Raw genomic sequence first — 114,715 nt, 5'->3', positions numbered from 1 at the left:
GGAGTGCGTTGTGCAGGTGCGTGCACACGGCGGCATCGCACCCGCGGTGGCAGAGGCGGTCGACGGTGGGGTGAGTCTCCAGCTGCGCGAGCCGCTGCGCGGGGTGGCGCCCGGTCAGGTGGCGGTGTTGTACGGACCGGACGCCGATGCCGGCGACCTGGTGCTCGGGAGTGCGAAGATCGCGGCCACGGCGTAGACACGCTTCCCCCGCCGCGGGAGAAGTAGATCGAGGCGATCACGGCGGTCGTGGTGGTCGAGGACGAGGTGACAGAGGACGAGCTCATCGGCCACGTCAAGGGCGGGCTTGCCGCTTTCAAGGTGCCCAAGGCGGTGCGTTTCGTCGAGGACCTTCCCCGCAACGCCTCCGGCAAGGTCCTGAAGCGGGGGCTACGCGACCGCTTCGCGGCCAGCTGACCTACCGCAGGACCTCGACGGTGACGGAGGGGTACCGCCGGCTGAATCCGGTGTCGAGAGTTACGAGTGTGAGGCCGGCCGCTTGCGCGAACGCGGCCAGATAGTCGTCAGTCCAGAGCTTGTGGCTGTTGTCGTCACGTGCGGACAGCGCCCGCCATGCCGGCTCGACCTGTGCTGGTTCGCCAGCCCATTGGACTCGTTCATCGGTCCTGAGCTGGTCGATGACCTTCCAGGCATCCGCCCGGGCGAGCACGTCCTCGCCCATGACGGCAGCGTTGGACAGTAGTCGCAGCAACCCCATCTGCGTGACACGGCAGAGCCGGAGTTCGTCGCTTTGTTCGCTGAACCACGCTGCAACCTGGGGATGGCGGGCATGCCCTGTCCACACCGCCGCCAGCCACACACCTACATCGAGCAGCATCAGTGGTTACCGTATTTTCCGGCATCCTCGGCGGCGACGATCGCTTCGATCTCGGCGTTGGTGAGGTCGACCTTTCCTGGTCGTGTGCTGCCCACCAAGGGCAGCTGGACACGCGCGCGCTTGACTGGCCCTGTCACATTGCCCAGTTCATGCGTGACGGCACGTGTAAGGAAGTCTTTGAGAGTCTCCCCGCGGGCTGCGGCTTCGGCCTTGGCGGCTCGAAGGAGCTCAGTCGGGAGGTGGACCGTGGTGCGCATAAAAGCATATTAGCAGCTCATGATTGGCGTGAGCCAGTTCCGCTGCGTGCCTTGCCGCCTGGCGCCGCCTACCCTGGCGGGCACGGACCCGGCACCGCTTCCCTGAGGAGCCGCCATGGACCGGCAGGCCGCGGCACAACGCACGCCCGTACCAGACAGATTGGACCGCCCCGTCATTGTGACGGGGCTCGTGGTGGTTGCCGGGCTCATCATGGTGGTGCTCGACACGACCATCGTCAACGTCGCCATCGACACGCTGAGCAGGCAGCTCGCCGCGCCACTGTCGACGACGCAGTGGGTGATCACCGGTTACCTGCTGGCCGTCGGTCTCGTCATCCCGCTCACCGGGTGGGCCATCGACCGGTTCGGCGCCAAGCGGGTGTGGATCACGTCCCTGGTGCTGTTCACCGCGGGCTCTGCGTTGTGCGCGCTGGCGTGGTCCATGGAAAGCCTCATCGTGTTCCGCATCCTGCAGGGCCTCGGCGGCGGGATGTTGCTGCCCGGCGGGCAGACGATCATCGCAAGGTCGGCGGGTCCCCAGCGGATGGGCAGGGCGATGAGCATCATCGGCGTGCCGATGCTGCTCGGTCCGGTGCTCGGGCCCGTCGTTGGTGGCCTGATCGTCGAGTACGTGAGCTGGCACTGGATCTTCCTCGTCAACGTGCCCGTCGGCATCCTCGCGGTGGCGCTCGCCGTGTGGCGGCTGCCCGGCGGCGGACAGCTGCCGGAGCCGGGGCGCCTCGATCTGCGCGGCCTGCTGTTGCTCTCCGGCGGGCTCATCTGCCTGCTCTACGGCCTGTCGCGGGCCAGCACGCAGGGCGGGTTCGGCGGCTGGGGCGTGCTCGGCTGGCTGCTCGCCGGTGCCGCCGGGGTGGCGTTGTTCAGCCTGCACAGCCTGCGAAGGGGTGCCGCCTCGATCATCGACGTGCGGCTGTTCGTCAACCGGTACTTCGCCGCGGGCTCAGTGATGATCTTCCTGGTCGCGATGACGCTGTTCGGCGGGATGCTGTTGCTGCCGCTGTACTACCAGGCCGTCCGCGGTGAAGGCGCGCTCAACGCGGGCCTGCTGCTGGCCCCGCAGGGCCTCGGCGCCATGCTGGTGATGCCGGTGGCCGGCAGGCTGACCGATCGGATCGGCGCGGGTTACGTCGTGCCGGTGGGGATCGTGCTCGCGTTGCTCGGCACGCTGCCGTTCACCCAGGTCGGCGCCAACACCTCCTACGCCCTGCTCGGTGGGGCGCTGTTCGTACGCGGGCTCGGCATCGGCGCGGTCATGATGCCGACCTTCGCCGCCGCGTACTCCCGGCTGAGCAACGAAGCGGTGTCGCGAGCCGCCCCCACGCTGACCGCGCTGCAGCAGGTCGGCGCCTCACTGGGCAGCGCATTGCTGGTGACGATGCTCACCCAGCGGATCACGCAGCTGTTCACCCAGCACGGCCTTGCCGCCTCCGGTGCGGGAGCCGACGCGCTCGGCTCGGTGCCGCCCCAGCTGCTCCCGCGGGTGGCGCCCCTACTGGCGGACTCCTTCGGTTTCGCGTTCTGGGTGGCGTTCTTCCTGACCGTCGCGTTGTTCGTGCCCGCGCTGCTCCTGCCGAGGTACCGCAAGCGCGTTCAGGCAGAGGTGCCCAGCGTGTAGTGCCGTACGCCCTCGACGTCGGTCGTGGCCAGCTTGCCCTGGAATACCAGCAGATCCAGGTGCGCGCCGGATTCGAGCACGGCCAGCATCTGGTTGAACGGGTCGAGCGCGGTCAGCGCGTGCGCACGCCGCGTCCAGGTCAGCCGCAACGCCGATTCGTACGCCGTCTGTGCGCCCTGCGCGATGGTTTCGCCGATCTCGTCGAGTCGCTGCCTGTGATGGTCGAGCAGCTCGTCCACCCGCGCGTGCACGCTCGGTGAGACGGGGCCGTGCGCGGGCAGCATCCGCATGTCGGGCATCTCGCGGACGAGCCGGAGCGAGCCGAGGTAGTCGCGCAGCGGCAGCTCGGCCGGCGCAGCCTCGAACCCGATCGACGGGGTGATGTGCGGCAGCACGTGGTCGCCGGAGAACAGCAGGTTCGCTGCCCCGTCGGCGAAGACGACGTGTCCCGTGGTGTGGCCGGGGGTGTGCACCACGTCCAGCTCGCGGCCCGGCAGCACGGTGCGCGTGCCTGGCGTGAGCCACTCGTCGGGCGCCTCCCAGAAGCTTTCCTCGGTGTCGGGGAGCCGCTCGGCGAAGACCCTCTCCAGTTCGGTGATCACCGGCTGGGCACCTGCCCGGTGCAGCAACCGCACCTGCCGGTGCATTGCCGGGGTGCCCGGTTCGCTGGCGAGCTTCAGCGAGGGCTCCTCCAGCTTGCCCAGCGCGATCCGCACACCGAACTTGCGGCGCAACGCGACCGCCAGCGTGTAGTGGTCGCGATGGACGTGGGTCACCAGGAACTGGCCGACGTCCCCGAGTCCGGCACCGAGGCCGGCCAGCGCCGTCTCCAACTGTGCGTGTGCGGTGTCGATTGCCCAGCCCGAGTCGATGAGCACGAGTGAGTCACCGTCGGTGAGTGCGTAGACGTTGACGGCGCGCAGTGCGTCGTTGGGCAGCGGCAACGGGATCCGGTAGACACCGGGCGCCACCGCGTAGATGCCCGGTTCGGTCCAGTGGCGGCTGGTTTCGTCCTCGAGTGGTTCCACGCCTGACCTCGCTGTGGTTGAACCTGGTTCTCCTTCGAGCAATTCCTCGATCAGAACAGGTCCAGCCCGCCGGCAGGAGGGTCCTGAGACACAGGTCACCGAGCAAACGCTCAGTCAGTCGCTACCGCTCTCGTTGATCAACCGGTCGAGCTCCCGCCGCAGCAACCCGAGCCGTGCGTCGGCGAGTAGCGGGATCTCGCGCCGTCTGCGGCGCACCGCGGTCGGGTCGATCTCCACGACCAGGAGCGACTCCTCCCAGCTCGGCGCCGTCGCCACCACCGAGCCCCACGGGTCGAGAACGCGCGAGCCGCCCCAGAACCGGACACCCGCCTCGTCACCGACCCGGTTGACGAACACCACCCAGCACTGCTGCATGCGTGCGGTGAACGTCAGCAGGTCGTGCCAGTACTCGGCCGGATCGAACGAGCCGCCGGTGAGCTTGGCGGCGCTGTTGGCCGGCACGATCAGCAGCTCGGCGCCGTCCTGGGCCGCCAGCCACGGCAGCATCGGCTGCCAGGCGTCGTTGCAGATCAGCGTCGCGAACCGGCCGAACCGGCTGTCGAAGGCACGCATGTGCTGGCCGGGGCTGGCGTGCTTGCGCTCCTCCCACAGCAGGTAGTTCGGCAGGTAGAGCTTGCGGTGGTTGTGGACGACCTGACCGTCCGACAGGTACAGCGCGGAGTTGTGCCTGCGGATCCGGCCGTCCTCCAGCAGCCCGATGACCACGTCCGGGCCATGCCGCGACAGGTCGGCGAGACGAGAGTCGTCCGGCCACAGCGAGATGTCGTCCGCGAGCTGGCCCAGCGCGTAGCCCGTCAGGCTGAGTTCGGGAAAGACCACCAGGTCGGCGTCCTCGGCTGCGGCATCCTTGATGATGCGCTCGGTATCCGCCAGGTTCCCGTCCACGTCACCGAGCCGGCAGTCCGTCTGCGCGAGTGCCACCCTCATGCGTCTCACCTCCTTCGTACGCAAGCGATCCGTAGTTGCAAGGTACTCCGGGGGCAGCACCCTCCCGTGGGCACGAGGACCTGGAGAAGAATCGGACCCGTGAGTGAGCAGACCTGGCCGCGTGGCGCGGCCACCGGCATCGGCTCGATGCCTGGTACCGACGCAGCCGAAGCGGCGACGATCGTCATCGGCGAGCTGCCCGAGTTCCCGAACCTGCCCGAACTGCCCGAGCGCGGCCTCGGTGCCGACACCATCGGCCGCGCCGCGGGGCTGCTGGTCGACCTCGCCGCCGAGGTGGTGCCCAGCGGCTACCGCGTCGCCGCCCGCCCGGGTAGGGACCACCGGCGTGCGGTGGACCTGCTGCGCTGGGACGTGGACGCGTTCACCGAGGCCGCCGACCGCGCGGGCGCGGCGCCCGCACTCGTGAAGACGCAGGTCGCCGGGCCGTGGACACTGGCGGCCGGCGTGGAGCTGGTGCGCGGGCACCGCGTGCTCACCGACCGCGGAGCCACCCGCGACTTCGCCGCGTCACTGCTCGAAGGCCTTGCTGGGCACGTCGCGGAACTCGCCGAGCGCACCGGAGCCGGGGTGGTCGTACAGCTCGACGAGCCGACGCTGCCCGCCGTGCTGGCCGGTGCGCTGCCAACCGCATCGGGGTACGGCATGGTGGCCGCGGTGCCGGAGCCGGATGCGCAGCAGCTGCTCGCGACGGTCGTGGCCGGTGCGGAGAAGATCACCGGCCACCCGGTGATCGTGCATTGCTGCGCGCCACGGCCACCCGTTGCCCTGCTGCGGGCCGCAGGCGCCGGTGCGCTCGCCATCGACGCCACGCTGCTCGACGGTGCGCCCGGCGCGCTGCTCGATGAGCTGGGCGAGGCCTGGGACAGCGGCACCGAGCTCCTCCTCGGCCTGGTGCCTGGTGTCGCGCCCGCCACCCCGCCCGGCCTGCATGATGTGGCGGGGCCCGCGCTGCGACTGGTCGACAGGCTGGGGTTCAACCGCGCCATTCTCGGTGACCGCGCCGTGCCGACACCGGTGTGCGGGCTGGCTGGCGCGACGGGCGAGTGGCTGCGCCGGGCGCTGTCGCTCACGCGCGATCTGGGCAAAGCGTTCGTGGAGCCGCCGGAAGGCTGGTAGGACTTCGAGGATGGGATTCTTGCGGCGGCACCGCCGAGGCACGGACGATCCGCCCGACCCGCGCACCCCATGGCCGGAACAGCCTGTGCCAGCCGATCCGCGGGCCGCGGCGGCCGAGTTCTGGCGACACTGGGACGAACTGCTGCCCGAGATCAGCGCCGCGCTCGGGGAGGGCAACCCGCAGGCCGCGGAGACCCTGTTGTGCGAGGCGGTTGCGCGCGTGCACCCGGACCTGCAGTTCTCCCTCGACCGCGGCCAGCGCGCCATTTACGCGCTCGTCGTCAGCGGGCAGGAGGATCCCGCGTTGCGCGCCTACACCGACGCATGGAAGGCGGCCGCGCCGGCCGATAACGCGATCTGGGAGTACCACGACTCTGTGCCCCCGGTGCCGGATCCCACCGAGGTCACCGTCAACGTCGGCGAACACCGGATCGCGCTCGCCGACGTCCGGATCGTCGCGCAGGTCGACGAGGCTGAGCAGGTCGTGGACGTCGCCGTGCATCACCCGGCACTGGGGGAGCTGCCGGAGCCCGCCCGCGACGCGCTGACCTTCCTGCCACTGGACGCCACGCTCGGCGAGCGGCTGGCCGCCGAACGGCTGCGTCGCGTGGAGACCGCCGTGGCCGAACCGTCGGGCGCGATCACACTGCTGGAGTTCCGGGAGCTGGTCCGCGGGCTCGGCTGAGGTGTTGCGGGGGCGACCCCCGCAGACCCCACGGCGCGGGCTCCTCGGCCGGGCGGGCGTGGTTGCGTTCGTCAGTGACCAGCACGCGCGAGTCCCCCGTTCCGGTGCGCGAGTCCCCCGTTCCGGCGTGCGAGTTGCCCGCTCTGGTGCGCGAGTCCCCCGCTCTGGCGCGCGGCGGCCTCGTGGCTGAGCCTTCATCCGGCTTCTGTCGGTCCCGCTGACTACCCTGTGTGGCTGTGAGCAGTGATGACCTGGCAGCAGGACACGTAGCAGAGGACATCGCCGACGTGCCCGCCGGTGTCCGCGAGCAGCACCACGCCCTCGCCGAGGAGGTGCGCGGGCACCAGTTCCGCTACTACGTACTGGACTCGCCGACGATTTCCGACGGCGAGTTCGACGCGCTGCTGCGCGAACTGGAAGACCTCGAGCGGCAGTATCCGGGCCTGGCCACGCCGGACTCGCCGACGCAGAAGGTCGGCGGCATGTTCTCCACCGAGTTCACCGCGCACGATCACCTCGAGCGCATGCTGAGCCTCGACAACGCTTTCGACCTCGACGAGCTGCGCGCCTGGGTCGACCGTGTCGAGCGCGAGGTCGGTGGGCAGACGCGGTACCTGTGCGAGCTGAAGATCGACGGTCTCGCCATCAACCTGCTCTACGAGAACGGCACGCTCACGCGCGCGCTCACACGCGGCGACGGGCGCACGGGTGAGGACGTCACGCTCAACGTCCGCACGCTGCAGGACGTGCCGGACCGGCTGACCGGCACCGCCGAGTTCCCCGTGCCGGACCGGGTCGAGGTGCGCGGCGAGGTCTACTACCGCGTCGCGGAATTCGCCGACCTCAACGCGCGCTTGGTCGAGGCGGGCAAACCGCCGTTCGCCAACCCGCGCAACGCGGCGGCAGGCTCGCTGCGGCAGAAGGACCCGAAGGTCACCCGCTCCCGCCCGCTGCGGCTGCTCTGCCATGGGCTCGGCAAACGGGACGGCTTCGATCCGGAGCGGCAGTCCGAGGCGTACGACGCCCTCGCCGCGTGGGGGTTGCCGGTCTCGCGGTACAGCAAGGTCATCGACACCGCAGAGGGGCTGGTCGAGCACATCGGCTACTGGGGTGAGCACCGGCACGACGCCGAGTACGAGATCGACGGGGTGGTCATCAAGGTCGATCAGGTCGCCCTGCAGCGCAGGCTCGGTGCGACGTCCCGTGCGCCGCGCTGGGCGATCGCGTTCAAGTACCCGCCCGAGGAGGCCACCACCACGCTGCTGGACATCCGCGTCAACGTCGGGCGCACCGGGCGGGTCACGCCGTATGCGGTGATGGAGCCGGTCAAGGTCGCCGGGTCGACCGTGGCGATGGCGACGTTGCACAACGCGGAGGAGGTCAAGCGCAAGGGCGTCCTGATCGGGGACCGGGTGGTGATCCGCAAGGCGGGTGACGTGATCCCCGAGGTGCTCGGACCGGTCGTGGACGTGCGCACCGGCGACGAGCGGGAGTTCGTGATGCCCGCGCACTGCCCGGAATGCGGCACCCGCCTCGCCTACCAGAAAGAGGGCGACGTCGACATCCGTTGCCCGAACGCACGATCCTGCCCGGCGCAGCTGCGGGAACGGCTGTTCTACCTGGCCAGCCGGAGTGCTTTCGACATCGAGGTGCTCGGCTACGAGGCGGCGAGTGCGCTGCTGCAGGCGGGGGTGCTCACCGATGAGGGCGACGTGTTCGCGCTCGATGAGGAGCAGCTCGGGCAGGTCGAGCTGTTCGTCACCAAGGCGGGCGAACTGTCGGCCAACGGGGTACGTCTGCTGGCGAACCTTGACTCCGCCAAGGACCGTCCACTGTGGAAGGTGATTGTCGCGCTGTCGATCCGGCATGTCGGCCCCACCGCCGCACAGGCGCTGGCGCGGGAGTTCGGCTCCATCGACCGCATCGACAGCGCCACCGAGGAGGAGATCGCCGACGTCGACGGGGTCGGCCCGACGATTGCGCGGGCCGTACGCGAGTGGTTCGCCGTCGACTGGCACCGCGAGATCGTCGAGAAGTGGCGCCGCTCGGGTGTGCGCCTGGCGGAGGAACGTGACGACTCGGTCCCGCGCAATCTGGAGGGACTGTCGATCGTCGTGACCGGGTCGCTGGAGACGTTCTCCCGTGACGAGGCCAAGGAGGCGATCATGGCCCGCGGCGGCAAGGCCGCCGGATCGGTGTCGAAGAAGACGGCGTTCGTGGTCGTTGGCGATGCGCCGGGCTCCAAGTACGACAAGGCGGTCCAGCTCAAGGTGCCCGTGCTGAACGAGAGCGGGTTCCGGGTTCTGCTGGAGCGCGGACCCGACGCGGCGGCCGAGGTCGCCGAGGTCGCGGCAGATGAGTGACGTCCTCGTCCGGGCGGCGCGGCCCGCCGAGTTCGCGGCGCTCGGCGAGCTGACGGTCGCTGCCTACCAGGCGGACGGCCTACTCGGCCACGACGCGGGTGAGTCCTATGCCGCCGAGCTGCGCGCGGCCGCGCACCGGGCCGAGCACGCCGAACTGCTCGTCGCCGTGGCCGACTCGGGGGCGCCGATCGGCACGGTCACGATCGTGCGGGCAGGCACGCCGTATACGGAGATCGCGCGGGATGGCGAGGTGGAGTTCCGGATGCTCGCGGTCGCCGCGGATGCGCGGGGCCGGGGCGTCGGCGCGGCGCTCACGCAGGCCGTACTCGACCGAGCCCGCGCGCTGGCAGCCAGGCGTGTGGTGCTGTGCAGCCTGGAGTCCATGACCACCGCCCACCGGCTCTACGCCCGGCTCGGCTTCCGCCGCCTACCGGAACGCGACTGGGAGCCGGTACCCGGAGTAACCCTGCTGGCGTACTCCCTCGAGTTGTAGCGCGTGATGTCAGCTATCGAGGACAACGGCTACGATGCCGGCGAGGTGGGCCAGCCGCGCCACTTCGGCAGCGCGGAACATCGGCCCGCCTGGGCGGCCCACCAGCAGCACGCGGTCCGGTTTGCCGAGCGGGGTCGCCGCCAGTTCGGTACCGAGCTCCCGCCACGTCTCCGGGATCCACGGTTCCTCGCCGTCCAGCACCGTGGCCCGCTCCAGCGGCAACCACGGCATCTCCTCGATCAGCGTCTCCGGCGCGGCACTCGACGACGCGAGCCGCTGCACCCCGTCGTCGCCGTGCTGTACCACGACGGACCAGCCTGCCCGGATGATCCGCGGCACGCCTTCGGCCAGCAGGTCGAGACCGGATGACGGCTGGGCGGCGATGTCCTCGACCAGTTCCAGCTCGCGGTGGGTGTCCAGCACACCGGCGTAGGGGCGCACGGCATCCACCTCGACACCCTCGACACTCTCCGCGGCGGTGATCAGCGCGTCGGGCAGCCGGCCCGACGGCATCTCGACGACCAGGTCGTCGATGGCGACTCCGCCGCCGCGCTCCACGACGTCGACGCTCAGGATGTCCGCGCCTGCCATACCCAGCGCGGTGGCCACGGCACCGAGGGTCCCGGGACTGTCCGGGAGCTGAACCCGGATCAGGAACGACACTGTGCGCCCCTCTCGGTCCTCGTCGGGCAACACACTGCGCCGAGAACCCGCTGGTGGCGCCTCCCGTGCAGCTTCCTCACCTCATTCAAGCAGCTCACCGCAGCTTTCAGACCTGACGTCTTCTCGGGCACTCCCGCCTTGCCGTGGAGCGCGCGTGCCGGCGGATGATTGTGGCAGAACGAGCGCGGCAAATGCAGCCGCCGACGGCGTGGCCAGATCCACACTGCACCGATAACCCGGTCGAGCCCCGCGCGCCGCACGCCATAGACTGCCGGTGGGAATACCCAGATCCACAACATCCCACTCGCGAATCGAGAAACCCCCACCGGAGTCAGCTGCGTGTCGAACATTTCCCGCGACGAAGTCGCACACCTCGCCAAACTGGCCAGGATGGCCGTCACCGAGGAGGAGCTGGACGTTTTCGCAGGTCAGCTCGATCAGATTTTGGACGCGGTGGCCAAGGTAGGCGAGATCGCCGGGGACGACATCCCGCCCACCTCGCATGCCGTGCCGCTGACCAACGTGTTCCGTGCCGACGAGATCCGTCCCGGCCTGACTCAGGACGAGGCGTTGTCCGGTGCGCCGGCGGTCGAAGAGGGCAGGTTCCGGGTCCCGCGCATCCTGGGGGAAGAACAGTGACTGATCTGACACGGCTCACCGCCGCCGAGCTGGCGGCGCGGATTCACGCCCGCGAACTCACCTCGGTGGAGGTGACGCAGGCGCACCTCGACCGCATCGCCGAGGTCGACAGTGCCGTGAACGCCTTCCTGCACGTCGACACCGAGGGCGCGCTGGACGCGGCTCGCAAGGTGGACGCGGACCTCGCCGAGGGCCACGCTCCGGTCTCGCCGATCGCGGGTGTGCCGTTGGCACTGAAGGACGTTCTCACGACCAAAGGTGTGCCGACCACGTGCGGCTCGAAGACACTGGAGAACTGGGTACCGCCCTACGACGCAACGGTGACGCGCAAGCTGCGCGAGGCCGGTGTCGTCATCCTCGGCAAGACCAACATGGACGAGTTCGCGATGGGCTCCTCCACGGAGAACTCCGCCTACGGCCCCACCCGCAACCCCTGGGACCGCAAGCGCATCCCCGGCGGTTCCGGCGGTGGCTCGTCGGCTTCGCTCGCGGCGTTCGAAGCACCGCTGGCCATCGGGACCGACACCGGTGGCTCCATTCGTCAGCCCGCCTCCGTCACCGGCACCGTCGGCGTGAAGCCGACCTACGGCGGTGTCTCCCGCTACGGGCTCGTGGCGTTCTCCTCCTCGCTCGACCAGGCGGGCCCGTGCGGGCGCACCGTGCTCGACGCCGCGCTGCTGCACGAGGTCATCGCCGGGCACGACCCGCTCGACTCCACCTCCATCGACGCCCCCGTCCCGCCGGTCGTCGCGGCCGCGCGGCAGGGCGCCGAGGGTGACCTCACCGGCGTGAAGATCGGGGTCGTCACCGAGTTCGCCGGTGAGGGTTACCAGCCCGGTGTACTGCGCTCGTTCGAGGCCGCCGTCGCGCAGCTGCGCGAGCTCGGTGCCGAGGTGCTGGAGATCTCGTGCCCGAACTTCACCTACGCGCTGCCCGCGTACTACCTGATCGCGCCCAGCGAGTGCTCCTCGAACCTGGCCCGGTTCGACGCGATGCGCTACGGCCTGCGCGTGGCCGACGACGGCGCGCACAGCGCCGAGGAGGTCATGTCGCTGACCCGTGAGGCCGGGTTCGGCGCCGAGGTCAAGCGCCGGATCATGCTCGGCACCTACGCGCTGTCCTCGGGCTACTACGACGCCTACTACGGGTCGGCGCAGAAGGTGCGCACGCTGATCACACGCGACTTCGAGGCGGCCTTCGAGCAGGTGGACGTGCTGGTTTCGCCCACGACGCCCACGACGGCCTTCAAGATCGGCGAGCGCGTGGACGACCCGCTCGCGATGTACCTGTCCGACATCTGCTCGATCCCGGCCAACCTGGCGGGCAACGCGGCCATGAGTGTCCCCAGTGGACTGTCCGATGAGGACGGTCTGCCGGTGGGGCTGCAGATCATGGCGCCCGCGCTGGCCGATGACCGGCTCTACCGGGTCGGCGCGGCCTACGAGGTGGCGCGCGGCCCGATCCTGGACCGGATTCCGGAGCTGAAGGGGGAGCCGGCGTGACTGCCCTGGCTGATCTGATGGACTACGCCGAGGTCCTCGAGCGCTACGACCCGGTGCTGGGGCTCGAGGTGCACGTCGAGCTGTCCACCAGGACCAAGATGTTCTGTGGCTGCCCGAACCTCTTCGGCGGGGAGCCCAACACACACGTGTGCCCGACCTGCCTCGGTCTGCCCGGTGCGCTGCCGGTGGTCAACGGCAAGGCGGTGGAGTCGGCGATCCGGATCGGCCTCGCGCTCAACTGCGAGATCGCCGAATGGTGCCGGTTCGCCAGGAAGAACTACTTCTACCCTGACATGCCGAAGAACTTCCAGACCTCGCAGTACGACGAGCCGATCGCGTTCAACGGCTACCTCGACGTGGTGCTCGACGACGGTGAGGTGGTGCGCATCGACATCGAGCGGGCGCACATGGAGGAGGACACCGGCAAGTCGCTGCACGTCGGCGGCGCGACCGGGCGGATCCACGGCGCCGAGCACTCGCTGCTCGACTACAACCGCGCCGGGGTGCCGCTGATCGAGATCGTGACCAAGCCGATCGCCGGCATGGGGGAGCGGGCTCCCGAGGTGGCCCGCGCGTACGTGACCGCGCTGCGTGACCTGCTCCGCGCGATGGACGTCTCGGACGTCCGGATGGATCAGGGTTCGCTGCGCTGCGACGCGAACGTCTCGCTCATGCCCAAGGGCAGCAGCGAGTTCGGCACCCGCACCGAGACGAAGAACGTCAACTCGCTGCGCAGTGTCGAGCGCGCCGTGCGGTACGAGATGACGCGGCAGGCGGCCGTCCTGGCCGGGGGCGGCACGGTGACGCAGGAGACCCGGCACTTCCAGGAAGCCGATGGGAGCACCTCGCCGGGGCGCACCAAGGAAACCGCCGAGGACTACCGGTACTTCCCCGAGCCGGACCTGGTGCCCATCGCGCCGTCCCGCGCGTGGGTTGACCAGCTGCGGGAGACGATCCCGGAGATGCCGTGGGAACGCCGTAAGCGCATCCAGGAGGACTGGAACCTGACCGACGAGGAGCTGCGTGACCTCGTCAACACCGGCGCCGCCGAACTCGTCGCGGCCACGGTCGACGCCGGTGCCGAGCCGGGTGAGGCCCGTAGCTGGTGGGTGCAGTACCTGACGCAACAGGCGAACGCCCGCGAGGTGGAGCTGTCGGACCTCCCGATCACTCCGGCGCAGCTGGCGCGTGTGATCGCGCTCGTCAAGTCCGGGGAGCTGACCAACAAGCTCGCCCGCGAGGTCGTCCAGGGCGTGCTGGCCGGTGAGGGTGAGCCGGACGAGGTCGTGGACAAGCGTGGCCTGAAGGTCGTTTCCGACGACTCCGCGCTGCTCACGGCCGTCGATGAGGCGCTGGCCGCCCAGCCGGACATCGCCGACAAGATCCGCGGCGGCAAGGTGCAGGCCGCCGGCGCGATCGTGGGTGCGGTGATGAAGGCGACCAAGGGCCAGGCGGACGCCAAGCGGGTCCGCGAGCTGATCCTGGAACGGGTCGGCGCCTGAGCCGCGTGTCGTGGCGGGAGTGGCTCGGCCTCGGCGCCGGGCTGCTCGCGCTCGGCTCGCTGTTCCTGCCGTGGACGGTGCTGACGGCGAGTAGCCCGGATGTGCAGGCGGTGCTCGCCGAGCTCCCGGACGGGGACGTGACGCGCTCGGCGTGGAACTCGACGTTCTTCGCCTGGTTCCCGCCGTTGCTGCTACTGGCCACCGGTATCGGCGTGGCCGCGCTCGGTCACGTGCAGTCGGTCCGCAGGGGCGGGCTGCCACAGTTGTGGCTGGTCGCCGCTGCGGTGGCGCTGTTGTCGAGCGTGCTCGGCTGGATGCTGATCGACTGGCAGTTCGGTGGTGACGAGCGTGTCCTGCTAGCCGATGCCGGTGTCACGGTGGCCGCCGGCGCCGGCCGCTATCTCGGCCTGCTCGCCGTCCTGGTCTCGTTCACCGCAGCGATACTGGACGTCCGCGCAGCCCGCACCGAAGCCCGCAAACCTCGCCGCCGCCGCTGAACTCTGGCGCGGGTGCTGGTCACAACGCAACGAACCCAGCGTCCCGCCAAGACAACGAGCAAGCACCGTGGGGCCTGCGGGGGTCGCCCCCGCAATGTCTCAGTCGCGGCCGGAGCCGGAGGCGGGCTGGCGCACGATGAGGACCACCCGGTCGTCGCTGGAAACCGGGTCGCCGCCGTCCTTGTTGACCGTGCCGGCGACGGCGACATCCGGCGTGACCGGATCGAGCGAGCCGAGCCTGCCGTAGCTGGTGCCGTTCTCGCCGTTCATCGTGATCTGCGGTTGTCCGCCGACGGAGCCGTCCTCGGTGAGCGGCAGGTTCTGCACGCTGCCGCTGCCCGAGGTGGCGACAGCGATGACGTCGGTCCAGTCGGCGCAGCCGGTGACGCCGGGTTTGTCGGGCCAGGTCCAGGCCGGGGCCCGCAGCTGCTTGCCCGCTTCGATGCGGTGCAGCGCGTCGGCCGCCGGTGCGCGGTCGGTGACCCACAGCCGGGCGCCGTCGGCGGTCTTGCACAGGCCGCCGGGGCTGTGCAGCCCGGAGGTCAGCACGGGCGAGTCGGATTTCGGGTTGCCGTCGGCGGGCTGGCCGGTCGCGTTGATCCGCAGGACCTTGCCTGCGAGCGAGGCGGGGTCCGCGGCCGCGGCCGCGTCGCCCGCGTTGCCAGTGGCGACCAGCAGCGAACCATGTCCGTCGGCGAGCAGCGCACCACGGTTGCCGTTCGGCCCCTTCGGGATGCCGGTCAGTACCGGTTTGGCCGGCTGGCCCCTGGCGAAGCGCACGACCCGGTTGTCGGTGGGTGTGGTGATGTAGGCGAAGACGAGGCCGTCCTCGCCGTAGCTGGGGGAGAGCGCGAGACCAGTGAGCCCGCCGTCGCCGGTGGCCTCGACGTCGATGGATGCGAACTCCGACTTCTCGGTGCTGGTGCCGACCAGGAACACCCGCCCGCTGCTGCGCTCGGCAGCCAGCGCGGTGACGGTCGAGCCGTCCGTGGGCAGCGCGGCGACGGCGGACACCGTGTCCAGGCAGGTGGCTATCACGGCCTTGTCGAAGTCCTTGCAGCCGTCCGGCGGTGGGACCGGCGTCTGTGACGTGGGCGGCTCGTTCGGCACAGCCTGCGAGCCCGCCTCGGGGACCTCGGGCTGCGGGCCGGCTTCCGGCGTCAGCTCGGGCGCGGGCTCCCACTGCTGGCCGGCGCTGTCGTCGAACTGGGCGCAGCCGGACAGCAGCAGCACGCCACTGGCCAGCACAGCCAGCGGCCACCCGCTGTTCCGGGGCCGTATCCGCACAGTTGTCGAGCGTAGGCGGCCAACCGTGAGCCTCGGGTAAGCGGGTTGGTTCCGGTACGAGACGATGGTGCCCGTGACGATCACGGTGCTTGTTCCCGACGACGACGGTATGGTGGCGCTTTCCGAGGCGGCCGGCGTGCGGCCGGTCCGCTACCAGGTCGGCAAGCCGCTGCCGGACGAGGCTCGCGAGGCCGAGGTGCTGATTCCCGGCGCGGGGGCCGCGCGGGAGGCGAAGGAGCTGCTGAGCCAGCTGCCGAGCCTGCGGCTCATCCAGCTTCTCAGCGCGGGCGCGGAGTCATGGGTGGACATCCTGCCGGACAGCGTGCTGCTGTCGACGTGCCGCGGCGCGCATGGCGGCAGCACGGCCGAATGGGTTGTGGCGGCGATGCTGTCGCTGTATCGCGAGCTCGATGGGTTCGCGCGAGCGCAGCGCTCCAGGGCATGGTCGGTGCGGGTGACCGAGAGCCTGCACGGCAAGCGTGTCCTCGTCATCGGGGCCGGCGACGTGGGCAACCAGCTGCGCCGCAAGCTGGAGCCGTTCGACACCAAGGTCACAATGGTCGGCCTTTCGGCACGGCCCGGCGTGCACGGCGTCGACGAGCTGCGCACGCTGCTTGCCGACAGCGATGCGGTGGTGCTGCTCGTGCCGCTCACCTCACGCACGCGCGGTATGGTCGATGCCGCCTTCCTCGCGGCGATGCCGGACGGTGCCGTGCTCGTGAACGCCTCGCGCGGGCCGGTCGTCGACACCGACGCCCTGCTCGCCGAACTGTCGGCGGAACGGCTGCGTGCCGCGCTGGACGTCACCGAGCCGGAGCCGCTGCCAGAGGACCATCCGTTGTGGACTGCGCCTGGCGTGCTGATCACGCCACACGTGGCCGGATCGGTGCGCGGTGCGAGGCGGCGCTCCTATGCGGTCGCGGTCGCTCAGATCGAGCGTTACGTGCAGGGAGAGCTGCCGGACAACCTCGTGCACGGCGAGTACTGACGCGGCGGCTCAGTCTCGTTTCATGATCGAGCCGCCGAAGTAGTCGTCGTCGTGTGGGTCGCCACCCGCGCGGGACGGGCCACGCTTGGGCTCCGGGTCGGTGCTCACGGGCGGACCGCCAGCGTCGACGATCTCGTCGAGCTCGTGGCCCTCCTGGATCATGGTGTAGGCCTGTCGCATGCCCTCGACGCCGCCCTCGAGCGCGCGGCGGACCTGCGGGTCGTCGAGGAAGCGCCCGCCGGCGATGTCGTTCCAGGACAGGTCGCCGCGGTCGATGCGTTCCTGGAGCTCGCGCAGCTCACGCGGCGCGCCCTTGCTCCGTGCGTGTTCCTCGATCTGCTCGATGTCCTGCTGGGACAGGCTGGTCTGCGGGATCTGCCGTTCGAGTTGTTTGGTCTCGGCAATGGTCTGGTCGAGGTTCAGCTCGGCAGCCTCCAGTTTGACCATCGCCTCCTGGATCTGAGGGCTCATGAACCGGTCGGGGTTCGTCATACGGGTTGCCTCCCATCAACTGGCCGCCAGGGTAGTGCAGTCCTCAGCTCGGTTCTGTGCCGAACTCCGCGAGTAGCCCGCATAGAGCCACGCAGGTTCCAGCGCTGACAGTCGTTGCCGCACATCACATCTGTTCGCTCGTGCCCAGTCTGCAGTCACGGTGCTTTCCGTGCTCTGTCGGCGGCGATGTTACGCACGCGCTTGGTACGGCCAACGGAGCTGAGCAGTTCCAGCGTATCGCGGGAGGAGACTTCGGTGGCGAGCTTGCGTTGCAGCCAGTCAGTGGCTGCTGCGATGTCGTCAGCGGATGGCGTAATGCCTTCCGCGGCACGAAGGAAAAGGGTCCACTCCGCGACCCGTCTCCGGGTGAAGTCGACGCCGTCGAACACGTCCGACAAACCCCGCGCCCACTCGGTGAAGGCGCTGGAGGAACCCATGGCTCCGGCCGTGCGGTCGACGTGCTTGGTCACCGCTGCCTCCGACATGACTTTGTCGTTGTCGCCCAGCACTGCTGTGAGCACTACCCGCTCCTCGGCAGCCGAGGTCGCCGCGAGTGCGTCCAGATAGAACTGGTAGCGCAGATGCTCGTCCGCCAGCAACGCCTGCGTTTCGGGTGCTGCCGTGCCGACGATTCTCCGGAGAGTTGCGATCACGTCAGGTGATGTCATGGTCGGCCTATCCGTTGTTCCGATGCCAGCGCATGTACCTGCCGATGGCATCTCGGATTTCGTTGCGGTTGTTCTCGACGACCTCTCGCTGACGACGTGTCAGTTCTGGATCACCTTCCAGCGGGTGACCGTTCTGGCCGATTCTTGTCTCAGTACCGCCGCCTTGCACGTGTGCGTGTGGTGGTGGGTGGTCGTTCGAGTGAATGAGGATGCGAATGCCGCGTTCGTTGACGACCGTGCCTACCGGGCTATCGTCTCCCGGCCCACATTCCCTGGTCGCGGCCAGGCCCAGCGGATCGATCCAGCTCAGTGGATTCGGCACATAGGCATGAGGGTTTGGTCCGCCTGCAAGGCCAAGCGGATCGGTAGCGCCGTAACGTGCCGTTTCAGGCTGGTAGTACCGGAAATAGTTGTAATGCCAGCCGGTTTCGGGGTCGTGATACTGGCCGGGGAAGCGCCATGGCGTTCGGGCCTGTTCGTTCGTCAACGGGAAGCCCCACAGCGTGGTCTCACCACAACGGTGAACTTCACCTTGCGGGCTCACCAGCTCGGTGGGCGCACCGATCAAATCTGTCACGATCGAGTAGAAGGTCTCGTCGATTCGGCTCTGCTCGCCATCGTCCGACGCGGCCCGCTCATACTGAGTGAGCAGATTATGCCCGCCCGGTCGGAATTCCCACGTTATTACCCTGCCTGTGGACTGCGACTCCTCCGCGATCGTTTTGCCGTCCCAAGCGAAGTCGGTTTGCTCAATGCACTGTATGCCATCGGAACTCCACCGTTGCTTGGCTATTCGGCGGCCGAGCGCGTCGTAAAGGTATCGCCATTGGCTCCCATCGGGGGTGAGCACGCTGAGCAGGCGGTCCTCGGCATCCCAGTTAAATGCCCATCCCCGTTGGTCTGACCGTTGGTTCAGGAGGACACGCGTCACCATGCGTCCTTGGCGGTCGTGCCCATACCGGTACAGTCCTGCTTCACTGATGAGCGTTCCCTGGTACGTCCGCGCACCTTGCGGACTCGTATCGCTTCCCGGCCATGCGGCGACCCGGATGTTGCCCGTCGCATCGTATTCGTATAGTTCTGCGCCCAGTTTCCGACGCACAGCCGTTGGCCTGCCGAGACGGTCCATGATGAAATCGCGGCTGCCACCGAAACGATCGGCGACAGCAGTGATATGGCCGTCTGCGCGGTAGCTGTAACTACGCTGTTGAACTGCGTGGCCGAGTGCTGTAGATGCGTTTGCGGCAGCTGGGCGGAATACGGTTTGGCTGGCTAGCCTGCCGTTCGGGTCCCATTCCTGCCCGAGGATCGATGTCTGGTCAAGTTGACGCTGCACCTCGTGACCGTCTGCGTCATAGCTGAATGTCAACGTACGCCCAGCGGTTCGCATGGAAATGGGTCGACCGTCGGCATCGTAATCCCAGTCGGCAACAGTTCCTGACGGCGTTTGGCGCACCGTACGCCTGCCCAGTAGGTCATAGGCCGACGACACGGTACGCCCATTAATCGTCTCAGCCACCACCCGTCCGCAGGCGTCGCGTTGCAAGGTCAGATCGGCGTCTGAGTTGGTTGCTCTGGTCAGTCGGCCCGCTGCGTCGTACTCGAACGTAGTGACCGCCTGACCGGATACCTGGCGAACGATGTTGCCCAGCGCATCCCTCTCGAAGCTTATCGTTTGGCCCTGGCCGTTGGTCTTTTCAACCAGTTGTCCAGCGGCGTCCCTGTGGTATTGCGTCGAGACGCCGTTGAAGTCCACTTCCTTGATCAAACGACCTGCTGCGTCGTACTCGTATAGCCAACGCAGACCACCTGGATTTGTCACGGACCTGAGCCGTAGTTCGGTGTCGTACTCATATCGAGTGCGCCCACCATCGGCTCCAATTTCCTCGGCGGGGAGGTCGAAATGAGTCGTACTAGTGCGGGTGAGGTGGCCAATGCCGTTCACGTGCTCGACTTGGTTTCCCTCGGCGTCGTATCGCCACCGATCCACCGTGCCATCAGGCAGCACTCTGGACAACGGCTTGCCTTCGACCGTCCAGGAATAGCGTGTGAGGTGGCCGTTTGGGGCAGTCCGTTCGGCTAGGCGGCCGAATACGTCGCGGCGGTACCTCGTGACCCCACCACCAGGTTCAGTTACGACGACCGGAAGTCCCGCAGCATCCGTCTCGATACGGCGCACACCGGACATGGCATCCGTCACGGACCTGAGGTGACCGAACTCAGCGTACTCGAAGGTTGTAACGGCGCCTTGCTCGTCTGTCGACTCGATCAGGTTCCCCCGCGCGTCATAGGACTGCCGTCGGGTAGCACCGTCCGGTGTCACCAACGAGGTCAGCAGATTCAGTTCGTTATAAGCGATGGCAATCTGCGAACCGTCTGGTCGAACGATTTCGACGAGGTTTCCCTGTTCGTCATACCTGTTCCGTGTCGTCCTGTGTAGGGCATCCACCTCAGCGAGCAGTCGTCCATAGCGGTCCCATTCGTAATGGGTTTCGTTGCCGATCGGATCAATCTGGCGGACAAGTTGGTTCAGCTCGTTGAAATTATAGACAGAAACGTCGCCCAGCGAATTCGTCTCGCGCGTTACTCGAGTAGAGGTGTCGTACTCGATCGTTCCGGCGAGTGCGTTTCCGGAGCCTTCTGTGCGGACACAGCGACCGTTCTGGTCATACTGGTAACCGTACCATTCCCCGTTACGGTCTTGCCATTTCACGATCCGACCATGGCTGTCGTAGTCGAACTGCAGTGCTCTCCCGCTGGAGTTGAACACCTCTGTGAGATCCCCTGCTTGACTGTACCGGTACTGCACCAGAGTTACGTCGCGACCTGCGTTGTTGTTCAGTCGCAGCCCGGTAATTCGTCGTTGGGCGATGTCGACGGCGATGTTGTAACCGCATGAGTGGCGGATCTGAGTGAGAGAACCATTCGGTGCGTACTCGAAATCGATCCGATTGTCATTGCGATCGGTAATTGCCGAAAGTGTGCAGACGCCGTCACGGCTGGGTTCGAAACGTAGCGTGCGCCCTGTTTCTGGCTGCGTGACGACGTAGCCGTCCTCGTCGCGCGAGAGTGGCCAGCGAGCGCCGACGGCTGCGAACACTTCGTCGCCTTCGTGAGGTTGCGGATACACGAGGATTACGCCGTCTGAGCCGGCGTAATACACCTGATCGCCAACGATCTCCAGGCGCTGGTCCACAGTGGCAGCCCACGACCGGCCGAACGAGCGGCCTGCGCGGTACGAGGAAACGTGCACGCGCTCAAGCACGAGTTCCAGAACACCGGGCAGTTCGACGTCCTTCTGAACGAGGAACATTTCCCCGGTGGCCATGTCGATCGGCTCGCGGCGTCCGCAGCGGCCGATCGGCTGCTGGGAGCGGTCCACCGGGTTCTGAGCATCGCTGCGCAACGAGCCGTCTTGTTGGCGTGAGGTCGGGTTTCGGCTGTCTGGACCGGTGCTGGTGCTGTCGGTGTTGCTGCTGGTGGTGGTGCCGGGGTCGGTGCGGGTGTTGGTGCGTTCGTCTGCGAGTCCGCGTGCGTTGTCGGTGGCGCTGGAGGCGGTGGTGCGGGCGTCGGATACGGCTGAGGAGGCTTCGGTGACGCCGTCGCGGACGCTGGATGCGCCGTCGCGGATGTTGCCTACGCCGGAGGCGGCGGTGTTGCCGGCGTTGATCACGTCGTTGAGGGAGTTGGCGGAGCCGAGTTGGGAGAGGGCGGTGCCGACTTCGGTGATGCCCTGGATGACTTGCTGGGCGCCTTCGATGATGGATTGGATGGCCTGGATGAGGCTCATGATGGCGTTGTAGAACTGGATTGCGTCGTAGACGAGTTTGACCGCGCGGCCCCAGCCCACCACCGGGATCGGCAGCATCGCCGCTGCTTCGATGAGTTTGTTGACGAGTTTTTCGATCAGATCGAGGATGCGGTCGCAGGCCGCTTTGGAGCCGTCCGCAACTTTGCCGAGTGCGATGCCGATCAACCGCGCCGCCTGGGCGTCGGCTTCCAGCCCGATGGTCCAGGTCGTGCCGATCAGCCCGTAGAACTGCTCCGCCGCGTCTCCCGACCACCCCGGCCGCAGCTCCTCCAGACCGCCGTTGAGGTTGTTGCGCACCGCCTGCAACGCATCACGGACGTTGCTCCACTGTGCGGCGGCTTTGGCGATGGATTCGAAGTCGCCGGTGATGGGGGTGATGATCGAGGAGACGAGGTCTTCGCCGACGACTTTTTCCCATACCCAGTTGACGACCTGTACTTGGAGGCCGGCGTCGGCGATCGCGTCCTCGATCGAGGACCCACCTTCAAGACCAGGATCCTGCGCCAACAGCCCAATCGGATCCTCGACATCGGCGTAGCCGGCCATCGCCACCCCCAGTTATCCGCGCACGTCGGTTTGGAACAACGTTTCCGACGCAACCTAACCGTGTCCCGTTCCCAACGACAACATGACTTCGATGGCGACTATGCGTTGAGCCAGTAGTAGCTGCCGCGATGTGCTGAGCGGATGGCGCTGGGTTCACTCGTCATTGCAGCGGAGGAACCAATGGCGTCGTCGTTGCGTAGACCGGTGCCGTTGGCGGGCCCGACCGGTGACCACACTCCGTCGCGGAGATCCACGTGACACCGGCGATGGCAACGGGCCTTTGGTTGAGCATCCCTGATCGCAATCGGCACGGAGCCTTCACCAAGATAGAAGTGCCCCGGGAAGTACTCGACGTGCACGTGCCCCCGCGGGTGCCCTGAAGTCGCCGAATCCCGTACCACGTTGCCGAGCGCGGGTAACTTGTCCCCCGGCCCCTCGATGACCAGTGCATTGTGCTCCTGGTTGACGTTGATGAGCACACTGTCCCTGGTGGAGTTTTCTTGTACCTCGATACGGGCTAGCGCGTACTCGTAGGGCTTGACGTCCGCTTCCTCATCGAGCTCGATCGTTCCGCTGCTGCGGGTGAGTGCGTCGGCGAACGCCAGGTACTCCTCCGGAGATCCTGACAGAGCCGTGTCGGGACCTTCACTGCAAAGCGTGACGATCATGCTGCTCGTGGTAGACCGACGGCATCTCGGACTTCGTTTCACACGACCGGGATGGCCTGGATGCCTACCGGGGTCTGCTCAGTGTTGGCTTCGCTGGGCGATCGCGTTGACCAGTGCCGAAAGGAATTCGAGCAGGTTCGGCCAGCGCTTGTGGACCGTTCGATCCGGCTCCTGGTACCAGTTCAGTGCCCATTCCGGTTCGCCGGGCTCCAGCCAGTACAGCTCGGCGCCCTGGTGCATGCCGATGATGATCGAGCCGCCCGACAGCAGGTGAAGGACGTCGTTCTCAGCCAGCAGCTCCCGCCCGTCATCGTCGAGACGGAAGTTGTGCGGATAGAAGATGTCAGTGCCCCGCAGCAGCCTGCCCGACTGCTTCCCCATAGCCAGCAGGAACTGCTCGTACTGCTCGGGCAGCCGCTCGACCCGATGATCGGCTCGTAGCTCGGCAACCTCGCCGGGTGTGCACCCGATGATCGTCTCGGAAGTTGCGACACCCGACACGATCATGCGCTGGGACAACTGATCCATTGTCTGCGCCAGATCAGCCATGTAAGAGGTCCTCGGCGTGGACCGCCGCGCCGGTCAGGAACCGCCCACGGTGGGCTGGGAGACGGCGTCGACGGCGCTGCCTAGGCGGTCCATTTCGGCGCGGGATGCTTCGTCGCGGGCTTCGTACTGCTCGGCCGCGGTTTCCAGGTTCTGCTTGACTTCGGTGATCTTGCCCTGCGCGAACTGCAGTGTTGAGGCGTACAGACCCACCACGCCGTTGACCACGGGCACGAGAATCGCCAGCAGGCCGGTGAAACCGCTGGTGTCGCCGCCCTTGTCGCGGGCATGTTGTTCGATCGCCGAGAAGTGCTGGCCTTGCCGCTCCAGCAGTCCCGCGTAACCGCGCAACTCCGCAGGCTCGACCTCATGCCCGCCGGCCATGGTTACCCCCAGTCCTCGATGTGCGTTGGTTGGGACGCCGCTCTGACGCAAGGTAGTCCGGACACGTTCCCGGCCACAAGATTTCCGGTGGCTAGTACACGGGATGTCTCCGGGGTTTCGTGCCTGCGTCACACGAAAGGTGTCTTGATGCTCTACTCTGCCGCCGCATGAGCACTCGAGACGATTTCGATGCGCACACGACGAAGATCACCGATGAAACGTACGACCAGGCCGGGTTCTCCTCCGGCGCCGGACTCGGCCAGACAACGAGCCTGGCAGCTCCCAACGACGACATCTTCGGGGATGAAGACAAACCGGACCGGTGGCACGGCGGTCTCGACTTCGGCCTGCTCGTGCTGCGTCTCGCGCTCGGCGGCACGATGGCCGCGCACGGGTTGCAGAAGCTCTTCGGTCTCTTCGACGGTCCCGGTATCGACGGATTCGCCGAGGTACTACGCGGTCTCGGCTACACGAGCCAGACGACGCTGCTGTCCTGGATCACCGGCATCGCCGAACTCGGCGGCGGGGCGCTCCTGATTCTCGGGCTGTTCACCCCGCTCGGGGCTGCGGCGCTCCTAGGCGTCGTCGCCAACATCATCTACGCCAAGTACACGCTGGGCGGCCGTTTCTTCACCGGCGAGGGCGCGGGCTTCGAGTACGAGCTGATGCTCGGCGCCATGGCGTTCGCCCTGTTGTTCACCGGCTCCGGGCGCGTCGCCATCGACAAGAACACGCCGTGGCGGAGCCGGCCATTGCCCTTCGCGCTGATGTCGTTGGTCCTGGCCGGTGCCGCCACGGCGGTCGTGATCTTCCTCTTCCGTTAAACGCCTACCGGTTCGGATCGCGGACGGCGCCGGTGTCGGCCGAGGTGGCCATGCGGGCGTAGGCGCGCAGCGCCGCGGTGACCGGCCGCTGGCGGTCGACAGGCTGCCACGGCCGTTCACCGGCCTCCATTTTGGCCCTGCGCTCGGCCAGCACGGCGTCGTCCACGAGCAGCTCGAGCCGGCGCTCGCGCACGTCGATCAGGATCTGGTCGCCGTCCTCGACGAGCCCGATCGTGCCGCCCGCCGCCGCCTCGGGGGAGATGTGGCCCACCGAGATCCCCGACGAGCCACCGGAGAACCGGCCGTCGGTGATCAGTGCGCACTTCTTGCCGAGCCCCGCGCCCTTGAGGAACGCCGTCGGGTGCAGCATCTCCTGCATGCCGGGGCCACCCGCCGGTCCCTCGTAGCGCACGACCAGCACCTCGCCGGGCTGGATGCTCTTGCCCAGGATCACCGAAACGGCCTCCTCCTGGCTTTCGACCACACGGGCAGGCCCCTGGAAACGCCACAGCTCCTCGTCGATACCCGCCGACTTGATCACGGCACCGTTGTCGGCGAGGTTGCCGCGCAGCACCGCGAGGCCGCCGTCGGCGGTGTAGGCGTGCGCAGTGTCACGGATGCAGCCCTGCTCGGCGTCGGTGTCCAGAGAGGACCACCGGTTGGCCGTCGAGAACGCCTCGGTGGTGCGCACACCGCCGGGGGCGGCGTGGAAGAGCTCGACCGCCTGCTCGTGCGGGGACTCGCCGCGGATGTCCCATGCGGACAGCCATTCGTCCAAAGAGGACGAATGGACCGAGTGCACGCCGGTGTTGAGGAGCCCGCCCCGGTGGAGCTCGCCGAGGATCGCGGGGATGCCGCCGGCGCGGTGAACGTCCTCCATGTGGTAGTCGGAGTTCGGGGACACCTTCGACAGGCAGGGCACCCGGCGGCCGATCGCGTCGATGTCATCGATCGTGAAGTCGATCTCGCCTTCCTGCGCGGCCGCGAGGATGTGGAGCACCGTGTTGGTGGAGCCACCCATCGCCATGTCGAGCGCCATGGCGTTCTCGAAGGCCGCCCTGTTGGCGATCGACCGCGGCAGCACGCTCTCGTCGTCCTCGCCGTACCAGCGCTTGGCGATTTCGACGACCGTGCGGCCGGCCTCGCTGAACAGAGTGCGGCGAGCCGCGTGGGTCGCCAGTGTCGAACCGTTGCCCGGCAGGGAGAGGCCGAGCGCCTCGGTGAGGCAGTTCATCGAGTTCGCGGTGAACATGCCGGAACACGAACCACAGGTGGGGCAGGCCGATCGTTCGACAATGGCAAGACCGTCCTCGTCGACTGCGGCGTTCGCCGAAGCCGAGATCGCGGTGATCAGGTCGGTGGGTGCGTGGGCGACGCCGTCGACGACCACGGCCTTACCGGCCTCCATCGGGCCGCCGGACACGAACACGGTCGGGATGTTGAGCCGCATGGCGGCGTTGAGCATGCCCGGGGTGATCTTGTCGCAGTTGGAGATGCACACCAGTGCGTCGGCCTGGTGCGCATTGACCATGTACTCCACCGAGTCGGCGATGATCTCTCGGGAGGGCAGCGAGTACAACATCCCGCTGTGCCCCATGGCGATGCCGTCGTCGACGGCAATGGTGTGGAACTCGCGTGCGACGCCACCCGCCTCGCCCACCGCTTCGGCCACGATCTCGCCGAGGTCCTTGAGGTGTACGTGGCCTGGCACGAACTGGGTGTAGGAGTTGGCGATGGCCACGATCGGCTTGCCGAAGTCGCTGTCGGTCATGCCGGTCGCGCGCCACAGGGAGCGGGCTCCCGCGGCGTTACGGCCATGAGTCGTGGTACGGGAACGCAGGACAGGCATGGCGTTCAGGTTACGCCCGACTGGTCATCGTCCCACCTGGTGGCGCCGGAGGGCGGGTGGTCAGGCCTTCTTCTCGGCGGGTTCCGGTTCCGGCTTCGGCTCGCTGTCATGGTCTGAACCGGAGTCGTCGGCGGCGTCGAGCACGCCGGACGGGTCGGCGATCAGTCCCTCGCTCACCAGTGACAGCACCGGGATGTGGCGCGTGCGCACCGCGGGGAGGGCGACCTTGCTGCCGTCGGTGAGTACGGCCTGAACCTTCGACTTGGGCGTGATCGCGAGCCCCTTGAGCGCACTCCACGGCAGCTCACGCGTGCCGAAGACGGTGCGCACGGTCAGGCCGTTCCTGGTCGCGGTGGTTCGCAGGCGGATGACCACCACGGTGACACCGATCGGGATCAGGTACAGCACCTGCAGGCCTGGCAGTGCGAAGGCGGCCGGGGTCACGCAGAACAGCAGGATGATGACGCTGAGCAGCGCTGTTCCCGGGATGCGGAAAATGGCGCGCTTACCCTCGTCCGGCTGCGTCTGCTGCGGTTCGTCTGCCACCCTTCGATGGTGCACCGGCAGGCGGGAACGGGCGAAACCGGGGGGAGTCCGACCATAGGAATGTCCAGTATTCGGAATCACCGTCCCGCAGAGTTGACACTCTTGACACGAACCGATTACGGTCACCTTGTGACTTCGCAGAGCATTCTCGTACTTCCCAAGCGCGTCGACGCTTAGGAAAAGTCCACTGCGTCGACGCGCGACCCTCGTGCGACCACCATGGTCGGCGAGGGTTTTTTGATGCCCGGACCCACCGCGGACAACCGAAGAACCCACCAGCACCGAGAGCACACGAGGCAGAACCGATGACAAGCGCGACCTCGCGATCGGAAACGAACGCTGGGCCGACCCCGAGTTCGGCGTCGCCCAGCCAACTAGGAGCACGACCGAAGCCGACGCCGCCGGCCGGAACACCCATTCGGGTGACGGGCGCGCAGTCGCTCGTACGGTCGCTCGAAGCGGTGGGAGTCGAGGTCGTATTCGGCATTCCGGGCGGCACGATCCTGCCGGCATACGACCCCCTCCTCGACTCGACGAAGGTGCGGCACGTGCTGGTCCGGCACGAGCAGGGCGCGGGTCATGCCGCGACCGGTTACGCGCAGGCGACGGGCAAGGTCGGCGTGTGCATGGCGACCTCGGGGCCAGGCGCGACCAACCTGGTGACGCCGCTGGCCGACGCCAACATGGACTCGGTGCCCGTCGTGGCGATCACCGGGCAGCAGACGCGGGCCCTGATCGGCACCGACGCGTTCCAGGAAGCCGACATCTGCGGCATCACCATGCCGGTCACCAAGCACAACTTCCTCGTCACCGATCCCGCCGACATCCCGCGGGTGATCGCCGAGGCGTTCCATCTGGCGAGCACCGGACGTCCCGGCCCGGTCCTGGTCGACATCCCCAAGGACGTGCTGCAGGAGAACACGTCGTTCACCTGGCCGCCGGAGCTGCACCTGCCCGGCTACCGGCCGACGTTGCGACCGCACGGCAAGCAGGTGCGCGAGGCTGCCCGGCTGATCACCCGGTCCCAGCGCCCTGTGCTCTACGTCGGCGGTGGCGTGATCAAGGCCCAGGCGCATGCGCAACTGCGGCAGCTCGCCGAGCTGACCGGAATCCCCGTGGTGACCACCCTGATGGCGCGGGGCGCGTTCCCCGACTCCCACCCCCAGCACCTGGGCATGCCCGGCATGCATGGTTCGGTGGCGGCGGTCGCGGCGATGCAGCGCGCTGACCTGCTCGTCGCACTGGGCGCGCGGTTCGACGACCGGGTCACCGGACGCCTGGACTCGTTCGCGCCGGATGCCGCCGTGGTGCACGCCGACATCGACCCGGCGGAGATCTCCAAGAACCGCAAGGCCGACGTGCCGATCGTCGGCGACTGTGCCGAGATCCTCGGCGAGCTGATCGCCGCGGTGGAGGCCGAGATCCAGGAGTCGGGTAGGGCCGACCTGTCCGCATGGTGGACGCAGGTCGACGGCTGGCGCACGACGTTCCCGGCCGGCTACGAGTGGCCTGCCGACGGCACGCTCGCGCCGCAGTACGTCATCGAGCGGATCGGCGCGCTGGTCGGCCCCGACGCGATCTACACGGCGGGCGTTGGCCAGCACCAGATGTGGGCGGCCCAGTTCATCAAGTACGAGAACCCGCGCAGCTGGATCAACTCCGGCGGCCTCGGCACGATGGGCTTCGCCGTGCCGGCCGCGATGGGTGCCCAGTTCGGCTTGCCGGACAAGCCCGTGTGGGCGATCGACGGCGACGGTTGCTTCCAGATGACCAACCAGGAGCTGGCGACCTGCGCGATCGAGGGTGCCCCGATCAAGGTCGCGGTGATCAACAACGGCAACCTGGGCATGGTGCGCCAGTGGCAGAACCTGTTCTACGCCGAGCGTTACTCGAACACCGACCTCGGCACGCACAAGCACCGCATCCCGGACTTCACGCTGCTGGCCGAGGCGCTCGGCTGCGCCGGCCTGCGCTGTGAGACCCGCGAAGAGGTCGACGAGGTCATCAAGCGCGCCATGGAGATCAACGACCGCCCCGTGGTGATCGACTTCGTCGTCGGCAAGGATGCCCAGGTGTGGCCCATGATCGGCCCCGGAACGAGCAACGACGAGATCATGGCCGCGCGCGGCATCCGGCCCCTTTTCGATGACGACGAGGTGTCCCAGTGACCAACCACACCCTGAGTGTCCTGGTCGAGAACGTCCCCGGCGTCCTCGCCCGCGTGTCGGGCTTGTTCTCGCGCCGGGGCTTCAACATCGAGTCCCTCGCCGTCGGACCCACGGAGAACCCCGAGGTGTCCAGGATGACGATCGTGGTCGCTGTCGACGAACAACCGCTCGAGCAGGTGACCAAACAGCTCAACAAGCTGGTCAACGTCATCAAGATCGTGGAGCTGGACTCCGGCAGCTCGGTGCAGCGTGAACTGCTGCTCGTGAAGGTCAGGGCCGATGCCACGGTGCGCAGCCAGGTGCTGGAGACCGTGCAGCTGTTCCGGGCCAAGGTGGTCGACGTCTCGCCTGAGGCGCTCACCATCGAGGCGACCGGCACCAGCGACAAGATCAGCGCACTGCTGCGCATGCTGGAACCGTATGGCGTGCGCGAGCTGGTGCAGTCGGGCATGGTCGCGGTCGGCCGGGGCGCCCGGTCGATCACCGCCACATCGACGCGATAAACGAGGCGCTTTCGCGCCGCAGTATCGAAAGGAAGTACGTTCCCCTCATGTCAGTCGAAATCTTCTACGACGACGACGCCGATCTCAGCATCATCCAGGGGCGCAAGGTCGCCGTGATCGGATACGGCAGCCAGGGCCACGCGCACGCCCTGAGCCTGCGCGATTCCGGGGTCGATGTCCGCATCGGTCTGCCCGAGGGGTCGAAGTCGCGGGCGAAGGCCGAGGAGGAAGGCCTGCGCGTGCTCACCCCGGCGGAGGCTTCGAAGGAAGCCGACCTCATCATGATCCTCGCGCCTGACACCAAGCAGCGGTTCATCTACGCCGAGGACATCGAGCCGAACCTGAAGGACGGCGACGCACTCTTCTTCGGCCACGGCTTCAACATCCGCTACGAGCTGATCAAGCCGCCGGCCAATGTGGACGTGGCGATGGTCGCGCCGAAGGGCCCCGGCCACCTCGTGCGCCGGCAGTTCGTCGACGGCAAGGGCGTGCCCTGCCTGATCGCCGTCGAGCAGGACGCCAGCGGTAACGCGCAGGCGCTGGCGCTGGCCTACGCGGCGGCCATCGGCGGTGCGCGTGCCGGCGTCATCAAGACGACGTTCACCGAGGAGACCGAGACCGACCTGTTCGGTGAGCAGTCGGTGCTCTGCGGTGGCGCCTCCGCGCTCGTGCAGACCGGCTTCGAGGTACTCACCGAGGCCGGCTACGCGCCGGAGATCGCCTACTTCGAGGTGCTGCACGAGCTGAAGCTGATCGTGGACCTCATGTACGAGGGCGGCATCGCCCGGATGCGGTACTCGATCTCCGACACCGCGGAGTACGGCGACCTCACCCGTGGTCCCCGGGTCATCACCCCGGAGGTCAAGGAGAACATGAAGGCGATCCTGCGTGAGATCCAGGACGGCACCTTCGCCCGCGAATGGGTCGGCGAGGACGAGGCTGGCCGCGCGAACTTCCGCAGGCTGCAGGAGGCGGGCGAGCAGCACCCCATCGAGGAGACCGGCAAGAAGCTGCGTGGCCTCATGTCGTGGGTGGACCGCCCCATCACCGAGACCGCCTGACGCGTCGTTCAACCGCCCCCAAGGCCACCTTGGTTGCGCCCACCCGTCTCCCACCACCACCCAAACGGAGACGCTTCGCGCCGCAGTGTTCGAAAGCTGCAACCAAGGTGGCCTTGGGGGCTTCAAGGCGACGGGTCTGCAAGGCGCGACCAACGTCGCATTGGGTGCCGTCCGGTAGTGGCTTACCGTGACCGGTCATGGGTAAGGATTCATCAGTTGCCGTCGGGGGCAAGGCGGATCTGCGTGACACGCTGGATCTACGGGGCGCTGAGTGGCGGCGGGTACGGCCCGACGTCGACACCGTCGAGTACTCCTTCGTTCCCCACACCGACGGCGTGACCTATGTGGCCATGCGCCAGTCGCCGGATCCGGGGGGGCTGGTACTGGTGTTCACACCGTCCGAATGGGACGCCTTCCTCGCCGGGGTCAGAGCGGGCGAATTCGACCAGCCGCGGTAGTGCCTGCTCCCGTGCGGTTCCCGTAGCCGGACAACACCCCGATCGCCTGCCGTCTCTCGTTGTGGACGGATTTCGGCCGCGTTAACCATCAGGGCTAGACTTCGGGCGTCGCGGCGGCTCCGCGGCCGGCGCGTGTGTCTGCGGAAACCGGACCGAAAGCTACGAAAGGCGCATCGTGACCAATTCCAGCCTGCCCGTCGTGCTCCTCGCCGAGAAGCTCGCGCCGTCCGCGGTGAGCGTGTTCGGTGACGAGGTCGAGGTCCGGCACGTGGACGGCACCGACCGTCCCGCGCTGTTGGACGCGGTGAGGGAGGCCGACGCGCTGCTCGTGCGATCCGCCACGAAGGTCGACGCCGAGGTACTGGGTGCCGCCGGCAAGCTCAAGGTGGTCGCGCGTGCGGGAGTCGGCCTCGACAACGTCGACGTTCCCACCGCGACCAGTCGCGGTGTTCTGGTCGTGAACGCACCGACGTCCAACATCGTCTCCGCCGCCGAGCACGCCGTCGCGCTGCTGCTCGCCGTCGCCCGCCGCGTGCCGGCCGCCGACCAGAGCCTGCAGGGCGGCGAGTGGAAGCGCAGCGCGTACACCGGTGTCGAGCTCAACGGCAAGACCGTCGGCGTGGTGGGCTTCGGCAAGATCGGCCAGCTCGTCGCGCAGCGGCTCGCCGCGTTCGGCACGCAGCTCATCGCCTACGACCCGTACACCTCAGCCGCGCGTGCCGCCCAGCTCGGCGTGGAGCTGGTGTCGCTGGACGAGCTGCTGCAGCGCGCCGACGCCATCTCCATCCACCTGCCGAAGACGCCGGAGACCAAGGGACTCATCGACGCCGACGCACTGGCGAAGACAAAGAAGGGCGTCATCGTCGTCAACGCCGCCCGCGGTGGCCTCATCGACGAGCAGGCGCTCGCCGACGCGATCCGCGAGGGGCAGGTCGGCGGTGCGGGCATCGACGTGTTCGCCACCGAGCCGACCACGGCCAGCCCGCTGTTCGGGCTGCCCAACGTTGTCGTCACGCCGCACCTCGGCGCCTCGACGGGTGAGGCGCAGGACCGGGCGGGTACCGACGTCGCCCGCTCGGTGCAGCTCGCCCTGCGTGGTGACTTCGTGCCGGACGCGGTGAACGTGGCCAGCGGCGGCACGGTGAGCGATGAGGTACGGCCGTACCTACCGCTCGCGCAGAAGCTCGGGACCGTGCTGTCGGCGTTCAGCACCAAGGCACCCACCTCGGTCGCCGTCGTGGCCAGCGGTGAGCTGTCGGGCCAGGACGTGAGCGTGCTGCAGCTCGCCGCGCTGCGGGGCGTGTTCTCCAGTGTGGTCGAGAACCAGGTGACGTTCGTCAACGCACCGCGGCTCGCCGAGGAACTCGGCGTGCAGGTGAGTGTGACGACCGAGCCGGAGAGCCCGAACTACCGCAGCCAGCTCACCGTGCGTGCGGTACACGCCGACGGCAGCGTGCACACGGTGTCCGGCGCGGTCACCGGCAAGGGAGAGGTCGAAAAGCTCATCGAGGTCAACGGCAGGCACTTCGACATCCGAGCCGAAGGCAACATGCTGCTGCTCGAGTACCCCGACCGGCCCGGGATCATGGGCCGCGTCGGCACGCTGCTCGGCGAGGCGGGCATCAACATCGAGGCGGCGCAGATCAGCCAGACCACCGACCGGTCCGACGCCGTGATGCTGCTGCGGGTGGACCGCCCGGTCGACGCCCACCTCCTCGACCCGATCGGGGCGACCGTCGACGCCCGCCTGATCCGCTCCATCGCCTTCGGGTAGAGCGTGCCCGGTGGGGTGGCGCCGGCTGATCCACTGTGGACATGGTTGGGGTAGCGCTGTGCCACCATTGGGTGGCTACCGGTGTTAAGTACTGCGGCGTAAGGGTGGTCGTGCTTCGGTGGTTTGTCGACTGCCGGTAACCTGCCGTCGCTGGAGTTCGATGCGAACGGGGCATCCGGGACGCCGGTGGCCCGAATGACGGAGGTGTGTGGATGCGGCTCGCTGTGATCCCCGGTGACGGGATCGGGCCCGAGGTGGTCACCGAGGCACTCAAGGTGCTCGGGGAAGTCGTACCGAACGCCGAGATGACCACGTACGACCTTGGCGCCACCCGTTGGCACGCCACCGGCGAACTACTGCCGGAGTCGGTGCTCGGTGAACTCCGGCAGCACGACGCGATCCTTCTCGGCGCCGTCGGCGACCCCAGCGTGCCGAGCGGCATCCTGGAACGCGGTCTGCTGCTGCGCCTGCGGTTCGAACTCGACCACCACGTCAACCTCCGCCCGGCTCGCCTCTACCCCGGGGTACGCGGGCCGCTGAGCGACCCCGGCGAGATCGACATGCTCGTGGTGCGGGAGGGCACCGAGGGCCCCTACGCGGGCAACGGGGGCCTGCTGCGCAAGGACACCGAGCACGAGATCGCGACCGAGGTCAGCGTCAACACCGCCTTCGGTATCCGGCGGGTCGTCGCCGATGCCTTCAGGCGCGCGGAGGAACGGCAGCGCAAGCACCTGACGCTCGTGCACAAGACCAACGTCCTCGAGCACGCCGGGTCGTTGTGGTCGCGGATCGTCGAGGAGGTCTCGCTAGAGCACCCCGAGGTGACGGTGGCCTACTCGCACGTCGACGCCGCCACCATCCACCTGGTGACGGACCCGAGCCGGTTCGACGTGATCGTCACCGACAACCTCTTCGGCGACATCATCACCGACCTCGCCGCCGCGGTGACCGGTGGCATCGGGCTCGCCGCCAGCGGCAACCTCGACATCACGGGCCGCAACCCGAGCATGTTCGAGCCGGTGCACGGCAGCGCGCCCGACATCGCAGGGCAGAACCTGGCCGACCCGACCGCGGCCGTGCTGTCGGTGTCGCTGCTGCTGGACCACCTCGGCGTGAAGGAGGCGGCACGCCGCATCGAGGCGTCGGTGGCCTTCGACCTGGCCACCCGTGACCAGGCGTCGCCGGGCAGCACGCAGGCCATTGGTGACCGCCTCGCCGCGCTCGTCTCCTCCAACACCCGCAAGGCCGGCTGAACACGCGTTCTTCGCGATGAGGGCCCCCCGTCCGGTGCACGGACGGGGGCCCTCGTGCATCGGGGTGCCCAGCAGGTGGGAGCAACCGCTCACCACTTGGACAGCTCGCGGCGATGTGGCATCATCGCTCACATGAACACGTCTAGCGTGATCATTATCGGCAAGCGCGCCGGGTAAGTGCTCCCCTGAGCACCCGGCGCGCAGACCTCTCGCATCCGCGGGGGGTCTTTTTGTTTGCCCGCCCACACAGGCACACCCAGCAGACGGCTTTGAGGAGAACCCGGTGACCCGCACGGAACCAGCCGGAACGCCGCTCGGCGACCGGTTCCACCTGTACGACACGACCCTGCGCGACGGTGCGCAGCGCGAGGGCATCTCCTACTCGGTGGCCGACAAGCTCGCCATCGCGCGGTTGCTGGACGAGCTCGGGGTGGGGTTCATCGAGGGCGGCTGGCCCGGCGCCATGCCCAAGGACACGGAGTTCTTCGCCAAGGCCGCCGCCGGTGAGCTGACGCTCAAGCACGCCGCACTGGTCGCGTTCGGCTCGACCCGCAGGGCCGGCGTCACGGCCGCGGAGGACCCGCAGGTCCGCGCGCTGCTGGATTCGCAGGCGCCGGTGGTCACCCTGGTCGCCAAGTCCGACATCCGGCACATCGAGCGCGCGCTGCGTGTCGACGTCGCCGAGGCGTGCGCGATGGTGGAGGACACGGTGTCCTTCCTCGTCGGCGAAGGGCGCCGGGTCTTCCTCGACGCGGAGCACTTCTTCGACGGCTACGCCCACGACCCGGACACGGCGCTGCGTGTGCTCGATGCCGCCGGGCGGGCAGGTGCCGATGTGGTGGTGCTGTGTGACACCAACGGTGGCCAGCTCCCGCTCGGCATCGCCGAGACAGTGCGCGAGGTCGCCGAGCGGACGGGACTGCGCCTTGGCATCCACTGTCAGGACGACACGTCCTGCGCGGTCGGCAACAGTATCGCCGCCGTGCAGGCAGGCGCGACGCACGTGCAGTGCACCGCGAACGGCTACGGCGAGCGCGCCGGCAACGCCGACCTTTTCGCCGTGACGGGAAACCTGGTTGCCAAGCTCGGCATGGAGGTCCTCCCCGCCGGCGCCGCGGCCGAGCTCACCCGCGTCTCCCATGCTCTGGCCGAGATCGCGAACATCGCCCCCGACACCCACCAGGCCTACGTCGGGGCGTCGGCCTTCGCCCACAAGGCGGGGCTGCACGCGAGCGCGATCAAAGTGGATCCGTTGTTGTACAACCACATCGATCCGGAGCTGGTCGGCAACGACATGCGGGTGCTGGTCACCGAGATGGCAGGCAAGGCCAGCCTGGAGCTCAAGGGACGGGAACTCGGCGTCGACCTCGCCAGCCAGCCCGCCGCACTGACCAATGCGGTGCAGAAGGTCAAGGCGCTGGAGGCGCAGGGGTGGTCGTTCGAGGCCGCCGACGCATCGCTGGAACTGTTGCTGCGCAGGGAGGTCGCCGATTCGGCGGGTACGCCACTCAGCCCGCCACCGTTCACACTGGAGTCCTACCGCGTGGTGCTGGACCATCGCCCGGACGGGGAGGTCATCGCCGAAGCGACCGTCAAGGTGCATGTGGCGGGGGAGCGGTTCATCGCCACCGCCGAGGGAAATGGACCGGTCAACGCGCTGGACGCCGCGCTGCGCAAGGCCCTCCTGCCGCACCTGTCTTGGTTGGACAGCGTGGAACTGTCCGACTACAAGGTGCGAATCCTGCTCGGTCACCCGGGAACCGACGCCGTCACACGCGTCCTCGTCGAGTCCTCCGACGGCGAACGGGAGTGGACGACGGTGGGCGTGCACGAGAACATCGTCGAGGCCAGCTGGCTCGCCCTCTGTGACGCACTCGTCCACAAGGCCCTGCGCACCGGGCTAACCCCGCCCGTCTCCCGCCACCACCCAAACGGAGGCGCTTCGCGCCGCAGATAGGCCCGCCCGTCTCCCACCACCACCCAAACGGAGGCGCTTCGCGCCGCAGATAGGATTTCCAGGTGCGTTTAGCTCGAGTTGCTCATCCCGAAGGCGTCGCGTTCGTGTCCGTCGAGGGGGACGGTGCCGATGCCGTAGTGCTGGAGATCGCCGACCACCCGTTCGGCAAGCCGAACTTCACCGGCAAGAAGTGGCCGCTGGCCGATGTCCGGCTGCTCGCGCCGATTCTGCCGTCGAAGGTCATCGCGGTCGGCAGGAACTACGCCGCGCACGCCCAGGAGTTCGGCAACGAGGTCCCGGGTGAGCCGATGATCTTCCTGAAGCCGTCGACGAGTGTGATCGGCCCGAACGTCGCCATCAAGCTCCCGGCCGCGTCCTCGCGGGTGGACTTCGAGGGCGAACTGGCCGTGGTGATCGGCCAGCCGGTGAGGAACGTGCCCGCCGCGCAAGCCGCACAGGCGATCCTCGGCTACACGATCGCCAACGATGTCAGCGCGCGCGACCTGCAGAAGTCCGACGGGCAGTGGGGCAGGGCCAAGGGGTTCGACACGTTCTGCCCGCTCGGCCCGTGGATCGAGACCTCGATCGACCCCAGCGATCTGGCGATCAAGTCGGAGGTGGACGGCGAGGTCAAGCAGGACGCTCGCACGTCCGCGCTCGTGCACAAGATCCCCAAGCTGATCGAGTTCGTGTCCTCGGTGATGACCCTGCTGCCCGGCGACACGATTCTCACCGGCACACCGGAGGGCGTCGGCCCGATCGCGAACGGCCAGCAGGTGTCGATCACCGTCGAGGGCATCGGCACGCTGACTAATCCAGCGCAGGCCGCCTAGCGAAATCCGGCGCGTGCTCAGGGCGGAGTCCGACACCGATCAGGTAGGCGGGCACTGGACAGGCGGCGCACAGACGGCGCCTCGCAGCGTTGTCGGATCGCCCAAGTACGGTCCTCCTACGAGGACGACCCTCCGCCTTGCTGAGCTCGGGGTGCGGGTGTCCCGCAGGACACCTTCGTCTGGATCACCGCTCGCGACGGGCGGGGTTATCCAGCGCAGGCCGCCTAGCGAAATCCGGCGCGTGCTCAGGGCGGAGTCCGACACCGATCAGGTAGGCGGGCACGAACGAGGCTTGGGGCACGCGCCGCATCAGTGCGATGAGGGGCTTCGGCGGGCCCGTCCGCGTGCCTTCCACCACCGGCTTCGCGATCACCCGGTGCAGCAGCTGTTGCAGTGCCTGGACGAGGATCGTCGGCAGTAGCCTGCGCCTGCGCACCTTCGCGAGCGTCGTGGTGGTCACGTCACCCCGCAGCAGCGGTCGGGCGAGCAGGGTCGCCGCCGCGACGGCGTCCTGCACGGCGAGGTTGATGCCGACCCCGCCGATGGGCGACATCGCGTGCGCGGCGTCACCGAGGCAGACCAGCCCGTCGACGTGCCACCGGTACAGCCGGTTGAGCCGGACATCGAGGTGCTTGACGTCGTCCATCGACTTGAGTTCACCAGTGCGGTCCGCCAGCTGCGGCAGCACTTCGCCGATCTGCCGCCGGAAGTCCTCGATGCCGCGGGCCCGCAGCTCGGCGTCGGTTCCCTTCTTCGCGATGTAGGCGATCTGGAAGTACCCGGTGCGCGGAATCGTGACCGCCAGCCGGGTGCCCCGCATGCGGGGCATGAGCCGCCCCGGGTCCTCGTCGGGCTTGCGCGGCAACCGGAACCACCAGGCGTCGATCGGCACCGGAAGCTCCTTCGGCCGCAGGCCGGCCTGTTGCCTGGCCAGCGACCAGCGCCCATCGCAGGCGACGACGAGATCGGCGCGTAACTCGCCTTCCTCGCCGTCCTCTGTCCGGTAGCGCACACCGCGGACGCGGTCCGTCTCCCGGATCAGTTCGGTGACCTCGGTGCGCATCCGCAGGGTGAAAGTCGGCTCCTTCTCGCCCGCGTCGGCGAGCAGGTTCAGAAAGTCCCACTGCGGTGCGATCGCGATGTAGGGATGTCGCACCCGTAGCCGGCTCAGGTCGCCGACCACCACACTGTGCTGCTCGTCGACGGGAAAGGCGACCTCGGTCATCCGGCTGTACGGCAGCTCGGCGAACCGTTGTCCGAGACCGAGTTCGTCGAGCAGCTGCAGGGTTGTCGGATGCACGGTGTCGCCGCGGAAGTCGCGCAGGAAGTCGCCGTGTTTCTCCAGCACGGTCACCTCGACCCCGGCCCGCGCGAGCAGCAGGCCGAGCACCATCCCCGCAGGTCCGCCGCCGATAACGGCGCAGGTCGTGCTCTCGGACATCGCACTCACCTCTATTTCACCGTTTGTTGAATAAATTCACTGTGCACCGGAAACCGCGTCACGTCAAGGGGATACGCTTGACGGGCTATGACTGAGAACAAAGCTGTCCGCGCCCGCTTCTGTCCGTCGCCTACCGGAACCCCGCATGTCGGGTTGATCCGCACGGCGCTGTTCAACTGGGCGTTCGCGCGGCATCACGGCGGCACCCTCGTCTTCCGCATCGAGGACACCGACGCCGCGCGCGACAGCGAGGAGTCGTACCTGGCACTGCTCGACGCGCTGCGCTGGCTCGGACTCGACTGGGACGAAGGCCCCGAGGTCGGCGGCGAGCACGGCCCCTACCGGCAGAGCGAGCGCAGCGGGATCTACGCCGACATCGCCGCCCGCCTGCTCGAGGCGGGCGAACTCTACGAGGCCTTCTCCACCAACGAGGAGGTCGAAGCCCGCCGCGTGGCCGCCGGCCAGGATCCCAAGCTGGGCTACGACAACTTCGATCGTGACCTCACCGAGGAACAGAAGACGGCCTTCCGTGCCGAGGGCAGGACACCGGTCCTGCGCCTACGTATGCCCGACACCGACCTCGCCTGGAACGACCTCGTACGCGGTGAAATCGTGTTCAAGGCGGGCACGATCCCCGACCCGGTGCTGGTCCGGGCCAATGGTCAGCCGCTGTACACGTTGACGAACCCGGTCGACGACGCGCTCATGCGCATCACCCACGTGCTGCGCGGCGAGGACCTGCTGCCCTCGACGCCACGGCAGATCGCGCTCTACGAGGCGCTGCAGCGCATCGGGGTCGCGGAGTTCGTGCCCGAGTTCGGTCACCTGCCTTACGTGATGGGCGAGGGCAACAAGAAACTGTCCAAACGGGACCCCTCCTCCAACCTGTTCAACTACCGGGACCGCGGGTTCATCCGGGAGGGACTGCTCAACTACCTCGCGCTGCTCGGCTGGTCCATTGCCGACGACCGCGATGTGTTCAGCGTCGACGAGCTCGTCGAGGCGTTCGAGATCACCAAGGTCAGCGCCAACCCGGCACGTTTCGACGTCAAGAAGGCGGAGGCGATCAACGGTACGCACGTACGTGCACTGGCCCACGAGGACTTCGTGCAGCGGGTGCTGCCCTACCTCGTCAGCGCGGATGTGCTGCCCGCCGAGCCGGGCGTTGAGCAGCTGGCCACGTTGCGCGCGATCGCGCCGCTGGTGCAGGAGCGAGTGATAGTGCTCGCCGAGGCGGCCGATCTGGTGCGGTTCCTGTTCATCGGCGAGGAGGACTTCGCGCCGGAGGAGGCCGCCGCGGCCAAGGCGCTCGGTCCCGACGCGGAACCCGTTCTGCGTGCGGCCATCGACGCCTTGGAGGGACTGCCGTCCTGGGAGACCCCTGCCATCGAGCAGGCGCTCAAGGACGCACTCGTGGACGGCCTCGGGCTCAAGCCGCGCAAGGCTTTCACGCCAGTGCGGGTGGCTGTCACCGGGCGCACCGTGTCCCCGCCGCTGTACGAGTCGATGGAGCTGCTGGGCCGGGAGACGTCACTCAGCAGGCTGCGCCGCGCGCTTTCGCACAACTGAGCGTAGAGGCGCTGGACCGAAACAGAGACGCCTTTATCACCTCGTCAGCCGAGTCGGTGAAGAGCAAAGTGCCCTAGCCTCGCTGGGTGGCTTTTGCGCTTGGCTCCCCGACAGCACCGCAAACTGTTTCCGACCGCGACGATGCGCCTCCCTGGGTCCCCCCCGAACTCCGGCTGGTGTGCCTCGATATCGACGACACATTGATCGATTTCTCGGCAGCGGGACGAAGATCACTCGCAGCCCTTATCGGCCGCGGTGATCTGTGGCCGGAATGGGAGCGCATCACCGACGAACATGTCGCCAGGGTCGTGTCCGGTGAACTGGACTATGCGGACATGCACGCGCGGCGCACCCAGGCGTTCCTGGCCGAGCTGGGCGTTCTCGCGGACCTGGCCGATGCCGTTGCCTTCGAGACACGGCGAAAGGAGCTCCTACGGCGGTCCTGGCGCCTCTTCGACGACGTCCTGCCGTGCCTGGACTGGCTGACGGCCGCCGGCGTCCAGCTGGCCGCTGTGACCAACGCCTCCGGCGCGCACCAACGGGAGAAACTCGCGAACCTGGGGCTCGCCCGCTTCTTCGACCACGTCGCGATCGCGGGCGAGATGGGTGTCGCCAAACCCGATCCGGTGATGTTCCACTCGGTCTGCCTGCAGCTCGGCTGCGCCCCGTCCGAAGCGGTGCACGTGGGGGACAAGCTCAAGACAGATGCGCTCGGCGCGCGTGATGCCGGTCTGGGTGGTGTGTGGCTGAACCGGGGCGAAGAGCCCGCGGAGGTGCCACCCGGCGTCCACGTCGTCGCAAGTCTTGCCGAACTTCCGGAGCTGCTGGTCACCGAGTTCGTCCGGGTGGGGGTCCCCGCGCCACGCTGAGCACCCAGGGCCCCGTTCGACGCCCGAATTCGCCGTGGTCTAGTATTTCTCTCCAGCGGTGCTGAGCCCGAGCGTGCTCAGGCGAGGCACCACTTTGGGGTATGGTGTAATTGGCAGCACGACTGATTCTGGTTCAGTTAGTCTAGGTTCGAGTCCTGGTACCCCAGCTGCGGAGCGAAAAAACCACTCTGGTAAGGTTCTCTCCAGCAACAAGGAAACAAGCCCCCGTCGTCTAGCGGCCTAGGACGCCGGCCTCTCACGCCGGTAGCGTGGGTTCGAATCCCATCGGGGGTACTCGAAAGAGTCGGAGACCCCTGTCTGCGGAAAGCGCAGACAGGGGTCTTTCTCGTTGTGTCTTGTGGGGGTGCAACCCCCACACCCCGCCCGGAGGGCTCCGCCCCCCGGACCCCCCGTCGGTCGGTGGGCCGGTGCGTTTGGGTCGCCGTTGTCCCGGGGGACCACGTATGGACGGTGGCTTCCGTTCGCGAGTCCCCCGCTCCCGCACGCGAGTTGCCCGCTCCCGCACGCGAGTTGCCCGCTCCCGCACGCGAGTTGCCCGCTCCCGCACGCGAGTTGCCCGCTCCCGCACGCGAGTTGCCCGCCCGGGTGTGCGAGTCCCGCGCTCCCGCTCCCGAGTTCCCGCTCCGGTTCGCGAGTTGCCCGGTCCGGTGCGCGAGTTGCCCGGTCCCGTGCGCGAGTCCCCGCTCCGGCGCGCTCGTTGCCCGGTCTGGTTCGCTCGTTGACCGTCGGCGTCGAGAGCCGGGCTGCTCGCTTTGGTGCAGGCTTGGCCCCTCGCCGTTTGGGTGTCGACTCCGCGTTGGCCCTTGCTCTGGCTGGGCTTCCTCTCGCGGCTTCCGAGCTGGCGCGGTACCGGTGCGCGGGGCCGGATGGTGGGGTCGCTTACCGGGGACGGGTCTGCGGTCTTACAGACGTTCCTGGAGGGCGTCCGCCGCTGCCAGGAGATCGGCCGCCCAACGGGCGCCCGGCTTGCGGCCGATGCGCTCCACCGGCCCGGACACCGACACCGCCGCGATGACACCGCCCGAGGAATCCCGCACCGGCGCGGACACGCTGGCCACACCCGGCTCGCGCTCGGCGACACTCTGCGCCCAGCCGCGCCTGCGCACCTCGAGCAACGTCCGCTCCCCGTACACCGCCTCCGCGAGCACCGTGCGCTGCGTGTGCGAATCCGCCCACGCAGCCAGGACCTTCGCGCCCGAACCCGCGGTCATCGGCAAACGCGCCCCGATCGGAACCGTGTCCCGCAGCCCGCTCGGCGGTTCCGCTGTGGCGACACAGATCCGCTGCACACCGTCCCGCCGGTACAGTTGCACGCTCTCGCCCGTGATGTCGCGCAGCTTCGGCAGGATGACACTCGCCGCATCCAGTAAGGGATCCGTCGTACCACCCGCCAACTCCGCGAGTGCTGCACCGGGGCGCCACCGGCCATCCGGGCCACGGCGCAGCAGCCGGTGCACCTCGAGCCCCACCGCGAGCCGGTGCGCGGTGGCACGAGGCAGACCGGTGCGGGTACACAATTCCGCCAGACCGCACGGATCCTCGGCCACGGCGCGCAGCACGGCGACGGCCTTGTCTAAGACACCGATGCCGCTCTGCTGATTCTCAGGGTTATGCTGTCCCACAAAGCGATACTACAATCCCGGAGTTTGGGAAGTCCAGAATTCAAGACATCACTTCCAGCTCCCAGGAAAACGCTCATGGAGGAGCCCTGATGGCAGACAAACGGGGCCGCACACTGGCGGAAAAGGTGTGGGACGCGCACACGGTGCGCCGCGGTGAAGGTGCAGAGCCGGACCTGCTCTACATCGACCTGCACCTCATCCACGAAGTCACCAGCCCGCAGGCCTTCGACGGCCTCCGGCTGGCTGGGCGCCCGGTGCGCAGGCCCGACCTGACGATCGCGACCGAGGACCACAACGTCCCGACGGTGGACATCGACCTCCCCATCGCGGACCCGGTCTCCCGCACGCAGGTCGATACGCTTCGCCGCAACTGCAAGGAGTTCGGCATCCGCCTGCACCCCATGGGCGATGCGGAACAGGGCATCGTGCACGTCATCGGCCCGCAGCTGGGACTGACCCAGCCCGGTATGACGGTGGTGTGCGGGGACAGTCACACCTCGACCCACGGCGCGTTCGGCGCGATGGCGTTCGGCATCGGCACGTCCGAGGTCGAGCACGTGCTGGCGACACAGACGCTGCCACTGCGGCCGTTCAAGACGATGGCGATCAACGTGGACGGTGAGCTGCGGCCTGGCGTGACCGCCAAGGACATCATCCTCGCGGTGATTGCGAAGATCGGCACCGGCGGCGGGCAGGGCTACGTGCTGGAGTACCGCGGCAGCGCAATCGAGGCGCTGTCTATGGAAGCCAGGATGACCGTCTGCAACATGTCCATCGAAGCGGGCGCCAGGGCAGGCATGATCGCACCGGACGAGACCACCTTCGCCTACCTGAAGGACCGTCCGCACGCACCGAAGGGGGCCGACTGGGACGCCGCCGTCGCCAACTGGAGTGAGCTGCGCACGGACGAGGACGCCGTCTTCGACGCCGAGGTGCACCTGAACGCGAATGAGCTGACACCGTTCGTCACCTGGGGCACCAACCCGGGGCAGGGGCTGCCGCTGAGCGAGTCCGTGCCGGACCCGGCCCAGATCCCTGACGAGAACGCGCGCATCGCCGCCGAGAAGGCCCTGTCCTATATGGATCTCGAACCGGGCACCCCGCTGCGCGAGGTCGCGGTGGACACCGTCTTCCTCGGCTCGTGCACCAACGGCCGGATCGAGGACCTCAGGGCAGCCGCTGAGGTACTGCGCGGGCGCACGGTGGCCAAGACAGTGCGGATGCTCGTCGTCCCCGGTTCGATGCGGGTCCGTCAGGCCGCCGAGGACGAGGGACTCGACGAGGTCTTCACCGCCGCCGGCGCCGAGTGGCGGCAGGCGGGTTGTTCGATGTGCCTCGGTATGAACCCGGATCAGCTGAAGCCGGGAGAGCGCAGCGCCTCCACCTCGAACCGCAACTTCGAGGGCAGGCAGGGCAAGGGGGGTCGGACCCACCTGGTGTCGCCGCTCGTGGCCGCCGCAACCGCCGTCCGGGGCACGTTGTCCTCGCCAGAAGACCTGAACTGAGAGGGAGCGCACCATGGAGCCGTTCACCAAGCACACCGGGGTCGGGGTGCCCCTACGCAGGTCCAACGTGGACACTGACCAGATCATCCCCGCGGTCTACCTCAAGCGCGTGAGCCGTACCGGCTTCGAGGACGGGCTGTTCGCGGCCTGGCGCGCCGACGAGCAGTTCGTGCTGAACCAGGAGTCCTTCCGGCAGGGCAGCGTCCTCGTCGCCGGTCCGGACTTCGGTACCGGTTCCTCGCGCGAGCATGCTGTCTGGGCACTGATGAACTACGGTTTCCGGGTCGTGATCTCCTCCCGGTTCGCCGACATCTTCCGTGGCAACGCCGGGAAGCAGGGGCTGCTGGCCGCCCAGTGCGAGCAGGCGGACGTCGAGCTGCTGTGGAAGCTGCTCGAGAACGAGCCCGGCACGGAGGTCACGGTGGACCTCGCGGAGAAGACAGTACGAGCCAAGGACTTCGTCGCGGGCTTCCAGATCGACGACTACACCCGCTGGCGGCTGCTCGAGGGTCTGGATGACATCGCTCTCACCTTGCGACACGCCGATGAGATCGGCACGTTCGAGCAACGGCGGCCCTCCTGGAAGCCGGTCACCACACCCGTGACGGCCTCCTGAGTCACGGATTCCCTGCTCAGAAAGGGAATCGCGGCGCGGCCGACGGTCGGTGAAACCACGCCAAACGGCACCGGATGGGCCCTCCAGCGGCCTTCCGCGGGGCGCAACGGCGCACCCGATAAGGAAAAAATCCGCGTGCCGTTTGGAATTTGTGCTGCATTGGTAATACCGTGTGCGCATGTCGGCCGGTGTGGCCGGGTAACAAGTAGTTCTTCTTGGAGGACTGGAATGGCCAACAAGGCCCAACTGATCGAGGCGCTCTCGGAGCGCCTGGGCGACAAGAAGGTCGCTTCGCAGGCTGTCGACAACCTCGTCGACATCATCATCCGTACGGTCAACAAGGGCGAAAAGGTGAACATCACCGGCTTCGGTGTGTTCGAGAAGCGCGCCAGGGCTGCCCGTACCGCCAGGAACCCGCGCACCGGCGAGACCGTGCGTGTCAAGAAGACCAACGTCCCGGCCTTCCGTGCCGGTACGACCTTCAAGGACGTGGTGAGCGGCGCCAAGAAGCTGCCGAAGGCCACCACGGCCAAGCGCGCCACGGCCTCTACCACGACGACGCGGAGCACTGGCACCACCAGCAGGACGGCCGCCAGCCGCCCGACCGCAACGCGCAGCACCACCACGCGCACGCGTGCCACGACGGCTCGCAGCACCACCACGAGCCGCACGGCAACGGCGAAGGCTGCCACCGCGCCGCGGACGGCTGCGAAGACCACCGCCACCAAGGCGGCTCCGAAGGCCACGGCTGCCAAGGCCACCACGGCCAAGAAGGCTGCCGCGAAGCCGGCTCCCAAGGCCACCACGGCCAAGGCGACCACTGCGAAGGCGGCTCCGAAGACCGCGGCGAAGAAGACCACCGCGGCCGCACGGAAGAAGAAGTAGTAGGCGCACGCAGGGGCTGTCGCGAAGCCCTTGCGATGCGTTCGGCCGGCGCGCCCGAAAACCGCGGGCGCGTGAGCTGACAGACAAGAAGTAGGCGACTCGAGAGTCAGCGACTTCTCGGCAGGGCCCCGCGCCACCGGCGCGGGGCCCTGCCGCGTCGTGGCCCTCTCAGGATTTCACGGGCGCCGGAGCCGGCAGCGGGCTCGGCAGGTAGGCCGCTGCCACCAACCGTGGACCCCGCCCTCGCTCGCCGGGGGCGAAGGACAGCAGCCAGACCGAGCCCTTCTTGCTCGCAACGCCACCGAATTTGGTTTCCGGCAGGGCGAGACCGTCGCGTTCGGCGAACGCGGTCACCATGTCCGGGATGACACCGCCCTGGCTGCACACCAGCGGTGTGCCGCCCTCGGCGGCGATTTCCCGCACGCGGGCGCGGCCCCGCCCCTGGTCGGTCCAGTACCTGTCTTCCGACAGCGACGGCTCGTGCTCGATTTCGAGACCGAGGTCGCCTGCGATGCCCTGCACGGTCTGGACGCACCGAAGCCGTGGTGCGGACAGCACCCGGTCCGGGCCGAATGCTCGCAGCAGCACCCGCAGTGCTTCCGCCTGCCGCATTCCCGCGTCCGACAGCGGGCGCAGGTCGTCGTCGCCGACCCATTCCTCGCGCTTGCCGGCCTTGCCGTGCCGCACCAGCAGCAGCGTTGTCAGCTCGGGAGGAAGGGCCGTGAATGTGCTGAGCACGCCCCGTTCCGATTGGTAGCTCAGCAGTTCCGCCGCCTGTTCCGGGGCCAGCCAGCGCAGCTCGTCGACTTCCGCATTGGGGGTGAATCGGCCCGCCTCGGCGCGCGCGGAGAAGTAGTCGACCGTTTTCCAGCCGGCGGCGATACGGTATTCGACCCTTTTCAGGAAACGGCCGAGAACGGCGGTGGAACCTGTTTCCTCCGCGACTTCCCGCACCGCGGCAACCGGGACGGTCTCGCCGGAATCCAGCTTTCCCTTGGGCAGTGACCAGTCGTCATAGCGGGGACGGTGCACGACAGCAATTTCGATGCCGGCCACGGCCCGCCGCCACAGTACTGCTCCCGCAGCACGAGTGACGGGCCGGTGATCCGTACTGGTCACCCGGATGCTCCGTGTTTGCGAAGCAGCTCGACCTGGTGGTCGCGCACCTCGACGGAGTCGGCGGGGGAGGGCACCCATTCGCCGGACTCGGTCAGTACCCAGCACCGGGTCTGCGGATCGAGCGCCGAGTCGAACAGGTCGTCCAGCTGGGTGGTCAGCTTGGGATCCTGCACCTGCACGAGCGCCTCGATGCGCCGGTCCAGGTTGCGGTGCATCATGTCCGCGCTGCCGATCCAGTAGCTGTCGCCGCCGTGGAAATGGAAGATCCGGGAGTGCTCGAGGAACCGGCCGAGGATCGAGCGCACCGTGATGTTGTCGCTGAGCCCTGGCACGCCGGGCTTGAGTGCGCAGATGCCACGCACGACGATCTGCACCGGCACGCCCGCCTGCGAAGCGCGGTACAGCCCATCGATGACCTGCTCGTCCACCAGCGCGTTGCACTTGATGCGGACACCCGCCGGCCTGCCGGCGCTCGCGTGCCCGATCTCTTCGGCGACGCGCTCCAGGATGCCGCGCCGGATTCCTTCTGGGGCGGTCAGGATGTTGCGGTAGGACGCCTGCCGGGAGTAGCCGGTGAGCACGTTGAAAAGGTCGGTCAGATCGGCTCCGATGGCGGGATCGGCCGTCAGCAGGCCCAAGTCCTCGTACAGCCTGGCCGTCTTCGGGTTGTAGTTGCCGGTGCCGATGTGGCAGTAGCGGCGGATCGTGGAACCCTCCTGTCGCACCACGAGCGCCACCTTGCAGTGCGTCTTGAGGCCGACGAGGCCGTACACGACATGCACGCCTGCCCGCTCCAGCGTGCGAGCCCAGGTGATGTTGGCCTGCTCGTCGAAGCGCGCCTTGATCTCTACCAGTGCCACGACCTGCTTGCCGGCTTCTGCCGCGTCGATGAGCGCATCGACGATCGGGGAGTCACCCGAGGTGCGGTACAGCGTCTGCTTGATTGCCAGCACCTTGTCGTCGGCGGCGGCCTGCTCGATGAAACGTTGCACGCTCGTGGAGAACGAGTCGTAGGGATGGTGCACGAGGACGTCGCCCTCGCGCAGGGTCGCGAACACGCTCTTGGGCGTCTCCCTCTCGCCGAAGGCCGGGTGAGTGGCCGGGACGAACGGGCGGTCCTTGAGCGCCTTGCGGTCAACGGCCGAGAGCTGCTGCAGGCAGTTGAGGTCGAGCAGCCCCGGTACCTGCACGACATCGCGCGGGTCGACCTCCAGCTCGCGCAGCAACAGTTCGAGCATGTGCTCGCTCATGTCCTGCGCCACTTCCAGCCGTACCGGCGGACCGAAACGTCGTTGCGCGAGTTCGCGTTCGAGCGCCTGCAACAGGTCCTCGTCGCGGTCCTCCTCGACCTCGAAGTCGGCGTTGCGGGTGACACGGAACACGTGGTGCTCGGTGACCTCCATACCGCTGAAGAGCTCGCCGAGATGTGCGGCGATCAGCTCCTCCAAGGGCAGGAACGTCGCGGTCGGCGCATCGCGTTGTGCCTCGACGCGCACCAGCCGGGGCACGTTGTTGGGCACCTTCACCCGCGCGAAGCGCTCGGTGCCGCCCTCCGGATCGCGCACGGTCACTGCGAGGTTGAGCGAGAGCCCGGAGATGTACGGGAACGGATGCGCGGGATCCACGGCGAGCGGCGTGAGTACGGGGAAGATCTGCTCGGTGAAGTAGTGCGACAGCCGGATGCGGTCGGCCTCATCCAAATCGGACCACTTGACGATGCGGATGCCCTCGGCCGCGAGTGCGGGCCGCACGTGCTTCTCGAAGGCCGTGATGTGGCGCTCGACGAGGTCCTGGTTGCGCTTGGCGATGTATGACAGCTGCTCGCGCGGGGTCAGACCGTCCGCGCTGCGCACCGAAAGACCGGTCTCGTCCCTGCGTTTGAGGCCCGCCACCCGGACCATGTAGAACTCATCCAAATTGGACGCGAAGATCGCGAAATACTTGGCGCGTTCGAGCAGCGGCTGGGACTCGTCTTCGGCAAGGGCCAGCACTCTCGCGTTGAAGTCCAGCCAGGAGAGCTCGCGGTTGAAGTAGCGGTCGTCGGGTAAGGCGTCCGCCAGCCGCTCGGCACCGGTCGCGGCGGGCGGAGCCAGCGGGACCCTCGTGGCGGGGACCGTGCGGCCACCCGCGCCCGCCGCGCGGAGCGAGGGAGGTGTGGTGACGCGCAACCCGTCCGTCGGCCCTGCGGGTGCCGGCATCGTCTCGTCGTAGCTCACACCTGCATTGTTCCCCACTTCAGCGGGTGGTGCGCAGATCCGGTCGAACGTTGCGGTGAACAGTTCAGCGCAGCACGCAGGCGGTGTCCAGCAGCGCTGTGGTGCGTGGACCGAGGCCGAGCAGGCGGGCGTGCTCGAGGTCTTCCGGGGTGTCGACGTCACTGCGCAGCGAGGGTGCCGAAAGGCCGAGTGGATGTGCGCCCGAGTGGGTGTGCGCCAGCGCGGAACCGTTGCCGAAGTGGGGGTTGAGGGGACGTCCCGGCGCGGACAGCAGCAGCGTGGTGCCGGTGCCCTGCCGGTCGGCGGTGAACGCCCGGTGGCCCGCGGCCTCGGCGAGCGCCGCCGCCAGCTCGGAGGGTCGCAGTGCAGGCAGGTCGGCCTGCAACGCGCCGACCACACCCGCCGGATCGTCGGCACGCAGCAACAGCTCACCGGAGCGCAGCGCGCCGTTGAGCCCGCGCGCACCGTTCTCGCCGGTGACCTCCACACCGAGGTCGCGTAGCTCACCCAGGACCTCGGGGTCGGTGCCGACGACGAGCACGCGGCGGACCCCGGAAGCCGCGACGGCCGCGCGCAGCGTGTCGGCGGCGAGGGCCAGCACCAGCGCGGCATGGCAGCCTGCGCCGGTGGGGTAGCCGAGCGCGCCCCTCAGCCGGGACTTGCCGGCGTGGGGCGGTTTGAGCGGCACGATCAGATCAACGACCACCGGGGCCGGTGGTGCCGTCCGTTCCCTTCGCGTCACCTCACCATCTTTACCCGACCGGCCGCGAATGTGTCTGTGGGAGGATCGACGGACCGTTTGTGGAAGGAGGAGCCTTGGCTGATCGCGAGAAGGGTGGCTTCTGGGTGGGAGCGGCCGCGGTGCTGTTCTACCCGCTGAGCTGGATGAGCCGCAGCGTCTACCAGGGGGCGGAGCGGATTCCGCGTGAGGGCCCTGCGCTGCTCGTGTTCAACCACGTCTCGCATCTGGACCCGGCGCTGGACGCGGTGTTCGTGCACCGTGCCAGGCGGGTGCCGCGGTTCATGGCCAAGGACAGCCTCACCCGGATCCCGGTGTTCGGCAAGATCATGCTGGGCTCGGGCACGATTCCGGTCTCGCGGGGTACAGCCAACGCGGGCGACAGCCTCAGGGCCGCGCACGAGACGCTGCGCGACGGCAGGGTCGTCGTCATCTATCCCGAAGGGACGATCACCAAGGACCCCGAGGGCTGGCCGAAGCGCGCCTACACCGGCGTCGCGCGGCTCGCGCTCGACAACGACGTGCCGGTGATTCCGGTCGCCCGCTGGGGAACCCAGGAGATCTGGAACGGATACACCAAGAAGTTCCGGCCGTTCCCGCGCAAGACGGTGGTCCACTCCGTGGGTGAGCCGATCGACCTGTCGGCCTACCGGGAGAAGGACCGCTCGCAGACCGTGCTGCGGGAGGTCACCGAGCTGCTCATGGACAGCGTGCGCGAGTTGCTCGTCGATGTCCGTGGCGAGCAGCCGCCCGCGAAGCCGGGGGTCGGCGCCTGAGATGTCCGCCATCACTGTGCAGTCGGTTACGGTGCTCGGTGCGGGTTCGTGGGGGACGACGTTCGCGAAGGTGCTCGCCGACGCAGGCCGGGACGTGACGATGTGGGCCCGCCGACCGGAGGTCGCCGCCGAGATCCGCGGCGAGCACACCAACAACGGCTACCTGCCGGGTGTCCGGTTACCGGATCGGATCACCGCGACGACCGGCGCCGCCGAGGCGCTCGCCGGTGCGCAGGCCGTCGTGCTCGCCGTGCCGAGCCAGACGCTGCGCGTGAACCTCACCGGCTGGCGCGATCTGCTGCCGCCCGAGGCGATACTGGTGAGCCTCGCCAAAGGCGTGGAACTCGGCACGCTCAAGCGGATGAGCGAGGTCATCAGCGAGATCGCCGAGGTGCCTGCCGACGAGGTCGTGGTGGTGTCCGGACCGAACCTCGCCAGGGAGATCGCGCAGGGCCAGCCCGCCGCCGGGGTGCTTGCCTGTGTCGACCATGACCGGGCCGTTGCGATCCAGCAGGCGAGCTTCAACTCCTACTTCCGGCCCTACACCAACACAGACGTGATCGGCTGCGAGCTCGGCGGAGCGTGCAAGAACGTCATCGCGCTCAGCTGCGGCATGGCCGCCGGACTCGGCTTCGGTGCCAACACGATGGCGACCCTCATCACGCGCGGCCTCGCCGAGACAGCGCGGCTGGGGGCCAAGCTCGGTGCGGACCCGCTGACGTTCGCCGGTTTGGCCGGAGTGGGCGACCTGGTGGCGACGTGCACATCCCCGCTGTCGCGGAACCGGACCTTCGGCGAGCGGATCGGTCGCGGTGAGGCGGTCGAGCAGGCGCAGGCCGCTGCGGGTGGTCAGGTCGCCGAGGGCGTCATGTCGTGCCGGTCGATCCGCGAGCTGGCGCGCGGTGTCGGCGTGGACATGCCGATCACGGAGGCCATGTACCGGGTCTGCCACGAGGGCATGGACCCCGCCCGGGTCGGCGCCGAGCTCCTCGGCCGCCAGCAGAAGCACGAGTGGTCCTGACAGCCGCCGTGCCGCCACCCGGTCCACGGGCTGGGACGGTTTGCCGGGGTGGGGTGGCGCTGGCACGCTGACGGCGTGCTGCTGCCAGGTGTGTCCGCATGCGACGGTCGGTTCGACCGTCGTGGTGCCGCCTGCGCGCTGTGTCCTTGTTGTTGCCGGTGACCGGTTTCCCACCAGCCAACCCTTTCCCTCTTTCCGCAAGGACAGCTTTTCCATGTTCGCCGTTCCCGAGAACACCGTTGCCGCGGCGCCTGCCGAGAACCCGCTGCTGCGCCACCCCGTCCGCACCGCGCTGGAGTTCGCGACCGACCGCGAGCGCTGGCGCAATGTTCTGCGCTACGACCCCGATGTCCGCTTCGCCGCCTTGCTCGAGCGCACCGCCGGGCAGGAGGTGTGGTTGCTGAGCTGGCTGCCGGGACAGCACACGGGCCTGCACGACCACGGTCAGGCCACCGGGGCTTTCACCGTCGTCACCGGGCAGCTGAGAGAGACCGTCACGCGTCGCTCGCTCGACGGCAGGGTGCTCACTCAGGTGCACACCCCGTCCGCGGGCCAGTCCCGGGTGTTCGGGCCCGGCTACCTCCACGAGGTGCGCAACGACGGACCCGATCCCGCCGTCAGCGTGCATGTCTACCGCACGGGCCGGACGATGCAGTCCTACCAGCTCGACCCGCTCACCGGCCCGGTTCGCGACTGAGTGTGCGTCCGGCGACGTGCCCCGGCACGGCGGCGCCGGCCGGCACATAGCTCGCGGACTCCGGCTCACCGAACATGGTCCGGACCGGCAGCACGCCGGCCCAGGCGGTGCCGTGTGCCAGGTCCTCGGGCTCGTCGACCGGCTCGCCGGAGCGCACCTTCACCGACGCCTCCGTGAGATCCAGTGACAGCACCGCGACAGCGGCGAGCTCCCGTGCATTGGGTTCCCGCGCGTGCTCCCACGAGCCCGGACTGAGGTGCCTGGTGAGAACCCACAGGCCGTGTAGTTTCTCCGCCGGGTCGGTGACCTGGTGGGCGCGCCCATGAACAACAGCACTGCGGTAGTTCATCGAATGGTTGTTTACTGACCGCGCGTAGACAATGCCATCCACAATCGTCACAGTTACGCATACGTCCACGCCCTGCGCGGCCTGTCGCACGTTGCCCGACCCGGTGGACCCGTGAACATAGAGCGTGTCGCCGTCCCGGCCGTAGCCGGTTGGCACGACCACGGGGGAGTCGTGCAGGACGAGGCCGACATGACAGACGAATGCCTCGTCGAGCACCTGATAGAGGGCGGTGCGGTCCTGTGCCGCGCGGTCTTTCTTGCGGGTGAGCGTGCTGCGAGCGGTCGGTGACAGAGGTGCTGACTGCGTCATGCACTACACGATCTCAACCGCAGTGGCATCATGAAACGTCCACAAGTGCGCATTCTTGGGAGGCCACTGTGCGTCGTGGTGACACCGCATTACCGGTCAGTCTGAACAGGGACTCGGGCGTGCCGCTGGCCGTCCAGCTGGCCGACGCACTGCGTGAGTCCGCCGCGTCCGGGCATCTGCGCGGTGGCGACCGGCTGCCGTCCACTCGCGCGCTCGCCGACCGGCTCGGCGTGAGCCGGACGGTGACGTCGGCAGCCTACGAGCAGTTGCATGCCGAGGGCTGGATTCTCGGCAAGCACGGATCCGGAACCTACGTGACCACCTCGCCGCCGGCAGCGCGGCCGGAACGGCGCAGTGTGGTGGCCGCCGACGAGACACCGAACAACCTCGTGGTGCTCACGCCCGGGGTGCCGTGGGCCGAAGGTCTCGACCGGGCGGCCTGGCGACGGGCCTGGCGGGCGGCAGCGGACACGCCACCCGCGACCTACCTGTCGCGTTCCGGGTTCGCCGAGTACCGCGCTGTCATCGCCGAGCACCTGCTGCGTCACCGTGGTCTGGACGTCGGGACCGAGTCGGTCCTGGCCACCGCGGGCACCACGGCGGCGGTGGTCGAGCTGGCGAGCTCGGTTCTGCGCCCCGGCGACCTGGTCGCGGTGGAGGAACCCGGATACCAGCGCGCGGTGCAGGCGTTCCGGCGAGCGGGCATGCGTGTGCTGCCGGTTCCGCTGGATGCCGAGGGTCTGCGCGCGGAGGTCCTGCCCGAGGGGGTACGCGCGGTGTACTGCTCGCCGGCGCACCAGTATCCGATGGGCTGCCGGATGAGCGCGTCGCGGCGCGTCGAGCTCGTGGAACGGGCCCGTGCAGGGAAGTTCCTCGTCATCGAGGACGACTACGACGGCGAGCTGCGCTACGACGTCGCCCCCCTGCCGTTGCTCGCCTCGCTCGCGCCCGACGTGGTCGTCCACCTCGGCACCACGAGCAAGATCCTCACCCCGACCCTGGGCGCGGGGTGGATGGTGGCGCCGCCGTCGGTGACGACGGCCGTGCTGGACTACCGCGAGCTCATCGGAACGCGACCGTCGCCTGCAGGGCAGCGGGTGCTCGTCGAGCTGGCTCGGCACGGCGATCTGGGCAGGCACCTGCGCAGGTTGCGCCGCGAGCTGTCGGAGCGGCGCTCGATGCTGGTCGGCGTCTTCCGCCAGACCGGGATTCCGGTACTCGGTGACGATGCGGGCGCGCACCTGGTTGTTCCACTGGGCTCGGCGGAGGACGAGCGCGCCCGGCTCATGGCGGGCAGGCACCGCGGGCTGCTGCTCGACGGGCTCGGCCGCCACTTCGCCAGGGTGCCGACAGCCTTCGGTGTGGCCGTCGGATACGCCGGGTGCTCGCGGGAGTCCCTTCGCGAGTCGCTGCGGGTGCTCGTCGAGCTTCTTCGCGCAAGGCCCCGGTAGTGTGACGAGCCATGAGTAGCCGCAAGACCCGAGTGGCAGTCGTGTTCGGCGGGCGCAGCACCGAGCACACCATCTCCTGTGTGTCCGCGGGCAGCGTGCTGGCCAACCTCGACTCCGACCGGTTCGAGGTCGTCCCCATCGGCATCACCAGGGCCGGTGGCTGGGTGCTTGGCACGGGCGACGCCGAGGCGCTACGGATCCGCGGCAAGGAGCTGCCGTCGGTCGAGGGCGGTCGCGCCCTGGTGCTGGCAGGCGACCCGACCAGCGAGGGCATCCTTGCGCTCGAGCTCGGCCAGCAGGCCGAGGTGCTCAGCGGAGTCGACGTCGTGTTCCCCGTCCTGCACGGTGCCTTCGGCGAGGACGGGACCATCCAGGGGCTGCTCGAAATGGCCGACATCCCGTACGTGGGGGCCGGTGTGTTCGCCAGCGCCGCAGCGATGGACAAGGAGTACGCCAAGAAGCTGCTCCTCGCGGAGGGGTTGCCGGTCGGCCCCTATGCGACCGTCCGGCGTGGACAGTCGACTCTGGACAGCGCGGAGCGGGAACGGCTTGGCCTGCCGGTGTTCGTGAAGCCGGCACGCGCCGGTTCGTCCATCGGTATCAGCAAGGTGACCGACTGGGCCCAGCTGGACGACGCGATCGTGCTGGCGCGGCAGACCGACCCGAAGGTGCTCGTGGAGGCCGCGATCTCCGGCCGCGAGGTCGAGTGCGGTGTGCTGGAGTTCCCGGACGGCCGGATCGAGGCGTCGCTGCCCGCCGAGATCCGGGTGCTCTCCGACACGGCCGACGCGTGGTACGACTTCGAGACGAAGTACCTCGGTGAGGACGCGGAGCTCGACATTCCCGCCAAGCTCGACGACTCGGTGACCGAACGGCTGCGGGTGTGTGCTGTGCGTGCTTTCGCCGCGCTGGACTGCCAGGGCCTGGCTCGGGTGGACTTCTTCGTCGGCCCCAACGGCGAGCTGACCATCAACGAGGTCAACACGATGCCCGGCTTCACCGCCACCTCGGCCTACCCGAAGATGTGGGCGGTCACCGGCGTCGACTACCCGACGTTGCTCTCGACCCTCGTCGACACCGCCCTCGCCCGCGGTACGGGCCTGCGCTAGCTACTTGAAGCGCACCGGTACCGGTGGCAGTGTGCCGTCCACCGTGTCGGAGATCTGCTGCAGTGGGCCCGTTCCGGCATCGGCCGGCACCGTCAGGGCGACGAAGACCGCGCGATCCACGGCGTACCAGGTGGCTGCGCCCTCGCCGGGTACCTCCAGCCAGCTCACGCCGTTGATCTGGCGCAGCGGCGTCATCGGTGTCAGCTCACGGGGCGTCTCCAGGCCGCAGCGCAGCACCACCGGGTCGCCGTTGCCCCAGGCGACCGTCGCAGGCGGGGCCGGTTCGGCCAGTACGCGCCGGAGCAGCAGCGCGCCGCCCGACTCGAGCTCGGCCGGCGCTGCCTGGACCAGGCTCGTGCACTGCGAGCTGCCCGCCTGCGGAGCGGGGACGGTCACCAGCGGCAGCGGTCCGGTATGGGTGGGCTGTTCCCCGTCGGAAGACGCGAGCAGCCCGAACACGGCCACGACAGCAGCGAGCGCTGCCGCGAGCGCCGCGGCAATGATGATCACGACTCGTGGAGGCGCGCCGGTCTCGGTCACACCTCCACTACAGCACAGAACTACAGATGCACGACGGGGCAGGTCAGCGTACGGGTGATCCCGTCCACGTTCTGCACCTTCGCCACGACCAGCTGGCCGAGCTGGTCGACGTTGTCGGCCGTGGCCCTGACGATCACGTCGTAGGGACCGGTGACATCCTCGGAGCTGGTCACACCGGGGATGCCGGCGATCTCGGCGGCGACGGAGGCTGCCTTGCCGACCTCGGTCTGGATGAGGATGTATGCGTGGACCACGTGGTGTCCCTTCCTATGGATGGGGTTGTGCAAGCTGGGGTAGGAACGTTGACGCAACGTACCCCAACGGGGCAATGATCGGACATCCAATGAGTTTCTGGCTACACCGGAGGTATGTGTGGAGGACAGAGCGGTGCCGGACAGCGGCACCGGCGACACCGTTGCGGCGATCGGTGAGTTCGGGCTGATCCGGGCCATCACCGCGAACCGGACACAGCCGTCGACGACACTGCTCGGCCCTGGCGACGACGCGGCCGTGGTCGCGGCGCCCGACGGCCGCGTGGTGGTGTCGACGGACATGCTGGTGCACGGCGTGCACTTCCGGCTGGACTGGTCCACTCCGGAGCAGGTCGGCCGCAAGGCCGCCGCCGTGAACCTCGCCGACATCGCCGCGATGGGTGCGGTCCCGACCGCCCTCGTGGTCGGGATCGGCTGCCCCGCGGACACCCGGCGCGCTGTGCTCACCGAGCTGGCCGACGGGGTGGCCGCGGAGGCTGCCCGCGCCCACGCCGGCGTGGTCGGCGGCGACCTGGTCCGTGCCGACGAGTTGGTGATCAGTATCACCGCGCTCGGCGACCTCGGCGGGCGGCCACCCGTGTCACGTTCCGGTGCTCGCCCCGGTGACATCGTCGCCGTGTGTGGCCGGCTCGGCTGGGCGGCTGCCGGACTGGCCGTGCTCGGGCGGGGGTTCCGCTCGCCGGTCGGCGTGGTCGGTGCCCAGCGCAGTCCGGAGCCACCGTACGAGGCGGGGCCCGCGGCGGCCGTCGCAGGTGCGACCGCCATGATCGACGTCTCCGACGGGTTGCTCGCCGATCTCGGTCACCTCGCCGAGGCGTCGGAGGTCGGCATCGACATACGCACGGACTTGCTCGACGTTCCGCAGAAGCTCACCGATGTCGGCACCGCGCTCGGCGCCGATCCACTGCACTGGGTGCTGACCGGCGGCGAGGACCACGCCCTTGCGGCGACGTTCCCGTCCTACACCGACCTGCCCGCCGGGTGGGTGCGCATCGGGACGGTGCTCATGCCCGACACCGGTGTGACCGTCGACGGGGTGCCCTACGAGCACGAAACCGGGTGGGAACACTGGCGTTGATCGGGTTGTATGGGCCGGTGCAGATCCATGTAGTCGCTTTCGACCATCCGGACGCCGTCAAGCTGATCGACCTGGTGCAGCAGGAGTACGTGACCCGCTACGGCGACCCCGACGCCACACCCGTCGCGCCCGCCGAGTTCGCGCCGCCGAACGGCATCTTCTGCGTCGGCTACCTCGGCGACGAGCCGGTCGCGTGCGGTGGCTGGCGGGCGCACGACGGGCCCGAGCCGCAGTTCCTGCCGGGGGACGCCGAGCTCAAGCGGATGTTCGTCGTGGAATCGGCGCGGGGCAACGGGTACGCCCGCGAGATGCTGGCCGAGCTCGAGCGCACCGCGCTGGCCGCCGGGCGCAGGCGAACGGTGCTGGAGACCGGTACCGAGCAGCCGGAGGCGATCGCGTTGTACCGTTCGTCGGGCTACACCGACATCCCCGGCTTCGGCGTGTACCGGTGCGCGCCGGAAAGCGTCTACCTCGCGAAGGAACTGGTGCCCTAGATGGCGATCTACGCGCTCGGCGAGCTCGAGCCCAGCATCCATCCGGACGCCTACGTCCACCCCGACGCCACCCTGATCGGCGACGTGCGGATCGGCGCGCACGCCTCGGTGTGGCCACAGACGGTGCTGCGCGGTGACCACGGCTACATCGAACTGGGCGAGCGGTCCAATGTGCAGGACGGCTGCGTGCTGCACTGCACCCGGCTGGACCCGACGATCCTGGGCGCCGGCTCGGCGATCGGGCATGCGGTACACGTCGAGGGCGCGCGGATCGGCTCCGGCTGCCTCATCGCGTCCGGCTCGGTGGTGCTCAACGGCACGGTCATCGAGGACGGTGGGATGGTCGGCGCCGGCGCGGTGCTGTCGTACAACTCGCACGTGCCGTCGGGGCACATCGCGCTGGGGGTTCCGGCGAAGACCAGGCCCAATGTCTCGTTCGGTCCGGAGCAGATCGCCCGCGTGGTCGAAAGCTATGTCATGCGCGCGAAGCAGTATCGTGCCGAGCTGCGAAGGCTCGATTGATCAACCGCTATCCTCGCTTGCCGTGACCTCACGACCGCTGCACGAGATCGTCGAGCCGGGCTGGGCGCAGGCGCTGGCGCCCGTCGAAGCCAACATCGCCAAGATGGGGGAGTTCCTACGCACCGAGGTCGCCGCCGGGCGTACCTATCTGCCGTCCGGGGACAACATCCTGCGAGCGTTCCGGCAACCGCTGGCCGATGTGCGCGTGCTGATCGTCGGCCAGGATCCGTACCCGACGCCGGGACATGCCATCGGTCTCTGCTTCGCAGTCGCCCCGGACGTCCGGCCACTGCCCAAGAGCCTGGTCAACATCTACCAGGAGTACTGCGACGACCTCGGCCACCCGCAGCCGTCCACCGGCGACCTCACACCGTGGACCGAGCAGGGTGTGCTCCTGCTGAACAGGGCGCTCAGCGTGCAGCCCGGCAAGCCGAACTCGCACCAGGGCAAGGGCTGGGAGGAGATCACCGAGCAGGCGATCACGGCGCTCTCCGCCCGCGACGAGCCACTCGTGGCGATCTTGTGGGGCAGCAACGCGCGCAGGCTCAAGCCGTTGCTCGGATCGGTGCCGTGCATCGAGTCGGTGCACCCCAGCCCACTGTCGGCACGCAACGGCTTCTTCGGCTCGCGTCCGTTCAGCCGCGCCAACGAGTTGCTGGCCAAGCAGGGCGCCGCGCCGATCGACTGGAAGCTGCCGTAGCGCGTCCCTAACAAACACCCAAGGCCACCAAGGTTTGCGTAGATCAGACACTGCGGCGCGAAGCGTCTCCGTTTGGGTGGTGGTGGGAGACGGGCGGGCGCAACCAAGGTGGCCTTGGGGAGCGTAAAAAGCACGAAGCCCGGTGGATCGCGATGATCCACCGGGCTTCGTCGAAATTCTGGCGTCAGCCCCGAACGACCTTGCCCGCCTTGATGCAGGAGGTGCACACGTTCAGGCGCTTCCGCTGGGAGAGCCCGATCTTGGCGTGCACGGTCTGGATGTTCGGGTTCCACCGACGGCTGGTACGCCGGTGAGAGTGCGAGACCGACTTGCCGAAGCCCGGCCCCTTGCCACAGACGTCGCACACGGCAGCCACGTCGAACACTCCTCGAAGAAATAGGTAAACAAACCCACCCGGCGAACACCGGGCAACTCGAACAGGGTAGCCGGTGCTCTCCCGGCGAGCGCAGCCGGGTCGCTACCCTCGCCAGGACCCCTCGACACCAGCACGGAGGATACCGGTGCAGGCTTTGGACGCGGCGGCTGTGCAGGCGTGGGCCGCCGCCTGTGTGCACAGCCTGGGAGCGCTGCGAGCGGACATCGACGGCATCAACGTCTATCCGGTTGCCGACTCCGATACCGGTTCGAACCTGCTGTACACGCTCACCGCGGCGCATGCCGCGCTGGCCGAGCGGGCCGCCCCCGGCGGGGCAGGGGACGCACTCGGCGTGTTCGCCCGCGGTGCGGTGGCCGCCGCACGGGGCAACTCCGGCGTCATCATCTCCCAGGTGTTGCGTGGCCTCGCCGAGTCGGCAGCCGGCACGGCCGAGCTCGATGGACCGGGCCTGGTCGCGGCGCTGAAACGGGCCGACACACTGGCCACGGGTGCGGTCGCCCGCCCGGTCGCGGGCACGATGCTCAGCGTCCTGCACGCCGTCGCCATCGCCGTCGAGGACGGTTCGCTCACCGAAGTCGCCACGACAGCCGCGAAGGCTGCTGCCGACGCACTGGAGGAGACGCCGCACCAGCTCGCGGCGCTCGCGGTCGCCGGTGTCGTCGACGCGGGCGGCCGCGGTCTCGTCGCGATGCTGGACGCGCTCGTGGGGGTCGTCACGGGCACGAGCGGGGAGCCGGAGCACGCACTGGCCGTGCCGGAACTCGCGCTGCCTGCGCCACGGGCGTGGGAGGTGATGTACCTGCTCACCGGTGCCGAGGAAGCGGCACTGCCCGCACTGCGCAGGGCACTGGCAGGGCTCGGCGACAGCGTCACGGTCGCCGGCGACGGTGCCGGTAACCACGCGGTCCACGTGCACTGCGCCGACATCGGTGCGGCGATCGAGGCCGGGCTGCGCTACGGCAGGCCGCACCGGGTTCGCGTGGAACCGCTGATGACCCCGGCCCCGGTGGAGACCGCGGCGGCGCGCGGGGACCGGGCAGTGGTCGCGGTGGTGCACGGCGACGGGCTCGCCACGCTCCTCGCCGGCGAGGGCGTTCCGGTCCTGCAGGTCGGCGCGGACACCGAACCCAGCACCGAGGAGCTGCTCGGCCTCGTCACCGAGACGGCGGCCAGCCACGTGACCGTGCTGCCGGGTGGTATCGAGCTGACCGCGGCGGCCGAGCGGATCGCAGGGCATCCGGTGCTCGCCGATCGTGACGTCGTGGTGGTGCCCTGCGCCTCCGGGGTGCAGGTGCTCGCGGCGATCGCGGTGCACGATCCCGACCGGAGGGCGGGCACCGACGCCGTCGCGATGGCCGAGGCGGCGGCCGCAACCCGGCGCGGCGATATCGTGGTGGCCGGGGAGGATTCCATCACCTGGGTCGGCCGGGCGCTGGCCGGTGACGTCCTGGGACTGGTGGACGGCGAGGTCGTCCTCATCGAGCGGCCCGGCAGGGCCGAGGCGGCCGCATTCGCCGTACTGGAACGGATGCTCGCGCTCGGCGGGGAACTGGTCACGATCCTCACCGGCGAAGGCGCTCCCGAGGGGATCGCGGATGTGCTGGCCGAGCATCTGCGTGCCGAGCGGCCGGAAGTCGAACTGGTGTGCTATTCCGGTGGGCAGACCGATGCGCTGCTGCTGATGGGTGTGGAGTGATGACTGGGCTGGACGAGGCGCTGTCGAGGGTGCTGGGCGCCAAGACCGCGAAGGCGCTGGCGAACTCGCTGGACATCAATACCGTGGCACAGTTGCTGCGGCACTACCCGCGCCGCTACGCCCGGCGCGGTGAGCTCACCGACATCGCCGGGCTCGAGATCGGCGAGCACGCCACCGTGCTGGCCCGGATCGAGCACGCCACCAAGAAGCCGATGCGCCAGCGCAAGGGCTCGATCCTCGAGGTCACCATCACCGACGGCAGGCGCAGGCTCTCGTGCGCGTTCTTCGGTAACCAGGCGTGGCGGGAGCGGGAGCTGCGGCCGGGGCGCACCGGATTGTTCGCCGGCAAGGTCACCGCGTTCCGCAATACGTTGCAGCTGGCCAACCCGGAGTACGAGCTGATCGATCCTGACGGCGATGGTATCTCCACAATGGACAGTTTCCTCGCGGAGATCATCCCGGTTTATCCAGCGGCTGCAGGGATCCAGTCGTGGACGATCGGCTACGCGGTGCGCCAGGTGCTCGACACGCTCGACCGCGGCGACGACCCGCTGCCGGAGTGGCTGCGTGACCAGCACGGTCTCGGGCATCTGTTCGACGCGCTGCGCCACATCCACCGGCCGGAGAGCTTCGAGGAGCTGGACGCCGCCCGCGAGCGGCTCAAGTGGGACGAGGCGCTGGCGATCCAGCTGATCTTCGCCCAGCGCCGCCACTCCGTCGCGTTGCGCCCTGCCCCCGCCTGCCCGCCCGTGCCGGGCGGGATCGCGGCGGCGTTCGACGAACTACTGCCGTTCCAGCTCACGCAGGGACAGCGGGAGGTCGGCGCGAGAATCGCCGCGGACCTCGCCGGTGCGCACCCGATGAACCGGCTGCTGCAGGGCGAGGTGGGCAGCGGCAAGACCGTGGTGGCGCTGCGCGCGATGCTGCAGGCGGTGGACGCGGGCAGGCAGGCGGCGATGCTCGCCCCGACCGAGGTGCTCGCGGCGCAGCACGCCCGTTCGCTGCGGGCGATGCTCGGGGAGCTCGGCCGGGCAGGGGAGCTGGGTGCCGCCGACAACGCGACCAGCATCACGCTGCTCACCGGGTCGATGTCTCAGAAGGAACGCAAACAGGCGCTGCTCGACATCGCCAGCGGCGCGGCGGGCATCGTCGTCGGAACACACGCACTGATTCAGGAGCACGTGACGTTCGCCGACCTGGCGTTCGTGGTGGTCGACGAGCAGCACCGGTTCGGTGTCGAGCAGCGCGACGCCCTGCGCTCCCGTGGTGCCGACGACACCAGCCCGCACGTGCTGGTGATGACGGCGACCCCGATCCCGCGGACCGTCGCCATGACCGTGTACGGCGACCTGGAGGTCTCGTCGCTGCGGGAACTGCCGGCAGGGCGCTCGCCGATCTCGACCACCGTTGTGCCCGTGGCCGAGAAGCCCACCTGGCTGGACCGGGGGTGGCAGCGGCTCGTCGAGGAGGCGCGCAAAGGGCACCAGGCGTACATCGTGTGCCCGCGGATCGGCGACGAGCCGCCCGCCGACAACAACTCGGACAAGCGGCCCGCGATCGCCGTGCTCGACCTGGCTCCGCAGCTGGCCGAGGGCCCGCTGGCCGGCCTGCGGATCGGGGTGCTGCACGGGCGGATGCCCAGCGACGACAAGGACTCGGTGATGCGGGACTTCGCCGCGGGCAAGCTGGACGTGCTGGTGGCGACGACGGTCATCGAGGTCGGCGTGAACGTGCCGAACGCGACACTCATGATGATCATGGACGCCGATCGGTTCGGGGTGAGCCAGCTGCACCAGCTCCGTGGTCGTGTCGGCCGGGGTGACGTGCCGGGCCTGTGCCTGCTGGTCACCGACTCGATCGACGGCACGAGCACGCGGGCACGGCTCGCCGCCGTGGAGTCGACGCTGGACGGCTTCGAGCTGTCCCGGCTCGACCTCGAGCTCCGGCGGGAGGGGGACATCCTCGGTGCCGCACAGTCCGGCAAGCGTTCGGGGCTGAAGTTGCTGTCCCTGCTGGAGGACGAGGACCTGATCGCGCAGGCCCGCACGGTCGCACTGCGGATCGTCGGCGACGACCCGGCGCTGGCCGGCCACCTCGGCCTCGCACGGATGGTGGCCGATCTCATCGACACCGATCGCGCGGAGTTCCTGGACAAGTCGTAGCGGGAGCGTTTCGTCCCCCAAGGCCACCTTGGTTGCGTTCAACGCGACCAAGGTGGCCTTGGGGACTCCCACGATGGTGGTACTCCGGTTTCGCCTCCGTGGCCTAGGCGGTAGACGGGTGCGCATGCGAATTCGACTGGCAACGTCCCTGCTCGCAGCCTGCACCGCCACCGTTCTGACAGCCCTTCCAGCGCAGGCCGATCCGGGTGCGCAGCCCGACCCGCCCAGCTGGGGGCTGGACCGGATCGACCAGCGGCAGGGGGGTGACCAGCTCGATCAGACCTACCACTACACCGGTGACGGCACCGGGGTCACGGTCTACGTCATCGACTCCGGCGTCGATGGCACCCATCCCGACTTCGGCGGGCGGGTCGCCGGCGGCAAGGATTTCATCGACGGCGACGACCATCCCGCCGACCTCAACGGTCACGGCACGAGCCTCGCCGGGGTGATCGGCGGTCAGGCGCACGGTGTCGCGAAGGGGGTGCGGATCGTGCCCGTGCGGGTGCTCGACGAGAACGGTGCCGGCAACGGCCTCAGCGTTGTCGCTGGTATCGACTGGGTCGTCAACAACGCACAGCAGCCCGCGGTCGCGGTGATCGGGGTAGGCGGTCCGCCGAGCGACCTCGTCGACCAGGCGGTGCGCGGGCTGGCCGCGCTCATGCCGGTGGCGGTCGCCGCGGGTGGGGCCTCCGCCGATGCCGGACTGAGCTCTCCGGGCCGGGTGCCCGAGGTGCTGACCGTCGCGGCCAGTGACCGGACCGACACGGCAGCGGCGACATCGAACTTCGGCCCCGCCGTCGACCTCTACGCGCCGGGCGCGGACATCACGGCGCCGGGCCTCGGCGGTGGCACGGCGGTGCTGTCCGGTACCTCGGTGGCGGCCGCGCACGTTGCCGGGGCCGCGGCGCTGTACCGGGCGGTGCATCCGGAGGCCACGGCCGAGGAAACCACGGCCGCGGTTGTGGCAGGCGCGACGCAGGACGTGCTCACCGGTGTACCGGAGGGCACAGCCAACCGGCTGCTGTACACCGGCGCGGAAGCCGGCCCCGGCCAATCCGGTCCATAAGCTGGGAGCGAACTCCCGAAGTCCGGGACTTTCGAGGTAACGTTCCTCGGACCGATCCGAGCAAAGGGAAGGACCGGGAATGTTCCGCAAAGTGCTCGTCGCCAACCGTGGCGAGATCGCCATCCGCGCGTTCCGTGCTGCCTACGAGCTGGGCGCGGGGACGGTTGCCGTGTTCCCGTACGAAGACCGCAACTCGTTGCACCGGTTGAAGGCGGACGAGGCCTACGAGATCGGCGAGCCGGGGCACCCGGTGCGCGCCTACCTCTCTGTCGACGAGATCGTCCGCGCCGCCCGCAAGGCCGGAGCCGACGCCGTCTACCCGGGCTACGGGTTCCTGTCGGAGAACCCCGATCTCGCGCGCGCGTGCGAGGCCGCGGGGATCACCTTCGTCGGGCCGACTGCGGAGATTCTCGAGCTGACCGGCAACAAGGCCCGCGCGGTGACCGCTGCCCGTGCGGCAGGCGTGCCGGTGCTCGGCTCGTCGGAGCCATCCTCCAATGTGGACACTCTGGTCGCGGCTGCCGAGGAGCTCGGCTTCCCGTTGTTCGTCAAGGCCGTCGCCGGTGGTGGTGGCCGTGGCATGCGCAGGGTCGAGCAGCCGCGCGCGTTGCGCGAGTCGATCGAGGCGGCCTCGCGCGAGGCCGAGTCCGCGTTCGGCGACCCCACGGTGTTCCTGGAGAAGGCGGTCGTGGAGCCGCGGCACATCGAGGTGCAGATACTGGCCGATGGTGAGGGCGAGGTCATCCACCTCTACGAGCGCGACTGTTCGGTGCAGCGCCGCCACCAGAAGGTGATCGAGCTGGCGCCCGCGCCGAACCTCGACCCCGAGCTGCGGGAGCGAATCTGTGCCGACGCGGTGAAGTTCGCCAGGCAGATCGGCTACCGCAACGCCGGCACCGTGGAGTTCCTCGTCGACCGCGAAGGCAACCACGTCTTCATCGAGATGAACCCGCGTATCCAGGTCGAGCACACGGTCACCGAGGAGGTCACCGACGTCGACCTGGTGCAGTCGCAGCTGCGCATCGCCTCCGGCGAGACGCTGGCCGACCTCGACCTGGCGCAGGACCGGATCTACCTGCGTGGCGCGGCCCTGCAGTGCCGCATCACCACCGAGGACCCGGCGAACGGTTTCCGCCCGGATACGGGCATGATCAGCGCCTATCGCTCGCCCGGCGGATCGGGCATCCGGCTCGACGGCGGTACGACCTTCGCCGGTACCGAGATCAGTGCGCACTTCGACTCGATGCTGGTCAAGCTCACCTGCCGCGGCCGGACGTTCGCCACCGCCGTGGACCGCGCTCGCCGTGCCGTTGCGGAGTTCCGGATCCGTGGTGTCGCTACGAACATCCCGTTCCTGCAGGCCGTTCTCGACGACCCCGACTTCCAGGCAGGCCGGGTCACGACGGCGTTCATCGAGGAGCGGCCACACCTGCTGACCGCGCGGCATTCCGCCGACCGCGGGACCCGGTTGCTGACCTATCTCGCCGACGTGACCGTCAACAGGCCCAACGGCGAGCGGCCCCGGCTCATCAACCCCGACGAGAAGGTCCCCACTCTGTCCGAAGTGGACCCACCGGCGGGGTCGAAGCAGAAGCTGACGGAACTCGGGCCGGAGGGGTTCGCCCGCTGGCTGCGGGAGTCGCCGACGATCGGTGTCACGGACACGACTTTCCGCGACGCCCACCAGTCGCTGCTCGCCACGCGGGTGCGTACCAAGGACCTGCTGGCGATCGCGCCGGTGGTGGCGCGCACCGTGCCGCAGCTGCTGTCGGTGGAGTGCTGGGGCGGTGCGACCTACGACGTTGCGCTGCGGTTCCTCGCCGAGGACCCGTGGGAGCGGCTCGCGGCTCTGCGGAAGGCCATGCCGAACATCTGCCTGCAGATGTTGTTGCGTGGCCGCAACACCGTGGGGTACACGCCGTACCCGACCGAGGTGACCGATGCGTTCGTCGAGGAGGCGACCGCCACCGGTATCGACATCTTCCGGATCTTCGACGCGCTCAACGACGTCGAGCAGATGCGGCCCGCGATCGAGGCCGTGCGCGCGACCGGCTCGGCCGTGGCCGAGGTGGCGCTGTGCTACACCTCGGATCTGTCCAATCCGGCCGAGAAGATCTACACGCTCGACTACTACCTCAAGCTGGCCGAGCAGATCGTCGGCGCCGGCGCGCACGTGCTGGCCATCAAGGACATGGCAGGACTGCTGCGGGCGCCCGCGGCGGTGAAGCTGGTGACCGCGCTGCGCCGGGAGTTCGACCTGCCGGTGCACATCCACACCCACGACACGGCGGGTGGTCAGCTCGGTACCTACCTCGCCGCGATCGGTGCGGGTGCCGATGCGGTGGACGGTGCCGTTGCCTCGATGGCGGGCACGACCTCGCAGCCGTCGCTGTCGGCGATCGTCGCCGCCACCGACTACTCGGACCGGCCGACTGGTCTGGACCTACAGGCGATCGGCGACCTCGAGCCCTACTGGGAGACGGTGCGCAAGATCTACGCACCGTTCGAGGCGGGTCTTGCCTCGCCGACGGGGCGTGTGTACCACCACGAGATCCCGGGTGGCCAGCTGTCGAACCTGCGCACGCAGGCGCGGGCGCTCGGGCTGGGCGACCGGTTCGAGGACATCGAGGCCATGTACGCCGCGGCCGACAAGATCCTGGGCCACCTGGTGAAGGTCACGCCCTCCTCGAAGGTCGTCGGCGACCTCGCCCTGCACCTGGTGGGCGCCGGGGTGTCGCCCGACGAGTTCGAGGCGGAACCCGGCAAGTTCGACATCCCGGACTCGGTCATCGGGTTCCTGCGCGGCGAGCTGGGCGACCCGCCGGGCGGCTGGCCGGAGCCGTTCCGCACCAAGGCCCTTGCGGGCCGTGGCGAGCGGAAGCCGGTGGCCGCACTGTCCGATGAGGACCGTGCCGACCTGGTGAAGGACCGGCGGGCCGCGCTGAACCGGCTGCTGTTCCCCGGGCCGACGAAGGAGTTCCTGGCCCATCGTGAGGCCTACGGCGACACCAGTGTGCTGCCCAGCAAGGACTTCTTCTACGGGCTCCGCCCCAGCGAGGAGTATGCGGTGGACCTGGAGCCCGGCGTGCGTCTGCTGATCGAGCTGGAGGCCATCGGCGAGGCGGACGAGCGGGGTATGCGGACCGTGATGGCGACGCTGAACGGTCAGCTCCGCCCGATCCAGGTGCGCGACCGCGCCGTAGCCTCGGACCTGCCTGCGAAGGAGAAGGCCGACAAGAACAACCCGAAGCACATCGCGGCGCCGTTCGCGGGTGTGGTGACGACGCAGGTGGCAGAGGGCGACACGATCGAGGCGGGCGCGACCGTCGCCACCATCGAGGCGATGAAGATGGAGGCCGCGATCACCGCACAGGAAGGCGGTACCGTTCAGCGCCTCGCCATCAACTCGGTACAGCAGGTGGAGGGCGGCGACCTACTGATCGTCCTCGAGTAACCGGGACCCTTGCCGCCCGGCTACCCGAGCCGCGAGTCCCCCGCCCAGGTGCGCGAGTCCCCCGCCCGGGCCCGCGAGTTGCCCGCTCAGGTCGGCGAGTTGCCCGCCCGGGTGCGCGAGTTGCCCGCCCAGGCCCGTGAGTCGCCCGCTGGGGCGCGCGAGTCCCCCGACCGGGCGGGCGAGTGCCCGGCGAGGGCCGCGAGTATCTCCTCTGGGTCCGGGCTTGCGTTGGGACGGGAGTCCGGCAGTCGCGTTGCTGGGCGCCAACCAGCGGCAACTCCGCGGCTGGAGCGGGGAACTCGCGGACTGGGGCGCGCAACTCGGCGGCTGGAGCGGGGGACTCGGCGGCCGGAGCGGGGGACTCGCCGGCTGGGGCGGGGGACTCGCGGACCGGAGCGGGGGACTCGCCGGCTGGGGCGGGGGACTCGCCGGCTGGGGCGGGGGACTCGCGGATAGGGTGGCCGGCGTGCTGGTTCACGCGGTACCGCAATGGCAGGGGGCGTTGTGGCCTGGTGCCAGGGATCGGCTGGTAACCGGGTGCCGGGTACTCGCCGCCCTCGCGGGCGAGGTGCTGGGCACCGAGGTCCACGAGGTGCCGGTCGCCGCTGCCGGATCGTCCACACACGCCGGATCGTGCGCACACGTCGGATCATCCACAGTAGACGGTATTGGCAACAGGCAGGCGCTGATCGAGAATCGGCAGGCCCAGCTGGCCGCGCTGGAGGCGCCCGAAGGGCGCGTGCTGACCATCGGCGGCGACTGTGGTGTGGACCTCGTACCGATCGGCGTCGCGCGCTACCGCCACGGCGCCGGGCTTGCCGCCGTCTGGTTCGACGCGCACGCCGACTGCAACACGGCGGCGAGTTCCCCTTCCGGCGCCTTCCACGGCATGGTGCTGCGCTCGCTGCTCGGCGACGGCGATCCCGATTTCGCAGCCAGCCCAGCGCTCGAACCCGGTCGCGCGGTGCTCGCCGGCACCCGTGCGTTCGACCCCGCCGAACGGCGAGCTGTTGCCGATGGACTGGTCCGCCACGTGCCCGTTCCCGCCGATCCGGACACCCTGCGCCGCACCGTCGCCGACACCGGTGCCGCGACCGTCTACCTGCACCTCGACCTCGATGTGCTGGATCCGGCCGAGTTCGACGGCACCCATTACCAGGAGCCGGGCGGGTTGACGATCGGCCAGCTCGTCGCCGGCATCGACAGCCTCTCCGCGTTCGAGATCACCGGTGCGGCGATCACCGAGTGCGCCGCCACCGAACCCGCCGACGTTCTTCGCTTGGCTCCCGTGCTCGAAGCCGTGGGGCGGCTACTGCGTGGGTGACGGCGACCCGCCATTGTGGGCGGGATCGGCGGCCGCATGCCCCGCGGCGAAAAGCATGGTCGGGACCTCGGTGTTCGGGACGCCGAGCAGACTCGCCAGCGCCGCGTCGTCGAACCCGGCCACCGCGCAGCACGCCAGCCCCAGTGCCGTGCCGACGAGGTAGAGGTTCTGTACCGCGACGCCGGAATCGACGTGCAGCGTCCGGTAGTGCCGCAGCGGGTACTTGGCGAACGCCACATCCAGCCGCGCGGTCAGCGCGAGCGACACGGCCGCGCGCTGCGCGAACTCGGGCTGCACGTACACCTCCTGCAGCGCGTCGAACGGATCCCCGGTGCTCAGCTCGACCAGCTCGTGCGAGACGGCCTCGTAGCGGTAGACCCCCGGAGGGATCTGCTCGGCGCGGCGGACGACGAGGTAAGCGCGCAGGATGTCCAGCCCACCCGCACTCGGCGCCATGCTCAGGGGATAGTCGTTCACGCCGTACGCCGGGACGAAACGTTGCACGCCGACCGAGAACCGCAGCCAGGCACTCAGCGCTGTGAGCTCCAGATCCCGATCGGCGTAGCGGTAGGCCGATCGGCGAAGGGCCAGCGTGGCAACGAGGTCCGCCTGTGGCGGGTGCACATCCGGCAACGGCAAACGCCGCCCGCCCTGCAGCGCGGCCCGCAGTACCGGGCTCTGTGAGTTGAGCAGCCGGTGCACCGCCAATGCCTGCTCGGTGGTCTGCCGGTCGCCCATCACACCTCCGGTCGCCTCCCGCTGATCACGGCACCGGCATCGTAACCCGATCGGGTAAAGATGTTGCTACTTTGCGAGCTCGGCGACCAGTTCGTAGGATCGTTTACGATCCTCCTGATCGTGGACCATGGTGGTGATCATGATCTCATCGGCGTCCGTGTCGGCCAGCAGCGAGTCGAGTCCTTTGCGGACGGTCTCCGGCGACCCGACGATGTTGCTGCCCATCCGGTCCTCGATGAACGCCAGGTCGAGGTCGGTGTAGGGGTAGTCGGCAGCCTCCTGCGGCGTCGGCAGCGGGATCGGCCTGCCCTTGCGCAGGCTGAGGAACGTCAGCCCGCCCGGCGCGGCGATCCAGCGCGCGTGCTCGTCGGTGTCGGCGCAGATGACGGACGCGCCGAGCAGCACGTACGGCTTGTCGAGCACCGCTGATGGCCGGAAGGACTCCCGGTACAGGCGCACGGCAGGCAGCGTGTTCTCCGCGCTGAAGTGATGCGCGAATGAGAACGGCAGCCCCAGCATGCCGGCGAGTTGCGCGCTGAAGCCGCTCGAGCCGAGTAGCCAGATCGGCGGCTTGTTGCCTTCGGCGGCGACCGCGTTGACCGGGCGGTCGGCGTCCGGTTCGAAGTAGGCGATCAGCTCGGCGAGCCGTTGCGGGAAGTCCTCGGCGCTGAGCCCGGCAGGCCCGCGCAGTGCGTAGGCCGTCCGCTGGTCCGTACCCGGCGCACGACCGATCCCGAGGTCGATTCGCCCTGGATGCAGTGCTTCCAGCGTGCCGAACTGCTCGGCCACCACCAGCGGTGCGTGGTTGGGCAGCATCACCCCGCCGGAGCCGACCCTTATCCGCTCGGTGGCGTCGGCGACGTGTGCGATCAGCACCGCCGTCGCCGAGCTGGCGATGCCCGGCATGTTGTGGTGTTCCGCCAGCCAGTAACGGCGGTAGCCGAGCTGCTCGGTGTACCTGGCCAGGTCGAGCGTATTGCGGAACGCGGTGGCCGCGTCCCCGCCGCTGACGACGGGTGACAGGTCGAGAACGGACAGCGGGATGTCACGCAGGGAGGTCACGTTCCACGTCAACGCGCCTGGCCCGCGCCTGCATTCCCGTCAGTGCGCGTCGGGGAGCCAGTCGTCGTCGGACGCGAGCACCGTCAGCAGCTGGGTCGCCCTTGTCAGTGCCACGTAGAGCACCCGGCGGCCGGTCAGCGACTCGGTGATCAGCTCGGTCGGTTCGAGCAGCACCACGGCGTCGTACTCGAGGCCCTTGGCGTCGAGGCTGCCCACGACCTTCAGCCGGTCCTCGGCCTGCCCGGTCAGCCAGCCCTCCACCTCGGCGACCCGGTCCATCGCGCAGACCACGCCAACGGTCCCCTCGACCGCGCCGAGCAGTTCCTTCGCCGCCACCTGCAGCGCGCTCTCCCTCGCCACCGGCTCGATGGTCCGGACCTGTGGTGCCAGCCCGGTCTCGCGCACAGCGTGCGGCAGCTGGCCGTCGTCGGCGTGCCCCGCGACGACCCGCGCGGCCAGGTCGAAGATCTCCGCCGAGTTGCGGTAGTTCGTGCGCAACGTGTAGCGCCTGCGCTGGGTGCGGCTGCCGAACGCCTGATCGCGCGCCTGCGCGGCCTCGGCCGGGTCCGGCCAGGAACTCTGCACCGGGTCACCGACGATCGTCCAGCTCGCGTACTTGCCGCGCCGGCCGATCATCCGCCATTGCATGGGGGAGAGGTCCTGCGATTCGTCGACCACGACGTGCGAGTACTCGTCGTAGTGCTCGGGCCGCAGCCGTGCCCCTGCGTCGCGGGAGTCGCGTGCCTGCTCGGCGTCCAGCTCGAGCCGCTGACGCCTGCGGCGCTTCGGCGGCGGGCCGATGAGCACGCGCAGTTCGTCGAGCAATGGGATGTCGGCAACCGACCAGCCCTGCGACCGGTCGGCCATGGACGCGGCGAGCAGCGCGATCTCGGCAGGGCTGAGCAACTGCTTCGCCGTACGGCTGAGCCTTCGCTCGTCACTGAGCCAGCGCAGCACCTCGCCCGGGTAGAGCACCGGCCACCACACGACCAGGAACCGGTGGAAGTCGATGCGCTCGCCGAGTTCGGTGATCAGGTCGGCGCGCTCGATCGTTTTGCCGTCGGCGCGCGCGTACTCCTCTGCCTTGTCGGCCAGCGCTCCCAGCAGGGTCTCCGCCGCCCGAATCCGCGACCGGTTCGGCGGCCCGCCCTGGCCGTGTACCTTGCGGCGCACCTTCTCCAGCTCTTTGGCGCCCAATTTGAGCACCTCGCCGCGGTAGACGATGCGCATCTCGGTGGGTGCGTCCGGTGGGGTGTCCCGCATGGCCTTGAGCAGGACCTTGCGCATGCGCAGCGAGCCCTTGACCGCCGCCAGCGGCGCCGGGTCGTGGCGTGTCGCGTCGATCCCGTCGAGAACCTGCCCCAGCGCGCGTAGCTCGACGTTGGTCTCACCCATCGACGGAAGTACGCGCGAGATGTAGTTGGTGAACACCCCGGAAGGTCCGACCACCAGCACGCCGGCGCCGCCGAGCTGCCGCCGGTAGCGGTAGAGCAGGTACGCCGCCCGGTGCAGGGCGACGGCGGTCTTGCCGGTCCCCGGTCCACCGGTGATCTCGGTCACCCCGCGCCACGGCGCGCGAATGACCTCGTCCTGCTCCTTCTGGATCGTGGCCACGATGTCGCGCATCTGCTCGCCCCGCGAGCGGCCCAGCGCGGCCATGAGGGCGCCCTCGCCAACGACGTTCATGTCCTCGGGTACCGCGTCCGGGATCAGCACGTCATCGTCCACATCGAGCACTGACTGCCCCGAGCAGCGGATCACCCTGCGGCGCACCACATCCATCGGTTCCTCGGCGGTGGCCTGGTAGAACGCCGCCGCTGCCGGCGCGCGCCAGTCGGTGACCAGGTTCTCGAACTCCGCATCGCGGATACCGAGCCTGCCGACGTACGCGGCCTCGGAACCGGTGTGGTCGAGCCTGCCGAACACCAGGCCCTCGTACTCGGCGTCGAGCGTCTGCAGCGTCTGGTTGGCGTGATGCACCATCATGTCCCGCTCGAACAGCATCGAGGCCTGCTCGAAAACGGCTTCGCGCTGGGCGCCGTGACCGATCTCGTAACCCCTGGCCCGCATGGCCTCGGCCTGACTGCGGAGTTCCGCGAGCCGGGCGTACACCCGGTCCACGTGGGACTGTTCAATGGCGATCTCGGCCCGTCTGACCCGAGGTTCCGACACTCAGCGCTCCTGCAGCAAAATCGCCGGGAAGGGGAAGAACGACAATACGCGCTCGCTCCTTGGGCATCACCAGGTCCCGCCCAGTCTCACAGTCTCGGGCAGGATGCTGGGGTGACCAGAATCGTGGCCGGGCGGGCGGGCGGGCGGAAGCTGCGCGTTCCGCCGCGCGGTACCCGCCCGACGTCGGAGCGGGTGCGCGAGGCGCTGTTCAACGCGCTCGAGGTCGCCGGTGAGCTCGACGGTGCCAGAGTGCTCGACCTCTACGCGGGGTCCGGCGCACTGGGCCTCGAGGCGTTGTCCCGCGGTGCCGCCGATGTGCTGTTCGTGGAGGCCGATCGCCGTGCCGTTGACGTGCTGCGCGGGAACGTCACGCTGCTCGGGCTGGGCGGCACGGTCCGGCACGCCAAGGTCGAGGTGGTGGTCGCCGAACCGGCTGCCGCGCCGTTCGACATCGTGCTCGCCGATCCGCCGTACGCGCTCAGTGGCGACCGGCTCAGTGCCGTACTGACAGATCTCGCGGACCGCGGCTGGCTCACCGAGGGTGCGCTGGTGATCGTCGAGCGGGCGCTGCGCGACGGCGAACCCCAGTGGCCGCAGGCACTGCATGCCCTGCGTACCAAACGCTACGGCGACACGGCGCTGTTCTGGGCCGAGTATCTCGTCACACCGCGCGCGTAGGCGGTCTTCGCTTGGTAGCGTCCGCGCCATGCGGCGAGCGGTATGTCCCGGTTCCTATGACCCAGCAACCAACGGGCACCTCGACATCATCGAGCGGGCTGCGCAGCTCTTCGACGAGGTCGTCGTTGCCGTGCTGATCAACAAGAAGAAACAGGGTCTGTTCACGATCGACGAGCGGCTGGCCATGCTGCGCGAGGTCACCGAGAAGCTGCCCAACGTGCGCGTCGACGCCTGGCACGGGCTGCTCGTCGACTACTGCAGGCAGCACGACATCAAAGCCATCGCGAAGGGGTTGCGTTCGGTCAGCGACTTCGACTACGAGTTGCAGATGGCGCAGATGAACCGGGAGCTCTCCGGGGTGGAGACCCTGTTGATGTCGAACAACCCGGCCTACAGCTTCCTGTCCAGCTCGCTGGTCAAGGAGGTCGCGACCTACGGTGGGGACGTCTCCCAGATGGTGCCGAAGGTCGTACACGAGCGTCTCGTCGCCAAGCTCGCCGAGCGCGGGTAGTTCAACTGAGCGTCACGCGCTGCTCACGTAGTCCGGTTACGGTGCGAAAATGACCAACTACCGAGTGCGCGTCATCACCGCCACGCTGGCTCTGGTCGCCGCCTTCCTCGGTGGTGCCACGCCTGCGCTGGCCGTCTCCCTGCCGAGCGTGCAAACCGAGTGCGGGGACACCTCCGACTTCCGGGTGGTGCCGCTGGCCGACCTGCCGGCCGAGGCCACCGACACCTACGACCTGATCCAGGTCGGCGGGCCGTATCCGTACCGGCAGGACGGCACGACGTTCCAGAACCGCGAGCGCCTGCTGCCCGACTGCGACCTGGGCTACTACGCCGAGTACACCGTCGAAACGCCGGGAAGCCCGACCCGCGGTGCACGGCGCATCGTGACCGGTGACGGCGGGGAGTACTTCTACACGGCCGACCACTACGCGAGCTTCGTACTGATCGATGTGACCTGACACGCCCGTACCCGGGTTGTTCACGCCAATCTCCGCGCCGAACGGGCAGACTGGAGTCCTGCACGTGGGGATCGATGGTGCGAGGGAGTTTGCCGTGTACCGGGTGTTCGAGGCTCTCGACGAGCTGGTCACGATCGTGGAGGAGGCGCGGGGCGTCCCGATGACCTCCAGCTGTGTGGTCCCGCGCGGCGACGCGCTGGAACTGCTGGACGACATCCGTGACGCGTTACCTGCCGAGGTCGACGACGCCCAGGACGTGCTCGACAAGCGTGATGAGCTCCTCCACAACGCGCACACCGAGGCGCAGAACACGATCAGCTCGGCCAACGCCGAAGCGGAGCGCACGCTCGCCGAGGCGAACGCCGAGGCCGACCGGCTGCTCGCTGAGGCACGTGCGCGTGCCGAACAGTTCCTCGCCGACGCGAACGCCGAGGCCGACCGTGCCGTCGCCGCGGGTCAGGCCGAGTACCGCGATCTCACCGAGCGCGCACGCGGGGAGTCGGAGCGGATGATCCAGGCAGGCCGCGATGCCTACGACCGCGCGGTCGAGGAGGGCAGGCACGAGCAGGCACGGTTGGTCGCCCAGACCGAGGTCGTGCAAGCCGCGCACGGCGAGGCGGGGCGGATCGTCGACGAGGCACACGCCGAGGCGGACCGGCAGCGCGGTGACTGTGACGCCTACGTGGACGGCAAGCTCGCCGAGTTCTCCGAGCTGTTGTCCACGACCTTGCGGACAGTGGACTCCGGGCGTAACCACCTGCGCGGGCCCTCGCAGCTGGGCGGTGGCCGCGGCGCGGTGTACGACTACCAGGCACATTAGCGACGCGGGAACTCCTTCCCGAACGCCTCGCGTACCCTTGTCGGCACAGGCACACGCCCGTGTCGGCGCGCCTGCCCCCATTCCATCCCGATCTTCGAAGAATCCGATGCCTGAAGAGAGCCTCGGCCAGGACCGTGCCAACGTGCGCGATCCGTGGCTGATCGATATTCGCGAGCTGGGCCGCAGGCCCGGCTCCAGCCGGCAGGTGGTGCTCGACGTGCGCGTCGACACCCCGCTCGGCGTGCCCGATGTGATCACCGTGCCCGAGGGGGCGAACGTCTCCCTCGACCTGCTGCTGGAGTCGGTCGTGGAGGGCGTGCTGGTCACCGGCACCGCGTCCGCGCCGACGGCAGGCCAGTGCTCGCGTTGCCTCGACCCGATGGCCGACGACGTCGAGGTCCAGCTGACCGAGCTGTTCGCCTACCCCGACTCCGCGACGGACGAGACCACCGAGGAAGACGAGGTCAGTCGCGTCGTCGACGACCGGATCGACCTGGAACCGGTGGTGCGCGACGCCGTCGTGCTGGCGCTGCCGCTGGTGCCGCTGTGCAGCGACGACTGCGCCGGGCTGTGCCAGGAATGCGGCGTGAAGTGGGCCGATCTCGAGCCCGGACACGGGCATGAGACGATAGACCCTCGGTGGGCCGCGCTGGTCGAGCGCTTGGAGGACACTTCGGGTGACACTCCGGCGAACGACTCGGACCGGTAGAGCCCGACGAGCACCAGCTCGACCCATTCGGCAAGCACGCTCGCGCCCGCGAGCAGACCTTGATGAGGAGAACCAGTCGTGGCCGTCCCGAAGCGGAAGATGTCGCGTTCCAACACCCGCTCGCGCCGCGCTCAGTGGAAGGCGGCTCCGGTGGAGCTGGTGGCCTGCCCCAACCGCGCGTGCCGGCAGCTCAAGCCCCAGCACGTCGCCTGCCCGGCGTGCGGCCAGTACAGCGGCCGTCAGGTTGTCGAGCCCGCCTGAGGCTGTCCGTTATGGGGGGTAAGTCGCCAACCGGCCCGGCAGCAGATCCCGCACCGCTACTCGCGGCGCTCGGCGTCGAGTTCGATGCCGAGCTGCTGACACTCGCGTTGACCCACCGTTCATACGCGTATGAGAACGGTGGGTTGCCGCCCAACGAGCGGTTGGAGTTTCTCGGGGACGCCGTGCTGGGCCTCGTGGTCACCGATCATCTGTACCGGCGGCATCCTGACCTGCCGGAAGGCCAGCTTGCGAAGCTGCGCGCCAGCGTGGTGAACATGCACGCGCTGGCGGGTGTCGCCCGCGATCTCGGCGAGGGCGGCCTCGGCGCGCACCTGCTCCTCGGCAAGGGGGAGGAGCTGACCGGCGGCCGCGACAAGGCCAGCATTCTCGCCGACGGGCTCGAAGCCGTGATCGGCGCGACCTACCTCGCGCACGGCATCGAGACGGCACGGGACCTCGTGCACCGGCTGTTCGGTGACCTGCTCGCCCAGGCGCCGCTGCGCGGGGCCGGGCTGGACTGGAAGACCAGCCTGCAGGAGCTGACCGCCTCTGCTGGGCTCGGGGTGCCGGAGTACAAGGTCGAGGACACAGGTCCGGACCACCGCAAGGAGTTCACCGCAATGGTGCTCGTCGGTGGCCGCGATCTCGGCCACGGCGCGGGTACGACGAAGAAGGAAGCCGAACAGAAGGCCGCCGAGTCCGCATGGCTGGCCCTCTCCGCCGAGCTCAAGCCCGACCAGCAGGACTGACGCTAGAGGATTTGACAGTGGTCTGCGTGGCGGTGCGGGTGGCGGAACCTGAGACTCCCGCCCGCCGGCCCGACCGCCACCCCTGGTCGGGACGCTTCGCGCCGCAGTGCCCTCGGCTCCGGGATCGCCTCCTCATGAATGTCCAATTCACCACGTCGTCGCTGTCCTCGCGAGAAGACGCCTCAGAACCCGCGCCGGTGCAGGCTGACGGCCCACAGCAAGCGGCTCCGCCGCTTCTAGGCTGGTCCTGTGCCTGAGCTTCCCGAGGTCGAAGTCGTCCGCGCCGGTCTCGAACGGCATGTGGCCGGGCGGGTCATCACCTCAGTCGAGGTCCTCCACCCGCGGGCCGTCCGGCGGCACGTCGCCGGCGCCGCGGACTTCACCGGCCGGCTCGGCGGTGTGCGGATCGACGCCGCCCGGCGGCGTGGCAAGTACCTCTGGCTCGACCTCGCCGACGACGAGGCGCTGCTGGCTCACCTCGGCATGAGCGGTCAGCTGCTCGTTCAGCCGGAGGGCATGCCCGACGAGAAGCACCTGCGGGTGCGCTTCCGTTTCGCCGACGGCGGGCCCGAGCTGCGCTTCGTGGACCAACGCACGTTCGGCGGGCTGGCGCTGGCCGACCTCGTCGATGCCGGCGGGACGATCGTGCCGAGCACCATCGCCCACATCGCCCGCGATCCCATGGATCCGCTGTTCGATCCGGCCACGGCCGTGCGGGCTCTGCGGTCGCGGCGCACCGAGATCAAGCGCGCGCTGCTGGACCAGACGCTCGTATCCGGCGTGGGCAACATCTACGCCGACGAGGCGTTGTGGCGCTCGAAGCTGCACTGGGCCCGCCCGACGGACCGGCTCACCGCCAAGCAGGCCGGCGCGGTGCTCGCCGCCGCCGCGGAGGTCATGTCCGAGGCGCTGGTCGCGGGTGGCACGTCCTTCGACGCGCTCTATGTCAACGTCAACGGGCAGTCCGGTTACTTCGACCGCTCGCTCAACGCCTACGGGCAGGAGGGCATGCCCTGCGGGCGCTGCGGCACCGAGATCCGGCGTGACCCGTTCATGAACCGCTCGTCGTTCTCCTGCCCGCGCTGCCAGCCGAAACCCCGCCAGGCGCCCTGAGCGGGCCGCGCCGGCGGTGCCAGACGCAACATGCCGGAAACCTGGGTCGTAACGTGGCCGTGCTGCATTGGACGCGTGCGCACGGAACAGAGACCTGCGGGCGTGGCCGGCACCGACGTGGAGACACTCGAGCTGCGGTACCGGGTGATCCACGGGTACCGCCGTGCCTACCGGATGGCCGGGCGGGGGCCCGCGGTGCTGTTCATCCACGGCATCGGCGACGACTCCGTGACGTGGCTGGACGTGCTGGACGCCCTCACCGCCGACTTCACCGTCATCGCCCCGGACCTGCTCGGCCACGGTGGTTCGGACAAGCCGCGGGCCGACTACTCGGTGGCCGCCTACGCCTGTGGCATGCGCGATCTGCTGGCCACACTGGACATCGAGCGGGTCAGCGTGGTCGGCCACTCGCTCGGCGGCGGCGTGGCCATGCAGTTCGCCTACCAGTTCCCTGAGCTGTGCGAGCGGCTGGTGCTCGTCTCCTCGGGCGGTGTCGCCCGGCAGATCCACCCGCTGCTGCGGCTGGCGGCGGCACCGGGTGCGGACCTGGTGGTCCCGGTGGCCGGTACCGCGCCCGTGCAGGCTGCGCTGCGGGCCGCGCGGCAGCTGGTGCGTGCCACCGGCGGGCTCGGACTCGGCGACGACTTCGACTATGTGTTCGACCGCTATGCCCGGCTCACCGACAGCAGGACGCGGCAGGCGTTCCTGCGCACCCTGCGGTCGGTGGTCGACTGGCGCGGCCAGGTCGTCAACATGCTCGACCGGTGCTACCTGAACGAGGAGATGCCCACGATGCTCGTGTGGGGTGGGCACGACAACGTCGTTCCCACCCCACATGCGGAGCTGGCCAGGCAGGCGATGCCGGGTAGCCGCCTGGAGATCTTTCAGGAGGCAGGGCACTTTCCGCACCACACGGCACCGCAGCGGTTTCTGGAGATCCTGCGCGAGTTCCTCACCGAGACCGCGCCGGCCAGGTACGACCCGCGGCGCTGGCGGGACCTGCTGCGGCTCGGCCACCGGCGGCGGCTCGGACCGGTGCCGGCTGCCGCCGCCAGAACCAGCGTGCCCAGTGGCACCTAGCTTAGAGCGCGTATGAGGACTATCGCGTACCGGCTGCGCACGGAGGACACTTCTCAGACGCGCTCTCAGAGGCCGGTGCCCATGGCGAGCTTGGCGAGCAGGTCACGCCCGCCCTCGGCGTTACGCGGCTGGCAGAGCACGTCGTAGCGCCGGGCCACGAGCTGGCTGTGCGAGACGAAGTCGCGCCGTCCACGTGTGGCGGCGTAGCTCGTTGCGGCAAAGATCAGGCCGAAGGCCACACCGGACAACAGCCCGATCCCGATCGGCAGCAGTCCCGCGCCCGGTGTGAAGAAGCTCAGTAGCAGGCCGACGAAAAGTCCGAACCATGCGCCCGACATCGCGCCGCTGCCGAGAACCTTGCCCCACGTCAGCCGGGCGGCGACCCGCTCGACGAGCATCGGCTCCACACCGACGATCGTGACGTCCTGCACGGGGAAGTCCTTGTCGGCGAGGTGATCGACCGCGCGCTGCGCCTCCTCGTACGTGCCGTAGGAGCCGATCGGCCAGCCGGTGGGCAGAGTCGGCAGCTGTGGGCTGGGCTGGGCTGTACGGAACGCGGGCTGCGAGAACGCTGTGGTCATGTTGCTCACCTCGTGGGCGAATGATGTTTCCCTTACAGCACGTCCAACGTCAGGTACCCCGCGGTTAGTGCCCGATGTGCGCAATTCACAGCAGGTTCTCAGCGTGCGACCGCTGTGCTCACGTGCCCGTTGACCGGCTCCAGCAGGGACACACCGCTGGGTGAGCCGACCGACAGCCACTGTCCGAAGTAGCGGATCGAGAACAGCTCGTCGAGCACCATGTAGGCTGCGCCGACGAGCCCGCCTTCCTCGCCGAGCCGCGCCCTTTCGATGCGTAGCTCCCGTGTGGACAGTGGAAGGGAGCGCCGGTAGATGGTCTCCCGGATGGTCGCGAGGAACAGATCGCCCGCTCCGGCGACCTTGCCGCCGAGCAGGATGATCGAGGGGTTGTAGAAGTTCACCATCGTCGCGAGCATCGCGCCGATCCGCCTGCCCGCCTGCACGAGCAGTTGCACGGCGTGATGGTCGCCCGCACGGGCTGCGGCGGTGACGTCCTCACCGGTGACGGTCCCGTTGGCCGTGAGTACGGCCGCCAGCGCGGGGCTCGTCCCGGACTGCGCCAGCGCCGCACCGTCCCTGGCCAGCGCCGCACCGCCGGCGAGCGCTTCGAGACATCCGGTCTTGCCGCAGCGGCACACCACACTGCTGTCGTCGGAGACGGCGGCGTGACCGATGTCGCCCGCGCAGCCCTGTGCACCACGGTGGAGCCGGCCGGCGTTGCTGATCCCGGCGCCGATACCGGTGCCGATCTTGATGTAGAGCAGGTCACCGCCCGCGATCGGCAGACCTGGGGTGCGGAGTTCGCCGAGGCAGAGCAGGTTCACCTCGTTGTCCACCCACACGGGGGCGTGGTAGCGCTGCGAGAGCCGGTCACGCACCGGGTAGTTGTTCCAGCCCGGCATGATCGGCGGTTCGGACGGGCGCGCCGTGGCGAACTCGACCGGGCCAGGCAGGCCGAGTCCGACGCCCCAGACGTCGTTGGTCGTGGCGCCGATCTCGGTGAGCAGCTCGTCGAGGGTTGCCTCCACCTCGGCGAGCACCGGCTCCGGTCCCTGTGCGATGTCGCAGTCGCGGTGGCGCATCGTCAGGACGGTGCCCATCAGGTCGGTGACGCCGGCGATGAAGCCGGTGGCGCCCAGCTCGGCGGTCAGAATCCGCCCTGCGTCCTTGCGGAAGCGAAGCGTCCTGGCCTGGCGGCCGCCCGTGGAGGGGTTGAGATCGCCCTCCTCCAGCAGGCCCGCATCGAGCAGCGTCGTGGTGCGCTGGGTGATGGCGGTCCTGCCGAGGCCGGTCCGCTCGCTCAGCGCCGGCCTGGTGTCCGCCTGTCCACTGCGCACCAGCTCCAGGAGACGTGTGTAGCTCTCCAGTAGCTCGGTGCTCGGCTCGTCCACGAGGACCCCCCTTATGTGCGGTGGCCCCCATCATATATCGGAGAGCGCGAAACTTCCGTTTGCTACATGCAATAGGTGGAATATCGGAAGCTTAAGAGGTTCCAGTGTGACGTGGGCTTCGCCATCGTCAAGATCTCGTTAACAGCAGGTCAGCACGCATCAAAGAGCCATCAGCGGCCCGGCGCGCCGGGTTCGCTATCGGTGAGGCTCTCGTCCGGACGGGGTACCCGCGAAGAGGTGACCCCACTGTGACGAGGACTCAGGGTGGCTGACTTCCTATTCGTTCTGTTACTGGTCGGCGGCTTCGTCGGCCTGGCGCTCACGGTACGTGGTCTGGAGAAGTTGTGACCGGCGCCGGAACGCTCGCGAACATCATTGCCGGTGTGCTGGGCCTCGGCCTGCTGGGGTACCTGTTCGTCGCGCTGCTGAAACCGGAGAAGTTCTGACATGACGGACTTCTCGGCCGGCCTGATCCAGGTCGGCCTTCTCATTGTGCTGCTGGCGGCGGTCCACCGGCCGCTCGGAGACTACCTGGCCCGGGTGTTCTCCTCGACGCGACACTGGCGGGTCGAGCGCGCGCTGTACCGGCTGTTCCGGGTAGACCCGGGTTCCGAGCAGCGCTGGAGTACCTACGCGATCTCGCTGCTCGGCTTCTCGTTCGTCTCCATCGTGCTGCTGTACCTGCTGCAGCGGCTGCAGGCGCTGCTTCCGCTGGACTTCGGCCGCGGCGCCGTCGAACCCGGGATGGCTTTCAACACCGCGATCAGCTTCGTGACGAACACGAACTGGCAGTCGTATTCCGGCGAGGTCGTCATGGGCCACACGGTCCAGCTGGCCGGCCTCACGGTGCAGAACTTCCTCTCCGCGGCTGTCGGTCTCAGCGTGGCGGTGGCGCTCATCCGCGGCCTCGTCCGTCGCGAGGCGGGCCGGATCGGCAACTTCTGGGTCGACCTGACCCGCGGCACCATCCGTGTCCTCCTGCCGATCTCGTTCGTCGCGGCGATCGTGCTCATCGGGCTCGGCGTCGTGCAGAGCCTGCGTTCCGGTGTGGACGTCACGAACCCCGACGGCACGCAGAGCACGATCGCGCTGGCGCCCGCGGCGAGCCAGGAAGCGATCAAGCAGCTCGGCACCAACGGCGGCGGGATCTTCAACGCCAACTCCGCGCATCCGTTCGAGAACCCGAACGTGTGGAGCAACCTGCTGGAGACCTTCCTGATGCTGGTGATCCCGGTGTCGTTGACGCGCACGTTCGGCACGCTCGTCGGCAACCGGCGACAGGGCTACGTCCTGCTCTCGGTCATGGGTGTGCTGTGGAGCGCGATGCTCGCGGTGACCTGGTGGGCCGAGACGCATCCGAACGGGCCGGCCGCCCTTCTCGCCGGTGCCGGGATGGAAGGCAAGGAGCAGCGCTTCGGGCTCGCCCTTTCGGCGCTGTGGGCCACCAGCACCACGGGCACGTCCACCGGTGCCGTCAACTCCATGCACGACAGCTTCAGCGGCCTCGGCGGCGGGGCGACCCTGCTGCACATGCTGTTCAGCGAGGTGACTCCTGGCGGTGTCGGTGGCGGACTCTACGGGATTCTCGTGCTGGCGATCATCGCGATGTTCCTCGCCGGGCTGATGGTCGGCAGGACGCCGGACTACCTCGGCAAGAAGCTCGGCCGCAGGGAGGTCACCTGCGCGGCCGTCGCGATGCTGGCCATGCCGGCCGTGGTGCTGCTCGGCACGGGCGTGACGCTGCTCCTGCCCGGTGAGGTGTCCGCGGCGCTGGCCAACTCCGGCCCGCACGGACTGTCCGAAGTGCTCTACGCCTACGCCTCGGCAGGCAACAACAACGGCAGCGCGTTCGCCGGGCTCACCGTTACCAGCGACTGGTTCCAGGGCTCACTCGGCATCGTCATGCTGCTGGCCAGGTTCATCCCCATCCTGGCGGTACTGCGGCTGGCCGGTTCGCTGGCGGCGCAGAAGAAGGTGCCCGACACAGCTGGCTCCCTGCCGACCACGAGCCCGCTGTTCGGCACGATGCTCGCCGGCACGGTCGTACTCGTCTCGGCACTGACCTTCATCCCCGCGCTCGCGCTGGGGCCGATCGCGGAGGCACTCTCTTGACAGTCTCGGTGCTAGTTCGCGGCAATCAAGGTGACCGCAGAGCGCGCTTTCTCTGGCCGCGATCGGGGCGGCAGGGCGTCCATCCGAACTGCGTCACCCGAACTCTCAAGGAGCGCCCTGCCGCCCCGATCGCGGTGGCGCGCAAACCCGCGGAGGAAGCATGACCGTAGAGACACGAAGTCGCGCCCCCGAGGGCCCGACGCCGCACCACGTCGAGAACGCAGGCAGAGTCGGCGCGGGGGTGTTCAACCCCCGCCAGCTGCTCACCTCACTGCCGGACGCGCTGCGCAAGCTCAGCCCGCGGCACCAGCTGAAGAACCCCGTGATGTTCGTCGTGTGGGCAGGCTCCGTACTGGTGACCGTGTTCGCGATCGCCGACCCGAGTGTCTTCACGATCCTGATCGCGGCCTGGCTGTGGTTCACGGTCCTGTTCGCCAACCTCGCCGAGGCCGTCGCAGAGGGGCGGGGCAAGGCGCAGGCGGACTCGCTGCGGCGGACCAGGAAGGAGACCGTCGCGCGCCGCCTGTGCGACGACGGCCGCGAGGAGGAGGTGCCAGGCGCGCAACTGCGGGTCGGCGATCGGGTCGTGGTCGAGGCAGGGCAGACGATCCCCGGCGACGGTGACGTGATCGAGGGCATCGCCACGGTCGACGAGTCGGCCATCACCGGCGAGTCGGCGCCGGTGATCCGTGAGTCCGGCGGCGACCGCAGCGCCGTCACCGGCGGCACCACGGTGCTGTCCGACCGGATCGTCGTGCGCATCACGAGCAAGCCGGGGGAGTCGTTCGTCGACCGGATGATCGCACTCGTCGAAGGTGCCTCGCGGCAGAAGACGCCGAACGAGATCGCGCTGACGATCCTGCTCTCGACGTTGACGATCATCTTCCTGCTGGCCGTGCTGGCCCTGCAGCCGATGGCGTCCTACTCAGGGAGCACGCTGTCGGTGATCGTGCTGACCGCGTTGCTCGTGTGCCTGATCCCGACCACGATCGGCGCGCTGCTCTCCGCGATCGGCATCGCCGGCATGGACCGGCTCGTGCAGCGCAACGTGCTCGCGACGTCGGGCCGGGCGGTGGAGGCCGCCGGTGACGTGTCGACGCTGCTGCTGGACAAGACCGGCACCATCACCTTCGGCAACCGAAGGGCGACCGCCCTGCACCCGGTCGGCTCCTCCACCGTCGAGGAACTGGCCGAGGCCGCCCGGCTCGCGAGCCTCGCGGACGGCACGCCGGAGGGCCGCAGCATCGTCGAACTGGTCGGGCGGGACTTCCCCGGAACAGCCGGCGACGAGCGGTCCGGGCACTTCGTGCCCTTCAGCGCGCAGACCCGGATGAGCGGCCTCGACCTCGACGGCCGCCAGATCCGCAAGGGCGCCGTCGAGGCGGTGCGGGGCTGGGTGGCCGAGCACCGCGGCGTGCTGCCGGGGGAGACCGTCCGGATCAGCAGGGAGATCGGCGAGCAGGGCGGCACGCCACTCGTCGTGGCCGAGCTCATCGGCGGCGACGCCGTGGTGCGCGGTGTCATCCAGCTGTCCGATGTCGTCAAGCCCGGCATGCGAGAGCGGTTCCGGCGCCTGCGTGCGATGGGCATCAAGACCGTCATGATCACCGGGGACAACCCGCTGACAGCCAAGGCCATCGCGGCCGAGGCCGGGGTCGACGACTACCTCGCCGAGGCGAAGCCGGAGGACAAGCTCGCGCTGATCCACAAGGAGCAGGAGGGCGGCAGGCTCGTCGCGATGACCGGCGACGGCACCAACGACGCCCCGGCGCTCGCCGCCTCCGACGTCGGTGTGGCCATGAACACCGGCACCTCGGCGGCCAAGGAAGCCGGCAACATGGTCGATCTCGACTCCGACCCGACCAAACTCATCGCGATCGTCGAGATCGGCAAGCAGCTGCTGATCACCCGGGGTGCGCTGACGACCTTCAGTATCGCCAACGACCTCGCCAAGTACTTCGCGATCCTGCCCGCGATGTTCCTGGCGATCTATCCGCAGCTCGATGCGCTCAACATCATGCGGCTGGCGACGCCGGAGTCGGCGATCCTCTCGGCGGTGATCTTCAATGCGCTGATCATCGTGGCGCTGATCCCGCTGGCGCTGCGGGGTGTGCGGTACACGCCGTCCAGCGCCTCCGCGCTGCTACGGCGCAACCTGCTGGTCTACGGGTTGGGCGGCATCGTCACGCCGTTCGCCGGGATCTGGCTCATTGATCAACTCGTCAGGCTGATTCCGGGAATCGGGTGAGGTGTGGTGCTGAAAACGTTCTTCCGGCAGTCCGGCGTCGCGATCCGGGTGCTCGTGGTGTTCACCGTGCTGCTCGGGGTGGTGTACCCGCTCGGTGTGTGGGCGGTGTCGCGGCTACCCGGCCTCCACGATCGTGCCGAGGGGTCGCTGATCGAGCGCGACGGTGTCGTGGTGGGTTCCGCGCTGATCGGGATCAACCCGGTGTTCGACGGCCTGCCCCGGCAGGATCCGTGGTTCCACACGCGCCCGTCGGCCAGTGCCGAGGATCCGCTCGGCCAGGGCGACCCCGCCACCTCCGGTGGTTCCAACGCCTCGGCCTTCAACCCCGAGCAGACAGAGCTGGTGCAGCAGCGCAAGGCGCTCATCGCCGAGCGGGAGGGCGTCGCCCCCGCGATGGTGCCCGCCGACGCCGTGACCGCATCGGGCTCCGGCGTCGACCCGGGCATCAGCTCCGCCTACGCCGAACTGCAGGCGGCCCGCGTCGCCCGCAACAACGGTGTGTCCGAGGCCGTGGTGCGCGCCCTCATCACCGAGCACACCAGCACACAGGCCATCGGTGTGCCCTCGGTGAACGTGCTGGAGCTCAACCTCGCGGTGCACGCCGCCGCGAGCCGGTAGGTGGCGCACACTGGAGCCGTGGACGTGGACCGTGGGCCGGAGCGGCCACGCCGGGGGGAGCTGCGCATCTACCTCGGCGCGGCCCCCGGCGTCGGCAAGACCTACGCGATGCTCGGTGAGGCGCACCGGCGGCTGGGACGTGGCACCGACGTGGTGCTGGGCGTGGTGGAAACCCATGGCAGGGAGAAGACCGCGCAGCTGCTCGAAGGGCTGGAGACGGTTCCACGGCGCGCACTCGTCCATCGGGGCCGCGAGTTCACCGAGATGGACGTCGATGGCGTGCTCGCCCGCAAGCCCGAGGTGGCCGTCGTCGACGAACTCGCCCACACCAACGTGCCCGGCTCGCGCAACGAGAAGCGCTGGCAGGACGTCGAGGAGCTGCTCGATGCCGGTATCACCGTCCTGACCACGGTGAACGTGCAGCACCTCGAAAGCCTCAGCGACGTCGTCGAGCGCATCACCGGCGTCCCCCAGCAGGAGACGCTGCCGGACGAGGTACTCCGCCGCGCCGAGCAGATCGAGCTGGTCGACATCACGCCGGAGGCGCTGCGGCGCAGACTGGCGCATGGCAACGTGTATCCCGCCGAGCGGATCGACGCAGCGCTGAGCAACTACTTCCGGGTCGGCAACCTCACCGCCCTGCGCGAGCTCGCGCTGCTGTGGGTGGCCGATCAGGTCGACCTCGCCCTGCAGCACTATCGCGCCGAGCAGGACATCACCGAGACGTGGGAGGCGCGCGAACGTGTCGTCGTAGCGATCACCGGCGGGCCGGAGAGCGAGACGCTCATCCACCGCGCGCGCCGGATCGCCACGCGGGCGGGCGCGGACCTGCTGGTGCTGCACATCCTGCGCGGCGACGGCCTCGCCGGTTCCGTGCCGACGGCGACCGGCCGCTACCGCAAGATGGCCGAGGAGGTCGGCGCCACGTTCCACACGGTCGTCGGCGACGACGTGCCGAGCGCATTGCTCGATTTCGCGAGGGGTGTCAACGCCACGCAGCTGGTGCTCGGGACGTCCCGGCGATCCCGGCTCGCGCGGCTTTTCGACGAGGGCATCGGTGCGACGGTCGTGCAGGACTCCGGGCCGATCGACGTGCACATGGTCACCCACGACGAGGCAGGCGGGCGGCTTCGGGCCCGGCTCTGGCGGGGCATCGCCAGCCCGTTGGGTCTGGTCCGCAATGGGCTCGGCTGGCTGCTGGCGGTGCTGCTGCCCATGCTGGCGACGCTGCCCGGCATCCTGCTGGAAGGTCACGTGGACTTCTCCAGCGACGTGGTGTTCTACTTCCTCGCGATCGTCATCGTGGCAGTCGTCGGCGGCCTCGGTCCCGCGCTCGTCGCCGCGCTGCTGTCGGCGGGCCTGCTCAACTTCTTCTTCACCCCGCCGCTCCACACCCTGGCGGTGGCGTCGCAGCGCGATGTGCTGACCCTCGTGGCGATGTTCATCGTGGCGGGCCTGGTCGCCCTCGTGGTGGACATGGCCGCGCGGCGCGCGGCACTCGCGGCACGTGCCCGTACGGAGGCATCCCTGCTCGCCTCGTACGCGCGAACGGTGCTGGCTCACCCTGAACCGCTCGAGCGACTGCTGGAGAAGGTGCGGGAGAACTTCGGCCAGACATCGGTGGGACTGCTGGAGAAGCAGGACGGGCAATGGCGGCGAGTGGCCCAGGCCGGTGGCGAGCGCTGCCCTGAGCCGGATGAGGCCGATGTGGACATCCCTGTGACAGACGACGTGCACCTGACCCTGCGCGGCCGCTCGTTGCCCGCCGCCGACCGCGGCGTGCTCGAAGCCGCGGCAGGGCAGGCGCTGCTCGCCCTGCGACAGCAGCGGATGGCGGCAAAGACGTTGGCGGCAGAGCGCAAAGCGCACGCCACCGAGTTGCGCACCGCGCTGCTCTCGGCGGTCGGCCACGACCTGCGAACTCCGCTGACCTCGATCAAGGCGTCCATCGGCAGCCTGCGCGCGCCGGACCTCCAACTGTCCGAAACGGACACGGGCGAGCTGCTGGAGACGATCGAGGTCTCCGCCGACCGGCTCACCGCGCTGGTGGACAACCTCCTCGACTCCTCGCGGCTGGCGACCGGCGCGGTGAGTCCGCACCTGCAACCCGTTGGCTACGACGAGATCGTCGCGCGAGCGATGTCCAATCTGGACGGATTGGCCGGCGTTGTCGTCGAGGTGAGCGAGGACCTGCCGTGGGTAAGGGCCGATCCGGGGTTACTGGAGCGGGTGGTGGCCAACGTCGTCGCGAACGCACTACGGCACGGCCGTGGGACCGAACCCGTTGCGATACGGGCGAGTGCGTACGCCCATCGCGTGGAACTGCGGGTCGTCGATCACGGACCGGGCCTGCCCAAGGGGGCGGCCGACTCGGCCTTCATCCCGTTCCAGCGGTTGCCGGAGAAGGCACCGCGCGCACTGGCCGGTGACCGCGACGCCACCCCCGGCGTCGGGCTCGGGTTGTATGTCGCGAAAGGATTCACCGAGGCCATGGGTGGCACGATCCGGGCCGAGGACACCCCGGGGGGAGGGCTCACCGTGGTGATCTCGCTGCCTGCCGATCGCGGAGTGGAGGAGCATGCCTGAGGAGTCCAGCAAGGTGCTCGTCGTCGACGACGACCCGCAGATCGCGCGTGCCCTGCGCATCAACCTCTCCGCGCGCGGCTACCAGGTGGTCACCGCTCACGACGGGACGGCGGCGCTGAAGGCCGTGGCCGAAACGCGCCCCGACGTCGTCGTGCTGGATCTGGGGCTGCCGGACATCGACGGCATCGACGTGATCAACGGCCTTCGTGGCTGGACCCAGGTGCCGATCATCGTGCTGTCCGCGCGGGACGACTCGGCGGACAAGGTCACGGCGCTCGACGCGGGCGCGGACGACTACGTGACCAAACCGTTCGGGATGGATGAGCTGCTCGCACGGCTGCGTGCGGCTGTGCGCCGCTCGACGGTGGCGGTCGCCGATGCCGAGGCCGTCGTCGAGGCGGCCTCCTTCACGATCGACCTGTCGGCGAAGAAGGTGCGGCGCGACGGGTCGGAGGTGCACCTGACGAAGACCGAGTGGCGGCTGATGGAGCTGCTGGTGCGCAACCGCGGCCGGCTCGTCACCCAGAAACAGCTGCTCCACGACGTGTGGGGCCCGTCGTACGACACGGAGTCCCACTACCTGCGGGTCTACGTCGCGCAGCTGCGCCGCAAGCTCGAACCGGAGCCCTCCCGGCCTCGCCACCTGCTGACCGAGCCGGGCATGGGCTACCGCTTCGAGCCCTGAGCCGTTCAGGGGGTGGCGGAGCTGCTTCCGGAACCGCTCGGCGCGCTCGGGTTGGTCGGCTCACTCTCACCCGGCGTGCTCGGCTCGCTGGTCGGCGGGGCAGGCGGCGTCGTGGTTGGAGAAGGTTCCGACGTCGAGGTGGTGGGTTCGGGCGTGGACGGCTCCGTGATGGGCGGGCGCGTGCTGTCGCCGCCGGACGTGGGCCTGGTGCCCGTCGGGCGGGTCGGCTGCGAGGAGTTCCCCGAGGTTCCCGACGACGAGGGGCTGCGTGGCGGGGTGATGACCGTGGTCGTGGTCTCGCCGTCCGGGCCGACGCTCACCACCGTGGTCGGGGACGTCGTGGAGGGCGGCAGCGTGCCGGTGACGGCCACCCCGTCGATCATGATCGTCGTCTGCTCGGGAATCGCCTGGCCGGGGACGAGCTGCGGGCCGTTCTGGCTGCCGGTGTCCTGCGAGGCTGTGTTGTTCACGTCGTTCACGGCCCCGGTGTCAGCGGTGTTGCCCGCGCCGCCGGTGACCTGCGCGACCGCGCCGAATGCCGTGGCCAGTACGAGGCCGCTCGCCGCGAGTGCGATGTAGCCCGTGCGCTGGAGCCGTCCGGTGGACTCGCGGGGCGGCGCGACCTCGGCGCGTGGCTGTGACCCTTGTGACTGGGTCATGCATGACTCCTTTGGAGTTTGCTCCTGAGTTAGCCCAATTGGGCGGACCCCGGCCGGGACAGTACCACTGCAGAGTGACTGCCCGCGAACGTCTCGGCGCTCCGGGTTAACGGAATGCGACGGCCGGGGTGGGGCACGATGGGGCCGTGGCTGACGAACACGATGCGGCTCGCCTGACCGCATGGGTGCACGGAATGGTTCAGGGCGTGGGTTTCCGCTGGTGGACCCGGAGCCGCGCACTCGAACTCGGCCTGGTCGGCAGCGCGACCAACCTCGCCGACGGCCGGGTCCAGGTGGTCGTCGAAGGCCGCAAAGACAACTGTGAGCGGCTGTTGACGGCGCTGCGTTCGCCCGGGTCACCCGGTCGAGTGGATCATGTGGCCGAGCTCTGGTCCCCACCACGTGGCGGTCTGCACGGTTTCGTCGAGCGCTGAGCGGCCGCACGCGGCCCGGCGTCCACGGCTCGTCAGGGACCCCGGGTAGCATTCCTCGCTTGGAGAGGGAGTCGGTATAGGGGAAAGGGTCGACGCCGCGTGCACCTGAAAAGCTTGACGCTCAAGGGCTTCAAGTCCTTCGCGTCGGCGACCACCCTGCGCTTCGAGCCCGGTATCACCTGTGTCGTCGGCCCGAACGGCTCCGGTAAGTCGAACGTGCTCGACGCGTTGCGCTGGGTGATGGGCACGCAGGGCGCCAAGGACCTGCGCGGCGGGAAGATGGAGGACGTCATCTTCGCCGGCACCGCGGGCCGCGCCCCGCTCGGTCGCGCCGAGGTGACCCTGACGATCGACAACTCCGACGGTGCGCTGCCCATCGAGTACACCGAGGTGTCCATCACGCGCCGGATGTTCCGCGACGGCGCGAGCGAGTACGAGATCAACGGCAGCTCGTGCCGCCTGCTCGACATCCAGGAGCTGCTTTCCGACTCCGGTATCGGCCGCGAGATGCACGTGATCGTCGGGCAGGGCCAGCTCGCTGAGATTCTCCAGTCCAAGCCCGAGGATCGCCGCGCCTTCATCGAGGAGGCCGCCGGTGTGCTCAAGCACCGCAAGCGCAAGGAAAAGGCGCTGCGCAAGCTCACGTCGATGCAGGGCAACCTCGACCGGCTCGGCGATCTCACCGCCGAGCTGCGCCGCCAGCTCAAGCCGCTCGGTAAGCAGGCGGAGATCGCCCGCCGCGCCCAGGTGGTGCAGGCCGAGCTGCGTGACGCCAAGCTCCGCCTCTACGCCGATGATCTGGTCACCCAGCGCGGGGCCATCGCCAAGGACGAGGCCGACGAGAACGCGGCCCGCAGCCGGCGCGCCGAGGTCGAGCAGGCGCTGGAGATCGCCACCGCGGAGGAGGCGGAGCTGGAGAGCGCCCTCGCCGAGGACGCTCCAATGCTGGCCGCAGCCCAGGACACCTGGTACAAGCTCTCCGCGCTCGCCGAACGGCTGCGTGGCACGGTGCGACTGGCCGTCGAGCGGCAGCGGCACCTCTCGGCCGAGGTGCCGACCGGTACCTCCGGACGCGATCCCGAGGAGCTGCTGGCGGAGGCCGAGCGTGCTGCCGAGCGCGAGGAGGAGCTCGCTGAGGCCGTGACCGAGGCCAGGGCGATCCTTGCCGAGACCGTCGAGCGTCGCGAGCACCTGGAACGAGCGGTGCAGGCCGCCGAACGCGCCCACCTGGCTGCCGTTCGCGCCATTGCCGACCGCCGCGAGGGCATCGCGAAGCTGACCGGTCAGGTCGAGGCACTGCGCAGCAAGAGCAGTGCGACCGCCGAGGAGATCGAGCGGCTCAGCACAGGGATCGAGGAGGCAGGCGCCCGTGCCGAGGCGGCTGCGGAAGACCTGGAGCAGGCCCGTACCGAAGGCGGCGTCGAGGAGTCCGACGACGCGGGGCTGCAGGAACGGCACGACCGCGCCGTCGACGCCAACAACGCCGCCAAGGCCAGGGTCGAGGAGCTGGTGAAGGCGGAGCGGGCCGCCGAGCGGGAGATCGCCTCCGAACGGGCCAGGGTCGACGCCTTGTCGATGGGGCTCAAGCGTAAGGACGGTGCCGGTGCGCTGCTCGGCGCTGCCGATGAGCTGCCGGGCCTGCTCGGCTCCGTCGCAGCGCTGCTCACCGTCGACCCGGGGTACGAGGTCGCGCTGGCCGCGGCGCTCGGCCCTGTCGCCGACGCGGTCGCAGTCGCCGCGGGTGATGCCGCGCTCACCGCGCTGCGGTACCTGAAGGACAACGAGTCCGGGCGCGCCGGTCTGCTACTCGGCGGCGCAGGCTCCACTGTGGACACAGTCGGCTGGCCAGCACTACCCGGCGGGGCACGCTGGGCACGGGAGGTCGTCAGGTCCCCGGAGGCGCTGCGGCCCGCGGTGGAGCGCGCGCTCGACAGGGTGGCTGTCGTCGCCACGCTCAGTGACGCGCGTGCGCTCGTCGCCGCACACCAGGACGTCACCGCGGTCACCACCGACGGCGACGTCTTCGGCAACCACTGGGCGGCCGGCGGGTCGGCCCGTGACGAGAGCGTCATCGAGGTGCAGGCCGCCGTCGACGAGGCGCAGGACCGGCTCGCCGCGGCTGAACTTGCGCTGCAACGCACAGCCGCCGAGCTCGAAGGCGCCCGCGCCGAGCAGCAGGACCGGCGCGCCGAGGTGGGGCAGGCCAAGGAAGGGCTCAACGAGGCGAAGGTGCGCCGGGCCCGCTCGTCGGAGCGGCTCAGCAGCCTCGCCCAGGCGGCCCGCTCGGCTGAGTCCGAGGTCGAGCGGCTGCGGAACCAGCGTGCGAAGGTCGAGCAGAACCGCGAGGAGGTGCTCACCAGGCTCAGTGAGTTCGAGGAGCGTCTTGCCGCTGTCGCAGACCAGCCGGTCGACGACGACCCGGACACCACCGAGCGTGATGAGGCGGTGGAGTCGCTGGCCGAGGTCCGTCAGGAGGAGGTCGAGGCGCGGCTGGCGTTGCGCACGGCCGAGGAGCGGGCACGTGGCATCGCGGGCAAGGCCGACTCCCTGCGCCGGGCCGCCGAGGCCGAGCGCCAGGCTCGTGAGCGTGCCGAGAAGGCGCGCATCGCCAGGGCACGGGGCGCCGAGATCGCCGCGGCCGTGGTGGATGGCGGTGAGATCGCGCTGGAGCGCATCGAGATGTCGTTGCGACGGGCCGTTGCCGAGCGGGACGCCGTGCAGAGCAGGCGGGAAGGCCGGGAGATCGCGCTCGCGCAGGTGCGCGGCCGGGTGCGTGAGCTGGCCGGTGAGCTGGAGAAGCTCACCGATGCCGTGCACCGCGACGAGGTGGCGCGCGCCGAGCAGCGGCTTCGGCTGGAGCAGCTCGAAACCAAGATCACCGAGGAGTTCGGCATCGGGCTGGAGGACCTCGTCGCCGAGTACGGCCCCGAGGTGCCGGTGCCGCCGGGTCCGGGTGAGCTGGCCGAGTACGAGGCCGCGAAGGAGCAGGGCGAGACGGTCATGGCACCGCAGCCCATCCCGTACGACCGCAACACGCAGGCCCGCCGTGCCAAGCGCGCCGAGAAGGATCTCGCCCTGCTGGGCAAGGTGAACCCGCTGGCGCTGGAGGAGTTCGCCGCGCTGGAGGAGCGGTACAAGTTCCTGTCCACGCAGCTGGAGGACCTCAAGGCCACCCGCAAGGACCTGCTCACGGTCATCAAGGACGTGGACGACAAGATCCTCGAGGTGTTCACCAGCGCCTACCACGATGTGGCGCGCGAGTTCGAAATTGTGTTCTCGGTGCTGTTCCCCGGCGGTGACGGTCGCATGGTGCTCACCGAGCCGAACGACATGCTCGTGACCGGTGTCGACGTCGAGGCCCGGCCGCCCGGCAAGAAGGTCAAGCGGCTGTCGCTGCTGTCCGGTGGTGAGAAGTCGCTGGTGGCCGTTGCCATGCTGGTGGCGATCTTCCGCGCCCGCCCGTCGCCGTTCTACGTGATGGACGAGGTCGAGGCGGCGCTCGACGACACCAACATGCGCCGGCTGATCAGCCTGCTGGAGCAGCTGCGCGCGAGCTCGCAGCTGATCATCATCACGCACCAGAAGCCGACGATGGAGATCGCCGACGCGCTCTACGGCGTGAGCATGCAGGGCGACGGCATCACCAAGGTGATCTCGCAGCGGCTGCGGACTGGAGCCGAAGCCATCGAGGAGCCTCCGGCGCGGGAGCCAGCGGCTGCCGAGGCCTGATTCCCGTGACAAAGGAATGGCCCGGCGGAACATCCGCCGGGCCATTCCTTTGAGCATTGAGGTAAGCGCCGTTAGCTGCGCGCTCCCTCGGGTTCCGGGATCGGGACGCACGGGAAGGTGCTGCTGCCGTACCAATGTTCCTTGGTGGGTCCGCACAGCTCCACGTTACCGACGAGGTTAGCGTCGTCCGGGATTTCGAATCCGACAACGCCGATGAGGGTCTCGCCGGCCTCGATGTCAGTACGTATGCTTATTATGTTTGCCGCATACCAGGTGTGGGTGCGCCAGGTGTTGTCAGCAATGTCCCTTTCAGGCTCGGCGACGGGTCGCGCTTTGACGTAACAGAAATCGGGACTTTCGGTCGCGTACTCGTCGCAGGCTCCCTGCTCGATCTTGAACTTGGCCTCCAGGAAGTCGAGCCTGGCGCCCTGTACGCCGCGGTCGGCCAGTTCGCCGGTGACGGCGAGGTACACGGCGAGGTAGTGGGCGCCCGCATTGGCCGACTCTCCGGCCAGTTCCGGGAGCCACTCCGCGTCGATAGCTTTCACCTGGATCCCTAGGGGCGCGCCATATTCTGTGGTGACCAGGGTCTGGCCGGGGAAGTCGGCGAACTGGGTGTAGGTCGGACCGGACTCGGTTGTGGCCGCGTTTTCGGCCGCTGAGTCGCCAGTGCCCGTCGATCCGTTGTCGCTATCTCCAGCGCATGCGCTGACCAGTACCGCGAGGCCCGCGATGAGTGCGGGCAGTAAACGTGTTGACATGTCATGCTCTCCATCGAGGTGATTACGGGGGTTAGTTTCGTGAGCCGTCCGGCTTCGGAATCGGAACGCAGGGGAATTCGTTGAATTCCGGAGTGGACTGATCCTTGGTCGGTCCGCATAGCTGGGGGTTGGTGATGTTCTCGCTGTCCGCCAAGTTGAACCCGACCACGCCGATGGCGGTCTCGCCCCGCTCAATGTCCCTGCCCAGCAGCGAGTCCGCCTGCCAGTCTTCGCCGCGCCACGTGTTGTCAGCGATCTCGGACCTGAGGTCGCTGGCGGGGTACGCCTCGCTGAAGCAGTACTGGGGGACCTCATCCGGCGTGTACGGGTCGCAGTTCTCCCCGCCCACATTGTCATAACGGAGCTGCAAATACTGGATCTTGGCTTCCTGTACGCCCCGGTCGGCCAGTTCGCCGGTGACCGCCACATACACCGCGAGATAGCGCCTTCCCGCCTCGGCCGATACGCCGGCCAACTCAGGTGTCCATGCCGCGTCGATCGCTTTCACCCGCATCCCCAGGTCCAAGCCCGGTTCCGTGGTGACGAGCTCCTGGCCGGGGAAGTCGGCGAACTGCGTGTGCTTTGGACCAGACTCGGTTGTGGCTGACGTGTCGGACGTCGAATCGCCGGTGTCCCCCGCCGTGTTGTCGCCGCCACCCCCAGAACATGCGGTGACCAGAACGGCAATGCCCGCGACAAGCACCGGCAGTAGGCGAGTTGACATGTGACCCCTCCGATATACCAATGTGACACTCTAGTATTGGCTGTCACTATGACGTGGTAGGGATTGGCGAGGTTCCTCGGGGTGTGGTTTCTGTGTGGCGGGATCGGGCAAACACAGCTAACCGGGCATTTGGCCGTCCCATTCGGACAGTGGCGCGCAGTGCCAGCGCCACTTCTCCAGCCGGGGACGGTCGGGCAGGGCGATCCGCCCGTTGGCCCACAGCAGCACCTGCCATGGATCCCCACCCTCCGGCGCCCAGGGAAACAGCCGGCGCAATGTCGCCTCGGTGGCCGGTGCGGGCGCAGTGAACGCGACGCCGAGCCCACGCGCCGCGTCACTGGTGTGCACGAACAACTCATCGCACGCCATCGCGGCGAAGCCGGATGCGTCGGCGAGACCCCGCGGATGCCAGCCGCGGGCATCGGACGCGCTCTGTGTCACGACGGCCGAAAGCAGCGTCACCGTTGCCGACACGCTGCGCACCAGCTCGCGCGGCTCGGCCGTCGCGCCCACCGTAATGTCCGTTGTGGACAACTCGGTCTTACCGCCCGCGAAATCGACGGCGTACCACAGCAGGGTGTTCGCGATATGGGCCACCACCTCGGCGACCGTCCACTCCAGATCCGGAGGGCGGACTGTCCAGTCCTCATCGGCGTTGGCGAGCAGGAACTCGGTGCAGGCCGCGCCCGCATCGCGCAGAGTCTCGGTGTTCATGTCAGGCATCCTGCCGGGATTGTTCCGCGACCGCGGTGGCCTTCGGGTCCGGCGCGCCGTGTCGCAGCGACAACAGCCCGCCGACCACCAGCGTCACGACCACGCCGAGGGGTACATACCACGGGAAAGCCAGTGGCAGCCGCACGCCGTCGACGGTGAACTCACCGCCGAGCGCGAAGACGGCGGCCACCGCCACGGTGCTCAGGAACGCCACGACGGCGTCAGCCTGCCGGGCGTGCTTCACCAGGATGCCGAGGAAGAACGCCCCGAGCAGTGCGCCGTAGGTGTAGCTCGCGATGCTCAGCCCCAGCTCGACCACAGGCTGATCGGTCGTTGTGAACAGCGATGCGAACACCACGAACACCCCGGCCCAGATCAGCGTCCACAGCTTCGCCTGCTTCAGCACGACGGCGTCCGGCAGCGGGCGCTTGGTGAACCGCTGGTACAGGTCGCTGATCGTGGACGTGGACAGCGAGTTGAGGGAAGACGAGATCGTGCTCATCGCGGCGGCCAGTATGCCGGCGACCAGTAACCCGGACAGTCCCGGCGGCAACTCCTCGACGATGAACTTCGGGAACAGCTCATCGCTTGCCGTCAGGCCGAGCTCACCCGGTGTGCGGCCGCCGTAGAACGACCACAGCAGCGCCCCGATGAACAGGAACAGTGCAAACTGGACGAACACGACGATACCGCTGGCGATGACGGCCTTCTGGCTGTCACGGACGTTCTTGCACGCCAGCAGCCGCTGCACCATGAGCTGGTCGGCGCCGTGTGAGGCCATCGCGAACAGGGCCCCACCCACCACCGCCGTGACGAACGCATACTGGTTCGTCACGACGTTGGAGGAGAAGTCGAACAGCTGGAACTTCCCTTCGCCTGCGGCGCCTGCGAGCCAGCCGTCCGGGAGCCTGCCGGCGAGCACGAACACGGCGGCGATCGCGCCGAGGAGGTAGATCCCCATCTGGATCGCGTCCACCCAGATCACCGCGCGGATACCGCCTAGGTAGGTGTAGATCACGGCGACCAGCGCGATCGCGGCGACGATCACCGGATAGGAGACGTCCATGCCGAACTCGTCCAGCATGATCTTGACCGGGATCGCGGTGGCGAACAGCCGGACACCATCGGCGAGCAACCGCGTCACCAGGAACGTCACCGACGCGGTGCCCTGCATCCCGGGCCCGAACCGCTTGCCCAGGAAACCGTAGGCGCTGACCAGGTTGCCCGCGTAGTACCGCGGCAGCAGCACGAACGCCACGAGCACACGGCCGATCAGATAACCGATGGCGAGTTGCAGGTAGGTCGCGTTACCGAGGTAGGCGACCGTCGGGACGCTGATGACGGTGAGCGTCGAGGTCTCCGTCGCGACGACCGAGAACGTCACCGCCCACCACGGGATCCGTCTGCTGCCGACGAAGTAGTCGGTCGAGGAGCGTTGCCTGCCGCCGAGGGCGATGCCCAGCAGGGGTGTGCCCACCAGGAAGACCGCGACGATGACGAGGTCCAGTGCGCGCATTGGTCTCTCCTACCGTGTCCGGCTGGTGTCGGGGAGCGGGCAGAACAAGGGGCACCAAAATGGTCTAATCCACGTCGGTTGGGCAACGCAAGCCATCCGGTGAGAAATTGTCGAAGACGATTCTGGAACGGTGAGTGTTTCACCGTTCGGTCAGGGGTGCCCGGCTCGGCCAGGCTGTGGATGCGAGGATGGCATCGTGTCGAGCACCACCTTGATCTGGATTATCGCCGTCGCGGTCGTCGTGCTGCTGGTCGCCCTCGTCGCCGGGCTGACGATCTCGCGCAAGCGCAAGATCAGCCTCGAGAAGGAACCGGAGCAGGCGCCGAAGGGCAATCGCTACCAGGCCGGCGGGGGTATCGCACTCGCGCCGGGCGGTACGGAGGCGCCAGAGCACCCGGTCGAGGAACGCACCGAGACCGACGGCGAACCCGGCGTCGGCGAGGACGCCGCTGTGCCGCGGGACGCACCGCGCCGCGGGATCGTTGACGTCGGGTTGCCCGACCAGCACGTAGCGCCACCCGTGCCGGAACCGGCACCAGTGCCCGAGGCCGAGCAGGTCGTGGAGCCTGCGCCCACGCCGAATGCCGCGCCCGCCGTCGAGCCAGAGGTCGAGGAGGTGCCGCCCGCGGCGGGCCGCATCGAGCGGCTGCGCGGAAGGCTGTCGAAGTCCCGTTCGACGCTGGGGCAGGGCCTACTCGGCCTGCTCGGTGCCGGTGACCTCGACGAGGACTCCTGGCAGGACGTCGAGGACACGCTGCTCGTCGCCGATCTCGGTGCGGCGACCACCACCGAGATCGTGGAGAAGCTGCGCACCGAGCTGTCCTCGCGCGGAGTCCGTACGGCCGACGAGGCGCGGGCGCTGCTGCGCGAGGTGCTCACCGACGCGCTGCGACCGGACGCCGACCGAGCGGTGCGCGCGTTGCCGCACACCGTCGACGGCCAGAAGCAGCCCGCGGTCGTACTCGTCGCCGGCGTCAACGGCACGGGCAAGACGACCACGACCGGCAAGCTCGCGCGCGTCCTCGTCGCGCAGGGCAGGCACGTGCTGCTCGGCGCCGCCGACACCTTCCGCGCCGCCGCCGCCGACCAGCTGCAGACGTGGTCCGAGCGGGTCGGTGCGGAGGTCGTGCGAGGCAAGGAGGGTGCCGATCCGGCGTCGGTGGCCTTCGACGCCGTCAAACGCGGTATCGAATCCCGGGTCGACGCGGTGCTCGTGGACACGGCGGGCCGGTTGCATACCAAGACCGGCCTCATGGACGAGCTCGGCAAGGTCAAGCGCGTCGTCGAGAAGCAGGCCAAGGTGGATGAGGTGCTGCTCGTGCTCGATGCCACCACCGGCCAGAACGGTCTCGCGCAGGCACGCGTGTTCTCCGAGGTCGTCGATGTCACGGGCATCGTGCTGACCAAGCTCGACGGCACCGCCCGCGGCGGGATCGTCTTCCAGGTGCAGCGCGAGCTGGGTGTGCCGGTCAAGCTCGTCGGGCTCGGCGAGGGCCCTGACGACCTGGCGCCCTTCGAGCCCGGCGCCTTCGTCGACGCGCTGCTGGGCTGATATCCCCGTTTTGGGTGATACCGCTCGGTATTGCGTACGGGTATCGCGTGCGCACGGCAGGGTGCTCGTGGCAAGCGAGGCGAACCCAGGGAGGTTCTCGACAATGTTCCGGCCGGTAGGTCTGAAGGCTCTTCTCGTCGCGTGCGCGGTGCTGGCCACCTGCGGCTGCAGCGTCACGGTGCGCACGGGCGAACCGGACGAGGCGACGGTGTCGAAGGCGGAGCTGGAGCGCAGCGTCACCGAGTCGCTGACCGAGATGGCGGGCCAGCAGCCGGACGCCGTGGAGTGTCCTGGCCCGATCAAGGCGAAGGTCGGCGAGACCATACGTTGCGTCCTGACCGCGGGAGGTACCCGCCTCGGCATGACGGTCACCATCAAGTCGTACGACAACGGCCGCGCGAAGTTCGACGTCCAGGTCGACGAGCAACCCCTCGACTGACCCGGTCGGCGGCGTTCAGGCCGTCAGGTCACGGGCGCCCAGCTGCTGCGACAACGCGGCGGCAATGCGCTGCACGACGGGTGCGATGCGGGTGACGGCTTCCTTCGTCAGCCTGCCCTCGGGGCCGGACACCGACACCGCGGTCGGGGTCGGTGCGCCCGGGACCGGCACCGCGAGGCAGCGCACGCCCAGCTCCTGCTCGGCCTCGTCGAGTGCATAGCCCTGCTTGGCGATCCTGCCCAGGTGGCGCAGGAACTTCTCGACATCGGTGTGGGTGTGCTCGGTGTAGGCGGGCATCCCGGTGCGGGCGAGCAGCGCGCGGACGTCGTCGGCGGGCAGCGTCGCGAGGATCGCCTTGCCGACACCCGTGCCGTGCGGCAGGAGCCTGCGGCCGACCTCGGTGAACATGCGCATCGAGTGCCGGGACGGCACCTGCGCGACGTAGACCACCTCGTCCCGTTCGAGCACCGCGAGGTTCGCGGTCTCGCCCACCTCGTCGACAAGCTCGGCCAGTAGGGGACGGGCCCACGTGCCGAACTGCAGGCTCGCGTTCTCGCCAAGCCGGATCAGCCGGGCGCCGAGGGCGTAGCGGCGGTTGATGTTCTGCCGTACGTAGCCGAGCGCGACGAGCGTGCGGATGAGCCGGTGAATCGTCGGCATCGGCAACCCGGACGAGCTGGCCAGCTCGGACAGGCTGGCCTCGCCTCCGGCGTCTGCGAGCCGCTCGAGCAGCTCGAACGCGCGCTGCAGCGACTGCACCCCGCCATTGCCTGACCTCTCGGGGGCCACACTGTCTCCTCTCACGTTGAGCTTCCGCAATGTAGAAACTATAGTCCGAGATGTAAAACAGGATGATCGTTATTTTGGGGTGTTCGCATGTCTGATGTTCGTGTGCTCGGCGGTGTGGTCGAACGTGGCGACGAGGTGCTGACTCCGGAAGCGTTGCAGTTCCTCGGTGGCCTCCACGACGCCTTCGCGGCGACGCGGGACAAGCTACTGGAAGCGCGCGCGCACCGCCGTGAGGAGGCCAAGCGCACCGGCCGGCTCGACTTCCTGCCTGAGACGAGGGAAATCCGCGAGGCGGAATGGCAGGTGGCGCAGGCCCCGCCCGCGCTGCGCGACCGCCGCGTCGAGATCACCGGGCCCACCGAACGCAAGATGACGATCAACGCGCTGAACTCCGGCGCCAAGGTGTGGCTGGCCGACTTCGAGGACGCCAACACCCCGCACTGGGCGAACGTGGTGAGCGGACAGGTCAACCTCTCCGACGCCGTCCGCGGCACCATCGAGCTCGACTCGAACGGCAAGCACTACGCGCTGCGTGACGACATCGAGCACGCCACGATCGTGGTCCGCCCGCGCGGCTGGCACCTCGACGAGCGCAACATCGAGATCGGCGGGCGCAGGGCCGTAGGCGCACTCGTCGACTTCGGTCTCTACTTCTTCCACAACGCGCGCGAGCTGCTGGCGCGGGGCCGCGGCCCGTACTTCTACCTGCCCAAGATGGAAAGCCACCTCGAGGCGCGGCTGTGGAACGACGTGTTCACCCACGCCGAGAAGACGCTCGGCATCGAGCACGGCACGATCCGCGCCACCGTGCTGATCGAGACGATCCCCGCCGCGTTCGAGATGGAGGAGATCCTCTACGAGCTGCGAGAACACGCGTCCGGGCTCAACGCAGGGCGCTGGGACTACCTGTTCAGCATCATCAAGTACTTCCGCGACGCCGGTGCGGAGTTCGTACTGCCGGACCGCAACAGCGTCACGATGACCGCGCCGTTCATGCGTGCCTACACCGAGCTGCTGGTGCGCACCTGCCACAAGCGCGGCGCCTTCGCCATCGGCGGCATGGCCGCGTTCATCCCGAGCAAGGATCCGGAGGTGAACGAGAAGGCCTTCGCCAAGGTCCGCGACGACAAGGCACGCGAAGCCGGTGACGGGTTCGACGGCTCGTGGGTCGCCCACCCGGGCATGGTCGGCATCTGCCGCGAGGAGTTCGACAAGGTACTGGGGGACAAGCCCAACCAGCTCGATCGCCTCCGCGAGGACGTCTCGGTGACCGCGGACCAGCTGCTGAACATCGCCGCCACCGAGGGCGAGGCCACGAAGGCCGGGCTGCGTGCCGCCGTCGACGTCGGTGTGCGTTACCTCGCCTCCTGGCTGGGCGGCAACGGCGCTGCAGGCATCCACAACCTCATGGAGGACGCCGCGACCGCCGAGATCTCCCGCTCGCAGGTGTGGCAGTGGGTGCGCAACGGCGTCACGCTCGACAACGGCGAGACGGTGACCGCCGGGCTCGTGCGTTCGGTGCTCGCCGATGTCCGCGCAGAGCTGACCGGCGTCATCCCGGCCGACCTGCTGGCACCGGCGGTCGAGCTGTTCGAGGAGGTCGCGTTGGCTGACCACTTCGTCGACTTCCTCACCCTGCCCGCCTACGAGCGGCTTCAGTAGTGGAGGCAGCCGGCCGGCTCCCCGCTGACGTCTACGCACGCATCGACGCACGGCTGGCCGAGGCGGACGCGCGCGTCGCGGCGCAGTATCCGGGGGAGCCTGCCGGCAGGCAGCCGGTGCACACCGTCTACGTGCCCGCGCACCGCTACCACGTGGGGTTGGTCGCCGAGTGGCAGGAGCAGGCGCTGGCCGTCCTCGCCGAACACGGCGACGCCCTCGGCGCGGAGCCGGATGTGCTGGAACGCGTGCGGGCCAAGCTCGCCGAACAGCCGATCGAGGATCTTCGCATCGATTTCGAGGACGGCTACGGCCATCCTGGTGACGATGCCGAGGACGCCGATGCGGTGCGGGCGGCGCGTGAGCTCGGTTGTGCGACGCCGTTCGTCGGTATCCGCTTCAAGAGCTTCGAGGCGCTGACCCGGCACCGCGGTATCCGGACGCTCGATCTGTTCCTCGGCGCGCTCGGCGACCCGCCGCCCGGTTTCGTGGTCACCCTGCCGAAGGTCACGGCCATCGAGCAGGTGTCTGCCGCGGCCGAGGTGCTCGGGGAGTTGGAGAAGGCGCACGGGCTGGCCAGCGGGTCGCTGCAGTTCGAGGTGCAGATCGAGACCGCGCAGTCGGTGCTCGCGGCGGATGGCACGGTCGCGTTGCCGCGGATCGTGCGGGCCGCGGACGGCCGGTGCAGCGGGCTGCATTTCGGCACCTATGACTACAGCGCAGCACTCGGGATCAGCGGCGCGTACCAGAGCATGGACCACCCCGCGGCCGACTTCGCCAAGCAGTTCATGCAACTGGCCACCGCCGGCACCGGTGTGCGACTGTCCGACGGTTCGACGAACCGGTTGCCGGTCGGTGACGCCGACGCCGTCCGCGGCGCATGGGCCGAGCATCTGCGGCTGGTTCGCCGCTCCCTGGAACGTGGTTTCTACCAGGGCTGGGACCTGCATCCGCACCAGCTGCCGAGCCGGTTCGCCGCGACGTACGCGTTCTTCCGCGACGGTCTACCCGCGGCGGCCGGCCGGCTACGGGACTACGTGCGGAGAACCGAGGGCGGAGTGCTGGACGAACCGGCTACGGCAAGCGCGCTGGCCACCTACCTCCTGCGTGGTCTCGACTGCGGTGCCGTGGACCACGCGGAGGTCGCCACGCTGACTGGTCTCGACCGCGCCGCGCTGGACCGGCTCGCCAGGCGGCTACCCTGACCTGGTGATCGACCTCAACAGCGACCTCGGTGAAGGCTTCGGTACCTGGCCGCTCGGCGATGACGAGGCCCTGCTGGACATCGTGACGAGCGCCAACGTGGCCTGCGGCTTCCATGCCGGCGACCCGACGGTGCTGCGCCGGGTCACCGAGCAGGCCGCCGAGCGCGGTGTCGTGATCGGCGCGCAGGTCGGCTACCGCGACCTCGCCGGGTTCGGCAGGCGGTTCATCGACATGGACCCGCACGAGCTGGCCAACGACGTCATCTACCAGATCGCCGCGCTCGACGGCTTCGCCAGGATCGCGGGTACCAGGGTCGGTTACGTCAAACCGCATGGTGCGCTGTACAACGCGGTGGTTCACCACGCCGAGCAGGCCGCCGCCGTTGTCGATGCGATCCGGCGGTACGACCCGGCCCTGCCGGTGCTGGGGCTGCCGGATTCGGAGCTGCTGCGGCAGGCGGAAGACAACGGGCTGGGGACAGTGCGCGAGGCCTTCGCCGACCGTGCCTACACCCCGGAGGGCAGGCTGGTCTCGCGCCGGGAGCCGGGTGCAGTGGTGCACGAGCCGGACGAGGTGGTCAAGCGCAGCGTCGGGATGGCCACCGAGGGCACGGTGACCGCCATCGACAGCAGCGTGGTCACCGTTCAGCCGCGTTCGTTGTGCGTCCACGGCGACACCGCGGGTGCCGTCGAGATCGCCCGGCGGGTGCGCGAAGCACTGCTGGATGCCGGTGTCGAGATCCAATCGTTCGTCTGACCCGGAGGTCAGCTGTCGATGGCCAGCGCGAGGTAGACGTCGACCTGGGTGCGGAAGTCGGTGAGGTCGAGGCCGAGCAGCTCGCCCGCCCTGGCGATGCGGTAGCGCAGGGTGTTCACGTGAACGTGCAGTGCCTTGGCGGCCTTCGTGGGCGAGCCCGAGCACTCCAGGAACACCCGCACGGTGTGCAGCAGGTCGGGATGCAGCCCCAGCAGTGGTCCCAGCATCCGTTCCCGCAGTGCCTGCCGCAGCTCGTCCGGCGCCCCGGCGACCAATAGCCGGTGCACGCCGATCTCCTCGCCCGCCACGACGGCCACCCGGTCCGGCCGTTGTGCCGCGGCGCCAAGGGCGTGCCGCGCCTCCTCGCTCGCACCGCGCAACCCGGAAAGCGTGGCGGGGCCGCCGATCCCGACCAGGATCCGTCCGCCACCCAGCCGCGCCAACGCGCGGGCGGCCGTGGCCGGCCAGGCCTCGGGCCATCCGGTGTCGGCGCGTACGAGTGCGTAGGCATCGGTGTCGTGCTCGCCGAGGTAGACCGGCGGCGGGTGCGTGGCGAGCAGCTCGCCGAGGATCTCCACACCGGTGTGCGCAGCGGGTGTGCGGGCGACGAGCACCCGCAACGGGGCGTCGGCTGGCAGGTCGGTCGCGGCGAACGCGGCGGCCAGTTCGGCGGCACCGCCCCCCGCGCCGAGCAGCCCGATCAGGGGCGCGGCGAGCCGTAGGTGGACCTTGCGGACCTCCTCGTCCCGGGCCCGCGCGAGCCCGATCAGGCTCGCCAGCTCCTCCGCGACCTCCGCGGGGCCAGGCGCGAGCTGTGCACCGACAGCCAGTGACCATGGCACCGCGTGCCGCCCACCGACCGGCAGCACGGTGCGCTCGATCGGTGGGCCGGGAGTGCTGGCGGCGACGATCCGCCCTGTTGCCGACAGCACCCAGCAGTCCGCGCCCAGCTCCGCCGCGCCGTGGGCGAGCAGCGCGGGCAGCGACGCGTTGTCCGCCGCGGCGGAGAGCAATCGCTTGCGCGCGCCCCCGGACTCGCCGGCCAGCTCCAGCACCACCCGCTCTGTGATGACGGCGAACGACAGATCGGCGGGCACCTCGAGCAGCGGTATCCGGTGCCGCCGGCAGGCCCGCACGAGATCGTCCGGGATGCCACCGGTATCGGCGCCGGATGCGGCGAGCGCGGCGCAGCGGGCCTGCGCGAGCGCGGCGACGAAGGGTTCCGCGTCGCCGTCGGTGTGCCACCACAGCAGCCCGCTCAGCACCAGCTCGCCCGCCGAGAGGTACCGGCTCGGATCCGGCAGCTCGGTCACGTAGATCCGGGTGACCTCCCGGTCGAGGAGGTCACCACCGGCGCGGAGCCGCATGCCCAGCTCGGGCAGCTCCAGCAGAGTTTTCACCAGCGTCATGAGGTTTGTAGGAAAGCACAAAAAGCCAGGCTCGCGCTGCCTCGGTTTCATGCTTCCGTGCCGTTGCCCGCCACCGGGCGCCGGCGGTGTACTGGAGCACACCCCAATTCCTGTGGAGCATGCGTGGATTTCCTCCGACCGGCCACCCTCGGTGAGGCACTGGCCATCAAGGCCGAGCGGCCGGACGCGGTACCGATCGCCGGTGGAACCGACGTCATGGTCGAGCTGAACTTCGACCAGCGGCGGCCGGCGGCGCTACTCGACCTGACCCGCGTCGGTGAGCTCACGGCATGGTCCACTTCGGACGGCCAGGTGCGGCTCGGCGCCGCGATGCCCTACACTCGCGTCATCACCGAGCTCGGCGACGCGCTGCCTGGTCTGGCCATGGCCGCCCGCACGGTGGGTTCCCCACAGATCCGCAACCGTGGCACGGTGGGCGGCAACCTCGGCGCCGCCTCACCAGCCGGTGACACCCACCCGGTGCTGCTGGCGACCGGCGCGCGCATCGAGGTCGCCTCCGTCCTGGGGACGCGACTGGTTCCGGCGGAGGAGTTCTACACCGGCGTGAAGCGCAACGCGCTCGCGCCGGACGAGCTCATCACCGCCGTCCACCTGCCCGCTGCCACGGGCGGCGAGCAGTTCGCGAAGGTCGGCACCCGCAACGCGATGGTCATCGCGGTGTGCTCGTTCGCGATCGTGGTGCGACCCGGCCACGTGGGTGCGGCCATCGGGTCCGCCGCGCCGACACCACGCCGCGTAGCCGAGGCCGAGCGGTTCCTCACCGGGGAACTGCCGTGGGATGCGCCCGCACCGCTGGCCGACTCGGTCAAACGCCGCTTCGCCGAGCTGGTCGCCGCGGCGGCCGCACCGATCGACGACGTGCGCGGCAGCGCCGCATACCGCAAGCACGCGTTGTCCGTTCTCGCGCGCCGGACGCTGACCTGGGCATGGGACGACTACCGAGGGAGGCTGCTGAAATGCGCCTGAACGTGACGGTGAACGGCGAGCCAAGGCAGACGGACGACGTGTGGGAGGGCGAGAGTCTCCTCTACGTCTTACGCGAGCGGCTCGGCCTTCCGGGGTCGAAGAACGCGTGCGAGCAGGGCGAATGTGGGTCCTGCACGGTGTATCTCGACGAGGTGCCGGTGTGCGCGTGCCTGGTTGCGGCGGGGCAGGCCGAGGGCCGCGAGGTCCGCACCGTCGAGGGGTTGGCCGGCGGCGACCAGCTCGACCGCGTCCAGCAGTCCTTTGTGGACGCGGGCGCGGTGCAGTGCGGGTTCTGCACGCCCGGACTCGTCGTGGCCGCACATGACCTGCTCAACCGGGTTCCGGAGCCCAGCGACGAGGCGATCCGCGAGGCGCTCGCCGGCAACCTCTGCCGCTGCACCGGCTACGAGAAGATCCTGGACGCGGTCCGGTTGGCGGCGAGCCGATGATCATCATCGAGAACGCCGCGATCGCCACGGTCGACCCGGACGGCACCGAGCACCGCAACGGGCATGTGGTCGTCGACGGTGAGCGGATCGTCGCCGTGGGGGCCGGGCCCGCGTCGGTACCGCCCGGCGAGCACACCCGCATCGACGGCACCGGGTGTCTCGTCACGCCCGGCCTGGTCAACACCCATCACCACCTGTACCAATGGGCGACCAGGGGACTGGCGGCGGACTCGACGCTGTTCGAGTGGCTGGTGGAGCTGTACCCGATCTGGGGAAGGCTCGACGCCGAGATCACGCATGCGGCGGCGACAGCGGGTCTCGCGCGGCTCGCGCTCACCGGGTGTACCACGGTCGCCGACCATCACTACGTGTTCCCGCGCGACGCCGGCGACCAGATCGAGGCGCTCGTCACTGCTGTCACCACGATCGGCGTGCGCGGGCACCTCGTGCGCGGGTCGATGGACCGCGGCGAGTCCGACGGTGGCCTGCCGCCGGACAACCTCGTCGAGACCCTGGACGCGGCGCTGCTCGGCACCGAGCAGGCGATCGACACGCACCATGACCCGGCGCCGAACGCGCGCATCCGGATCGCGGTCGGCCCCTGCTCACCGTTCTCTGTCAGCGAGCAGCTGATGAAGGAAGCGGCGGAACTGGCCCGCCGCAAGGGTGTCCGGCTGCACACGCATCTCGCCGAGACCCTCGACGAGGAGCGGCAGTGCCTTGCCGAGGTCGGCTGCACCCCGGCCGAGTACGCCGAGGCGCTCGGCTGGCTCGGCGACGACGTATGGCTCGCGCACACCGTGCATCTGGCGCCCGGGGCGATCGCCAGGCTCGGCGTGACAGGCACCGGTTCCGCGCACTGTCCGACGTCCAACGGCAGGCTCGGCACCGGGATCGCGCCCGCGCGCGACCTCATCGACGCCGGTGCGCCGGTGGGGCTCGGCGTCGACGGCGCGGCGTCCAACGAGTCCGGTGGGCTGGGCGAGGAACTGCACCAGGCACTGCTGCAGGCGCGGCAGCGGGGCGGGCCGCAGGCACTGACCGTCCGGCAGGCGCTGTGGATGGGCACGATGGGGGGCGCTCGCTGCCTCGGCAGGCAGGACGAGCTGGGTTCGCTGGAGCCGGGCAAGCTCGCCGATCTGGCGCTGTGGCGGCTGGACGGGCTGCGTTACGCCGGGATCACCGACCCGGTGGCAGCTCTCGTGCTCGGCGCCGTGCCGGATGTCGAGCTGATGCTCGTCGGGGGCGAGACCGTGGTCGCGGGCGGGGAACTGCGCACAGCCGATGAGGCCGCGATCGCGGCGCAGCTGCGCGCGGCGAGCGGGAGGCTGCGATGACCACGAGCATGCAGAGCATGGTGACGGAGGTCGGCGGCATCGGCACGAGCCCCAGCCGGCCCGATGCCGCAATGAAGGTGCGTGGCGAGTTCGCCTACTCCTCGGACCTGTGGCACGACGACATGGTGTGGGGCGCGACCCTGCGCAGCCCACATCCCTACGCGCGCATCACCGGCATCGACAGCAGCGCGGCACTGGCAGTGCCCGGGGTGTACGCGGTGCTCACGCACGCCGACGTGCCGGGCGTGAACCGGTACGGTTTGGAACATCCTGACCAGCCGGTCCTCGCCGAGGACGTGGTGCGCTACCAGGGCGAGCCGGTGGCACTCGTCGCCGCCGACCACCCGGAGACCGCACGCCGGGCGATGCGGCGCATCGAGGTCGGCTACGAGGTGCTCGACCCGGTGACCGATGCCGAGGCGGCCGTCGCCGGGGCGGGCCCGGACCTGCATCCCGGCGGCAACGTCGTGCGCCACGTGCCCATCCGCAGGGGGGAGCAGGACGCCACAGCCGACGTGGTGGTGTCCGGCTGCTACGAGGTAGGCATGCAGGACCAGGCCTTCCTGGGGCCGGAGTCCGGCTTGGCCGTCCCGGATGACGACGGCGGTGTGGACCTCTACGTGGCAACGCAGTGGCTGCACGTCGACCAGCAGCAGGTGGTAGCGGCGCTGGGACTGCCGCCGGAGAAGGTGCGCTTGACGCTGGCCGGGGTGGGCGGTGCGTTCGGCGGCCGGGAGGACATCTCGATGCAGGTGCACGCGTGCCTGCTGGCGCTGTACACGGGCAAGCCGGTGAAGATGGTCTACAACCGCGAGGAGTCCTTCTACGGCCACGTGCACCGGCACCCGGCGCGGATGTACTACGAGCACGGCGCGGACCGCGACGGCAGGCTGGTCTACGTCAAGGCGCGGATCTACCTCGACGGCGGCGCCTACGCCTCGACCACGGCGGCGGTCAGTGCTAACGCGGCAACGCTGGGCATCGGACCCTACGACGTTCCCAATGCCTCGGTGGACTGCTGGGGTAACTACACCAACAACCCGCCGTGCGGCGCGATGCGCGGTTTCGGCGCCGTGCAGGCCGCGTTCGCCTATGAGTCCCAAATGGACAAACTGGCGCAGGCCTGCGGTCTGGACCCCGTTGAGGTGCGGCTGCGCAACGCGATGACCGAGGGCACGGTGTTGCCCACCGGCCAGGTGGTCGACTCGGCCGCGCCTGTCGCGGAGCTGCTGGAGCGGGTGCGCGCGATGCCGCTGCCGACTGGGCCGTCCGGTGAGCTGGATTTGCGCCGGCTGCCGGGCGGGGTGTCGAACACGACGCATGGCGAAGGTGTGGTGCGCGGGGTCGGCTATGCCGTTGGCATCAAGAACATCTGTTTCTCGGAGGGTTTCGACGACTACTCGACGGCGCGGGTGCGGCTCGCGGTCGTGGGCGGTGAGCCAGCGGCGACCGTCCAGACGGCCGCGTGCGAGGTGGGGCAGGGACTGGTGACGGTCCTGCAGCAGATCGTTCGCACCGAGCTCGGCGTCGAGCAGGTCACGATCCTGCCGATGGACACCTCGATCGGCAGCGCCGGATCGACGTCGGCGTCCCGGCAGACCTACGTCACGGGCGGGGCGGTGCGCGCGGCGTCGCTGGCAGTGCGGGCGGCACTGGTCGAGCACGCCGCGCGGCGGCTCGGCTGCCTGCCTGCCGAACTGAGTGTCGCGGGCGGCAAGGTGGTGTCCACACGCGACGGTGTACTCGCGGATCTCGCCGATGTGCTGGGCGATGCGGTGTTCGACGAGACCGTCGAGTGGCGGCACCGGCCCACCGAGACGCTGGATCCCGAAACCGGGCAGGGAAACGCGCATGTGCAGTACGGCTTCGCGGCACATCGCGCGGTGGTCGATGTGGACACCGAGCTGGGGCTGGTGAAGGTGGTCGCGCTCGACTGTGCCCAGGACGTAGGCAAGGCTCTCAACCCGCAGGCGGTGCTCGGGCAGATCCAGGGCGGTTCCGCACAGGGGCTCGGGCTGGCGGTGATGGAGGAGATCCAGACCGAGGGCGGGGTCATCCGCAACCCGTCGTTCACCGACTATCTCATCCCGACGGTGCTGGACATGCCGCCCATGCGCATCGACGTGCTCGAGCTCGCCGACCCGCATGCGCCCTACGGGGTGCGTGGGGTCGGTGAGCCGCCGACGATCTCCTCTACACCCGCCATTGTGGCCGCGATTCGGTCCGCCACGGGCAAAGCACTGCAGCGGGTTCCCGTCCGTCCCGAGCACATCACCGGAACCTGAGGCTATTCCGCGAGAAGTCCGTGCTGCAGCGCCCGCAGCACCGCTCGCGTGCGGTCCCGGACGCCGAGCTTCATCAGCAGGCTGGACACGTGGTTCTTCACCGTGCCCTCGGCCAAATGCAGCGCCGCGGCGATCTCGCGGTTGGCATAGCCACCCGCGAGCAGGCGCAGGATCTCCAGCTCCCGACGGGTGAGCGGCTGTGGTGGCGGCAGGTCCTCGATCTCGTCGGGGTCCGGCAGCTGGCTTGCGGAGCGCAGGAGCCGTTCGGTGAGCGCGGGCTGGACCAGCGTGCCGCCCGCGGCCAGAGTGCGGATCGCGCCGATCAGCTGGTCGAGCGTCACGTCCTTCAACAGGTACCCGTGCGCGCCCGCGCGCAGCGCCCGCAGCACGAGCTCGTCGTCGTCGAACGTGGTGAGCACGAGTGTCGGCACCGTGTTGCCCTGTGCACGCAATGCGGTGAGCGTTGCGATGCCGTCCCTGCGCGGCATCCTGAGGTCGAGCAGCAGCACATCGGGCGACTCCTGCGCCACGACCGCCAGCGCCTCGTCGCCGTCGGCGGCCTCGCCGACGACGAGCAGCTCCGGTGACAGTTCCAGCAGGCTGCGAATTCCCTGACGGACGATGGTCTGATCGTCCACTATGCACACCCGGATCATGAGCCAGGCACCGTCGCGTCGATCCGGAAACCCGATCTGCCGTCGAACGACACCGCGCCGCCGAGGTGCTCGATCCGCTCCCGCAGGCCGGTCAGGCCGTTGCCCATCCGCAGGAGGGGCGCACCCCTGCCGTCGTCGTGCGCGCTGAGCGTGATGTTCCCGGTCGCGGCCTGACCGATCGTGATCCACAGGTTCTCCGCCTCCGCGTGCCGGATGGCGTTGGTGACCACCTCCTGCGTGCAGCGGATCAGCGCGGCGGCGCAGGCCTCGTCCGGTTCGACGTCCTCGTCGATGCTCAGGTGCACGCGCGGATGCGGCAGGTCCGCGACGATCTCGGTGAGTGCCTGGTGCAGCTGCGGCGGGCGGGCGCGCAGCTCGCCGACAGCGTGCCGCACATCGCCGAGCAGGTCCCTCGCCAGAGCCTTGGAACGCACGACGTGTTCGTTCGCGTCCGGCCCGCTGCGGTGGGAAGCCACCTCCAGTTCGAGGACCAGTGCGGTGAGTTGATGGCCGACCAGGTCGTGTAGTTCCCGCGCGATGCGCAGCCGCTCGGCCGAACGGCTCGACTCGGCGAGCAGCGCCGTCGTTGCCTTGAGCTCGGTGATCGCCACGGCGAGCCGTTCCTTGGCCGCGGTCTCCCTGCGCTGGCTCCACACCGCCCACACAGAGCAGGCTTGCAGCATGGCATAGATGAGCGCGCTGAGCAGGATGTCGGTGGCCTCGCCGCCCTGGAACGCCGCAGTGAGCGCGACCAGTGCGCTGTTGACGATGAGCAGCGCGACGGTCATGCGCTGGGACGCCATGTGCGCTGAGACCGCGGTGACGAAAACCAGCAGGATCGCGATGAAGCCCGCCCGGGGAGCCAGCAGGACGGCGCCTGCCCCGCAGAGGGTGAGCAGCGTGAGCAGTGCGCCGGGGCGCCGCCGGGCGACGGCCGATTCGGTCAAGAGCAGCAGGAGCAGCGCGAGGTAGCCGAGGTAGCACATCCACCACAGCCAGACGGGGCCCACGGTCAGGTTCTCACCCGCAAGCTGGCTCAGCAGGACGGGCGCGCTGACGAGCAGGCACACCACGAGCAGGCTGGCCACTCCCCACAGCTCGAGGCGCGACTCGGTCATCCCCTCAGGCTACAAAGGCTTCTGCGGCGGCGCCCGTGCCACAAGTCATGGGTCTCGACCATGACCTGTGGCACCCGACAACGGTGCCGCGCCTGCCTACCGTCGTCCTCCAGCAACCAGGAACTGGAGGGGACATGCCCGTGATCGAGGTCGACGGCCTCCGCAAGCGCTACGGCGACACCGTGGCCGTCGACGACATCGGCTTCAGCGTCGAACAGGGAGAGATCTTCGGCATCATCGGGCCCAACGGCGCCGGCAAGACGACCACCGTGGAATGCATTGCGGGCCTGCGTAAACCTGATGGCGGCCGGGTACGCGTGCTGGACCTCGACCCGCTGCGTGACCGAGCGCGGCTGCGTCAGGTGCTCGGGGTCCAACTGCAGCACGGGATGCTGCCCGACAAGCTGCGGGTCGGTGAGGCGCTGGCGCTCTACCGGTCGTTCTACCGCGACGGGGCCGATCCCGAGCGGCTGCTGGCCGAACTGGGACTGACCGCCAAGCGCAAGACCGCATTCGACAACCTCTCCGGTGGCCAGGCGCAACGCCTGTCCATCGCACTGGCGCTCATCGGAAAGCCACGTATCGCCATCCTCGACGAGCTGACCACGGGCCTCGATCCGCACGCCCGCAGGGACACCTGGGAACTCGTCGAACGCGTTCGCGACGTCGGGGTGACGGTCCTGCTGGTCACACATTTCATGGAGGAGGCACAGCGGTTGTGCGATCGGATCGCGATCATCGATGGCGGGCGGCTCGCCGCGCTGGACACGCCACGGGGCCTCATCGCCAGAGCGGGGCGGGGCGGGCGGGTGCGTTTCCGGGCTGCCGAGCCGGTCGACCGGTTCGCGCTGAAGGAACTGCCCGAGGTCGACGGCGTTTCCAGGCAGGGGGCCGAGACCGTGGTGACCGGCACGGGGAACCTGCTGCATGCCGTGAGTTCGGAACTCGTGCGGCAGCGCGTGACCACCACCGAGATCCAGTTCGAGCAGGCCACGCTCGACGACGCGTTTCTTGCCATCACAGGCCGTGCGATGGAAGGGGATCCCGATGAGTGATCGTGCCCTCCGGCCCGGCGCGCGTGCCTGGGCGCTGCTCACACTGACCGAGGCGAAGCTCGTGGCGCGGGACACCGCTGGGTTGGTCATCCCGCTGGGCCTGCCGATGCTGATCATGGTGATGAACGGGTTGGGCTCGGACGGCACCCGTCTACCCGACTTCGCCGGTCTGCCTGTGCTCGATGCCTATGTCGTGCCGATGACGATCGCGATGGTCGTCGCGCTGATCGGTGTGGTGAACATGCCGTCGTTCCTGGCCGCCTACCGCACGACGGGGGTGTTGCGCAGGCTCGCGGTCACCCCCGCGCATCCGGCAATGGTGCTCTTCGCGCAGGTCATGGTGAGCCTGGGCCAGTCGATACTCGGTGTCGGGCTGGCGCTGGGCGTGGCACGGCTGGCGTTCGACGTCTCCTTGCCGCGCGAGCCGCTGGTGGCCGTCGCGGTGTTCCTGCTCATGGCGGCCGCCATGTACGCGCTGGGCATGTTGGTGGCCGCGATCGCCCCGACGACGAACGCGTCTGTCGCAATCGGACTCGTCGTGTTCTTCGCGATTTTCGCGCTGGGCGGCGGTTTCGGCGGCAGGGGCAACCTGCCGGACTTTCTCGCCACCGCCGGCGCGTACCTGCCGTTCGGGGCGGGACTGGACCTGCTCAGCGCCAGCTGGATGGGTGTGGCCCCGTCCGCCGGGCAGCTTGCCGCGCTGGCGGTGACGACGGTGCTAGCGGGAACCACAGCGGCGAACCTGTTCCGCTGGACCTGACCAGCCCGCGAGTCCCCCGCTCCGGCTGGCGAGTCTCCCGCTCCGGCCCGCGAGTCTCCCGCTCCGGCCCGCGAGTTGCCCGCTCGGGTCGGCGAGTTCCCCGTTCTGGCGGGCGAGTCTCCCGCCCAGACCCGCGAGTGGCCCGCTCGGGTCGGCGAGTTCCCCGTTCTGGCGGGCGATTCTCCCGTTGCTGCCGGCCAGTGCTGCGCCGGAGCGGGCGACTTGCGCGCCTGGGCGGACAACTCGCCCTCGGCAGTGGGCGACTCGCGTGCGTGGGCGGGGGACTCGTGTGCCTGGGCGGGCAACTCGCTGACTGGAGTGGGCGTC

At 69.1% G+C, this 114,715-nt stretch carries 104 protein-coding genes, 2 tRNA genes and 1 pseudogene (1 of these 107 running past the window's edge); 71 read left to right on the top strand and 36 right to left on the bottom strand.

Annotated elements, in window-relative coordinates; genetic code table 11:
* Positions 1-196 carry the final stretch of a tRNA 2-thiouridine(34) synthase MnmA gene (mnmA, locus tag ABZ863_RS07825; protein ID WP_358532204.1) on the top strand. The gene continues 896 nt to the left of window position 1, outside the view, so 196 of the gene's 1,092 nt are visible here — the last part of the coding sequence; the start codon falls outside the window, past its left edge; it ends in the stop codon at positions 194-196.
* Between the two features lie 14 nt (positions 197-210).
* Positions 211-414, top strand: a pseudogene (locus ABZ863_RS07820) (acyl-CoA synthetase); the annotation flags it as partial.
* 1 nt (position 415) lies between these two features.
* On the opposite strand, the gene ABZ863_RS07815 reads toward ABZ863_RS07820, so the two are convergent.
* Both ABZ863_RS07815 and ABZ863_RS07810 read right to left on the bottom strand, forming a co-directional pair.
* Entirely contained in the window at positions 416-835 is a 420-nt protein-coding gene (locus ABZ863_RS07815; RefSeq protein ID WP_358532202.1) for a TA system VapC family ribonuclease toxin, read from the bottom strand.
* Positions 835-1,092 (bottom strand): hypothetical protein, encoded by a 258-nt coding sequence (locus ABZ863_RS07810; RefSeq protein WP_358532200.1) that lies wholly within the window; start codon positions 1,090-1,092, stop codon positions 835-837. The genes ABZ863_RS07815 and ABZ863_RS07810 overlap by 1 nt, the downstream gene beginning before the upstream one ends.
* Positions 1,093-1,207: 115 nt before the next feature.
* Between ABZ863_RS07810 and ABZ863_RS07805 the strand changes: the two genes are divergently transcribed.
* Entirely contained in the window at positions 1,208-2,728 is a 1,521-nt protein-coding gene (locus ABZ863_RS07805; protein WP_358532198.1) for an MDR family MFS transporter, read from the top strand.
* Here the strand turns inward: ABZ863_RS07805 and ABZ863_RS07800 are convergent.
* Complete coding sequence (locus ABZ863_RS07800) at positions 2,704-3,756, bottom strand: MBL fold metallo-hydrolase (protein WP_358532196.1); 1,053 nt, start codon at positions 3,754-3,756, stop codon at positions 2,704-2,706. The two genes, ABZ863_RS07805 and ABZ863_RS07800, sit on opposite strands and share 25 nt — an antisense overlap.
* Positions 3,757-3,870: 114 nt before the next feature.
* On the bottom strand, positions 3,871-4,704 hold the full coding sequence (locus ABZ863_RS07795) for a nitrilase-related carbon-nitrogen hydrolase (RefSeq protein WP_358532195.1): 834 nt from the start codon (positions 4,702-4,704) through the stop codon (positions 3,871-3,873).
* Positions 4,705-4,803: 99 nt separating this feature from the next.
* Between ABZ863_RS07795 and ABZ863_RS07790 the strand changes: the two genes are divergently transcribed.
* The 4 genes from ABZ863_RS07790 (at position 4,804) to ABZ863_RS07775 (ending at position 9,382) form a co-directional block, all read left to right on the top strand.
* Positions 4,804-5,841 carry a methionine synthase gene (locus ABZ863_RS07790; protein ID WP_358532193.1) on the top strand — a complete coding sequence of 346 codons (1,038 nt, stop codon included), beginning with the start codon at positions 4,804-4,806 and terminating at the stop codon, positions 5,839-5,841.
* Between the two features lie 10 nt (positions 5,842-5,851).
* A complete protein-coding gene (locus tag ABZ863_RS07785; RefSeq protein ID WP_358532191.1) occupies positions 5,852-6,526 on the top strand; it encodes a hypothetical protein in 675 nt (224 codons plus the stop codon).
* 236 nt (positions 6,527-6,762) lie between these two features.
* Complete coding sequence (ligA, locus tag ABZ863_RS07780) at positions 6,763-8,889, top strand: NAD-dependent DNA ligase LigA (RefSeq protein ID WP_358532189.1); 2,127 nt, start codon at positions 6,763-6,765, stop codon at positions 8,887-8,889.
* The gene (locus ABZ863_RS07775; RefSeq protein WP_358532187.1) at positions 8,882-9,382 is read left to right on the top strand and encodes a GNAT family N-acetyltransferase; all 501 of its coding nucleotides are present in this window, start codon (positions 8,882-8,884) and stop codon (positions 9,380-9,382) included. Before ligA ends, ABZ863_RS07775 begins: the two co-directional genes overlap by 8 nt.
* Before the next feature lie 9 nt (positions 9,383-9,391).
* On the opposite strand, the gene ABZ863_RS07770 is transcribed toward ABZ863_RS07775, so the two are convergent.
* Positions 9,392-10,045, bottom strand: a complete 654-nt coding sequence (locus ABZ863_RS07770) for an ACT domain-containing protein (protein WP_358532185.1) — start codon at positions 10,043-10,045, stop codon at positions 9,392-9,394.
* 339 nt (positions 10,046-10,384) lie between these two features.
* Between ABZ863_RS07770 and gatC the strand changes: the two genes are divergently transcribed.
* Genes gatC through ABZ863_RS07750 form a run of 4 tightly spaced genes read left to right on the top strand, consistent with a single transcriptional unit; the run spans position 10,385 to position 14,185 of the window.
* Positions 10,385-10,684: an Asp-tRNA(Asn)/Glu-tRNA(Gln) amidotransferase subunit GatC gene (gene gatC / locus ABZ863_RS07765; protein WP_358532183.1), complete on the top strand. Its 300-nt coding sequence runs from the start codon at positions 10,385-10,387 to the stop codon at positions 10,682-10,684.
* Complete coding sequence (gene gatA, locus ABZ863_RS07760) at positions 10,681-12,186, top strand: Asp-tRNA(Asn)/Glu-tRNA(Gln) amidotransferase subunit GatA (RefSeq protein WP_358532181.1); 1,506 nt, start codon at positions 10,681-10,683, stop codon at positions 12,184-12,186. The genes gatC and gatA overlap by 4 nt, the downstream gene beginning before the upstream one ends.
* Positions 12,183-13,688, top strand: coding sequence for an Asp-tRNA(Asn)/Glu-tRNA(Gln) amidotransferase subunit GatB (gene gatB / locus ABZ863_RS07755; protein ID WP_358532179.1), 1,506 nt, complete (start codon positions 12,183-12,185; stop codon positions 13,686-13,688). Before gatA ends, gatB begins: the two co-directional genes overlap by 4 nt.
* A gap of 5 nt (positions 13,689-13,693) precedes the next feature.
* Complete coding sequence (locus tag ABZ863_RS07750; RefSeq protein ID WP_358532177.1) at positions 13,694-14,185, top strand: hypothetical protein; 492 nt, start codon at positions 13,694-13,696, stop codon at positions 14,183-14,185.
* 99 nt (positions 14,186-14,284) lie between these two features.
* Here ABZ863_RS07750 and ABZ863_RS07745 read toward each other — a convergent pair whose 3' ends face one another.
* Positions 14,285-15,472, bottom strand: coding sequence for a PQQ-dependent sugar dehydrogenase (locus ABZ863_RS07745; protein ID WP_358532175.1), 1,188 nt, complete (start codon positions 15,470-15,472; stop codon positions 14,285-14,287).
* A gap of 73 nt (positions 15,473-15,545) precedes the next feature.
* On the opposite strand from ABZ863_RS07745, the gene ABZ863_RS07740 reads away from it, so the two are divergent.
* Positions 15,546-16,460 (top strand): 2-hydroxyacid dehydrogenase, encoded by a 915-nt coding sequence (locus tag ABZ863_RS07740; protein WP_358532173.1) that lies wholly within the window; start codon positions 15,546-15,548, stop codon positions 16,458-16,460.
* Between the two features lie 9 nt (positions 16,461-16,469).
* On the opposite strand, the gene ABZ863_RS07735 is transcribed toward ABZ863_RS07740, so the two are convergent.
* From ABZ863_RS07735 to ABZ863_RS07710, 6 genes are all read right to left on the bottom strand, one after another.
* Positions 16,470-16,952 carry a hypothetical protein gene (locus tag ABZ863_RS07735; RefSeq protein WP_358532172.1) on the bottom strand — a complete coding sequence of 161 codons (483 nt, stop codon included), beginning with the start codon at positions 16,950-16,952 and terminating at the stop codon, positions 16,470-16,472.
* 155 nt (positions 16,953-17,107) lie between these two features.
* Positions 17,108-17,620, bottom strand: a complete 513-nt coding sequence (locus ABZ863_RS07730) for a hypothetical protein (protein WP_358532170.1) — start codon at positions 17,618-17,620, stop codon at positions 17,108-17,110.
* A 7-nt stretch (positions 17,621-17,627) separates the two neighbouring features.
* Complete coding sequence (locus tag ABZ863_RS07725; protein ID WP_358532168.1) at positions 17,628-21,977, bottom strand: RHS repeat-associated core domain-containing protein; 4,350 nt, start codon at positions 21,975-21,977, stop codon at positions 17,628-17,630.
* A 98-nt stretch (positions 21,978-22,075) separates the two neighbouring features.
* Complete coding sequence (locus ABZ863_RS07720; RefSeq protein WP_358532166.1) at positions 22,076-22,645, bottom strand: hypothetical protein; 570 nt, start codon at positions 22,643-22,645, stop codon at positions 22,076-22,078.
* A 78-nt stretch (positions 22,646-22,723) separates the two neighbouring features.
* The gene (locus tag ABZ863_RS07715; protein ID WP_358532164.1) at positions 22,724-23,194 is read right to left on the bottom strand and encodes a hypothetical protein; all 471 of its coding nucleotides are present in this window, start codon (positions 23,192-23,194) and stop codon (positions 22,724-22,726) included.
* 33 nt (positions 23,195-23,227) lie between these two features.
* Positions 23,228-23,575: a type VII secretion target gene (locus ABZ863_RS07710; RefSeq protein WP_358532162.1), complete on the bottom strand. Its 348-nt coding sequence runs from the start codon at positions 23,573-23,575 to the stop codon at positions 23,228-23,230.
* A gap of 167 nt (positions 23,576-23,742) precedes the next feature.
* On the opposite strand from ABZ863_RS07710, the gene ABZ863_RS07705 reads away from it, so the two are divergent.
* Entirely contained in the window at positions 23,743-24,399 is a 657-nt protein-coding gene (locus ABZ863_RS07705) for a DoxX family protein (protein ID WP_358532160.1), read from the top strand.
* 4 nt (positions 24,400-24,403) lie between these two features.
* On the opposite strand, the gene ilvD is transcribed toward ABZ863_RS07705, so the two are convergent.
* Complete coding sequence (gene ilvD, locus ABZ863_RS07700) at positions 24,404-26,248, bottom strand: dihydroxy-acid dehydratase (protein WP_358532159.1); 1,845 nt, start codon at positions 26,246-26,248, stop codon at positions 24,404-24,406.
* Positions 26,249-26,308: 60 nt separating this feature from the next.
* Positions 26,309-26,794, bottom strand: a complete 486-nt coding sequence (locus tag ABZ863_RS07695; protein WP_358532157.1) for a PH domain-containing protein — start codon at positions 26,792-26,794, stop codon at positions 26,309-26,311.
* 305 nt (positions 26,795-27,099) lie between these two features.
* Here ABZ863_RS07695 and ABZ863_RS07690 point away from each other — a divergent pair, with 305 nt between their 5' ends.
* From ABZ863_RS07690 to ABZ863_RS07655, 8 genes are all read left to right on the top strand, one after another.
* On the top strand, positions 27,100-28,962 hold the full coding sequence (locus ABZ863_RS07690; protein WP_358532156.1) for an acetolactate synthase large subunit: 1,863 nt from the start codon (positions 27,100-27,102) through the stop codon (positions 28,960-28,962).
* Positions 28,959-29,465, top strand: coding sequence for an acetolactate synthase small subunit (ilvN, locus tag ABZ863_RS07685; protein ID WP_358532154.1), 507 nt, complete (start codon positions 28,959-28,961; stop codon positions 29,463-29,465). Before ABZ863_RS07690 ends, ilvN begins: the two co-directional genes overlap by 4 nt.
* Positions 29,466-29,512: 47 nt before the next feature.
* Positions 29,513-30,526, top strand: coding sequence for a ketol-acid reductoisomerase (ilvC, locus tag ABZ863_RS07680; RefSeq protein WP_358532152.1), 1,014 nt, complete (start codon positions 29,513-29,515; stop codon positions 30,524-30,526).
* Positions 30,527-30,723: 197 nt separating this feature from the next.
* Complete coding sequence (locus ABZ863_RS07675) at positions 30,724-30,984, top strand: DUF397 domain-containing protein (protein WP_358532150.1); 261 nt, start codon at positions 30,724-30,726, stop codon at positions 30,982-30,984.
* A 175-nt stretch (positions 30,985-31,159) separates the two neighbouring features.
* Positions 31,160-32,758 carry a phosphoglycerate dehydrogenase gene (serA, locus tag ABZ863_RS07670; protein ID WP_358532148.1) on the top strand — a complete coding sequence of 533 codons (1,599 nt, stop codon included), beginning with the start codon at positions 31,160-31,162 and terminating at the stop codon, positions 32,756-32,758.
* Positions 32,759-32,970: 212 nt separating this feature from the next.
* The gene (locus ABZ863_RS07665) at positions 32,971-34,011 is read left to right on the top strand and encodes a 3-isopropylmalate dehydrogenase (RefSeq protein ID WP_358532146.1); all 1,041 of its coding nucleotides are present in this window, start codon (positions 32,971-32,973) and stop codon (positions 34,009-34,011) included.
* Positions 34,012-34,294: 283 nt separating this feature from the next.
* Complete coding sequence (gene cimA, locus ABZ863_RS07660) at positions 34,295-35,968, top strand: citramalate synthase (protein ID WP_358532145.1); 1,674 nt, start codon at positions 34,295-34,297, stop codon at positions 35,966-35,968.
* 62 nt (positions 35,969-36,030) lie between these two features.
* Entirely contained in the window at positions 36,031-36,801 is a 771-nt protein-coding gene (locus ABZ863_RS07655; protein ID WP_358532143.1) for a fumarylacetoacetate hydrolase family protein, read from the top strand.
* 184 nt (positions 36,802-36,985) lie between these two features.
* Here ABZ863_RS07655 and ABZ863_RS07650 read toward each other — a convergent pair whose 3' ends face one another.
* Positions 36,986-38,242 carry an FAD-dependent oxidoreductase gene (locus tag ABZ863_RS07650; protein WP_358532142.1) on the bottom strand — a complete coding sequence of 419 codons (1,257 nt, stop codon included), beginning with the start codon at positions 38,240-38,242 and terminating at the stop codon, positions 36,986-36,988.
* 87 nt (positions 38,243-38,329) lie between these two features.
* On the opposite strand from ABZ863_RS07650, the gene gltX reads away from it, so the two are divergent.
* The 4 genes from gltX to ABZ863_RS07630 all read left to right on the top strand — a co-directional run bounded on the left by gltX (position 38,330) and on the right by ABZ863_RS07630 (position 40,974).
* The gene (gene gltX, locus ABZ863_RS07645) at positions 38,330-39,811 is read left to right on the top strand and encodes a glutamate--tRNA ligase (RefSeq protein WP_358532141.1); all 1,482 of its coding nucleotides are present in this window, start codon (positions 38,330-38,332) and stop codon (positions 39,809-39,811) included.
* A gap of 176 nt (positions 39,812-39,987) precedes the next feature.
* The gene (locus ABZ863_RS07640; protein WP_358532140.1) at positions 39,988-40,680 is read left to right on the top strand and encodes an HAD family hydrolase; all 693 of its coding nucleotides are present in this window, start codon (positions 39,988-39,990) and stop codon (positions 40,678-40,680) included.
* A 95-nt stretch (positions 40,681-40,775) separates the two neighbouring features.
* Positions 40,776-40,847 (top strand) — tRNA-Gln (locus tag ABZ863_RS07635).
* Positions 40,848-40,901: 54 nt separating this feature from the next.
* Positions 40,902-40,974, top strand: a tRNA-Glu gene (locus ABZ863_RS07630).
* Positions 40,975-41,603: 629 nt separating this feature from the next.
* Here the strand turns inward: ABZ863_RS07630 and ABZ863_RS07625 are convergent.
* On the bottom strand, positions 41,604-42,323 hold the full coding sequence (locus tag ABZ863_RS07625) for an IclR family transcriptional regulator (protein ID WP_358532139.1): 720 nt from the start codon (positions 42,321-42,323) through the stop codon (positions 41,604-41,606).
* 89 nt (positions 42,324-42,412) lie between these two features.
* Here ABZ863_RS07625 and leuC point away from each other — a divergent pair, with 89 nt between their 5' ends.
* The 3 genes from leuC to ABZ863_RS07610 all read left to right on the top strand — a co-directional run bounded on the left by leuC (position 42,413) and on the right by ABZ863_RS07610 (position 45,329).
* On the top strand, positions 42,413-43,828 hold the full coding sequence (gene leuC, locus ABZ863_RS07620; protein ID WP_358532137.1) for a 3-isopropylmalate dehydratase large subunit: 1,416 nt from the start codon (positions 42,413-42,415) through the stop codon (positions 43,826-43,828).
* Positions 43,829-43,841: 13 nt separating this feature from the next.
* Complete coding sequence (gene leuD / locus ABZ863_RS07615) at positions 43,842-44,444, top strand: 3-isopropylmalate dehydratase small subunit (protein WP_358532136.1); 603 nt, start codon at positions 43,842-43,844, stop codon at positions 44,442-44,444.
* A 228-nt stretch (positions 44,445-44,672) separates the two neighbouring features.
* The gene (locus ABZ863_RS07610) at positions 44,673-45,329 is read left to right on the top strand and encodes an HU family DNA-binding protein (RefSeq protein ID WP_358532134.1); all 657 of its coding nucleotides are present in this window, start codon (positions 44,673-44,675) and stop codon (positions 45,327-45,329) included.
* Positions 45,330-45,497: 168 nt separating this feature from the next.
* Here the strand turns inward: ABZ863_RS07610 and ABZ863_RS07605 are convergent, their stop codons facing one another.
* From ABZ863_RS07605 to cofC, 3 genes are read right to left on the bottom strand one after another with little or no spacing between them, the layout of a single operon-like run.
* The gene (locus ABZ863_RS07605) at positions 45,498-46,448 is read right to left on the bottom strand and encodes an NUDIX hydrolase (RefSeq protein WP_358532132.1); all 951 of its coding nucleotides are present in this window, start codon (positions 46,446-46,448) and stop codon (positions 45,498-45,500) included.
* On the bottom strand, positions 46,445-48,682 hold the full coding sequence (locus ABZ863_RS07600; protein ID WP_358532130.1) for an RNA degradosome polyphosphate kinase: 2,238 nt from the start codon (positions 48,680-48,682) through the stop codon (positions 46,445-46,447). The genes ABZ863_RS07605 and ABZ863_RS07600 overlap by 4 nt, the downstream gene beginning before the upstream one ends.
* 46 nt (positions 48,683-48,728) lie before the next feature.
* Positions 48,729-49,370 (bottom strand): 2-phospho-L-lactate guanylyltransferase, encoded by a 642-nt coding sequence (cofC, locus tag ABZ863_RS07595; protein WP_358532410.1) that lies wholly within the window; start codon positions 49,368-49,370, stop codon positions 48,729-48,731.
* 110 nt (positions 49,371-49,480) lie between these two features.
* Between cofC and ABZ863_RS07590 the strand changes: the two genes are divergently transcribed.
* The 3 genes from ABZ863_RS07590 to ABZ863_RS07580 all read left to right on the top strand — a co-directional run bounded on the left by ABZ863_RS07590 (position 49,481) and on the right by ABZ863_RS07580 (position 51,897).
* Positions 49,481-50,179 carry a lysophospholipid acyltransferase family protein gene (locus tag ABZ863_RS07590; protein ID WP_358532129.1) on the top strand — a complete coding sequence of 233 codons (699 nt, stop codon included), beginning with the start codon at positions 49,481-49,483 and terminating at the stop codon, positions 50,177-50,179.
* Between the two features lies 1 nt (position 50,180).
* Positions 50,181-51,200, top strand: a complete 1,020-nt coding sequence (locus ABZ863_RS07585) for an NAD(P)H-dependent glycerol-3-phosphate dehydrogenase (protein ID WP_358532127.1) — start codon at positions 50,181-50,183, stop codon at positions 51,198-51,200.
* A 214-nt stretch (positions 51,201-51,414) separates the two neighbouring features.
* Positions 51,415-51,897: a cysteine dioxygenase family protein gene (locus ABZ863_RS07580; protein WP_358532125.1), complete on the top strand. Its 483-nt coding sequence runs from the start codon at positions 51,415-51,417 to the stop codon at positions 51,895-51,897.
* On the opposite strand, the gene ABZ863_RS07575 is transcribed toward ABZ863_RS07580, so the two are convergent.
* On the bottom strand, positions 51,875-52,555 hold the full coding sequence (locus tag ABZ863_RS07575) for a pyridoxamine 5'-phosphate oxidase family protein (protein WP_358532124.1): 681 nt from the start codon (positions 52,553-52,555) through the stop codon (positions 51,875-51,877). The two genes, ABZ863_RS07580 and ABZ863_RS07575, sit on opposite strands and share 23 nt — an antisense overlap.
* A 68-nt stretch (positions 52,556-52,623) precedes the next feature.
* Between ABZ863_RS07575 and ABZ863_RS07570 the strand changes: the two genes are divergently transcribed.
* On the top strand, positions 52,624-54,006 hold the full coding sequence (locus ABZ863_RS07570; protein WP_358532122.1) for a PLP-dependent aminotransferase family protein: 1,383 nt from the start codon (positions 52,624-52,626) through the stop codon (positions 54,004-54,006).
* Between the two features lie 11 nt (positions 54,007-54,017).
* Positions 54,018-55,115: a D-alanine--D-alanine ligase family protein gene (locus ABZ863_RS07565; protein ID WP_358532120.1), complete on the top strand. Its 1,098-nt coding sequence runs from the start codon at positions 54,018-54,020 to the stop codon at positions 55,113-55,115.
* Here the strand turns inward: ABZ863_RS07565 and ABZ863_RS07560 are convergent, their stop codons facing one another.
* Positions 55,116-55,655, bottom strand: a complete 540-nt coding sequence (locus tag ABZ863_RS07560; RefSeq protein WP_358532118.1) for a DUF3515 domain-containing protein — start codon at positions 55,653-55,655, stop codon at positions 55,116-55,118.
* Between the two features lie 20 nt (positions 55,656-55,675).
* The gene (locus ABZ863_RS07555) at positions 55,676-55,909 is read right to left on the bottom strand and encodes an Lrp/AsnC ligand binding domain-containing protein (protein WP_358532116.1); all 234 of its coding nucleotides are present in this window, start codon (positions 55,907-55,909) and stop codon (positions 55,676-55,678) included.
* 118 nt (positions 55,910-56,027) lie between these two features.
* On the opposite strand from ABZ863_RS07555, the gene ABZ863_RS07550 reads away from it, so the two are divergent.
* The 4 genes from ABZ863_RS07550 to ABZ863_RS07535 are packed head-to-tail and all read left to right on the top strand — an operon-like array spanning position 56,028 to position 58,721.
* Positions 56,028-57,005: a thiamine-phosphate kinase gene (locus ABZ863_RS07550; protein ID WP_358532114.1), complete on the top strand. Its 978-nt coding sequence runs from the start codon at positions 56,028-56,030 to the stop codon at positions 57,003-57,005.
* Positions 57,006-57,022: 17 nt separating this feature from the next.
* On the top strand, positions 57,023-57,499 hold the full coding sequence (locus tag ABZ863_RS07545; protein ID WP_358532112.1) for a GNAT family N-acetyltransferase: 477 nt from the start codon (positions 57,023-57,025) through the stop codon (positions 57,497-57,499).
* Positions 57,500-58,021, top strand: a complete 522-nt coding sequence (locus ABZ863_RS07540) for a gamma carbonic anhydrase family protein (protein WP_358532111.1) — start codon at positions 57,500-57,502, stop codon at positions 58,019-58,021.
* A 22-nt stretch (positions 58,022-58,043) separates the two neighbouring features.
* Positions 58,044-58,721: a uracil-DNA glycosylase gene (locus ABZ863_RS07535; RefSeq protein ID WP_358532109.1), complete on the top strand. Its 678-nt coding sequence runs from the start codon at positions 58,044-58,046 to the stop codon at positions 58,719-58,721.
* A 184-nt stretch (positions 58,722-58,905) separates the two neighbouring features.
* On the opposite strand, the gene rpmB is transcribed toward ABZ863_RS07535, so the two are convergent.
* Positions 58,906-59,097, bottom strand: a complete 192-nt coding sequence (gene rpmB, locus ABZ863_RS07530) for a 50S ribosomal protein L28 (RefSeq protein ID WP_153030126.1) — start codon at positions 59,095-59,097, stop codon at positions 58,906-58,908.
* Positions 59,098-59,242: 145 nt separating this feature from the next.
* Here rpmB and ABZ863_RS07525 point away from each other — a divergent pair, with 145 nt between their 5' ends.
* The 5 genes from ABZ863_RS07525 (at position 59,243) to ABZ863_RS07505 (ending at position 68,823) form a co-directional block, all read left to right on the top strand.
* Complete coding sequence (locus ABZ863_RS07525) at positions 59,243-60,814, top strand: DAK2 domain-containing protein (protein ID WP_358532107.1); 1,572 nt, start codon at positions 59,243-59,245, stop codon at positions 60,812-60,814.
* Positions 60,814-62,976, top strand: a complete 2,163-nt coding sequence (gene recG / locus ABZ863_RS07520) for an ATP-dependent DNA helicase RecG (protein WP_358532105.1) — start codon at positions 60,814-60,816, stop codon at positions 62,974-62,976. The genes ABZ863_RS07525 and recG overlap by 1 nt, the downstream gene beginning before the upstream one ends.
* A gap of 124 nt (positions 62,977-63,100) precedes the next feature.
* Positions 63,101-64,045 (top strand): S8 family serine peptidase, encoded by a 945-nt coding sequence (locus ABZ863_RS07515; RefSeq protein ID WP_358532103.1) that lies wholly within the window; start codon positions 63,101-63,103, stop codon positions 64,043-64,045.
* A gap of 79 nt (positions 64,046-64,124) precedes the next feature.
* Positions 64,125-67,499, top strand: coding sequence for a pyruvate carboxylase (locus ABZ863_RS07510; protein ID WP_358532101.1), 3,375 nt, complete (start codon positions 64,125-64,127; stop codon positions 67,497-67,499).
* A 223-nt stretch (positions 67,500-67,722) separates the two neighbouring features.
* Positions 67,723-68,823, top strand: a complete 1,101-nt coding sequence (locus ABZ863_RS07505; RefSeq protein WP_358532100.1) for an arginase family protein — start codon at positions 67,723-67,725, stop codon at positions 68,821-68,823.
* Here the strand turns inward: ABZ863_RS07505 and ABZ863_RS07500 are convergent.
* The 3 genes from ABZ863_RS07500 to ABZ863_RS07490 all read right to left on the bottom strand — a co-directional run bounded on the left by ABZ863_RS07500 (position 68,809) and on the right by ABZ863_RS07490 (position 72,795).
* The gene (locus ABZ863_RS07500; protein ID WP_358532098.1) at positions 68,809-69,561 is read right to left on the bottom strand and encodes a SagB family peptide dehydrogenase; all 753 of its coding nucleotides are present in this window, start codon (positions 69,559-69,561) and stop codon (positions 68,809-68,811) included. The genes ABZ863_RS07505 and ABZ863_RS07500 overlap by 15 nt on opposite strands.
* 66 nt (positions 69,562-69,627) lie before the next feature.
* Positions 69,628-70,623 (bottom strand): LLM class flavin-dependent oxidoreductase, encoded by a 996-nt coding sequence (locus ABZ863_RS07495; RefSeq protein ID WP_358532096.1) that lies wholly within the window; start codon positions 70,621-70,623, stop codon positions 69,628-69,630.
* Positions 70,624-70,662: 39 nt separating this feature from the next.
* The gene (locus ABZ863_RS07490) at positions 70,663-72,795 is read right to left on the bottom strand and encodes an AAA family ATPase (RefSeq protein WP_358532094.1); all 2,133 of its coding nucleotides are present in this window, start codon (positions 72,793-72,795) and stop codon (positions 70,663-70,665) included.
* Between the two features lie 111 nt (positions 72,796-72,906).
* Here ABZ863_RS07490 and rsmD point away from each other — a divergent pair, with 111 nt between their 5' ends.
* From rsmD to ABZ863_RS07445, 9 genes are all read left to right on the top strand, one after another.
* Entirely contained in the window at positions 72,907-73,473 is a 567-nt protein-coding gene (rsmD, locus tag ABZ863_RS07485; protein WP_358532093.1) for a 16S rRNA (guanine(966)-N(2))-methyltransferase RsmD, read from the top strand.
* A gap of 28 nt (positions 73,474-73,501) precedes the next feature.
* Positions 73,502-73,984: a pantetheine-phosphate adenylyltransferase gene (coaD, locus tag ABZ863_RS07480; RefSeq protein ID WP_358532091.1), complete on the top strand. Its 483-nt coding sequence runs from the start codon at positions 73,502-73,504 to the stop codon at positions 73,982-73,984.
* Positions 73,985-74,033: 49 nt separating this feature from the next.
* On the top strand, positions 74,034-74,441 hold the full coding sequence (locus tag ABZ863_RS07475) for a ribonuclease domain-containing protein (RefSeq protein ID WP_358532089.1): 408 nt from the start codon (positions 74,034-74,036) through the stop codon (positions 74,439-74,441).
* 94 nt (positions 74,442-74,535) lie between these two features.
* Positions 74,536-75,261 (top strand): DivIVA domain-containing protein, encoded by a 726-nt coding sequence (locus tag ABZ863_RS07470; RefSeq protein WP_358532087.1) that lies wholly within the window; start codon positions 74,536-74,538, stop codon positions 75,259-75,261.
* A 106-nt stretch (positions 75,262-75,367) separates the two neighbouring features.
* Entirely contained in the window at positions 75,368-75,970 is a 603-nt protein-coding gene (locus ABZ863_RS07465) for a DUF177 domain-containing protein (protein WP_358532086.1), read from the top strand.
* Between the two features lie 78 nt (positions 75,971-76,048).
* Complete coding sequence (gene rpmF, locus ABZ863_RS07460; RefSeq protein ID WP_110342243.1) at positions 76,049-76,231, top strand: 50S ribosomal protein L32; 183 nt, start codon at positions 76,049-76,051, stop codon at positions 76,229-76,231.
* Between the two features lie 11 nt (positions 76,232-76,242).
* A complete protein-coding gene (rnc, locus tag ABZ863_RS07455; RefSeq protein WP_358532084.1) occupies positions 76,243-76,980 on the top strand; it encodes a ribonuclease III in 738 nt (245 codons plus the stop codon).
* Positions 76,981-77,229: 249 nt separating this feature from the next.
* Positions 77,230-78,093 carry a bifunctional DNA-formamidopyrimidine glycosylase/DNA-(apurinic or apyrimidinic site) lyase gene (mutM, locus tag ABZ863_RS07450; RefSeq protein WP_358532083.1) on the top strand — a complete coding sequence of 288 codons (864 nt, stop codon included), beginning with the start codon at positions 77,230-77,232 and terminating at the stop codon, positions 78,091-78,093.
* 75 nt (positions 78,094-78,168) lie between these two features.
* A complete protein-coding gene (locus tag ABZ863_RS07445; protein WP_358532081.1) occupies positions 78,169-79,173 on the top strand; it encodes an alpha/beta fold hydrolase in 1,005 nt (334 codons plus the stop codon).
* Positions 79,174-79,238: 65 nt separating this feature from the next.
* Here the strand turns inward: ABZ863_RS07445 and ABZ863_RS07440 are convergent, their stop codons facing one another.
* Together ABZ863_RS07440 and ABZ863_RS07435 are read right to left on the bottom strand one after the other, a co-directional pair.
* A complete protein-coding gene (locus ABZ863_RS07440; RefSeq protein WP_358532079.1) occupies positions 79,239-79,754 on the bottom strand; it encodes a general stress protein in 516 nt (171 codons plus the stop codon).
* 98 nt (positions 79,755-79,852) lie between these two features.
* Entirely contained in the window at positions 79,853-81,145 is a 1,293-nt protein-coding gene (locus ABZ863_RS07435) for an ROK family protein (protein ID WP_358532077.1), read from the bottom strand.
* 344 nt (positions 81,146-81,489) lie between these two features.
* Between ABZ863_RS07435 and kdpF the strand changes: the two genes are divergently transcribed.
* The 9 genes from kdpF to smc all read left to right on the top strand — a co-directional run bounded on the left by kdpF (position 81,490) and on the right by smc (position 94,216).
* A complete protein-coding gene (kdpF, locus tag ABZ863_RS07430) occupies positions 81,490-81,591 on the top strand; it encodes a K(+)-transporting ATPase subunit F (protein WP_358532076.1) in 102 nt (33 codons plus the stop codon).
* 1 nt (position 81,592) lies between these two features.
* A complete protein-coding gene (kdpA, locus tag ABZ863_RS07425) occupies positions 81,593-83,257 on the top strand; it encodes a potassium-transporting ATPase subunit KdpA (RefSeq protein ID WP_358532074.1) in 1,665 nt (554 codons plus the stop codon).
* Between the two features lie 160 nt (positions 83,258-83,417).
* Complete coding sequence (gene kdpB / locus ABZ863_RS07420) at positions 83,418-85,505, top strand: potassium-transporting ATPase subunit KdpB (protein ID WP_358532072.1); 2,088 nt, start codon at positions 83,418-83,420, stop codon at positions 85,503-85,505.
* Positions 85,506-85,514: 9 nt separating this feature from the next.
* Complete coding sequence (locus tag ABZ863_RS07415) at positions 85,515-86,123, top strand: potassium-transporting ATPase subunit C (protein WP_358532408.1); 609 nt, start codon at positions 85,515-85,517, stop codon at positions 86,121-86,123.
* 18 nt (positions 86,124-86,141) lie between these two features.
* A complete protein-coding gene (locus ABZ863_RS07410) occupies positions 86,142-88,709 on the top strand; it encodes a sensor histidine kinase KdpD (protein ID WP_358532070.1) in 2,568 nt (855 codons plus the stop codon).
* Positions 88,702-89,394, top strand: a complete 693-nt coding sequence (locus ABZ863_RS07405; RefSeq protein ID WP_358532068.1) for a response regulator — start codon at positions 88,702-88,704, stop codon at positions 89,392-89,394. Before ABZ863_RS07410 ends, ABZ863_RS07405 begins: the two co-directional genes overlap by 8 nt.
* Positions 89,395-89,406: 12 nt before the next feature.
* On the top strand, positions 89,407-89,973 hold the full coding sequence (locus ABZ863_RS07400; RefSeq protein WP_358532066.1) for a hypothetical protein: 567 nt from the start codon (positions 89,407-89,409) through the stop codon (positions 89,971-89,973).
* 226 nt (positions 89,974-90,199) lie between these two features.
* Positions 90,200-90,487: an acylphosphatase gene (locus tag ABZ863_RS07395; RefSeq protein ID WP_358532064.1), complete on the top strand. Its 288-nt coding sequence runs from the start codon at positions 90,200-90,202 to the stop codon at positions 90,485-90,487.
* 99 nt (positions 90,488-90,586) lie between these two features.
* Positions 90,587-94,216 carry a chromosome segregation protein SMC gene (gene smc / locus ABZ863_RS07390; RefSeq protein ID WP_358532062.1) on the top strand — a complete coding sequence of 1,210 codons (3,630 nt, stop codon included), beginning with the start codon at positions 90,587-90,589 and terminating at the stop codon, positions 94,214-94,216.
* Positions 94,217-94,287: 71 nt separating this feature from the next.
* On the opposite strand, the gene ABZ863_RS07385 is transcribed toward smc, so the two are convergent.
* From ABZ863_RS07385 to ABZ863_RS07370, 4 genes are all read right to left on the bottom strand, one after another.
* Positions 94,288-94,977, bottom strand: a complete 690-nt coding sequence (locus ABZ863_RS07385; RefSeq protein WP_358532060.1) for a hypothetical protein — start codon at positions 94,975-94,977, stop codon at positions 94,288-94,290.
* A gap of 31 nt (positions 94,978-95,008) precedes the next feature.
* The gene (locus ABZ863_RS07380) at positions 95,009-95,680 is read right to left on the bottom strand and encodes a hypothetical protein (protein WP_358532058.1); all 672 of its coding nucleotides are present in this window, start codon (positions 95,678-95,680) and stop codon (positions 95,009-95,011) included.
* A gap of 138 nt (positions 95,681-95,818) precedes the next feature.
* Positions 95,819-96,415: a maleylpyruvate isomerase family mycothiol-dependent enzyme gene (locus ABZ863_RS07375; RefSeq protein WP_358532056.1), complete on the bottom strand. Its 597-nt coding sequence runs from the start codon at positions 96,413-96,415 to the stop codon at positions 95,819-95,821.
* Between the two features lies 1 nt (position 96,416).
* Positions 96,417-97,931 carry a sodium:solute symporter gene (locus tag ABZ863_RS07370; protein ID WP_358532054.1) on the bottom strand — a complete coding sequence of 505 codons (1,515 nt, stop codon included), beginning with the start codon at positions 97,929-97,931 and terminating at the stop codon, positions 96,417-96,419.
* A 193-nt stretch (positions 97,932-98,124) separates the two neighbouring features.
* On the opposite strand from ABZ863_RS07370, the gene ftsY reads away from it, so the two are divergent.
* Both ftsY and ABZ863_RS07360 read left to right on the top strand, forming a co-directional pair.
* Positions 98,125-99,483: a signal recognition particle-docking protein FtsY gene (gene ftsY / locus ABZ863_RS07365; RefSeq protein WP_358532406.1), complete on the top strand. Its 1,359-nt coding sequence runs from the start codon at positions 98,125-98,127 to the stop codon at positions 99,481-99,483.
* A gap of 103 nt (positions 99,484-99,586) precedes the next feature.
* Complete coding sequence (locus ABZ863_RS07360) at positions 99,587-99,922, top strand: DUF4333 domain-containing protein (RefSeq protein ID WP_358532052.1); 336 nt, start codon at positions 99,587-99,589, stop codon at positions 99,920-99,922.
* Positions 99,923-99,937: 15 nt separating this feature from the next.
* On the opposite strand, the gene ABZ863_RS07355 is transcribed toward ABZ863_RS07360, so the two are convergent.
* Complete coding sequence (locus tag ABZ863_RS07355) at positions 99,938-100,711, bottom strand: IclR family transcriptional regulator (RefSeq protein WP_358532050.1); 774 nt, start codon at positions 100,709-100,711, stop codon at positions 99,938-99,940.
* A gap of 87 nt (positions 100,712-100,798) precedes the next feature.
* Here ABZ863_RS07355 and aceB point away from each other — a divergent pair, with 87 nt between their 5' ends.
* The 3 genes from aceB to ABZ863_RS07340 are packed head-to-tail and all read left to right on the top strand — an operon-like array spanning position 100,799 to position 104,332.
* Positions 100,799-102,373, top strand: coding sequence for a malate synthase A (gene aceB, locus ABZ863_RS07350; protein WP_358532048.1), 1,575 nt, complete (start codon positions 100,799-100,801; stop codon positions 102,371-102,373).
* Positions 102,373-103,575, top strand: coding sequence for an aldolase/citrate lyase family protein (locus ABZ863_RS07345; protein ID WP_358532046.1), 1,203 nt, complete (start codon positions 102,373-102,375; stop codon positions 103,573-103,575). The genes aceB and ABZ863_RS07345 overlap by 1 nt, the downstream gene beginning before the upstream one ends.
* Positions 103,576-103,582: 7 nt before the next feature.
* Complete coding sequence (locus tag ABZ863_RS07340; RefSeq protein ID WP_358532404.1) at positions 103,583-104,332, top strand: 5-oxoprolinase subunit PxpA; 750 nt, start codon at positions 103,583-103,585, stop codon at positions 104,330-104,332.
* A gap of 8 nt (positions 104,333-104,340) precedes the next feature.
* Here ABZ863_RS07340 and ABZ863_RS07335 read toward each other — a convergent pair whose 3' ends face one another.
* Positions 104,341-105,741, bottom strand: a complete 1,401-nt coding sequence (locus ABZ863_RS07335) for a PucR family transcriptional regulator ligand-binding domain-containing protein (RefSeq protein ID WP_358532044.1) — start codon at positions 105,739-105,741, stop codon at positions 104,341-104,343.
* Between the two features lie 123 nt (positions 105,742-105,864).
* On the opposite strand from ABZ863_RS07335, the gene ABZ863_RS07330 reads away from it, so the two are divergent.
* From ABZ863_RS07330 to pucD, 4 genes are read left to right on the top strand one after another with little or no spacing between them, the layout of a single operon-like run.
* Entirely contained in the window at positions 105,865-106,728 is an 864-nt protein-coding gene (locus tag ABZ863_RS07330) for a xanthine dehydrogenase family protein subunit M (protein ID WP_358532042.1), read from the top strand.
* Positions 106,719-107,177: a (2Fe-2S)-binding protein gene (locus ABZ863_RS07325; RefSeq protein ID WP_358532040.1), complete on the top strand. Its 459-nt coding sequence runs from the start codon at positions 106,719-106,721 to the stop codon at positions 107,175-107,177. The genes ABZ863_RS07330 and ABZ863_RS07325 overlap by 10 nt, the downstream gene beginning before the upstream one ends.
* On the top strand, positions 107,174-108,514 hold the full coding sequence (locus ABZ863_RS07320) for an 8-oxoguanine deaminase (protein ID WP_358532038.1): 1,341 nt from the start codon (positions 107,174-107,176) through the stop codon (positions 108,512-108,514). Before ABZ863_RS07325 ends, ABZ863_RS07320 begins: the two co-directional genes overlap by 4 nt.
* A complete protein-coding gene (gene pucD / locus ABZ863_RS07315; protein ID WP_358532036.1) occupies positions 108,511-110,799 on the top strand; it encodes a xanthine dehydrogenase subunit D in 2,289 nt (762 codons plus the stop codon). Before ABZ863_RS07320 ends, pucD begins: the two co-directional genes overlap by 4 nt.
* A gap of 2 nt (positions 110,800-110,801) precedes the next feature.
* Here pucD and ABZ863_RS07310 read toward each other — a convergent pair whose 3' ends face one another.
* Positions 110,802-111,437: a response regulator transcription factor gene (locus tag ABZ863_RS07310; RefSeq protein WP_358532034.1), complete on the bottom strand. Its 636-nt coding sequence runs from the start codon at positions 111,435-111,437 to the stop codon at positions 110,802-110,804.
* A gap of 14 nt (positions 111,438-111,451) precedes the next feature.
* Positions 111,452-112,573: a histidine kinase gene (locus ABZ863_RS07305; protein WP_358532032.1), complete on the bottom strand. Its 1,122-nt coding sequence runs from the start codon at positions 112,571-112,573 to the stop codon at positions 111,452-111,454.
* Between the two features lie 134 nt (positions 112,574-112,707).
* On the opposite strand from ABZ863_RS07305, the gene ABZ863_RS07300 reads away from it, so the two are divergent.
* Positions 112,708-113,628: an ABC transporter ATP-binding protein gene (locus ABZ863_RS07300; RefSeq protein ID WP_358532030.1), complete on the top strand. Its 921-nt coding sequence runs from the start codon at positions 112,708-112,710 to the stop codon at positions 113,626-113,628.
* A complete protein-coding gene (locus ABZ863_RS07295) occupies positions 113,621-114,388 on the top strand; it encodes an ABC transporter permease (protein WP_358532028.1) in 768 nt (255 codons plus the stop codon). Before ABZ863_RS07300 ends, ABZ863_RS07295 begins: the two co-directional genes overlap by 8 nt.
* The last annotated feature ends 327 nt before the right edge of the window (positions 114,389-114,715 follow it).

Source organism: Saccharomonospora sp. NPDC046836, from assembly GCF_040645195.1.
GTDB lineage: Bacteria > Actinomycetota > Actinomycetes > Mycobacteriales > Pseudonocardiaceae > Prauserella_A.
The sequence above is the reverse complement of the archived record's forward strand: the minus strand, read 5'-3'. Positions and strand labels throughout refer to the sequence as shown.

Bases quoted from the DNA above. Each gene is read 5' to 3' on its own strand.
- ABZ863_RS07810 (WP_358532200.1), bottom strand. From the start codon at position 1,092: ATGCGCACCACGGTCCACCTCCCGACTGAGCTCCTTCGAGCCGCCAAG.
- ABZ863_RS07725 (WP_358532168.1), bottom strand. From the start codon at position 21,977: ATGGCCGGCTACGCCGATGTCGAGGATCCGATTGGGCTGTTGGCGCAG.
- ABZ863_RS07795 (WP_358532195.1), bottom strand. From the start codon at position 4,704: ATGAGGGTGGCACTCGCGCAGACGGACTGCCGGCTCGGTGACGTGGAC.
- kdpB (WP_358532072.1), top strand. From the start codon at position 83,418: ATGACCGTAGAGACACGAAGTCGCGCCCCCGAGGGCCCGACGCCGCAC.
- ABZ863_RS07540 (WP_358532111.1), top strand. From the start codon at position 57,500: ATGGCGATCTACGCGCTCGGCGAGCTCGAGCCCAGCATCCATCCGGAC.
- ABZ863_RS07375 (WP_358532056.1), bottom strand. From the start codon at position 96,415: ATGAACACCGAGACTCTGCGCGATGCGGGCGCGGCCTGCACCGAGTTC.
- ABZ863_RS07580 (WP_358532125.1), top strand. From the start codon at position 51,415: ATGTTCGCCGTTCCCGAGAACACCGTTGCCGCGGCGCCTGCCGAGAAC.
- ABZ863_RS07675 (WP_358532150.1), top strand. From the start codon at position 30,724: ATGGGTAAGGATTCATCAGTTGCCGTCGGGGGCAAGGCGGATCTGCGT.
- ABZ863_RS07715 (WP_358532164.1), bottom strand. From the start codon at position 23,194: ATGGCTGATCTGGCGCAGACAATGGATCAGTTGTCCCAGCGCATGATC.
- ABZ863_RS07785 (WP_358532191.1), top strand. From the start codon at position 5,852: ATGGGATTCTTGCGGCGGCACCGCCGAGGCACGGACGATCCGCCCGAC.
- ABZ863_RS07360 (WP_358532052.1), top strand. From the start codon at position 99,587: ATGTTCCGGCCGGTAGGTCTGAAGGCTCTTCTCGTCGCGTGCGCGGTG.
- pucD (WP_358532036.1), top strand. From the start codon at position 108,511: ATGACCACGAGCATGCAGAGCATGGTGACGGAGGTCGGCGGCATCGGC.
- ABZ863_RS07305 (WP_358532032.1), bottom strand. From the start codon at position 112,573: ATGACCGAGTCGCGCCTCGAGCTGTGGGGAGTGGCCAGCCTGCTCGTG.
- ABZ863_RS07385 (WP_358532060.1), bottom strand. From the start codon at position 94,977: ATGTCAACACGTTTACTGCCCGCACTCATCGCGGGCCTCGCGGTACTG.
- ABZ863_RS07585 (WP_358532127.1), top strand. From the start codon at position 50,181: ATGTCCGCCATCACTGTGCAGTCGGTTACGGTGCTCGGTGCGGGTTCG.
- ABZ863_RS07720 (WP_358532166.1), bottom strand. From the start codon at position 22,645: ATGATCGTCACGCTTTGCAGTGAAGGTCCCGACACGGCTCTGTCAGGA.
- ABZ863_RS07510 (WP_358532101.1), top strand. From the start codon at position 64,125: ATGTTCCGCAAAGTGCTCGTCGCCAACCGTGGCGAGATCGCCATCCGC.
- ilvD (WP_358532159.1), bottom strand. From the start codon at position 26,248: ATGCCTGTCCTGCGTTCCCGTACCACGACTCATGGCCGTAACGCCGCG.
- ABZ863_RS07335 (WP_358532044.1), bottom strand. From the start codon at position 105,741: ATGACGCTGGTGAAAACTCTGCTGGAGCTGCCCGAGCTGGGCATGCGG.
- ABZ863_RS07610 (WP_358532134.1), top strand. From the start codon at position 44,673: ATGGCCAACAAGGCCCAACTGATCGAGGCGCTCTCGGAGCGCCTGGGC.
- recG (WP_358532105.1), top strand. From the start codon at position 60,814: ATGACTGGGCTGGACGAGGCGCTGTCGAGGGTGCTGGGCGCCAAGACC.
- ABZ863_RS07515 (WP_358532103.1), top strand. From the start codon at position 63,101: ATGCGAATTCGACTGGCAACGTCCCTGCTCGCAGCCTGCACCGCCACC.
- ilvC (WP_358532152.1), top strand. From the start codon at position 29,513: ATGTCAGTCGAAATCTTCTACGACGACGACGCCGATCTCAGCATCATC.
- ABZ863_RS07500 (WP_358532098.1), bottom strand. From the start codon at position 69,561: ATGGGCGACCGGCAGACCACCGAGCAGGCATTGGCGGTGCACCGGCTG.
- ABZ863_RS07730 (WP_358532170.1), bottom strand. From the start codon at position 17,620: ATGACATCACCTGACGTGATCGCAACTCTCCGGAGAATCGTCGGCACG.
- ABZ863_RS07815 (WP_358532202.1), bottom strand. From the start codon at position 835: ATGCTGCTCGATGTAGGTGTGTGGCTGGCGGCGGTGTGGACAGGGCAT.
- ABZ863_RS07705 (WP_358532160.1), top strand. From the start codon at position 23,743: ATGAGCACTCGAGACGATTTCGATGCGCACACGACGAAGATCACCGAT.
- ABZ863_RS07440 (WP_358532079.1), bottom strand. From the start codon at position 79,754: ATGACCACAGCGTTCTCGCAGCCCGCGTTCCGTACAGCCCAGCCCAGC.
- ABZ863_RS07405 (WP_358532068.1), top strand. From the start codon at position 88,702: ATGCCTGAGGAGTCCAGCAAGGTGCTCGTCGTCGACGACGACCCGCAG.
- ABZ863_RS07710 (WP_358532162.1), bottom strand. From the start codon at position 23,575: ATGGCCGGCGGGCATGAGGTCGAGCCTGCGGAGTTGCGCGGTTACGCG.
- ABZ863_RS07775 (WP_358532187.1), top strand. From the start codon at position 8,882: ATGAGTGACGTCCTCGTCCGGGCGGCGCGGCCCGCCGAGTTCGCGGCG.
- leuD (WP_358532136.1), top strand. From the start codon at position 43,842: ATGGAGCCGTTCACCAAGCACACCGGGGTCGGGGTGCCCCTACGCAGG.
- ABZ863_RS07650 (WP_358532142.1), bottom strand. From the start codon at position 38,242: ATGTCCGAGAGCACGACCTGCGCCGTTATCGGCGGCGGACCTGCGGGG.
- ABZ863_RS07325 (WP_358532040.1), top strand. From the start codon at position 106,719: ATGCGCCTGAACGTGACGGTGAACGGCGAGCCAAGGCAGACGGACGAC.
- ABZ863_RS07735 (WP_358532172.1), bottom strand. From the start codon at position 16,952: ATGACGAACCCCGACCGGTTCATGAGCCCTCAGATCCAGGAGGCGATG.
- ABZ863_RS07475 (WP_358532089.1), top strand. From the start codon at position 74,034: ATGACCAACTACCGAGTGCGCGTCATCACCGCCACGCTGGCTCTGGTC.
- ABZ863_RS07295 (WP_358532028.1), top strand. From the start codon at position 113,621: ATGAGTGATCGTGCCCTCCGGCCCGGCGCGCGTGCCTGGGCGCTGCTC.
- rnc (WP_358532084.1), top strand. From the start codon at position 76,243: ATGGGGGGTAAGTCGCCAACCGGCCCGGCAGCAGATCCCGCACCGCTA.
- coaD (WP_358532091.1), top strand. From the start codon at position 73,502: ATGCGGCGAGCGGTATGTCCCGGTTCCTATGACCCAGCAACCAACGGG.
- ABZ863_RS07320 (WP_358532038.1), top strand. From the start codon at position 107,174: ATGATCATCATCGAGAACGCCGCGATCGCCACGGTCGACCCGGACGGC.
- ABZ863_RS07665 (WP_358532146.1), top strand. From the start codon at position 32,971: ATGCGGCTCGCTGTGATCCCCGGTGACGGGATCGGGCCCGAGGTGGTC.
- ABZ863_RS07575 (WP_358532124.1), bottom strand. From the start codon at position 52,555: ATGACGCAGTCAGCACCTCTGTCACCGACCGCTCGCAGCACGCTCACC.
- ABZ863_RS07465 (WP_358532086.1), top strand. From the start codon at position 75,368: ATGCCTGAAGAGAGCCTCGGCCAGGACCGTGCCAACGTGCGCGATCCG.
- ABZ863_RS07805 (WP_358532198.1), top strand. From the start codon at position 1,208: ATGGACCGGCAGGCCGCGGCACAACGCACGCCCGTACCAGACAGATTG.
- aceB (WP_358532048.1), top strand. From the start codon at position 100,799: ATGTCTGATGTTCGTGTGCTCGGCGGTGTGGTCGAACGTGGCGACGAG.
- leuC (WP_358532137.1), top strand. From the start codon at position 42,413: ATGGCAGACAAACGGGGCCGCACACTGGCGGAAAAGGTGTGGGACGCG.
- ABZ863_RS07370 (WP_358532054.1), bottom strand. From the start codon at position 97,931: ATGCGCGCACTGGACCTCGTCATCGTCGCGGTCTTCCTGGTGGGCACA.
- ABZ863_RS07300 (WP_358532030.1), top strand. From the start codon at position 112,708: ATGCCCGTGATCGAGGTCGACGGCCTCCGCAAGCGCTACGGCGACACC.
- kdpA (WP_358532074.1), top strand. From the start codon at position 81,593: ATGACGGACTTCTCGGCCGGCCTGATCCAGGTCGGCCTTCTCATTGTG.
- gltX (WP_358532141.1), top strand. From the start codon at position 38,330: ATGACTGAGAACAAAGCTGTCCGCGCCCGCTTCTGTCCGTCGCCTACC.
- ABZ863_RS07690 (WP_358532156.1), top strand. From the start codon at position 27,100: ATGACAAGCGCGACCTCGCGATCGGAAACGAACGCTGGGCCGACCCCG.
- ABZ863_RS07565 (WP_358532120.1), top strand. From the start codon at position 54,018: ATGAGTAGCCGCAAGACCCGAGTGGCAGTCGTGTTCGGCGGGCGCAGC.